Origin of the sequence: Maricaulis sp., assembly GCF_048269565.1 — a bacterium.
Taxonomy (GTDB): domain Bacteria; phylum Pseudomonadota; class Alphaproteobacteria; order Caulobacterales; family Maricaulaceae; genus Maricaulis.
Genome location: NZ_JBLXIK010000004.1, coordinates 1 through 114,123, shown reverse-complemented (window position 1 = coordinate 114,123; position 114,123 = coordinate 1). Strand labels below are relative to the sequence as shown.

Sequence of the window (114,123 nt, the reverse complement as noted above, 5' to 3'; positions counted from 1 at the left end):
CATATTCTTACGGAGAATTCACGACCTTGCCCCGTTTGGGGAATTGTATCGAGTCTCAAGAATATTCATAACTCACTCACGCATGCGCGAACGCTCTGGGGTGCGAATACGTCATGATCCAGCTTCTGGTATCCCTGATTGAATGGTTTGCCGTGGCCGGTCTGTCGGTCCTTGGCATCGCCTATTCCCCGCCCCAGCCCTGCTCGACATCCGAACCGACCGAGTTTCGCCAGGTCATATCCTGGCATCCAGAACTGGCCGCCGATAGATCCATGGGCACGCGGGTATCGAGCGGAGACTGCCTGGCCGGTTCCGAGGTCCTGATCCGCAACGCCACGCCGGTCTTCGTCACACCGTCAGACCATTATGACAGCTAGCCCGCAGCCCCTCCGGGGCGGGCCGCCACAGCCAAACATCCATTTCGCATAGATTATCTGTGTCGATTGCGCGCGTCTGCGGCTATCATCTGCCACAATGGCTTCTTTGAGCCCATCTGTCCGCATACCCCGTCCGGGAGCGATCACGTTTCACGGCCCGATAGAGCGCAATATGACCGATAAAACGCTAGAAAAATCAGTCCACCTCGCCGAATTCGAATTGGCCGAGCAACAGGCCGAACAGGCCATCGCCGCGAGCGCGGCTTCGGCCGCCACCGCCGAATCGCCAGCCATCGAGCCGCGTGAACCGGCACCGGCGGGCGAGCACCCGGGCGGTGCATGGCTGATCTGGCTGGCCAACAGCTTTGCCCTGCTCTGGGTCGGTGGCGCCACGGCCTTCATCTGGGGCGCGCTCGGCGTGCAATCGCTGGAACGCCTCGGGCAATACGGTTTCGGGCAATTGACCGGCCTCGCCGTCTTCGCCATCGCGCCGGCCCTGCTGTTCATCATGAGCGGTCTCATGGCGCGCGAAGTGGTGCGCAATGCCCACAATACCCGCCGCGTCGAGCACGCCATCCGCCGCCTGTCCGAGCCGGCTCACTACGCGCGCCACGAGGTCCAGACCCTGTCCCAGGCCGTCACCGGAGAGGTCGACCGTATCAATTCGGCGCTGGAAAGCGCCCTCGCCCGCCTCGCCGCGATGGAAGAAGTCATCAGCCATCACGCTGAATCCCTCGAGCTCTCGGCCACCGACGCCCGCGACCGGACCGAGGAATTGCTCAAGGGGCTGCGCAAGGAACGTCTGCGCCTCGGCGAGGTGTCCGAATCCCTCGACGACAAGGCCGCCCTGATTGCCGCCGCGATCTCCGACCAGTCCAAAATGGTCGCCGCCGCAGCCGAGCTGGCCTCCAACCAGGCCAGTGATAGCGGCCGCCGCATTCTCGCCAGCGTTGAGAGCCTGCAGGATGCTGGCGATTCCGTCACCGAGCGCTCCAATATCGTCGCGACGAAACTGTCTGAACGCACGGCGCATCTGCACGAACTGTCCGACACCCTCAAGGGGCGCTCGGAAGATCTCGACGCCGCCTATGTCAAGCATCGCAGCCGCTTGAGCGAAGCCGGTGAGGCGCTGCGCAAGGAGCAGGAAAAGATCGCCGCCGCGCTCGACTTCCATCGCGCCGAGCTCGAAGTGATGGCGACGACAGCGCGCGACGGTGCCGACGCCCTCACCTCGGCCTCGACCAATGGTGCCGCGGCGTTCAAGAAGTCCGTCGATGAAGCCCTTGAACGCGCCCACAGCCTGGCCGGGCGCGTACGCTCCGAATCCGAATACGCCGCGCGCGAGCACGAGGCGGCACTGGCCCGCCTGGTCGCGGCAGCCCAGGAAGCCAAGTCGATTTCCGAAGCGGCGATCGAGGCCATCGAGGCCCAGGCCGAAGCGGTGACGCAAAAGGTCGAGCATTCCAACGAGATCGCCTTCAACGCAGCGCAGCGCTCCGACGATGCCTTCCAGCAACGCCTCGCCGAAGCCGACAAGCTGACCGCGCGCGCCTCGCAGGTGGCGGACGAAACCGCCGAATCCGTCAAGCGCCGGCTGGAGGCCGTACTGGCCTCGGCGCGGGTCGAGACCCAGAATGTCGAACGCCATATCGACAGCATGACCGACCGGCTCGCCGAATTGCCGGTGATGGCACGCGAGCGCGCCCAGGAAGCTGCCGACGCACTGCGCCGCGGCCTGGAAGGGCTCAATGCCGCCGCCATGGTCGCAGCCGAGGAATCCCAGGAAATCGATGCCGCCTTCCAGGCACGCATCCGTCAGAATTACGAACTGCTCAGCGACTTCATGTTGCGCATGGGGTCCGTCGCCGGTGGACGGCGCGCGCCGGACCTGGGCAGCAATGAGCTGCCCGACCCGCTGGCCGGCCGCAAGCGCAAGCCCGCCGAAGACGATGCGTCGCAGGCCGACGCGTCCGAAATCAGTGAGGACATGAACACCCCGCTCACCGGCGGCCAACCCCGGCGCTCTGCACCACGCGCAGTTGAAAGCAGTGTCGGCTTCCCCGAACGTGGCGGCCGCCAGGCCGCGAGCGAGCCGGGCTGGCGCTGGAAGGACCTGCTCTCGAGCATGCCGCCGGAAGAGGATGACACAGCCTCAGCCGGGGACACCCCCAAATCCCGGCGCCCCGGCAAGCGGGACAAGGACGAAAGCTGAGTTCAGGCCCGGCAGCCCGCCGGGCCGGTTTCCGCCGAAAGCCGGATCAGGGCGTGGTCTGCGCCGCGGTCCAGTCGGCGAGCTCCCGGCTCACCCGGGTCGAGGCCTGGTCGAAGGCCGCGACAATGGCACCGATACGGTTATCCGCCGCGCGGACCTCGCCAACCAGAACCGTCGAGCCGACAATGCGGCGGCCACGCGATGCCACCAGCCGTGTCGACAGGCGAACGCGAACCAGCGGCGCCCGGTTGTCACCCTGGTCATACACGGCCTCGAACTCGTCCAGGCTGAGGCGCAATTCATACTCGGCCCGTACACCGTCCTCCGGCAGCGCCGGCGCCAGGCGGGAATCGGTCGCATTGAACGTGTCGACGATCAGGTTCTGCATCACGCGCGGCGCCGGCGAGATCCAGCGCGCCCCGGCCATATAGGCAATGTGACCATCAGCCATCTGCAGCGCAATCTCGTCACCGGCGAGGCCGCGCGGTGCCAGCGGTGGCACCACTTCGACCACCGTCCAGCTCTCGCCGGTCCAGGCCCGCGCTTCGGGCGATGACAGGCGATAGACCGCCGAGGGCGTGGTTTCCGGCAGGAGTGAAACACAGGCCGAGACCGACAGCGCGCTCAGCGCCACCAGCGCCAACTTGATCGAAACCACGTGTCTCATTGCGGCACCTCTACCGTTTGACGGGGCGAACCGGCGACAAAGGCGCCGGGATTGTTTTCGAATTCAGATGCGCTGCGCTCGAGCGAGTCGACGAGACGGTTCAGATCACCCGCGGCCTGGGTCAGGTCTTCAAGACCATCCTGGGCGAAGGCTTCCAGCGAGGGCTGGACCGCCTGGATGAGGCCGGTGGTGTCGGTCGCCGCCTGGTTGACCGCAATCGCGGCAGCGGTGGTCTCGTTGACGGCGGTCGCCATCTCATTGGTCAGGAAGGCCTCGGCGGTGACACCGAACTCCTGCAGCGAAATCGCGGCCGCAGAGATGTCCGACGCTGCCGTATCGATGCGGCCGATCGCCGAACGCATGTCCTCGATCAGCACATCTTCGGCATTCACCCGGTCGGTGATCTCGCGCAGATTGACCAGGGTGGCCGAGAATTCCTCGACATTCTGGTCGCTGAGCAATTCGGACAGCCGGATCAGGGTCAGCTGCGCCGCGTCGAGCACATCCTCGGAGCCTTCGACCAGGCCTTCAAGCTGGGCCCGGCGCGCGAAAATCCGTGGTGGCTGCCGGCTGGCGGGACTGAGCAGGCGCTGGGCGTCCGGGGCGCCGCCGGAAATCAGGATATAGGACAGGCCGGTCAGGCCCTGTGGCTCCAGCTGGGCGTAGGAGTCGACGCGGACCGGTGTCTGGGCCAGCACACGGACACGCGCGATCACCCGGCTCTGGCCATCAAGCCCGAGCGAAGTCACCTCACCGACCTGGATACCGTTGAAGCGCACTTCGGCGGATTCGCGCAGACCGCGGACGGGGCCCTCGAACACGACATCGTAAAACGCATAATCCTCGTCAAAGGAGACCTTGCCGAGCCAGACCGCGAAAATTCCGCCGCCCGCGATGAGGATCAACGCGAACAGGCCAACGAGGACATGATGTGCCTTGGTTTCCATCGTCTAGCTCTCCTTGCCGGCGATTGCGGGCCGGCCGCGCGGACCGTGGAAATATTCCTGGATCCACGGATGTGGGTTTCGCATCAACGCCTCCAGTGGTGCAACCGCCGCGACACGTTTGTCCGCAAGTACGGCAATTCGGTCACAGATGGCATAGAGGCTGTCGAGATCGTGCGTGATCATCAGAACGGTCAGGTCGAGGGCGCGCGACAATTCCAGGATCAGGCCATCAAAGGCCGCCGCACCGATCGGGTCGAGCCCGGCCGTCGGCTCGTCGAGAAACAGGATATCGGGATCGAGTGCCAGCGCCCGCGCCAGCGCGACCCGCTTGCGCATGCCGCCCGACAATTCGGACGGAAAGCGGTCGAACGCTGTCGAATCCAGCCCGGCGAGACCGAGCTTCATGCCGGCAATCTCCTCCATCAGTGGAATGGACATGTCGACATGCTCGCGCAAGGGCGCCATCACATTCTCGAGCACGGTCAGCGAGGTGAACAGGGCGCCGTTCTGGAACAACACGCCCCAGCGGCTCTCGATCTCGCGCCGCTCGCCCTCCTTCATCCCGGAAAAAGCCCGGCCTTTGAACAGGATATCGCCATCGGAATATTTCTGCAGGCCAAGAATGGCATTCATCAGCACGGTCTTGCCGGTGCCGGAACCGCCGACCAGGCCGAGGATTTCGCCACGGCGGATGTCGAGATCGAGATGGTCGTGCACGACATGGCGGCCAAAGCCGGTGCACAGGCCGCGGATGGAGATCAGGACATCCTCGCTCATATGCCCAACTCCAGATACATCATCGCAAACAGGGCCTCGATCACGATCACGATGAAGATCGACTGCACCACCGAGGCCGTGACGCGGCGGCCCAGCGATTCAACATCGCCGGCGACCTTCATGCCCTGACGGCAGCCGATGATCGCCACCACCAGCCCGAAGACCGGCGCCTTCGACATCCCGACCCAGAAATGGCTCCAGTCCAGCTCGGAATGGATCCGCGCGATGAAAACCGCCGGCGAAATGTCCTGCGCACTCCACGCCACCAGCATGCCGCCGAAAATGCCGGTAATCATGGCGGCAAAGGTCAGCAGCGGCGCCATCAGCACGCACGCCACCACGCGCGGCAGAACCAGAACCTCGAACGGGTCGAGGCCGAGCACGCGCATGGCGTCGATCTCCTGCTGCATCTTCATGGCACCGATCGACGCCGTGAAAGCCGAATCGGACCGGCCGGCCAGCAGGATCGCCGTGATCAACACGGCAAATTCGCGCAGGACCGAAATGCCGATCAGTTCAACGCTGAAGATGGCAAAGCCGAAATCGGCCAGCAGATTGGCGCCCATATAGGCAACAACCGCGCCGATAAAGAAGGACAGCACGGCCACAATCGGCATCGCATTGACGCCGACCTCTTCCATCGCCCAGATCGCCGAGGTCAGGCGGAAGCTCGCCGGGCGAACCAGCGTGCGCAAGCCGGTCGTGATCGTCTGACCGAAAAAGGCAATGGTCTCGATCGTCTCGGACAGTGCCGCCTCAAGCCCGGCCCCGATCCGGCCCAGCGCATTGCCAAAGCCAAAGGTCGGCGGGGTCTCTGGCGGGCAGACCTGGGTGCGCTGCCGGATCTCCTCGATCAGGCGCCGCGCCGTCGGATGCTCGCCGACATAGTGGAAATCCCCGTCGGGCAGGCCGCAGCGGCGCGTGGCGCGGCCCAGCATATAGGCGCCGGAGGTGTCGAGACGCCCGAGATGGGACAGGTCGATGACGATCTTGTCGGGTTCGACACTGGCCTCGACCTGGCGAATGGGCGCATCGACCCGGCCAATCGTGTCGATCGTCCAGTCGCCATGGGCCTCGATAATGGTTTTGCCCGCATCTTCGCGCAAAACCACGGTCGCCCCATTCGCGGATATTGCCGGATTTCCCCTCATGTCCGGGAGCCTAGTCGATTTTCTCCGCGCGAGGGAGTGCAGAATTGCGGCTCAACAGTAAAGCCGCCGCGAGGCCTGCTGCTGCGGGCAGGATCATGATGGCAAAACCTGTCGTTCCAAGCCGCGCGAAGAAATAACCGGACACCGCCGAGGCGATCGCCATCACCACGCCGCCGGCCAGGGCCGAGTTGATCGCCTGCCCGGTCGCGGCAAACCGGTCGGGCACCGAATGCGCCGCATAGCGCAGAAAGCCGAGATAGGTGGCGGCGAAACTCAGGGCGTGCAGGCATTGCAATGCGAACAGGGCCCATAATGGCGGCGCCAGCGCCGTCAGCCCCCAGCGCAGGATCGAACCGGCTCCGCCCATGATCAGCAGGGCTGCCGGGCTGAGGCGTCCGAGCCAGCCGCGCCCCGACACCCACAAGAACACGATCTCGACCGCGACACCGCTGGCCCACAGCGCCCCGATGGTCAGATCGGCATAACCCTGAGCCGACCAGGCGACGGCGGAAAAGGCGTAATAGAAACCATGTCCGCCCTGGATCAGGGCCGAAGCCGCCAGCGCCAGTCCGAACGGTCCCGCCAGCAGCCGCCGCAGCGCCGTGATGTCGGCTTCCTGGGCGGGCGGGTGCGGCGCACGCTCGCCCGCCGGCAATCGCGCCGCAGCGAAAGAAATCGCGACCGAGCCGGCAACGATGCAGACCAGGATGGTCTCGCTGCCACGCCAGTCGATCAGGGCACCGGCGGCGAAATTGCTGATGATGAACATCACCGACCCGATCGCCCGCACCGGTCCGAACACAAACAGGCCATCGCGCGCCTGCCGCAGCGCGAAGGCATCGATCACCGGGATCTGTCCGAACAGCACCGCACCGGACAGAAACGAGAGCACCAGCAGAATCCAGGGCGAATTGACCGGGAAATGCAGGGCAAAGACCAGGGTCGCCGCGAGGGCGAACAGCAGGATGGGGTCGCGATTGCGGCGTGCATTATCGGCCCAGCGCGCACCCAGCGGCGAAACCAGGGTGCGCCCCGCCAGCCCGGCGGCGACAATCCAGCCGATCCATTCCGCGCTCAGATCCCGGCCTTCGAGCCATTTGGGGAAGTATGGCAGGAAGGCCCCCAGGGTGAGGTAGAAAGCCCCGTAATAGGTGGCAAAACGAAATCCGGGCGTTCTGAACATTTCAATCCTCTGATGCCCGATGGCCATAACCCGTGCCACTGTTCCTGCATAGGCATGATGCGCTTGGCGAACAGTGTTCACTTCTATAGGTTCGCCGCCAGATTGAAGCAGGGAACAGCCATTCATGGATGCGGACGCCGCGGTATTGCACGGTGCGGAGGACAGTGTTGATACAGCACAAATCCGTCCCCTCAGGGTGTTGGTCACCGGCTATCGCTCCAACCCGCATGTCGGCGGCCAGGGCGTCTATATCCGCGAACTGACACGCAATCTGCGCGATCTCGGTCACACCGTATCGGTGGCTTCCGGCCCGCCCTACCCGGTACTGGATGACGGCATCGAGCTGATCGAACTGCCCTCGCTCGACCTGTTCGCCGAAGACAATGCCTTCCTCGCCCTGCGGCCGCGGCACCTGCGCTCCTGGGCGGATATGTCCGAATGGCTGGCCCACAATAGCGGCGCCTTTGGTGAGCTCTACGCCTTTGGCCGCCGGCTGGAGACCTTCCTGGCGCGCGAGAGCGGGCGCTTCGACGTCGTGCACGACAACCAGACCCTGGCAACGCCCTTCCTGCGCATCAACCGCCGTCTGCCCGTCATCACCACCATCCACCACCCGATCGCCATCGACCGCGACTACGCCCTCGCCGCCAGCAGTAAATGGTGGGAACCGGCACTGACGCGGCGCTGGTATCACTTCATCGGCATGCAGGCGCGGACCGCGCGCCGACTGCCGCGCCTGCTGGCCGTTTCACAGGCCGCCAGCGACAGCCATGCCGAGCGCTATGGCGTCGACCCGGCCCATGTCCGCGTCGCCTTCAACGGGATTGACCACGCGATCTTCAACCCGGACCCCGCCGTGGAGCCGGAACCGGGCCTGATCGTCACTACCGCCAGCGCCGACGCCCCGATCAAGGGGCTGGACGTGCTGATCGATGCCCTCGCCCGCGTCGCTGCTGCGCGGCCACTGGCCCGGCTGCACATTATCGGCACGCTGCGCGACGGTCCGGCCAAACAGGCGCTCGCCGCCCACGGCCTCAGCGGCCGCGTCACCACCAGTTCCAACCTGACACGCGAGGCGATCGCCCAGCTCTACCGGCGCGCCCACATCGTCGCCTGCCCGGCGCGCTTTGAGGGTTTCGGCTTTCCCGCCGCCGAGGCGATGGCCTGCGGTGCAGCCGTCGCAGCCAGCAATGGCGGCGCCCTGCCGGAAGTGGTTGGCGATGCCGGCCTGATCTCCACCGCTGGCGATGCCGCCAGCCTCGCCAACGACCTCGCCCGCCTGCTCGACAATCCCGAGGAGGCGCAACGCCTTGGCGCTCGCGCTGCGATCCGGGCCCGCGAGGAATTCAACTGGTCGCGACACGCCCTGGCCGCCTCGCGGCTCTACGCCGAAGCCCTTGCCGAGCGGAGCTTGAGCGCCTGATGCTGACGATGCGACTGGAAGACATGGACCTGCAACCGGGCATGCGCGTGCTCGACCTCGGCTGTGGCCGCGGCCGGCATCTGCATGCGCTGTACTGGAACGAAACGCCGCTGGAGGTCGTGGGAATCGACCTGTCGCACGAAGAGGCCAAGGCGGCATTCGATGGCTTCTTCCAGCTACCACCGCCCGAACCGCATTCGCCGCTGCGCAGCGCCGCGCTCGGCGCCGGCGATGCCGCGCGCCTGCCCTTTCCGGACAATAGCTTCGACCGTGTGCTGTGTTCGGAAGTGCTCGAGCATGTCCCGGATCCCGACGCCGTGCTGGCGGAAATCGCCCGCATCCTCAAGCCCGACGGGATCTTCGCTGCCTCCGTGCCGCGCTACTGGCCCGAAGCGATCTGCTGGAAGCTCTCGACCGAATATCACAACACGCCCGGCGGCCATGTGCGCATCTTCCGCACCAAGGCCCTGCGCGACCAGGTGCGCAAACAGGGCTTTGCCGCGTTCAAGCGCCATTGGGCCCATGGGCTGCACAGCCCCTATTGGTGGCTGCAATGCGCGCTGTGGGACCAGCGCGAAAGCGCCGCGAGCGTGCGGCTCTACCGCAAATTCCTCGAATGGGACCTGATGGAAAAACCCTGGCTGACCCAGTCGCTGGAATGGCTGCTGGCGCCGGTGATGGGCAAGTCCGTTGTGATGTATTTCCGGAAGGTTGGCTGATGGCCAGACAGATCGACATCACCGCCTGCGCCGACCATATCGAGCGGCTGCAACGTCCCGACGGCTCGATCCCCTGGGTCGAGGCGGGGATCTGGGATGCGTGGAATCACGGCGAGAGCGCCATGGCGCTGGCGATTGCCGGTCGTGAGGTAGCGACGCGCCGGGCGCTGGACGCGCTGTTCGAGCGCCAGGACGCCGATGGCGGCTGGCGCGGCGATCTCGGCGCTTCGGTGCCGCTGGACGACGCCAATCGCCGTCTGGTTCCCGGCACGCCGGAAACCGCCCGCGACACCAATTTCTCCGGCTATGCCGCGGTGACCCTGCTGCGCTCGGTACTGGCCCTGGACGATGCCGCAGCCCTGCCTCGCTACTGGCCGCAATTGCGCCAGGCGATGGACTGGGTGCTCGGCCATCAGACCCGCCATGGCGATATCGTCTGGCGGGCGCCCGATGACGGCGAAGCGCTGGCCGGGCTCGACTCGCTGCGGGCCGGCAATGCCAGCCTGTACAAGGCGCTGGAATGCGCGATCCAGATTGCACGCATGCTCGGCCATGATGACCACGACTGGATGGTGGCACGCCAGCGTCTCGGCGCCGCCCTGCGCGAGAATGATTCCCGCTTTGACCGTACCGGTATTGATCGCCGCCGCTATGCGATGGACTGGTATTACCCGGTCCTCGCCGGCGTGCTGTCGGCAGAGACCGGGCGCGCGCGCCTCTATGCCCGCTGGACCGATTTCGTCGAGCCGGGACTGGGCTGTCGCTGCGTCGCTGACGAGCCTTGGGTGACGGCCGCGGAAACGGCAGAACTGGCGCTGGCGTGCATGTCGGTCGGCAAGACCGACCAGGCGAAAGCGCTGCTGCACGATCTCGCACCACTGGCGGCAAAGGATGGCGGTTACTGGATGGGCTGGCAGTTCGAGGAAGGGGTCATCTGGCCCTATGAACGCCCGTCCTGGACAGCCGGGGCCATGGTGCTGGCGGCCGATGCGATCCAGGGGCTGAGCAAGGGCTCAGCGCTGCTGATCCGCAATGCGGTGCCGGAATTTGCACTCAAGCGAGGCGGCGCAGAACTTCCAGCGTCCCGACGCGATTGACGGTCTCATAGAGACCTGACGCCACCGCGAGTTTCCAGATTTCATAGGGCGGGCGGCCGCCATCGGCCGGGTCGGGAAACACGTCGTGGATCGCCAGGATGCCGCCGGCGACCAGCTGGCCACTCCAGCCGCGATAATCGGCCAGCGCCGCGTCCATCGAATGCCCGCCATCGATGAAGACCATGCCCAGCGGCGTGCTCCAGTGGGCGGCGATCAGCGCCGAGCGTCCGACCAGCGGCACGACACAATCCTCCAGCCCGGCGCGGAACAGCGTGCTGCGCAGGGCGGGCAGTGTCTCGACCGCGCCCAGCTCGGCATTGAAGAGTTCCGGGTCGTGATACTCCTCGCCGGCCTGGTGTTCCTCCGAGCCACGGTGATGGTCGAGCGTGTAGAGCAGGCTTCCGGCCTCGCGCGCGGCGGGTCCGAGATAAAGCGCCGACTTGCCGCAATAGGATCCGATTTCCAGCACGGGCCCGAGACGACCGGCCTCACGCGCCAGCGCGGCCAGGGCTGCCCCCTCGAGCGGGTCGAGGAAGCCTTTGACAGTATCGGGATCAAGCATCAGCTGAAGGGCGGCAGATTGCGCAGGTCGCGCCGGATGCGCGCCAGTTCGTCGGCCCGGTCGCGCAGGCTCTCGGACAGGAAGGCGAGCTGGTCGCGCCGCGAATTCACGTGCGCGATATCCGCTTCCGACACCAGCTCAGACAACATCACCACACTGGCATCGAAAGTGTCCACCGCTTCACGCGTCAGGCCAATGGCGGTCTCGACATCATTGAGGTCCCGGGTCAGCGCTGCCCGGTTGAAGCCCATCGGCTGCAGCGTCACGGCGCGTGCGGCCTGGTCCAGCTGCCGCGCCAGCATCACTGCCTGCTCGACATCAGCCGTGAAGGCCTCGCCGGCCTGGCCGGCATCCATCACCAGAAGCTGGCGCTGTTCGACATAAGCCTGTCCGGCAGGAACGGCGGCAACAGGGTTGTCGTTCTGACCGGTCAGACGGTCCATCCAGCCGCGCGCCGCATCCATGGGACCGGATGTTCCGGCCCAGGCATTGTCACGATAGGTGGTTTCAAGGGCCCGGGCGGCATCCAGCAGCTGGGCCTGCACAGGATTTGATCGCAGACTGGTGTCGGAAGCCCCTGTTCCTACAAGGGAAATCGGATCGCTAGCGCAGGCGGCGATCGATCCGCACGCACACACTGCCGCCAAAACACCCAGAAAACGACGCATCAAATGATGGTTCCCAAACACAAAGCCAGCCCCAATGCCTGTGGAAGATATAGTGAGTAGGCGCGAGAAGCTATGCAATATTATATTGATGACGCCCTAACGACAGATGGATGCGATGGATACCGCCTACTCACGCCGCCAGCTCTACCCGCCGATCCGGCCCTATCGCGCCTCGCGGCTGGATGTCGGTGATGGCCATGAGCTCTATCTCGAGGAATGCGGTCGCGCCGATGGCCTGCCGGTCATCGCCCTGCATGGCGGTCCCGGCGGCGGCATCTCGCCGGCGCTGCGCCGTTTCTTCGATCCGGCGCGTTATCGCATCATCCTGTTTGACCAGCGCGGCTGCGGGCGTTCGACACCGCATGGCGAGCTCAACGCCAATACCACCGCCCACCTTGTCAGCGATATCGAACGCATCCGCACCGCGCTCGGTATCGACAAGGCGGTGATCTTCGGCGGCTCCTGGGGCGCCACCCTCGCCGTCGCCTATGCCCGCGAACACGCCGACCATTGCCTCGGCCTGATCCTGCGCGGGGTCTTCCTGTGCCGTCAGCTCGAGCTCGACTGGTTCTATCGCAACGGCGCCAACATGCTGTTCCCCGACGCCTGGGACCGGCTGACCGGCTCGCTCAGCGCGACCGAGCGTGAAGATGTGGTGAAGGCCTATTACGAACGCCTGCTCGAGCCGGACATCACCCGCCGTCGCCCCGACGCGCTGGCCTGGTCGCGCTGGGAGAGCGCCTTGATCAGCCTGGCCGGACAGCCCGACGCCCCGCTGGCAGACCCGATGCGCGCCGATGCGCTCGCGCGGATGGAAACCCATTATTTCGCGCACAAGGGTTTTCTCGAGCATGACGGCGCCCTGCTCGACAGCACGCCGCGCTTCAAGCATCTGCCCGGCATCATCGTGCAGGGCCGCTATGATGTGGTGACCCCGCCGCAGACGGCCTGGAGCCTGGCGCGCGAATGGCCCCGTGCCCGGCTCCGCATGATTCCCGACGCCGGCCATGCCGCCGGCGAACCGGGCATTGTCGATGGACTGGTGCGCGCCACTGACAGTTTCGCCGACCAGTTCGGCGGCTAGGGCATAGACCGGCCTCAGACAGCAAAAGGCCCCGCCAGCGATCCGCGCCGGCGGGGCCTTGTCATTGACGTCCTTGCCGCCAGGACCGGCGTGGATCAGCCGAGGCCGATCATGGAGCCAATCCGGCCGTCATTGAACATGTCGTCGAGGCCAAGCACCAGAATCGCCCCGATCGCCACCGGCACGATATAGCGCACCGCAAAGTGGAAGAAGGCGAACAGGCCCGATGACGCGTGCGACAATTCGGTCCGCATCAGGGATTTCGGGATCACCCAGCCGGCGAAAACCGCGACCAGGAAACCGCCCAGCGGCAACAGGATCTGGCCGGAGAGCACATCGACAAAGCCGCCGGCGAAAGCCTCCGAATAGACCGCGCCCGCACCGATCATGAAGGCAAAGCCGCCCAGCAGGCAGGCGGTCATGGCGCGACCGAAGCTCGCATTCTCCTCGATGAAGGCCACGGTGGCTTCCAGCAGGGAGATGGACGAGGTCAGGGCGGCAATAAAGGCCAGCGCGAAGAAAGCGCCGCCGATAATGTTGCCGGCAGGCATGGTCGAGAAGACCTGTGGCAAGGCCGTGAAGATCAGGCCGAGCCCGGCGGCCGGGTCCATCCCGACCAGGAAGACGATCGGGAAGATCATCAGACCGGCAATCAGGGCCACCATTGTGTCGGCCGACACGATCAGGACCGCCGAAGAGCCGATATTGGAATCGCGCGGCAGATAGGAGCCATAGGTGATCATGATCGCCGAGGCGACGCTGACCGAGAAGAAGGCCTGGCCGAGCGCGGCGATGAAGGTCTGACCGGTCACGGCGGTGAAATCGGGCGTGAACAGATAGCTCACGGCTGCGCCTGCGGCACCATTCGTCATGGAGTAGATCGTCAGGCCGATCAGCACGACGAAGAAGAGCGGCATCAAGATGGTGGCGACGCGCTCGATCCCGCCCTTCAATCCGCGTGAGACGATCAGGATCGTCAGCGTCATGAACAGGAAATGCCAGAACATCTTGATGCCGTCGGTGTTGTAAAACATCGTCGCGCCATCGGGTTCGGCAAAACCGCCGGCGAAGCCGGCCGCCGAGAAGGCCATGACCTGACCGGCGATGACGCTATAGGTCGTCAGCACCAGGAAACCGGCCGCAGTACAGACCCAGCCAACCACCGACCACTTGCCGGACTTGCCGGCCTCGATCGCCATCTTGCGCGTCGAGGTGATGGCGGATTGCTGTGCGTGACGGCCAATCGCCAGCTCGGCCATCAGAACCGGCAGGGCGAACAGGATGACACAGCCGATATAGATCAGCACGAAGGCCGAACCGCCATTCTGGCCCGTCATGAACGGAAAACGCCAGAGATTGCCCAGGCCGACGGCGGAACCGACGGCGGCCATGATGAATGCAAAACGCGACGACCAATGGGCGTGCGTGCCCGCGAGCGCAGCTGCCATGAAACTCTCCCCTGATGCCGGGCGCTTGAGCGCCCCGGCGATAATTACTTAACGCGCACACTTCCCCAACCCTAAAGCCGGGTCAAGCGTGCGTATTCAATGAAACTCTTCAGCCGAACAGGCCGACACCGCGCGGCGGCTCGGCATTGCGGTGAATATGCGCCCCGAGAATGAGGCCGAAACCGGCCAGCACCGCCAGCATCACCGTGCCGCCATAGGAAATCATCGGCAGCGGCACCCCCACCACCGGCAGGGTTCCCATCACCATGCCGACATTGATGAAGACGTAGAGGCCGAAAGTGGTCGCCACGCCCATTGTCATCAGGCGCAGGAAGGTTGATTTGCAGCTGGTCGCGATCGCCACGGTATTGGCCAGCACCAGGGCGTAGACCGTCAGGATCACCAGACCGCCAACGAAGCCGAATTCCTCGCCGAGAATCGTGAAGATGAAGTCGGTCTGCTTCTCCGGCAGATAGTCGAGTTGCGACTGCGTGCCCTCCATGAAGCCCTTGCCGGTAAAGCCGCCTGAGCCGAGCGCGATCTTCGACTGCAGGATCTGATAGCCCGCACCGAGCGGATCGGAATCGGGACTGAACATCGTCATGATGCGCTGGCGCTGGTAATCCTCGAGCCCGTAGGTGAAGAAGCCGATCCCGCCGGCAATCCCCGCAATCACGCCCGGCAGGATTACTTTCCAGCTCAACCCGGCCAGGAAAACGACGGCGCCGCCGGTCGCGACCAGCAGCAGGGTGGTGCCGAGATCGGGCTGTTTCAGGATCAGTATCGCAGGAATGCCGATCAACGCCGCCGGCACCAGCAGCCCGCCCAGACGCGACACCCGCTCGGTCGGCAGGTCGTGATAAAAGCGCGCCAGTGCGAAGACGAGCGCGATTTTCATGATCTCGGACGGCTGCAGACGGATCGGTCCGATATCAAGCCAGCGCTGCGAACCATTGACCGTGGCGCCGAACAGTTCGGCCCCGATCAGCAAGACCAGGGCAACGGCATAAATCGGATAGGCGACGCCCATCCAGAAGCGGGGCGGAAACATCGCCAGCACCAGCATTCCGGCAAAGCCGACCGCGAAGCGCATCGCATGACGCGCCGCCCACGGCTCCCACGAACCACCGCCGACCGAATACAGCATGCCGACACCGGCAGCGCCCAGCAGGACCAGGAGCAGAACCAGCGACCAGTTGAGCTCCATAAGCTTGCCCGGCAGGTCGCGCGGCACACTCTCGCGGAAAACGGCCATCAGGCCCCCCTTCCCGGAAGATTGCCCAGATCGGCAAAAACGCCCGGCCGGCTTGATGGATCGCGCGCCACGACCCGGCGCAGGATGTCGCGGGCCGGGTGGGTTGCCGCGCTCGATCCGCCACCATGCTCGACCACGACCACGACTGCATATTTCGGCGCATCCGCCGGTGCGTAACAGACAAACAGGCCATGATCGCGCAGCCGCCAGGGCAGGTCGAGCTGGGTGCGGACACCGGATTCGCGCTCGGCCGCCGTGATGGAATAGACCTGCGCCGTGCCGGTCTTGCCGGCCATCTCGATGCCGTCAATGCCCAGACCGCCCAGCGAGAAGGAGGTGCCACCCGGCTCCTCTGCCGCGGCCCGGAGTGCGTCGCGCACGCGGGTCATGGAATCATCGCGCAAGCCGATATGCGGCGCCGGCGGCGCCATCGCATTGCGATAGAGGGTCGGCTCGATCGCCCGTCCGGAGGCAACGCGCGCCGTCATCACGGCCAGCTGCAGCGGCGATGCCAGCATCGAGCCCTGCCCGATAACGGTGTTATAGCTGTCACCGGTCGACCAGCCCTCGTCGCGCTGCGCCCGCTTCCAGGCGGGATTGGGCATGATGCCCCGAGCAACGCCGGAAATGCCGATATCGAATTGCTCGCCAATTCCGAACCGCTGGCCCATCGCATGCAGCCGGTCAATCCCGAGCCGGGCCGCCGCTTCGTAAAAAAAGATGTCGCAGGATGTCTTGAGCGCCGTGCGCAAATCGACATTGCCATGGCCCTGGCGGCGCCAGCAGTGGAATTCGCGATTGCCCAGCCGCACCGAGCCACTGCAATGCACCGTCTCATTGGGCCGGAAGACATTGTGCTCGATCGCCGCGGCGGCCGAAACCGCCTTGAAGGTCGAGCCGGGCGGATAGGTGCCCTGGATCGATTTCTGGAACAGCGGCCGGTGATCATTATTGCGCAGACCGGCAAAGTCGGCGCTGGAAATCCCGCCGACAAACAGGTTGGGGTCAAAGCTGGGCGCGGAGACGAGCGCAATCAGCTCGCCGGTATTGACGTCAATCACCACGGCGGAGGCGCTGTCCTGCCCGAGCCGCTCATAGGCGTATTGCTGGATATCGGCGTCCAGCGTCATGACCACGTCATGGCCCTGCTGCGGCGAGGTCGACTGCTCGGGCAGTTCGCGGATCACGCGGCCGACGGCATTGACCTCGATCTTCAGCGCACCGGCCGCGCCGCGCAGATCGCGTTCGCGGGCAATCTCGACCCCGGTCTTGCCGACCCGGAAACCGGGATGGCGCAATAGCCGCTCGGCTTCGCGCGTTTCGTCAGCGAGATCATCCTCGTTGGGGGCCTGGACATAGCCGACGACATGGGCAAAGGCAGCCGCATAGGGATAGGAGCGCACCTCGCCGACATCCGGCGCCATGCCGGCCAGCTCGGGCGCATTGAGATTGATGGCCGAAAAGGTCTGCCAGTCGAGATCCTCGGCAACCGTGATGGCATTGAACCGGGCGCCGCGGCTGGCCGCACGCAGGACACGGTCGCGCTCGTGATCGCTCAGCGGCATGAAGCGCGCCAGCCGGTCGAGCGCGGCGGCGACATCGCCGGCCTGTTCCGGCACGATCAAGACCCGGAAACTGTCGCGATTATCCGCCAGCAGGGCACCGAAACGGTCGAGAATGCGCCCGCGCGAGGGCGGGACCAGGCGGAAGTTGAACTGGTTGTCTTCGGACAGAAGCCGGTAGCGCTCACCCTCGAGCACCTGCAGCGAATACAGGCGTGCGCTCAGCCCCGTAAAGGCCAGCGCTCCGCCGCCTGCCATCAGCAGGGCCCGGCGGGTAAACTTGCTATCCTGTTCCTGGCGGTCAGCGCGCATCGGGTTTCGCGATCATCCTCCGATAAAGCCGGTTCGGCTGCTGCGGCGCCGGCGGAGTGCCAGATGGGCAATCAGGGGAAACATCAGCATGGTCGCCGTCGCCTCGATGATCAAGGGGCGGACATCGGCCAGCTGGCCCAGCGCCAGGCTGCCGGCGCCATAGGCGATGGTGTGGGCCAGCACCAGCGTGCCGGCAAAACGCGCCAGGATTGGCGGCAGATCGCGCGGCATGCCGTCCTCGCCGCGAAAGCGCAGCGCCGAGATCGACACCAGATAGGCCAGCGCCCACACGCCCATCGGCGCGCCGGTCAGCAGGTCCTGGCAGAGCCCGATCGAGAACACGATGATCGGCGGCATGAAATACGGCCGCAACCCCGCCCAGAGGAAAATCGCGATCAGCGGCCAGGTCGGCATGATATTGACGCCGTCGATCAATTGCGTCGGCGCGGCCTGGACGACCAGGGCGAGGAAAACCGTCAGGGCACAGGCGGCGGCCGCCCAATAGGGGGTCTGGCGTTCAGAGGTCTTTCTCATCGCTCGCCTCCGGTCGGGGCCGCTGCATCAGCCGGTTCTTCTGCTATCGCGCCGTCCTCGATTACCGTCTCCGGAGCTGCTGCCGCGGGGTCGGGCGCCGTCGCCGGCGGGACCCCGGCCTCAAGCCCGGCCTCAGCCTCGGCCTCGTCCTCGCCCGGGGCGGCGATCCGCTCATAGGGCCAGACCCAGACGAAATCGACCGGGGCCTGGTCGGAATACAGCCGTACACGCCAGCTGCCATCGCGCGCCTCGACCGCCTCGCCGACCGGCAGGCCGCGCGGCAGGATGCCGTCATCGCCGGAACTGACAATGCGGTCGCCGGGCCGGATATCGGCATCGCGGCCGACATAGTCCAGACGCGGGAAGGCGGTATTGTCACCGATCAGGATCGCACGGGCATTGGACCGGTCGGCCATCACCGGAATGCGGCTGTTGAGGTCTGTCAGCAACAGGATCCGCGCCGAACGCCGGCCGGTCTCGAACACGCGCCCGACCAGGCCGTAGAGATTGATCACCGGATAACCGTCGTCGATACCGGCATCACTGCCGCGACCGATCAGGCGGGCACGGACGAAGGGGCCTTCCGGATCGGCCACCGTCCAGGCGCCGATCCGCTCGCGCGTGGCCGGCGAGTCGATCTCGAGCGCCGCTTCATAGACCTCGATGCGGTCGCGCTGGCGGTAGGCCAGGTCTTCCCAATAGCGCGCCTCGATCAATTGCTGGCGCAGGCGGGCGTTTTCCTCGGCGAGTTCACCCTGGCGCCGGAAATAGGGACCGATATTCTTCAGGCCGCGCACCGGCTGCGCCGCCAGTTCAAGCACCGGCGCGGCAATATCGGTGAAACCGGAACGGAAGCTGGCAAATCCGGCCGAGCGGGATTCGGGGCGGTCAAAGGCGATCAGGGCGCCTGAGAGGACAAGCAGGGCGATAAACAGTGTTCGCGAAAATCGAACACCACCTTCACCTTCATGCCGTCCTGAACGACGAGAAGCCAATCACTCACTCCTGCCCCTGCGTGAACCGGCAGACTAGACCGCTTCGGACAGAATGGGGCGCCAAAGCTTAAGATCTTCAACCGCCTTGCCGCATCCCAGCACAACGCAGGACAGCGGATCGTCGGCCAGGCAGACCGGCAGGCCGGTGCGCTCGCGAAGCTCGGTATCGAGATTGCGCAGCAAGGCGCCGCCGCCGGTCAGGACAATGCCCTTGTCGACGATATCGGCGGCCAGCTCGGGCGGGGTCGCCTCAAGCGCCTGCTTCACGGCTTCGACGATTTGCTCGACCGGCTCGGACAGCGCATCGGCAATCATCGCCTCGGTGATCGAGATTTCGCGCGGCACGCCATTCATCAGGTCGCGGCCCTTGATGTCGAGGGCAAGGCCTTCGCCCTTCACCGGCGGCATGGCCGAGCCGATTTCCTTCTTGATCCGTTCGGCACTGGTTTCCCCGATCAGGAGATTCGCCGAGCGGCGGATATAGTTGATGATGGCTTCGTCCATCTTGTCGCCACCGACCCGCACCGAGCGCGAATAGACGATACCCGACAGCGACATCACGGCGACTTCCGTCGTGCCGCCGCCGATGTCGACGATCATCGAGCCGGTCGGCTCGTCGATCGGCAGGCCGGCACCGACAGCTGCTGCCATCGGCTCGTCGATCAGATAGACCTTGCGCGCACCGGCACCGAGCGCCGATTCATGGATGGCGCGGCGTTCAACGGCGGTGGCGCCGGACGGCACGCAGATCACGACCTGCGGGCTGACCATCGAGCGGCGATTGTGCACTTTCTGGATGAAATGCTTGATCATTTCCTCGGCGACATCGAAGTCGGCAATCACGCCGTCGCGCATCGGGCGGATCGCTTCGACATTGCCGGGTGTCTTGCCGAGCATGAGCTTGGCTTCGGCGCCAACGGCCTGGACGTATTTGCGGCCCTTCTCGACCTTGTAGGCCACCACAGAGGGCTCATTGAGCACCACGCCGCGTCCCTTGACGTAGACGAGCGTGTTGGCGGTGCCGAGATCGATGGCGATGTCTGCGGAAAGTAAGCCGAAAAGATAGTTGAGCATAGGGCGCGCTGATTTCGAGGGGTGTGGCGGCAAAGCCGCGGAAAAGCTTTTTTTGTTGTGCGATGGTCCGCGCCATATTGCAAGGGGCAGGCAGGTGCAAACGCATACTCTCTGGCTTGATCGGCTAGGCTTCTCCGTCCTCGGACGCCGCCGGTGCGACACCATCGACCGGACGATTGCGTCGCAACCAGCGCCGGGCAACCAGCATCATGCCGATCCAGCCCGCAACTGCAACAGCCAGCGAAAGCCCGATCAGCAATTGTCCCTCGCTCATGATCGCCAGGATGCTTTGGCCGGCGAGCGCCACGACAAACAGTTTCGGCCCGGTCCCCAGAGCAGTGCCAAGCCCGAAGGCCCAATACGGCGTGCGCGCGATGCCGAAGCCCATATTGACGACGATGAAGGGGCCGGAGGGGACCCAGCGCACAATCATGCTCGCCAGCAGCCCGTTGCGGCCGATGAAGTCGGAGATCCGGTTGGCCCAATCGCCGCCGAAGCGGGCCAGCAGGCCGGCGCCGAACCAGCGGCCGAGATAGTAATTCACCGTCGCCGCAGCCAGGGTGGCAATCCAGGCATAGATGAAACCGGTGCGCGGCCCGAAGGCGACAATCGCGGCTGCCATCAGTCCGAACTGCGGCGCACCGAGGAAGGAGAGCGCGATAAAGACCAGGATGGTCAGCGGCAGGGCATACCATTGGCTGGCCGCGGAATCGAACCAGTCGCCAATCGCGCCCGGGCCGATATCGAGCACGAAACGCCCGATCACGAACACCGCTGCGACCACGACGAACAGCGCGATCGAGACGCCGATCGCGCGCGCGGCGCGCACATCCATTCGCAAAATGAATTGGATCAGAGCGTTCATTCTCTCCGGCACCCGTCTGGAAGCAGCGATTTAACTAAACACGGATCCGCAGGCCCGCAATGATGATCATCGGTCGGCCACATCCGGCGATGGCGGCACGTCGCCGGCGGCGATGGTGGCGAGCTTGGCTCGTTGCAGGGCCAGCGTGCCCAATTGCTCGTCCAGCAGTTTGAGGATTTCGCGCGCTTCCTGCTGGTCGACCTCACCGGGCGAGCGCTCGGTTTCACCCAGCGATTCCATCAGGGCGGCGATATTGCGCGCATTGCGGCGGCTGGCCTCGCCGGCCAGAGCCAGCCAGTTGGCGTCGTCGGCCTTGTCGACCGGCACGAAAATCCCGCCCGCCAGGGCTGCGAGGTGCTGGGCGGCAGCGGTGGCGCCGGCCTCGGTCAGCCGCGCGACGCGAGCGTAGGAAATATCATTGCTGGAATCGGGATCGGCGAGCGCATAGACCCGGGTACGGCTCAGCTCGAGCAGGTTCATCACCTCGGGGATGCCGCCCACTTCCTCGAACATGCGCGCCACAACTTCTTTCGGCTCGCCATAGCGGCGTTCCTTGACCGGATTAAATGCCATCTTTGTCCCCAACATTGATTCATGGATCCCTGTAACGGACAGAGATGAACAGTTTTATTGTCTATTTCGTGGCGCGGCCAAGTCTGGAGCGCAATTCATCGCCCGCTGCCTCGATCGGCAGGGTGCGGTCCTGCGCCCGTTCGGCCTGCAGGCGGTCGCCGGATTCGTAACGCTCGACCCATTTGCGGGCAAAGGCGCCGGACTCGATATCGTCCATTGCCGTATCAAACACCTTGAGCAGTTCGGGCCCGGCGATGGCGTCCTCGATCTCTCGCGCCCCGAATTCCGCCGTGTCCGAGATCGCCTCATACATGCCGGCAATGCCGCGCTGCTGGATCAGGTCGGCGAGATATTTCAGCTCGTGGACGCAATCGATATAGGCCATGCGCGGGCTGACCCCGGCGGCCGTCAGCCGCGTGAAACTGGCCTTGGCCAGCGCCACCATACCGCCCACCAGCACCACCTGTTCGCCGAACAGGTCGGAGACGGTTTCCTCGCGGAATGTGGTCGGGAAAATCCCGACATTGCCCGAACCGATCGCGGCGAGATAGGCCAGCGCCAGTTCGCGCGCCTGGCCGCTGGCATCCTGGTGCACGGCCCAGAAACCGATCAGCCCGTTGCCCTTGAGATATTCCTCACGCACCGCCCCGCCCGGCCCCTTGGCCGCGGCGAGAATGATATCGGCATCGGCGGGCGCATCGATCAGGCCGTAGTGCACGGAAAAGCCATGACAGACGATCAGCGCCTGGCCCGGCTTGCGGTTCGGCAGGATGGCCCCGGTCCAGATCTGGCGGTGTGCCTCGTCGGCGGCGAGCAGCGCAATGACATCGGCCCAGCCCGCAGCCTCGGCGACGGAAACAACCTGAAACCCGTCCGCCTCGGCCTTGGCCCGCGATGGTGAACCGGCGCGCAAGGCGATGCGGATCTGACCCGCACCGCTATCGCGCAGGCACAGGGCGTGCGACCGGCCATGATTGCCATAGCCGACAATCGCGATACGGCGGCGCGTGATCGGGTCAAGATCGATATCGCGCGTATAGAGCGGTTCGGTCGTGTCCTGCGGCATCGGTGAATCATCCTCGGCTGGTATCGGCTGATTGGACGCATCGGCAGGGCCCGAGTCCAGCACACCACGCCCTTGCTCTGCAGTTTCGCAGGCGAGAGAACGGCCGGTGCCGCCGCCGCGTGTGACCGGCATTGGACCTTTGGCTCTCACAATACCACACTTGCGCATCGCGGCCTGTGACGCGCCGTATGCGACGCCGCGTCCGGCGCCGGCGTCCGGCAGGGGGAGATGTTTGACTTGAACCGGCTTGTCCGCCCCCTCGCCGCCTTCGCGGCGCAACTATCACCCAATAGCCGCGGCATGGTCTGGATGATCCTGTCGGGGATTATCTTCACCATCCATCTCGGCCTGGTCAAAACGCTGGGCGGCGAGTTCGGCTCCGGCCTGCTGGCCTTTTTCCGCGCCGTCGCGGGCATGCTGATCCTGCTGCCTGTACTGGTGCGCACGCGGCCGGAGACCTTGCGCGTACATCAGCCCGGCCTGATGTTGCTGCGCGGCGGTCTCGCCTCGGCGGGATTCCTGCTCTCCTTCGCCGCCATCGCCATCATGCCGATGTCGCAATTCAACGCGATCTCGTTTTCGCGGCCGCTCTTCATCATCGTGCTCGCGGCGATCGTCCTGCGCGAGAAGGTCGGCGCCCAGCGCTGGATCGCCACCGGCGTGGGCTGTGTCGGTGTGCTGGTCATCGTCCAGCCCTCGATGCAGATGGAGATATCCAGCCTGCTCGCGCTGGGCGCTGCCCTCGCCTTTGCCGGCTCGATCGTGATGGTGAAGGAATTGTCGCGCCTGCACTCTACCCTGACGCTGATCATCGCGACCAATCTGCTCTCGGGCCTGTTCACCGCGCCCTTCGCCATCCTTGAATGGCAGATGCCGCAGGGCGAGCAATGGCTGGTCATCGCCTTGATGGCGCTCACCGCCACGGGGGCGCAGGCCTGCTATATCAAGGGCATGGCGATCGGTGAGGCGAGCTATGTCACGGCGATGGATTTCCTGCGCCTGCCGATGGCGGTCGCGGCCGACTGGCTGGTGTTCAAGACCCTGCCCGGCTTCTGGGTCTGGCCCGGAACGGCGCTGATCATCGGGGCGACGGCCTATATCTCGATCCGTGAAGCGCGGGCCCGCGAACGGGAGCGATTGGCGGCCGCGGCTGTGCCGCCGGAACCGCTGCCCTGACAATTCAGGCCGGCCAGGCATCCAGAATGCCGCCCAGCTCCCGGGCGGCACCGGCGGCGTCGAGGGAATGAATGCGCGACCAGTCGGGATGTTGATTGCGGAACCAGGTCATCTGCCGCTTGGCGTAGCGGCGCGAATCCCGCTGCGCCAGGCGCACGGCATCCTCAAGCGTCATCTCACCGCGCAAATGCGCCATCAGCGGCGGCACGCCCAGCGCCTTGCTGGCCGGCAGCAGCGGGTCCAGCCCGAGCGCAGCAAAGGCGCGGACCTCGTCGAGCGCGCCGGCCTCGAGCATCAGCTCGAAACGGTGATTGATCCGGTCGTAGAGCGGCTGACGTTCCGGCTCGATCACAATGCCGGACCATTCATCAGCCTCCAGCATCGGCCGGGTGTCGGCGTGAAAGCTCGACAGCGCCTCGCCGGTCGCATAGCCGACCTCGACGATGCGCATCTGACGTTGCAGATCGGCCGGCTTGATGCGGGCCGCGGCAACCGGGTCCAGCCGCTCGGCCTCACTGCGCAGGCCTTCCGGCCCGGTCGCGGCGAGCAGGTCGACGACCTGTTGGCGGGAATCGGCATCAATCTCGGGGACCGGTGCCAGTCCCTTGGTCATGGCGAGGAAATACAGCCCGGTTCCGCCAACCAGGATCGGGGTGCGTCCGCGCTCATGAATGTCGGCGATCAGCGCCAGCGCCGCTTCAGTCCAGTGTCCGACCGACCAGCGCATCGCCGGATCGACGCAGCCGAACAGATGGTGCGGCACCTTGGAAAAATCATCCATCGAGGGCTGCGCGGTGATCAGCGGCAGACCGGCATAGATCTGCATGGAATCGGCATTGATGATCTCGCCGTCCAGCGCCTGCGCCGCCGCCAGCGCCAAGGCGGTCTTGCCGGCCGCTGTCGGTCCCGCAATCAGCAGGCAGCGTGTCACGGCCGGATGGATTGCAGCACGTACTGGCCGCCGCGATTGAGCTGGAAACGCACCGGACCGGTGGGGATGCCGTCAACAATGCGGCGGATATCCTCGATCGTCGCCACGCGCGTGAACTCGACCTCCTCGATGACATCACCCGGACGCACCTTGCCGGAGGCATCGCTGCTGGCCGCCACTTCGGTCACCAGCACACCTGTCGCGTCGGGATGGACCCGGAAGCGGCGGCGCGATGCGGTGTCGAGCACCGCCAGCGTCATGCCGCGCACCGTATTGCTCGGGGCTTGGTCGGGGGTGACCACGGCGGAATTGGCCGGCGCGGGAGCGGCCGCGCCACCGGTCTCGGTGAGCTCGCCGACGGTGACGCTCAGGGTCATCGGCCGGTCCTCGCGGATAATCCCGACCTCGGCGACACGGCCGATCTCGGTCTCGGCCACCAAGCGCGGGAAGCTGCGGCTGTCGCGGACGCGGCGGCCATCGAAGCGGATGACGAGATCGCCGGTACGCAGATCGGCCGCGGCGGCCGGCCCGCCGGGCTCGACGCGTGAGATAATGGCGCCGTGCGGCGAGTCGAGCTCGAAGCTCTCGGCCAGTTCCGGAGTCACCGGCTGGACGCTGACGCCAAGCCAGCCACGACGGGTCTCGCCGAACTCGATCAGCTGGGCGACAACACGCGTCGCGATATTGGACGGGATGGAGAGCGAGATGCCGACGCTGGCACCGGTCGGCGACAGGATCAGCGTGTTCACGCCAATGACATCGCCATCCATGTTGAACAGCGGGCCGCCGGAATTGCCGGTATTGATGGCGACATCGGTCTGGATGTAATCGTCATAGCGCCCGCCGGCCTCGCGGCCGCGCGCCGAGACGACACCGGCCGTCAGCGTGCCGCCAAGGCCGAAGGGATTGCCGATCGCGATCACCCAGTCGCCCACGCGGGCCGTATCGCTGTCGCCGAAGCTGACATGCGGCAGCGCCTCATGGACATTCATCATCCGCAGCACGGCGAGATCGGTCAGCGGGTCAACGCCGATCACTTCCGCCGGAAAGACACGCCCGTCGGGCAGCGAGACCTCGACCTCGTCGGCACCGTCGATGACGTGATTATTGGTCACGACAATGCCGGTCGCCTCGACGATGAAGCCGGAACCGAGCGAGTTGGCGATGCGCGGGGCGTCGCCGAAAATATCGTTGAAACGCTCCAGCGGCGAGCCTTCGGGAAATTCCGGCAGGCCGTCGCCGGCATCGAGCCGCTGCGCCGCGGCGATGTTCACAACCGCGGGCGAAAGCCCCTCGGCGAGATCCGCGAAACCGCCATCACCCGGGTGCGCCAGGGCGACCGGGGGCAGGACGAACAGCAAGACGAGGGCAAAAAGGCGACGCATGAACTCAGCCAATCCGAAAAATGAAAACCACACTTTATTCATGCAGTGATAGCGCCATGCGGGCGTCTGCCGCAACCGCTGTGACGCGAAAGTCATCGCGATAACAGCTTCGTCACGCGCCGCTCACGGCCCGAAAAAAGCCACGAGCGCTACGCCGGACACCAGAGCGACCAGCCCCGCAATGCGCAGCTGGTCGCCCGGCATGTCCAGTATCTGTGACAGGAACCGCTTCATCGCCTCGGGTGCCAGCGCATAGGCCGCCCCCTCAAGCGCCAGAGCGACGCCCACACCGACAAGCAATGCCGTCAACACAGATTAGTTCCGGCCCGTCTCGCTCCGGAAATAGTCGAAGAACTCCGAGTCGGGTGCCACCACGATCGGTGTCCCTTCGCCGAACGCCTCCTGGTAAGCGATCATCGAACGGTAGAAGGCGAAGAACTCAGGGTCACGGCCATAGGCCGCAGCATAGATGGCGTTGCGCTGGGCATCGCCCTCCCCCTTGATCCGTTCCGACTGGGCCCGGGCTTCAGCCCGGATGATCGTCGCCTGACGATCGGCATCGGCCTGGATTTCCTGGGCTTCCTGGGCACCGACAGCGCGGATTTGCGCCGCGCGCTGTTCCCGCTCCGAGCGCATGCGCTGGAAGACGCGTTCGGCGATCTGGTCCGGCAGGTCGGCGCGAAGGATGCGGACATCGATCACTTCAATCCCGAGATCCTGACGGGCGACCTGGTCTTCCACGGCCGTCTGGACGCGGTCCATCAGTTCGGCACGCTGGCCGGAGACGACTTCCTGGGACGGGATCGAGGCGATCACGCCGCGCAGGCTGTCATCCATGATCGAGCGCAGGCGCGACTGGGCCCCGCGCTCATCACCGACCGTCTGATAGAAACGCAGCGGATTGACGATGCGGTATCGCAGGAAGGCATCGACGACGAGACGAACCTGGTCCGACGCCTGGATCTCCTCCGGCTGCATGTCGAATTCCAGATTGCGCTTGTCGAACATCAGCACGTCCATGATGAAGGGGATCTTGAAATGCAGACCCGGATCTTCATCGCCGGCTTCGTTGACGGCATCGACCGGCTCGCCGACGCGCAGGATCAGCGCCTGCTGCAGCTCATTGACCGTGTAGACACTCTGCAGTCCGACAAAGATGACGCCGAACAGGAGGATTATTCCGAGGGTGCGGATCATTGATTGCCCTCCTGGCTGCGAATGCGGTTCTGACCAAGCTGGTCAAGCGGCAGGTAAGGCACGGCGCCGGACTGACTATCCAGGATGGTCAGCTCGGAATCACGCAGAACGCCTTCCAGCGTTTCCAGATACATGCGGTGACGCGTGACTTCCGGCGCTTGGGCATATTCCTGATAGATGGAGACGAAACGATCCGCCTCACCCTGGGCTTCGGCGATGACCGAGTCGCGATAGGCTTGGGCCGCCTGGGTCAGGCGGGCCGCTTCACCGCGCGCTTCCGGGATCACCCGGTTGGAGTAGGAGGTGGCCTGCAGACGCAGACGCTCGGCATCCTGTTCGGCGACATCCACATCGCGGAAGGCGTCGATGACGCTGGCCGGTGGCTGCGCGGTACGCAGATTGACCTCGAGGATCTCGATCCCCGCAGTGTATTCATCGAGCGTCGCCTGCAACAGCGCCTTGGTCCGGCGCGAGACTTCGCCGCGGCCCTCGGTGATGATGTATTGCAGGTCCGAGGTGCCGATCACTTCGCGCATCGCACTTTCAGCGACGGCGCGAACCGTGCCTTCAGGGCTTCTGACGTTGAAGAGATAATCGCGAACACCGTCGGGATAGCCCAGATTGACGCGCCACTGCACGGCAAACTCGATATCGACGATATTCTGGTCGCGGGTCAGCATCTGGCCTTCGGTGCCGGCACCGATGGAGAGCGTATTGGTTGTCGTCACCTCGGGCAGGAAGACCGTCTCGATCGGGGTCGGGAATTTCACGTGCAGACCGGGACCGGTGGTGCGGGTGTATTCGCCAAAGCGCAGCACGACACCATTCTGGTTCGGGCCCACCTGGTACCAGCCGCTGCCGGGAAGCAGGAACCAGACACCAACCAGGATCGCCAGCACCAGACCGACGCCGAAAATGCCGCCGCCCTTGCCGCCATCCTTGCCGCCGGCTGATCCGCCGCCGCCAAACATGCCGCGGAAGCTGCGCTGCAACTGGCGCACGACCTCATCGAGATCGGGCGGTTCCTGACCGCCACCGCCGCCCTCGGGCCTGCGGCCCCAGGGGTTTTGTCCGTTGCCATTATTGCCGCCGCCGGAGCCCCAAGGGCCTCCGCCGCCGCCGCTACCGCCGGTATTATCGTTCCAGGGCATGGATGCTTCATTCCTCTCGATACATTGCGTCAATAGATGAACGTTCGCGGGCAAAGGTTCAAGGTTTATCGGGGGGGACGCGCAGGCTTCCAATCCCCGTAGCGGGAATCAGACGCGTTCCAAGACCCGGCAGACAAAGCCGTGATCATCGCCCGGCCCGGCATCACAGACCGTCCGGCTGGCCTCGGCCCAGCCGGCGGCGTCAATCGCCGGGAAGAGGACATCGCCGTCCGGTTCGGCATCGACCTCGGTGATATAGAGCCGGTGGGCATGGTCGAGCGCGGCGGCGTAAATCTGCGCCCCGCCGATCACGAAGACCTCGTCGACCCCGTCCATATGCGCCTGTGCCAGGGCGTGGGCCAGGGCCGCAGTGAGATCCCCCGCCACCTGGCTGCCCTCGGCGACGAAATCCGTCTGGCGCGTCACCACGATATTCAGCCGGCCCGGCAGCGGCCGCCTGGGCAGGCTGTCCCAGGTCTTGCGGCCCATGATGATCGGCTTGCCACTGGTGACAGCCTTGAAATGCTTGAGGTCGGAACTGAGCCGCCAGGGCAGGTCACCATCGCTGCCGATGACGCCATTGCGGCCGCGCGCCACGATCAGGCAGATGCGGGGCTGGGTCATTCCGCATCCTCCCGCTCGAGCCAGCTGAGCCATTTCTCCTGTACGGCGGCATCGAGATCGACGCCTTCATCGCGCGCCAGCAGGAGCAGCATGCCGAGCACATCGGCCATTTCCAGTGCCATCTGGCGACGCGCCGCCGCATCGCTGGCGCGGCGGCTGCGACCGGTGACGTCGAGATAGGCCTGTGTCAATTCGCCAAGCTCTTCCTGCAGCTTGAGCAGATACCAGTCGCCGGAGCGGTCAATGCCGTAATTCTTCGCATAGATGTCCGAGACCTGCGCGATGCGCGCGCCCAGCTCACCAAGCCGGCCGCTCATACCGCGACCGGCGCCTTGATCGCCGGATGCGGATCATAATCCTCCAGCATGATGTCCTCATACTCGAAGGCGAAGAGGTCATTGGCATCATCATTGAGCCGCAGGCGCGGCAGCCGGCGCGGCGTGCGGGAAAGCTGCTCGGCGACCTGGTCCATATGATTGGAATAGATATGGGCGTCGCCAAACGTGTGGATATATTCGCCCGGCTCCAGCCCGCACACCTTGGCCACCATCGTCGTCAGCAGGGCGTAGGACGCGATATTGAAGGGCACGCCGAGGAACATGTCGGCCGAGCGCTGATAGAGCTGGCAGCTCAGCTTCCCGTCGGCGACATTGAATTGATACAGCGTGTGGCAGGGCGGCAGCGCCATCGAGGGCACATCGACCGGGTTCCAGCCCGAGACGATCAGCCGCCGCGAGGCCGGATTGCTGCGGATCTGCTCGAGCAGGTTGGAGAGCTGGTCGATCTCGGTGCCATCGGGCCCGGCCCAGCGGCGCCACTGCTTGCCATAGACGGGGCCGAGCTCGCCATCGGCATCGGCCCATTCATCCCAGATCTTGACGCCACGCTCCTGCAGCCAGCGCACATTGGTCTCGCCGCGCAGGAACCAGAGCAATTCGATCGCGATCGACTTGAAATGCACCTTCTTGGTCGTCAGCAGCGGAAAGCCTTCGGAGAGATCACAGCGCAATTGCCGCCCGAACACCGAGCGCGTGCCCACGCCGGTGCGGTCGTCCTGCCGGGTGCCATTGAGGAGAATGTCGCGCAGCAGATCGAGATAGGCGGCCTCGGCCGCCGATCCGGTCGCGGCAGCGCTGCCGGCAACAAGTCCGGGCTCAAGAACGGCTGTCTCGGCCATCGCGTTTCTCCCCTGCGTCACGTGATCAGCCACTCTACATCCGATTCGCCGCAACCGGACCGTCGACGTCAGAATGATCCACACGTTTCCTCGATCCGGCTCCCGGAATTCCGGCCGCAGCGGCGTGCGGGCGCAATCACGATCGCGTGCAAGCCGGTCAGATTTCGCTTGCCTTGGCCACTACATGCGCTAGCTTGCGGAACCGGAACATAAACGGAACGATATTGTCTTTGAGGGAGAAACAAAAATGCTTGGCTATGTCACTTTGGGATCCAATGACTTGCAGCGCGCCGCCGCGTTTTACGACAAGATCTGCGCCGAATTCGGCGTTAGCCGGATGATGGAATCCGACACTTTCATCGCCTGGGGCAAGCCCGGCGGCGGCGCTGGCATCGGCCTGACCAAACCCTTCGATGGCAAGCCCGCCACCGTCGGCAATGGCGTCATGGCCGCCTTCGAGGCCGACAGCAAGGAACAGGTCGACAAGGTCTACGCCCTCGCCCTCTCGCTTGGCGCCCAGGACGAAGGCCCCGCCGGCCCGCGCGGCGACAGCTTCTACGCCGGCTATTTCCGCGATCCGGACGGCAACAAGTTGAACGTCTTTCACATGTCGTTCGGCGAGTAGGCAGAGGCCGGGACATGCGCCTGACCGGAAGCGGCAGGCGCATGTCCCGTTTCGCATGGCCGGCGGCTCTCATGGGCGCCCCGGGCCAGCTGGCGATCAGCGGTTCGGCTCGCCGCCTCCCAGGCTCTGCAATTCCCGTTGCAGGCGCTCCTGCTCCTGGCGCATGGCCTCGATTTGACGGTTTTCTGCTTCAATGCGGGCGTTTTCCGCCTGGATCCTGGCGTTCTCCGCAGCCCGGGCGGCGGCTTGTTCGGCATCCGGGTTGGCGGCCGGTGCCGGGCTGGCAGCCGGTGCCGGGTTTGAAGCGGGCGCAGGGTTTGAGGCCGGCGCCGCGTTGGCAGGCTGTGTGCGGCCCGAACGGCCATTGCCGACCGGATCGGCCGAACGGCCGCTATCATTGTCCGTCACCCCGGAGGAGGCCTGACGGCCTGTGCCGCGCCCCTGTCCCGCCGGATCGGCGCGGGCGCCGCTATCATTGTCCGTCACTCCGGAGGAGGCCTGCCCGCGACTGCCGCGGCCCTGCCCTGCCGGATCGGCATTGGCACCGCTATCACTGTCGGAGACGCTGCGGCCACCGCGCCCATAGCCGCCCGGATCGGCATTGACGCCGCCGTCGGTGTCAGAGAGGCCGGTATAGGCCTGCGCCGATGCGGCGCCGTTGACCGCGCCCAGGGCACCGGTGACGGCAACACCGCCGGCCACACGTGCCAGAAATGAGCGCCGGCTCAATTTCCCTATTCTCGCCATTGGATTCCCCCCCGCTGCGACGATTTCTGCCCGCAGATTAGGGCGGCCAACCGCCCTTGCAAGACCTCATCGGCCAGGCACACAGCCGACCGCCCTTTAAACCGGGTCAGCAATCACCTATATTCCTCATGTCAGCTTGCTGACTATGGCGATAAACGCGCTCGTAATAACCAGACCGGACCCGGGGGCAGTACCCGGCGGCTCCACCATTACCTTCCGCTTGTATTGGCAAGCGAATATGGGGCCGAAACAGGATCGACGGATGGGTAAAGGAGACTGCTTTTGCCCGGGTGAGGCCCGATACAGGCTCATTCTTAAAGTTGCCAATGACAACTTTGCTGAAGAAGTCCGTCTCGCTGCCTAGTCAGCGCGTCTAACTTCGACATGAACTCCTGGGTGTTCGCACGCCCAGGCGGGGTCCGGAGGCACCTGGCAACAGAAGCCTCCACTTTTCCCTTTATTGATAACGCTTGCCGCTCTGGCCCGCGCTTGACGCACGACCCCGGCCACGGGGCAGACGGGGTTCGTCCGCGCGGCGCAAGAGCGCGGCTTTTATGGCTCGAGCTGGATGGGCACCGCCGCGCGCCTGCCCGTGCTGATTACCGGCTATGCGGCCGGGCTGACCGCGATATCGATCGGGTTGATCTGGCTGGGCGCGCGCTAGCGCCAGCGGCGAGATCCCGCGCCGGATTGCACACGGTTCTGGACCCGATTGTGGCTCTTCGCTTTCGTGAAACACCTCAAGACGCGCGCCAGAATTCTTAGTTGCGGCATTTTGTATTCACTACTCAAGCGAGTTGACTCTCGAACAATCTTGCATTGAATGAGGCCTCAACACCAAGGGGACATCCAATGAAAACGACAGCAGTAATCACAGCGCTCGCCATGGCGCTGGCAGTGTCCGGCTGCGCAAGCCGCGCCGGGTCAATTGCGCCTATGTCAATCTCGGCGAACGAGTACTCCGGCATGAGCTGCGAAGAAAATCGCGCCGAACTGCAGCTTGCACGTGACAGTGAGAACGCGCTCACTCGCCAGCAAAACAATGCGGCTACCGCCGATGCCGCTGCCGTTTTCCTGTTCTTGCTCCCGCTTGGCTCCGTATTCGGCGCCGATCGCTCCGGCGAACTCGCCCAGGTAAAGGGCGAGGTTCTGGCGCTCGAACGTGCGCTCCGCACCAACTGCCCTGCCGCATAAGACCAGAAGCCTGGCCGATGCATTGCGCCTGGTGGCTTAATCCTGCGTGTGAAGCCTTGGCCAGCGGCGCTTTCGCAGAGCTCGGCACATGATAAGCCGAAGCGACGGACAAGATATGAGGGCCCCTGCTTCGGGCGGGGGCTTTTTTTTGCGCGTGGAGCAATATGCGACGGATGCTTGGCGCGCTAGCGCCAGCCCGCCCCTCAACCTCCCCGACGTCTTGTGCAGTAGAACGACCAGAATGCGTTGACCTGTTCACGGCGTGCGATACGCTTGTGACAAGGGAAAAACGGGGATGTTCATGGCCAAGGATCTGATGCGCTACGACTTGATGGCGCAAGAGGCGCTGCGCGGCGTGGTCCGTCAGGCCCTGCTGCGTGCGGCCATGCCGCAAGGCTTGCCTGGCCCGCACCATTTCTACATCACCTTCCGCACCCGCGCGCCCGGTGTCGACCTCGATCCGTCGCTGCTGGAGAAGTATCCCGACGAGATGACAATCGTGCTGGAACACCAGTTCTGGGATCTCGAGGTCACCGATACCGGGTTTGAAGTGACGCTGAAATTCGGCGGCGTGCCGAAATATATCAAGATGCCCTATTCGGCGGTCTCGCGTTTCCATGACCCCAGCGTCGGCTTTCACCTCCAGTTCGAGCCTTCGCTTACGGGCGGCGACGGGGCCTCCGAAGGCGACTCACCGGCCAAGCCCGGCGCCAAGCCGGCTCCGGCCGATGGCGAGGCCGGCCAGGTTGTCAGCCTCGACAGCTTCCGCAAGAAGTGATGCCGGGCCAGCGTCCGGTCGCACCCGATCTCAGCGACGGGCCGGTCAACCGGCTCGATGCGGCACAGATTCGCGACCGCCTCACCAATATGGCCCAGCTCGAGCACGCCGCGACCCTGCTGGGGTTTCGCCTGCTCGACTTCTCGATCGATGAGGGCTGGCTCGAGGCCGAATTCAACCCCTCGCCCCAGGTCTCCAATCTGCGTGGCGGCGTGCAGGGCGGCATGATGTGCGCCATGCTCGACGAGGTGATGTCACTGGCGGTGCTGGTGCATCAGCGCTTCACGGTCGGTGTGCCAACCCTGGAAATGAAAACCAGCTTCCTGGCACCGCTGCCGCTGGCCCGCTGCCGCGCCCGCGGCCAGGCCCTGCGCGTCGGACGCAATGTCGCTTTCATGGAAGGCACGATCTGGACCGGCGACGATGTCGTGGCCGCCAAGGGCACGGCAACCTGCCAGGTGCGGCGTCCCCGGGCCCTGCGCGACAAGCTCTAGACGGAAAAGTCCGGCCTCACGCGTCCTCAAGCACGCGCTGGCGCACGGCCAGGGGCGGTGCGATCACCGGCGGGCATGGCAGTGGACGCGCGGTCACGCTCACCCGCGCATGGTCACCGGCATGCTTGGACACCAGCAGGCGGTCGATCAGGCTGCCATCGCGAAACACAACCCCGGTCAGCGCATCGAGCACCGCCCTGGCGACACAGTCGACATCGCCATCACCGCCATCGCCGGGCCGCTCGATGCGGATATCGACTTCATAGCTGCGGCCGCTCGGCTCGGCGCGCTTGAATTCATGGCGGAAGAATTCACCGATCAACGCCTTGAAGCGTCGCGTCTGCGTGGTCGGCGCATCGACGCGCAAATTGAGTTCGTCACCGGACATGAAAGCTATATTCGTCCCTGATTCCCGAGTGAAGAAACGCTGTGCCCCCACGGCGATGCGCATCATCGTCTTGATCCGTCATCTGTGAGTGATACACGTCCGACTATTCGTCCACCATCTTCGTCCGGCGCCACGCGCGCCGCAAGGAGCTTCCCCTCATGCGCGAGACCCGCACCGAAACCGACAGCTTTGGCCCGCTTGAAGTCCCAGGCGACAAGCTCTGGGGGGCGCAGACCGCGCGCTCGCTGATCAATTTCCCGATCGGCACCGAAACCATGCCGAAACCGCTGATCCGCGCGCTGGGTATCGTCAAATACAGCGCCGCACACGCCAATCAACGCCTCGACAATCTCGAGCCAAGACTGGCCGACGCCATCGCCCGGGCGGCGCTGGAAGTCGCCGAGGGCAAGCTGGACGATCATTTCCCGCTTTCCGTCTGGCAGACCGGTTCGGGCACGCAGTCGAACATGAATACCAATGAGGTTGTCTCCAATCGCGCCATCCAGATCCTCGGCGGCGAGGTCGGCTCGAAGGATCCGGTGCACCCGAATGATCACGTCAATCGTTCGCAATCCTCGAACGACACCTTCCCGACCGCGATGCATATCGCCGCTGCCGAAGAGATCACCCACCGGCTGATCCCGGCGCTGCAAAAGCTGCAGGCCGCCCTCAACGACAAGTCGCAGGCCTTCAAATCCATCATCAAGATCGGCCGAACCCATCTGCAGGACGCCACGCCGCTGACGCTGGGCCAGGAGTTCTCCGGCTATACCGCGATGGTCGCCAATTCGATCCGCCGCGTGGAAAGCGCCCTGCCGGCCCTGTGCGAACTGGCCCAGGGCGGCACCGCCGTCGGCACCGGGCTGAACACCAAGATCGGTTTCGCCGAGGCCTTCGCCGAGGAAGCCGCCGCCTTCACCAAAATCCCCTTCATCACCGCCCCCAACAAGTTCGAGGCGCTGGCGACCAAGGACGGGCTGGTCGAGGCGCATGGCACGCTCAATTCCGTCGCCGTCTCGCTGTTCAAGATCGCCAATGATATCCGCCTCCTGGGCTCGGGCCCCCGCTCCGGTCTCGGCGAGCTCGCCCTGCCGGAAAACGAGCCGGGCTCCTCGATCATGCCGGGCAAGGTCAATCCGACCCAGTGCGAGGCGCTGACCATGGTCTGCACCCAGGTGATGGGCAATAACACCACCGTCTCGATGGCCGGCAGCCAGGGCCATATGGAGCTCAATGTCTACAAGCCGGTGATCATCTTCAACGTGCTGCAGTCGATCCGCTTGCTGGCCGATGCCGCCGACAGCTTCACCGAACGCTGCATTGTCGGCATCAAGGCGCGCGAGGACAATATCGCCCTGCTGATGAACCGCTCGCTGATGCTGGTGACCGCGCTCAATTCCACCATCGGCTATGACAACGCCACCATCGTCGCCAAGACCGCCCACAAGAACGGCACCACCCTGCGCGAAGAAGCCGTCAAGCTCGGCTTCGTGACGGCGGAACAGTTCGACGCCATCGTGAAGCCGGAGAATATGCTGGGGCCGAAGGACTAGCGATGGGCAAGCCGGTCAATCTCAAACAGGCGCGCAAACGCAAGGCGCGCCTGGAAAAGGCGAAGAAGGCCGAAGCCAACCGGCTGCTGCACGGCCAGCCCAAGGCCGTGACCGATCTGGCCAAGGCGCGGGCGGAGAAAGCGGCGCGTGAGCTGGACGGGAAGAAGCTGGAGAGCTGATCACCTTGTGATCCTCACCAGCTCCGACGGCTGCGCCGCCACCTCTTCCATCAAGGAAGAGGAGGAGCCAGGCCGGACGTTCGCGATTATCGCCCTCCTCTTCCTTGATGGAAGAGGTGCCCCCGAAGGGGGCGGAGCTGGTGCAGATCGCAAAACTCAACCAACGCCCCCTAAAACCCCGAATTATACATCGGCCTTGTCCCGCGGCGGTCGCGGTATTCGGCGAGGAAGCGGGTGGCTTCTTCCGATTCGCTCAGACTTTCGAAATACAGGAAGGCCGCCGGCCGGACCGGCCAGTTGGCCTCCGGCTCGAGGCGGATCTGGCTGAAGGCGCCGCGCAGGGAGCGCGAGGAGGCGATCTTGAGCACGGAAGACGGGTCCGACTCGTCACGCAGCAGGACGTAGACGCCCGGCCGGTCGGGGACCCGGCGTTCACTCATCGCCGTAAACGGCAGGGGGGAGCTCCATTTGCGCATGGTGGTGAACCTGCCGGACAAAAGCTGCCGATTGGTAACCATGCGGCGGCATTCAGCAGCTGGCACTGCACATGGCCCGCTTGCCTGCCGGAGCGGGCTGGACGATGCTGCCGCCATGCCCCTGATCAAACGCTCAGTCTCGCTTGCCGGTCACCGCACCTCCCTGTCGCTGGAGCCGGAATTCTGGGCCGTGATCGATGCGGCGATCCGCGCCGAGGGCCTGTCGCTGGCCGGACTGATCGCGCAGATCGACGAAGCGCGCGGTCTGGAACCGCTCGCCTCCTCGATGCGGGTCTGGGCCCTGAGACGGGCGCAAGGGCTGTCGGACAGCTAGTGCCCGGGCCGGCGCTGGGCGGCGACGGTGAGAACATCCATTTCGGAGTCGAGATCAAACACGACCGGCTCATCGACGCCGCACTGCCAGCCGGCGGCGAGATAATCGGCAACATCGCGCGCGATCTGGTTGGCACCGGGCTGCTGCGCCGCCTCGACATAGGCGACATGGCAGGCGCCCGGCTCGCCATCGGGGCGCAAGGCCGAAACGGTGAGATACTGGCCGCCATCGCCGGGCTCGAAACCGGTGAAGATCGAGCGGTAGATCGTCGCAAAAGCCTCGCCCGACGGGGTCAGGCGCCATTCCATCACCTCACCGAGATCCTGGAACACACCCGAGCGCGGCGGGCCCTGGCGCCATTGCGCCTCGATACCGCGATCTGAATAGGCGACCGCAGCGCCGTGTTCGCCGGCGACGATATGCACCGTCCAGTCCCCATAGCCGGCGCAGTCGGCATAAAAGACCGGCTCGTCCTCGGCCTGACGGTGGGTACAATTGTCCTGGACGCGGACATAGGCGCTGTCATTGGCCTGGGCGAAGGCGGGCAGCGCGGTGAAGCCGGCGAGCGCCAGGGCGCTGACAAGGCTGAGTGAAATCGACTGGCGCATGGGATCTCCTGTTTTCACCTCACCCTAGACGCAAAGCGCGCCCCGAAGCCAGCCCGCATCATTGCCGGCCCTTGACCCTGACGGCCGGAGCACGGCAAATCGCTCCCGTGTCAAACGCGAACCCCAAAGCCTCCGGCCTCGACTTCCTCGCCCGTTCGATCCGCGAGGGCCGCGGCCCCGTGCTCTGGGTGCTGGGCATCCTCGTCGGCCTGGTCGCGGGCTATGCGACCATCGGACTGCGGCTGGGCATCAGCTTTTTCGAGCAGACCGCCTTTGGCGTCACCGAGGAGAACCTGGCCAGCCAGGCGGCGACCCTGTCCTATCTGCGCCTGATCCTGATCCCGCTCGCCACCGGCATCGTGATCGCCTCGCTATATTATCTCGGCCTGCGCCTGGGCCTGATGACCGAGCCCTATGGCAAGGCCGTCGCCGACGTGCTCGAGGCGCGCGCCGTCAAGGGCGGCAAGGTGGAGCTCCGCTCCGGCCTGTATTCGGCCCTGTTGTCGGCGATCTCGCTCGGCGGCGGCGCCAGTGCCGGACGCGAGGGCCCGGCGGTGCATCTGGGCGGCACAATGGGGTCCGCGCTGGCCGCCTGGCTCGACATGCCCGCCCGCGCCAGCCGCATCCTGCTCGCCTGCGGCGCCGCCGCCGCGGTCTCGGCCAGTTTCAACGCCCCGGTCGCCGGTGCCCTGTTCGCCTTTGAGGTCGTGCTCGGCCATTACGCCCTGCGCTCGATCGCGCCGGTCGCGGTCGCCAGCGTCGTCGGCGCGCTGATCCTGCGCCACCATCTCGGCGAGGATCCGGTGTTCGGGCATTTGCCGATCGCCCCGGTCGGACTGTGGGATTATCCCGCCGCCGCCGTGCTCGGCATTGCTGCGGCCGGCCTGGCGGTGGTGTTTGATCGCGGCATGCTGCACGGGCCCGCCATCGTCACTGGCTGGGCCGACAGGATCGGCTTTCCCCACTGGATGCTGCCGGTGCCCGGCGGACTGCTGGTCGGCCTGATTGCGCTGGTCGCACCGGAGATTCTCGGCGTCGGCTATGAGGCGACGTCCAACGCCCTGAACGTGGTCTATCCGCTCGCCTTCCTGTTGCTGCTGATCGCGCTGAAGGTGATCGCGACCACCATCACCCTCTCCTTCCGCTTCGCCGGCGGCGTATTCTCGCCCTCGATCTATCTCGGCGCCATGCTGGGTTCGGCCTTCGGCCTGGTGATGGTGACGCTGTTCGGCGACGCCACCGCCGGGGCCGGTTTCTTCGCGGTGATCGGCATGGGCGCGGTCGCCGGTGCCGTGCTCGGCGCGCCGCTTTCCACGACGCTGATCGTGTTCGAGCTCACCTCCAGCTATGAGGCTTCGGTGGCAGTGCTGGTCTCGGTCTCGCTGGCGACGATCCTGACCCAGTCGGCGCTCGGCGGCTCGCTGTTCCAGCGCCAGGTGATGGGGCGCGGCTATGATATTTCCGGCGGGTCCAGCCGCCTGGTGCTGCAGACGGTACGGGTGCGCGATTTCATGCTCTCGCTGGATCAGTGGGGCAAATCGGAACTGGTGATCGAGACCTGCCTCTATGAGGACGACACGCTGGGCAAGGCGATGGGCCTGCTCGATGCGGAACAGATGGACGGCGCCCCGGTGCGCAGCCGCGTCGGTGACCAGCCCGTTATCGGCTGGGTCACCAAGGCCGACGCCCAGGCCGCCTATGCCCGCCGCCTCGCCGAGATCAGCGAAGAGGAACATCGCTGATTGCAGAAAGCGCGAATTCGCGTCAGCTGATTATCCGTCTGGAAAGATTGTTGGGCTATCACCGGGCGGATGGATGCACAGCCGCACGAAATGACGGGGGAAATTCCGGTTCTGGGCCAGGGCGAACTCAGCCCTGACGCCCTGCGTGCTGCCAATATCAATCCCGCAACCGGTCTGGCGACCGACTATCTCAATCACTTCAACGAAGTGATGATGCTGATGGAAATGCTGCCCGACATGCCCGATTGCGCCGAGGACGTGCTCGACTGGGCCCCGGCCGATTATGCCGGGCATTTCACCAATTCCAGCTTCAAGGACAAGGACCTCGCCGTGCGCGCCTACGCCGCCGCACCGCGCCATGTCCGGGCGCATCTGGTAACGCTGGTACTGCAGATCGAGGCCGAGGTTGCCCGGGCGCAGGACATGCTGCGCGAACAGACCGGCAGCGCCGCCTGCGACGCCGTCGCCCGGCTCGCCACCGACAGCATCAAGCCGCTGATCGCCGCCGCCTCGGGCGCCATTCATGGCCAGGTCGAGGGCGAGGACGATTATCACGATGAAAGCGTCCAGGCCGGCGTCGACGCCCTGTTCGGCTAGAACGAGGCCGGCCTCCCTGCGGAACCCCAGTCCGGCAGATGTCAAGGCCACCACCGGGTCATCGGGCGCCGCTCCGGCGCAAAAAATCCGGTTGCCGTGACAACAGACACACGCAATTTCATATTGTATGAGTAGGGTTAACGCTCAAAGCCATCAATTATTCCAGTGATATTTCGATCCACGAATAAAGAGATTTCCATTATGCCTCGCCTGACACTGGTACCCCCGACGCCGCACCAGCCGCATCCCTGCCCGGTTGAGGAAGTTCGGGAAATTATCGCCGAACTCTACGAGGCGCGTGATGGCGAGACAGACGGCCCCGCCGTATTGTGGCTGGTCAATGACCTGATGACGTGCTGCGAGAGCCGGGTCGAGGCCCATGATGCCGATCCGGCCGCCAGCCACCAGGCCATTCTCGCGCGGCGGAATTTCCTCTCGCGCCTGACCGGGTTCGCCGAGGATATCCGCCGCTCCAATGGCGAGATCAGCGATGAATTCCTCGCCTTTCTCGCCACCACGCCGGCGGCGATCGGCGATTACACGACCAATTAGGGCCAATCGCGGCCGGCACTGCGTCGGGGCGGCCGGCGAATGCGAACAAAAAACGAACAATTGCACATCCCCGGCTTGGGATTGCGCGTCATTCAGTCCAGACTAGGCGATTGAACCGACTCGCTATCGACAGGCTGGCATGACTTCGCTCTCCATTTCCGACATGGCGCGCCCGGCGCCGCCCTCGCCCTATCTCGAAGGGCTCAATGCCGAGCAGCGCCAGGCCGTCGAGGCGCTCGACGGGGCCGTGCTGGTGCTCGCCGGCGCCGGCACCGGCAAGACCCGCGTGCTCACCACCCGCCTCGCCCACATCCTCGCCACCGGCCGGGCACGGCCGTGGGAAATCCTCGCCGTCACCTTCACCAACAAGGCGGCGCGCGAGATGAAGGAGCGCGTCGGCAAGATCATCGGCGAAGCCGTCGAGGGCGTGCCTTGGATGGGCACTTTCCACTCGGTCTCGGCCCAGATCCTGCGCCGCCATGCCGAACTGGTCGGCCTGAAATCAAGCTTCACCATTATCGATACCGATGACCAGCTGCGGCTGATGAAACAGATCATCCAGGCCGAGGGCATTGACGAAAAGCGCTGGACGCCGCGCCATCTCGCCTCGGTGATCGATGGCTGGAAAAATCGCGGCCTGATGCCGGACCAGCTCGGCGAGGAAGACAAATACGCCTTCGCCGAAGGCCGCGGCAAAGATCTCTACGCCCTGTACCAGGCGCGACTGAAAGTGCTCAATTGCTGCGATTTCGGCGATCTCCTGCTGCACACCTTGCACATCCTGAAAGACAATCCGGACGTGCTCGCCGACTACCACCGCAAATTCCGCTATCTTCTGGTCGACGAGTATCAGGATACAAACGTCGCCCAGTATATGTGGCTGCGCCTGCTCGCACGCGGCACCGGAAACCTGTGCTGCGTCGGCGATGACGACCAGTCCATCTATGGCTGGCGCGGCGCCGAGGTCGACAATATCCTGCGCTTCGACAAGGATTTCCCCGGCGCCACCGTGGTGCGGCTGGAACGCAATTACCGCTCGACCGAACACATTCTCGGCGCCGCCTCCGGCCTGATCTCCGCCAATCGCGACCGGCTCGGCAAAACGCTGTGGACCGATGAGGAAGGCGGCGAGAAAGTCCAGGTGCGCGGCCTGTGGGATGGCGAGGCGGAAGCGCGTTTTGTCGCCGAGGAATGCGAGAACTGGGTCTCGTCCGGTCGCTCCTATGCCGATATCGCCATCCTGGTGCGCGCCTCCTGGCAGATGCGCGCCTTTGAAGAGCGCTTCATCATGCTCGGCCTGCCCTACAAGGTGATCGGCGGCCCGCGCTTCTTCGAACGCGCCGAAGTGCGCGATGCCCACGCCTATTTGCGTCTCGTGCGCTCGCCGGAAGATGATCTCGCCTTCGAACGGATCGTCAACACGCCCAAGCGCGGCATTGGCGAGACCAGCGTCCAGAAGATCGCCATGCTGGCGCGCGAGCTGCAGGTGCCGATGACCGAGGCGACGCGGATCATGGTCGGCACCGACGAGATCCGCGGCAAGGCGCGCACCAGCCTGCAGGTCTTCCTGCGCGATCTGGCGCGCTGGCGCGATCTGTCCGAAACCAGCCCGCTCAACGAGATGGCCGAGATCATCCTCGACGAGAGCGGCTACACCGCCATGTGGCGCGAGGACAAGACGCCCCAGGCCGCCGGCCGGCTGGAAAACCTCAAGGAACTGGTCTCCTCGATGGCCGAATGGGACACGCTCGAAGCCTATCTCGAACACGTCGCCCTCGTCACCGATGCCGATCGCGCGGTGAGCGAGGACGAGGTCTCGCTGATGACGCTGCACGGCGCCAAGGGCCTGGAATTCCCCCTCGTCTTCCTGCCCGGCTGGGAAGAGACCGTCTTCCCTTCGCAGCGCTCGCTCGATGAAGGCGGCACCAAATCCCTCGAGGAAGAACGCCGCCTCGCCTATGTCGGCATCACACGCGCCCGCGAACGCGCCATCATCACCTTCACCGCCAACCGCATGATCTATGGCCGCTGGCAGAGCGTCCTGCCCTCACGCTTCATCGACGAGCTGCCGCACGACCATGTCGAGGCCAGATCCGAGACCGGCTATTATGAAGGCGGCGGCCCCGGCTTCGAAAACGTCCGCCAGACCGCCGATCCGATGGCGTCGAGCTATTCCAGCCCCGGCTGGAAACGCTACCAGGCCTCAGCCCAGGAAAACCGCAAATCCGCCCCGCCCACCATCAACGCCAAGGCCAACCTGATCGAAAGCGGCCCCGTCGGCCCCGGCAGCGGCAAATGGAAAGCCGGCGACCGCGTGTTCCACGAGAAGTTCGGCTACGGCCGCATCAAGACGGCGGACGGGTCCAAGCTTACCGTCGCGTTCGACAAGGCCGGGGTGAAGAAGGTGGTGGAGAGTTTTGTGCGGGAGCTGCCGTAGGGGGCGGCGGAGCCAAGGGGAAACCGTGCACTTCGTCGTGGGTTGCCCGATACAGGAAGCTTTCAGATGCGGGCGCGCAGCTCCTTCAGCGAAATGATTTCAAGTCTTGATCCGCCGGAAATCTGCGCCTGCGCCTTTTTGTAGATCGCACTGCGACGCATCCCAATGGTTAGTTCATCCCCAACCCAAATGAGCTTGGTGGTAGATTTCCCCAAGCCGGCCATGATTCTCGCTCCCAGTCCGGCAAGCTCTTTTTCTAGGACACCGTCGGGGGGCGCCCCCCAAATTACAATACACTCCCCGACCAGTGGGCCCTCGGAAGCCGGCGCAGGGCGATTAGCTTTTGAAGTCGGCGCCTGATTTTGGCGGCTGATATGTGGTTTGGCTTTGCCCACACCAAAGTCAATCCATCCGTGGTTGGGGATCGCAAGCCGAACACCAAAATTCCCCTTATCATGCTGGTTCGTCCGCCAACCTCCTACAATTTTCACATCGCAAGCGACTCGATTGATACCGTCTTCCGTCATTTGAGTGCCGACTCGTTTCGCCTGCGCTCTGGGCAGATAAGCGACGGTCGATCCTCCGATTCGGATGGCCACAGCATTTCGGTCATGTGGATTTGCTGGTTCCCGCAGCAACTCCGCTTCAACCTCCAAGTCCTGGCCTTGGCGACTGAAGCCACCGCAGATGGATTCAAGCTTATCTTGGTAATAAGCCTCCCCTACGGCTTCCATAGGATAACTGCCACTTCTCCAGTTGATCTTTCCGATAGCGGCGGAGCCTCTCCGACTTGTGGCTGCCTCGTTCTGAAAGGCAGATTTATGTCCAAGAAGCCAGCTAAACAGTCCCACTGGCGACTCCCTTCCCAAACCATCCTCCCGGACAATTCTCCGAGAGGAGCCAGAGGACCAGCCCTTCAGCCTGCAGGAAATTAGCTCACTTGGCCCAATTTTGAAAACAACTCGCGGCCCACATCATTGCACGGGCCAATAGCCAGCGCGCTCTGGAGGTACACCCCCTCGGAATGACCCAATTCAAAAAAACCTTTGCTGCTCCCTTGCCGTGAGGAGAGGATCCGGCGGAGCCGGGGGTGAGGCGGGGCTTGTGGACGGGTCAGGACTGGCGCCACTCCCGCCCAATCGCCGACCGGCGATCTTGCCCGCCTCATCCGCCCTTCGGGCACCTTCTCCTCACGGAGAAGGAAGGGTGGTGGCTGTCCCCGCCCTCCATCACAAAATCACCTGCCGCAACAACCCCTTCCCCCGCCACCGCCGCCACTTGTCCCCGCCCCCGCCAAGCGCACCCATAATACCCCCACGCTTCGCCCCGACCGGTGCACAGGAACAGGCAGGCGGGTGGCGCCGGGTTGGTCTTGATCAGACCGCCCTTAATTGGCCGGAAGGCCGGGCTTCACCGGGTTGTGGACGGTCCCCCGGGACGCATGCACCAATATACCAACGCAGACTTCCCGATGGATCGTCCGCAATGCCCGAAAACGCCGATGCCGCATGGCATGGAGTACTTGCCTATGAAAAACCTAAACCTTTGTCATCCCGGCCGGATGCCCGGACGCGGGAACGATCCGGGCGTAGAGCCTGGACCTACCCGCTATTCCAGCTGGTCTCACGGGTAGGTCCCTGATCTGCGCCCCGCATGCGCGGGGCATCCGTCCGGGATGACAATTCGATTTTGGAGTAGATGGGCCTCACCCAATGACAAGTCAGTTGAAACGCACACAACAAACGTCCAAACCACCACCAAACCACCAGGGAACGAGCCCATGAGCACCATCTGGCGCCTCACCGCCTTTGCCGATTTCAGGACGCTGGGCGATGCCGTCGAGCGGCTGGACGAGATTGATCCGCCGATTGCGCTGTCCTGGCTGTTGTTTGACGAGGGCGATGCGGCGCGGATGGATGTGTTGTTCCAGGCGCGGCCCGATGAGGCGGCCTTCCGCGCGGCCTCGGGGCTTGCCGGCGATGTTGCCATCACGGTCGAGCCGATGCCGGACGAGGACTGGGTGCGGATCTCGCTTGAGGGGCTCAAGCCGGTGGATGCCGGGCGGTTCGTGCTGTTCGGCGCCCATGACCGCGAGGCGGTGGCGCCGGGCCAGATCGGGATCGAGATCGAGGCCGGGCCGGCCTTCGGCACCGGTCATCACGGCACCACGCGCGGCTGCCTGATCGCCTTTGACGAGATGCTCGATGCCGGCTTCGATCCGAAGACCGTGTTCGACCTCGGTTGCGGCACCGCAGCGCTGGCCATCGCCGCCGCCAAGGTGCTGCCCGACGCCGAGATCCTCGCCTCGGACATCGATCCGGAAGCGGTCGAGGAAAGCGCCGAGAATTGCGTCAAGAACGGCACGCCGGGCATTGATTGCTTTGTCGCCGAAGGCCTCGATCACCCCAAACTTGCCGGGCGCGAATTCGAGTTGATCTTTGCCAATATCCTCGCCGGTCCGCTGGTCGATCTGGCACCGGGAATCGCGAAAGCCCTGGCACCGGGCGGCCGCGTCATCCTGTCCGGTCTGTTGACCGAACAGGAGAGCTGGGTCAGCGCCGCCTATCGCGCCGCCGGCCTCGACGTGCGCCGTCAGACGCCGCTGGAAGGCTGGGAAACCCTGGTCGCCACCCGCGGATGATCAGCGGATGACGCGGTGATGATCCGGGGATGATCCGGACCCACCAAGGCCACATCAAAGGCCTATTTGCGGCGGGCCTTGAGACCACAGGCCGACAGGAAGCCATCGACATCATGATTGCGGGCGCGGACCCGCACGCCGGCGCGTTCGCGCGAGCGCTCGAGGGTGCGTGAAAAGCTGTCGCAGCCATTGAGGCGCAGGACTTCATCCATCATCGAATACATTGTAATTTCTCGTTTTCTGGCGCCAGGCGCGGTCAATTTCTGGCGCAGCGTGTGCGCCGCTTTGGCGGCGATGTGGAGGCCCTTTGCTGCAGGTCTGGCTTGCGCAAATGCATGCCGCCGATCACAGGCATTGAAACCGGTCGCGCGCGGGCCTAGCTTGCCCCCATGACCCAGATGATCTCCCAGACTTTCGACGTAAAAGGCGGCTTTCACTATGGCCGCGACAATGTTCCCAAGCTTCGCGCAGAGCTGAAAAAGCTCGGTCTCGACGGCTTTCTCGTCCCGCATGAGGACGAGTATGACAATGAGTATCTGCCTGATTGCAATGAGCGTTTGCTCTGGATCGCCGGATTTTCCGGTTCCGCCGGCGCCGCCATCGTGATGGCCGACCGCGCCGCGATCTTTGTCGATGGCCGCTATACCGGCCAGGTCCGGCAGCAGGCCGCACCGGAGATTTTCGACTATTGCGACCTGGTGGGTCAAGGCATGTATGGCTGGATCGAGGAGCACGGCAAGCCGGGCGAAAAAATCGGCTATGATGCCCGTCTGCACAGCCCCGCAGCGCTGGATCTGCTCAAGACCGCCGCGATGCGGGCCAAGGTCGAGCTGGTCCCGGTCGAGACCAATCCGATCGATCTGGCCTGGAGTGACCGTCCGGCCGCGCCGATGGCGTTGATCAATCCACAACCGCTTGAATTTGCGGGCGAAGACCATACGTCGAAACGCCATCGGATCGGCATCGCCGTCGAACGCGGCGGGGCTGATGCGGCCGTGATCACGGCGCCGCCCTCGATCGCCTGGCTGTTCAATATCCGTGGCGGCGATGTCTCGCGCTCACCCCTGCCGCTCTCCTCGGCGATCATCAACAAGGACGGCAGCGCGACCCTGTTTGTCGCGCCGGAAAAGATCACCGACGAGACCCGCAGCCATCTCGGCAACCAGGTCGCCCTGCGCCCGGAAACCGAGTTCGAGGCCGGCCTGTCGGAACTTGCCGGCAAGACGGTCCGCGTCGATCCCTCGACCGCCTCGGCCTGGGTGCTGGAGCGGCTCGGGGCCGGCGGCGCGACGGTGCAGAAGCTGGAAGATCCGGTGATGCGGCCCAAGGCGACCAAGAACGCCGCCGAGATCGAAGGCTCACGCCAGGCGCATATCCGCGACGGCGCCGCCATCGTGCAATTCCTGCACTGGCTCGACACCACGGCCCAGAGCGGCGAAGTCGATGAAATCATGGCCGCACGCAAGCTGGAAGCGATCCGCAAGACCCTGCCTGAACTGCGCGATCTGTCCTTCGACACCATCTCCGGCGCCCAGGGCAATGGCGCTTTCGCGCATTACCGCGTCTCCGAGGCCAGCAATCTGAAACTCGTGCCCGGCTCGCTCTATCTCGTCGATAGTGGCGGCCAGTATCCCGACGGCACCACCGACATCACCCGCACCGTGCCGATCGGTCAGCCGACCGCGGAAATGCGCACCCAGTTCACCCGCGTTCTCAAGGGTCATATCGCTCTGGCGCGCGTGCGCTTCCCCAAGGGCACCACGGGCACCCAGCTGGATATCCTGGCGCGCCTTCCGCTGTGGGAGGCCGGTTTCGATTATGACCACGGCACCGGCCATGGCGTCGGCGCTTTCCTCGGCGTGCATGAAGGCCCGCAGCGCATCGCCAAGTCGCCCAGCGCCGTCGCGCTCGAGCCGGGCATGATCCTGTCCAACGAGCCCGGCTTCTACAAGGAAGGCGGCTATGGCATCCGGATCGAAAACCTGCAATTCGTCACCGAAGCGGAAATGATCGCCGGCGGCGAACGGCCGATGCTCGGCTTTGAAAGCCTGACCATGGCGCCGATCCATCGCGGCCTGATCGACCTGTCGATCCTGACCCCGGCGGAAATCGAATGGCTCGATGCCTATCACGCCGAAGTGCGCAAGCGCATCGCGCCGCTGGTCGAGGGCGATATCGCGGCCTGGCTGCACAAGGCGACCGAGCCGCTGGCCGGCGCGACGCCCTAGTGCGGCGTTTTGCGATCGTTCTTGCGGCTCTGATCCTGAGCGGCTGTTTCTACTCGGAACGGCCGCTGATCACCCGCCGTGCGGCCGAATTCCCGATCGCCAATGGCGTCTATACCCACACGCCCTATCTCGCCGACGGCACGCCCTTCGACCAGCCAATGTGGCGCGGCGAGGTGCGGCGGCGCGGCGCCAGCTATCATTCCGAAGTCGCCGATTTCCCGCACGACAATGTCCGCCTGCGCGAACTGGCCCCGGGCATCTACGTGGCGATGAAGCCCGATGACGACAACTGGGTCTATGGCCTCGTCTGGATCTATCCTGACGGCATCATCACCTACCACCAGCCCTCCTGCAGCCAACTCGAACAGGCCGTGCTCGACGATTACGACGTCACCCAGGCCGAGGGCGAGGCGGGCTATTGCCAGGTGACGGACTGGGACCGGCTGAGCGGGATCTTGCTGAGCTATCTGGAAGCTGTGGGTGAGCCGCGGATCGACGGGGTTTACCGGCGGGTGACGCCGGACTGAGCCTGTTTCGGCAACGAAATCACGCGATGATCATCACCAGCTCCGCCCCCTTCGGGGGCACCTCTTCCATCAAGGAAGAGGATGACGTCCGCAATTTCTACCGGTGCCAAACCACACTCCCTCCTCTTCCTTGATGGAAGAGGTGTCGGCGCAGCCGACGGAGCTGGTGACGGCAGGATCGATCACCCCTCCCCGATCAGCGTGAACCACTCATCCTCGGAGATCATCTCCACCCCGAGCTCCGCCGCCTTCTTCGCCTTGGAGCCGGCACCGGGCCCCGCCACCACCAGATCCGTCTTGGCCGAAACCGAGCCCGCCACCTTGGCGCCAAGCGATTGCGCCTTGGCCTTGGCCTCGTCGCGGGTCATGCGTTCGAGCGCGCCGGTGAAGACGATGGTCTTGCCGGCGACGGGGCTGTCGGAGGCGACGGCCTGCGCATCCTCGATGGTGAGCTGCGCCACCAGACGGGCCAGAAGATCGCGATTGTGGGGCTCGGAAAAATACTGGTCGAGCGCTTCGATGACGGTCTCGCCAATGCCATCAATGCCGAGCATTTCCGCGCGCACCGTCTCGTCAGAGAGATGTCCGGCCGCCACGCTGAACGCCGCCCAGCTGCCATAGGTCCGGGCCAGCAGGGTGGCGGTGTTCTCGCCGATATGGCGAATGCCCAGCGCGTTCAGAAAGCGCGACAGGGCAATCGTGCGGCGGCTCTCGATGGCCGCGAAGAGATTATTGGCGCTGGTCTCGCCCCAGCCTTCGCGCTCCTGGATCGGCGGCACGATCTCGCCGGCCGCATTGCGCGCCTTCAGCGTGAAGATGTGCGACGGCTCGGTGATCAGGCCCTCATCATGGAAGGCCTCGATCTGTTTGGCGCCAAGGCCCTCGATATCGAAGGCCTTGCGGCTGACGAAATGGCGCAGTCTTTCCTTGATCTGCGCCCCGCAAATCAGCCCGCCGGTACAGCGCCGCACCACGTCGAGCTTGCCGGTCTTCTCGTCATGCTCGCGCACGGCATGGCTGCCGCAGACCGGGCAGGTCGTCGGGAAATTGAAGGGCTCGCCGCGGCCCGCCCGATCCGGATCGACGACGCGCACGATCTGGGGAATGACATCGCCGGCGCGCTGGATCACGACCGTGTCGCCGATACGGACATCCTTGCGCGCGATCTCGTCCTCATTGTGCAGCGTTGCATTGGAGACGACGACGCCGCCGACGGTAACCGGCTTCAGCCGCGCCACCGGGGTGAGCGAGCCGGTGCGGCCGACCTGGATATCGATGCCATCGAGCACGGTGGTCGCCTGTTCGGCGGGGAATTTATGGGCGATGGCCCAGCGCGGTGCCCGCGCCACCTGACCGAGGCGGGCCTGCCAGTCGAGCCGGTCGACCTTGTAGACCACGCCGTCAATATCATAGCCCAGGCTGGCGCGCCTCGCCTCGATATCGCGATAGACGGCGATCATTGCCTCGACGCTGTCGCAGAGCTGCATCAATGGGTTCACCGAAAAACCCCAGTCCGCAAAGCGCCTGACCGCGTCCATCTGGGTTTCGCCTAGAGGCTCGCTCAGTTCGCCCCAGGCATAGGCGAAGAATTTCAGCGGCCGCTGCGCCGTCATTTTCGGATCGATCTGGCGCAGGGAGCCGGCGGCGGCATTGCGCGGATTCTTGTAGGCGGGCTTGTCGGCTTCTTCCTGGCGCTCATTGAGCGCGGCGAAATCGGCATGGCTCATATAGACCTCGCCGCGGACCTCAAGCACTTCGGGCCAGCCGGCACCGGGCAGGGTCTGCGGGATATCCTTGAGGGTGCGGATATTGGCGGTGACGTCCTCGCCGGTCGTGCCGTCGCCGCGTGTCGCCGCCGAGACGAGCTGACCCTTCACATAGCGCAAGCTGGCCGAGAGGCCGTCAATCTTGGGCTCGGCGGTGATCGCCACCGGCTCCTCATCGCTGAGGCCGAGAAAGCGGCGCACCCGGCCGACGAAATCCGCGACGTCCTCATCATTGAAGGCATTGCCCAGCGAGAGCATAGGCACGGCATGGACAATCTCGCCAAACTTGCCCGAGGGTGCAGCACCAACGCGCTGGCTCGGGCTGAACAGATCGACCAGTTGCGGGAAGCGCGCCTCGATGCCCTCGAGCCGCTGGCGCAACGCGTCATAGACCGCATCGGAAACCTTCGGCGCATCCTCGTTGTAATAGGCCTTGTCATGGCGGGCGATTTCACGGGCGAGACGCGCATGCTCGGCATTCGCCTCGGCCTCGCTCAACATGCCGACATCTTTCAAGGCGCTCATGATTTGCTCGCAGGCTGACGGGTCGGCCGAATCTAGCCGGTATCGGGGCCATTGTGGAGAAATTGTCGGCAGGGTCGAGCGGGCGACAGCACCGCGCCGCAGCGCGCGACCAGGCGGCGATCAGGCCTGGACGGCCATCAGCTGGTCGGCCTGCGCCCGCGCTGCATCGGTCACTTCGGCGCCGGAGAGCATGCGCGCGATTTCCTCGCGGCGGGCCTCGCCGTCGAGCTGGACCAGCACGGTGCGCACACCGCCCTTGCCATCGTCTTCCTTGATGATTTTCCAGTGGTGATCGGCCAGCGCCGCCACTTGCGGACTATGGGTGACCACCAGGGTCTGCCCGGTGCGGGCCAGCCGTTTCAGCCGCCGTCCGACCGCATCGGCAACCGCGCCGCCAACGCCCTGGTCGACCTCGTCAAACACCAGCACGCGGCCATCCTCATCCCCGGCCAGCGCCACCTTGAGCGCCAGGCCGAAGCGCGACAACTCACCACCGGAGGCGATCTTGTCGAGGGCACCGAAGGGGGCGCCCGGATTGGTCGAGACCTCGAAGCGGACCATGTCGCAGCCTTCGGGGCCGGCGCGGTCATTATCGGTGGTCAGGGCGACGCGGAACTGGGCCTTGTCCATTTTCAGCGGCGGCAATTCGGACGCGACCGCGGCGGCGAGCTTTTGCGCCGCCTTGTCGCGTGAGCGCGTCAGGGCGCCCGCCGCGTCGCGATACAGGGCCTGCGCCGCCTGGACGCTCTTTTCCGCCTCGGCGATACGCTCACCGGCATTCTCGATCGCGTCGAGCTGGTCGGCGAAGCGGATATGCAGCGCCGGCAATTCATCAACATCGACCTCGTGCTTGCGCGCCAGCGCCCGCAGGGCAAACAGGCGCTCCTCGACGCTTTCCAGCTGGCCCGGCTCGATCTCGAAGGCCCGCGCCGCATCGGTCAGGGCATCGCCCGCCTCGCCAAACTCGATCAGCGCGCGGTCGATCGCTGCGGCGGCCCGGTCCAGCGCCTCGCCGGCAGCGCCGCCGGCCTCGCCGATCTGGTCACGCACCCGCTCCAGCCCGCGCACCGCGAGATTGAGCCGGCTCTCGAGCCCGCCGCCATCGCCGGCCAGCGCCTCTTGGGCCTCCTGCAGATCGCCCAGCGCGCGTTCGGCCCCCATCAGGAATTGCCGTTGTTCGGCCAGCTCTGCTTCCTCGCCGGCGCGCGGCTGCAACTTGTCGATCTCGTCCAGCGCATGGCGCAGGAAGTCCTGCTCACCGGTCGAGGCGGAATGGGCGCGCACCAGGTCGTCGAGGCTGGCCTGTGCCTGTGACAGGTTGGTCCACGCCTTGCGGCAGGCCTCCCTGAGCGACGCATTGCCGGCATAGGCATCGAGCTGGCTACGGTGGGTTTTCGGGTCGAGCAGGCCGCGCCCGTCATGCTGGCCATGCACTTCAACGAGAACATCACCGAGGCTGCGCAGCAGGCCGATACTGGCGGGCTGGTCATTGATATGGGCGCGGCTGCGGCCATCCTCGGCCAGTCGGCGGCGCAGGATCAGCGCCTCACCGGGCTCGAATACCAGCCCGGCTTCGTCAAGCACGGCCCAGGCGGCATGGGCGGGGGCGAGATCGAATTCGGCAGTGGCCGATGCCTCTTCAGTGCCGGCACGGACGAGGCCGCGCTCGGCGCGTTCGCCGACGGCCAGCCCGAGAGCGCCCAGCAGAATGGATTTGCCGGCGCCGGTCTCACCCGTCAGGGCACACAGACCCCGGTCGAAGCCGGCGTCGAGACTGTCGATAAGGACAACATTCCGGATCGAGAGCGATTGCAGCATTCAGAGCGATCGCACCTCCTGCCCAACCTAGCCGAAGATGCGCTGCATGGCGCGGTCAATGAAGGACGGATCGCGTTGCTCGATCCCGTCCTCGATCGCGATCCCCTCGCGGGTCAGCAGGTTATAGCTGTTCTGGTACCAGTCGCTGCCCGGGAAGTTATAGCCGAGCACCGAGGCAACCTGGGTCGCTTCGCTGTCGAGCCCGAGCGAGACATAGGCCTCGACCAGGCGGTGCAGGGCCTCGGGAACGTGCGAGGTGGTGCCGTAATCGCGAATCACGTTCTGGAAACGGTTGATCGCGGCGAGGTGATAATTGCGGCGCAGATACCAGCGGCCGATATCCATTTCCTTGCCGGCCAGATGGTCGCGCGTCATGTCGATCTTCAGCCGCGCATCGGTGGCGTAACGGCTTTCCGGATAGCGGCGCACCACCTGCTGCAGCGCATCGAGCGCCTGCTGGGTGATCTGCTGGTCACGGCCGACATCGACGATCTGCTCGAAATAGCTGATGGCGATCAGGTAATAGGCATAGGGCGCGCTGCGATTGCCGGGGTGCAGCGAGATGAAGCGCTGGGCGTCAGAGACGGCCTCGTCATACTTGTTGGCCTGGTAGTTCGCAAAGGCCGCCATCAACATCGAGCGACGGGCCCATTCCGAGTAGGGATGCTGGCGCTCGACCTCGTCGAACTGGGCGGCGGCGAGCTGGTACTGGCCCCGCTCCATCGTTGCGAACGCGTCGGCGTAAATCGATTCAGCCGGACGCTCGACATAAGCCACCGAAGTGTCCGGTCCGCCCGCGCAGGCAGCGACGAGAACAGACAGGATTACAGTCGGCAGCAAACGCGACAAAAAGGTCATATTGAACACGGCTCAGCAGCTAGGGCGGTCGGATGACCGCCGGTCCAGAAATGCTTGTAGCGGATCATGCGCCGCGACAAAAGAGCCGCGTCAGGTCAACCGCCGCAATATCAGGAGTTGGCCATCGCCACGTCGTGCTGGCAAGCGTCACGCACTGTAACCATTTTCCAGGCCGACTTGTCAGCGAGCAAGGCGCGCAGTGCCAGATTGTTGACCGCATGGCCCGGACGCTGGGCGTGATAGCGGCCGATAATCGGTGCACCGGCGAGGTAAAGATCGCCGAGCGCGTCGAGAGCCTTGTGGCGCGCAAACTCGTCATCGAAGCGCAAGCCTTCCGGATTGGCGACGCCGTCATCATCAAGCACGACGGCGTTGTCCATCGACCCGCCGCGCGCCAGACCGGCAGCGAGCAGGGCGTCGAGATCCTTGCGGAAGCCGAAGGTGCGCGCAGAGGCAATGTCGGTGGAGAAGATTTCAGGGGTCACTTCGAACACGCAGGACTGGTTGCCCACGGCGCTGTGCTCGAAATTGATCTCGACCTCGATCATCGACTTGAGCGCCGGCAGGAAGCTGGCGCGGCGGCCTTCCGATTCGATCACCACCGGCTTGAGCACCTGGATGGCGCGGCGCGGCGCGGCGAGCTGTTTCAGCCCGACCTGGCTGACCAGATCGACAAAGGGGGCGGAAGAGCCATCCATCACCGGCAGTTCGGGCCCGTCGATTTCCACGATCGCATCATCGACACCGAGGCCGGCGAGCGCCGCCATCAGGTGTTCAACCGTTGCGACCGAAACACCGGCGGCATTGGCGATCGTGGTGCCCAGACGCACGGCCGTGACACTGTCGGCCCGCGCCTCGATGCGATTGTCGCGGTCAGTGATATCGGAACGGACGAAGCAGATCCCGGCGCCGGTCGAGGCCGGTTTCAGCACGAGGCGGACACGCTCCCCGGTATGGAGACCAATGCCTGCGCACACTACAGGTGCCGCCAATGTTTGCCGGTAAATCACAACACAACGCCGTCTTTTCTGGTTCAACAATCAGCGACTTGCGTCGCCCCTCGCCTGCACAGAACGACATGGGGCGTCATCATTCAACTAAAGCTTTGTTGCGGTTTGTTACGGCAAGCCGCTTCTAGTTGGCCTGACGGCGCAGGAAGGCGGGAATTTCCAGATCGCCTTCGTCGACACTTTCACCGAACAGATCGCCGCTCGACATACGAGTTGTTGATTGAACACCGGTATTGCGCGTGGTCGTCGGGGCCGCCTTCGGTGCCGGCTCGGCCGGTTTGCGGCGGCGTCCGAACAGCGAGAAGCCCCCACGCTTCGGCTCTTCCTGGGCCGCCGGCGCAGCGCGCGACGGACCTTCCGTGGCACGGCGCTGCTCATAGCGGGCATTGAGGGTTGCGGCCTCTTCGGCCAGGCGCGCCTGATCGACGCGGACCTGCGGCGTCCGGACTTCGGCGAGATGCGCGTCACCGGCTTCGGCAACATAAGGGTCATGCCCGGTTTCGTCCGGCGTCTCGGCGATGGCCTCGCTCAGATCCTCGGCGCCGACAGCGATCGGCAGCGCTTCACTCTGGGCTTCGCGCGGCGCTTCAAAGCGCTCGACGGGCTCGGGTTTTGCCTCGGCGGCGACGCGTCCGGGACGATCCGAATTGGTGCGTTTCCACGGCAGGATGGCGTCGTTGGGCGTGCGGTCGGCAGGCGCGGCCGCGCCGCGCAGGCGCGAACGGGGATCGACCACGGCGGCTTCCGCCTCGATACCGGTGGCGACCACGGACACGCGCATCGAGCCTTCCATGTTTTCGTCAAAGGTCGAGCCGACAATGATATTCGCTTCCGGATCAACCTCGGAACGGATCTCGTTGGCTGCCTCGTCGACTTCATACAGCGTCATGTCATAGCCGCCGGTGATATTGATCAGCACGCCGGTGGCGCCGCGCATCGAGACATCGTCGAGCAGCGGATTGGAAATGGCGGCCTGGGCGGCCTCGATGGCGCGCTTCTCGCCGGAGGCTTCGCCGGTGCCCATCATCGCCTTGCCCATCTCGTTCATCACGGAACGCACATCGGCAAAGTCGAGATTGATCAGGCCGGGCATCACCATCAGATCGGTAATGCCGCGAACGCCGGAATGCAGCACCTGGTCGGCCATCGAGAAGGCTTCGGCGAAGGTGGTTTTCTCGGTCGCAATGCGGAACAGGTTCTGGTTCGGGATCACGATCAGCGTGTCGACATGATCCTGCAGCTGCCCGATGCCGGACTCGGCCAGTTTCATGCGGCGCGTGCCCTCGAAATGGAAGGGCTTGGTGATGACGCCAACGGTGAGAATCCCCATTTCCCGGGCCGCGCGCGCCACGACAGGCGCTGCGCCGGTACCGGTGCCACCGCCCATGCCGGCGGTGATGAAGACCATGTGGGCACCGGCAAGGTGCTCACGAATTTCCTCGATCGAATCCTCGGCCGATTGTTCGCCGATTTCCGGACGCGCACCCGCACCGAGCCCCTCGGTGATCGCGGCGCCCATCTGGACCCGCTTCTCGGCCTGTGACCGTGTCAGGGCCTGAGCGTCGGTATTCGCAACGACGAAGTCGACCCCCTCCAGCTTGGCCTCGATCATGTTGTTGACGGCATTGCCACCGGCTCCGCCGACACCAAACACAACGATGCGGGGACGCAGTTCGGTCGTCTCGGGCAGGGAAAGATTCAACGTCATGCGAGACCTCGTGGCCGGCTGGTTCGGATAAGAAACGATTCACCATGAAGTTTCTGCCCGCGACGCTTAAGCGAGTGTTAAACGGCTGCGAAAATCATGGGATATATCGCTAACCTGGGGCATAGAGTTCGGAACTCGCAAAGTCCTGGCGGGACTTCAAAGCTCTGCCGATTGGAGCGCCAATGCGGGAAGAAAACATCAGCCTAAAACACGGGCAGGCCCGTCAAGCGGTCCTGTTTGAGGAGCCTGGAGTCCGGCTGAGGCTGGTCTATTACAGCCCCGGCGCCGAAGTCCCCGACCACCAGCATGACCGCTGCTTTCTGACCCTGCTATTGCTGGGCTCGATGCAGGAGACTCGCGATGCCGAGCGGTTTGAGATCTGCGCCCCCTTTGCGGCCTATATGCCTGCCGGGATGCGGCACGCGAATCGCTATGCGCCAACTGGCAGCCTCTGCCTGACGGTTGATTTTGATCCGGCGCTGGGCGGAGATTTGATCGGCGAGACCTCGCGTCTCACCGGGCGGGCGGCCCTCACATTCGATGGTTTTCGTCATGTGGGGCTGGCGAAGGCGATCCTGGCCGGCATTGAACGCGCCGACCGGTCGGCAATCCGTGCGCTCGCGAATGCCCTGTTCGAAACCCCCCGCGACGCTATCGCCTCACCTCCGGTCTGGCTCGCCCGGGCAAGGCAGCGGCTCGATGGCGGCGAAGGCGCGGCCTCGATCGAAGACGTCGCCCGCCAGGCCGGTGTGCACCGGGTGCATCTGTGCCGCGCCTTCCGCCGCCATTACGGGCTGACTCCAAAGAGCTACAGCGTCAATGCGATGTGCGCGCGCGCCGTCACCGAAGCATTGGCGGGCGGTGCCAGCCTGACCCAGGCCGCCTTCGATGCCGGGTTTTGCGATCCCAGCCACGGGGCCCGCGAAATGGCGAAGCGAACCGGATTTTCACCCAGCGCACTGGCGCGCTGGCTGGCGGATTAATTCGCCGTAAGCCTGGCAATTTGGTTTCATTTGTCCGCGACCGCACCCGCCAGCGATCGTAGAGACCTCTCTCGTGTCAGTTGGAGATTTCAATGTTTACAGCAATTCGATCCTGCCTCACGGCCGCACTTTTGCTCGCACCTGCCGGTCTGATCCTTTCCCCGGCGGTCGCCCAGCCCGTTCCCCCAATGTCCGATTCCCAGATCCACGAAGTCGTTGCCAGCGTCGGTGATCTCTATCGCGCCAACTATCATGACCCGGCGCGGGGCGAGGAGATCGCGCAGGCGCTGCGCGCGTCAATGGAGGCGGGTGAGTATGACGGGATGACCGAGCCCGAAGAACTTGCTGCCGCTCTGTCACAGCAAGTCGTCGGCTTTGATCGTCACGGCGTCGTGGAGTGGGGCAGCGAGGAAGCCGAGGCCGGCCATCACAGCGAAGGCTGGCCCGACGCCTCGCGCCGGTCAAATCATGGCATCGAGCGTTTCGAACACCGGTCCGGCAACGTCGGCTTCGTGCGGATACGCATGCTGCCCTCCCCGGATTTTGCCGGCGAGACCTATCTCGCCATTACGCGGGTTCTGGCCAATTCCGACGCTGTCATTCTGGACCTGCGCAATAATGGCGGCGGCGAACCGGAGATGGTCCAGCTTTTGGCCGGCCAGTTCCTCGGGGCCGAACCGCAATTGCTCACTTCCATCCACTGGCGCACGACCGGTGAGACCGACGAATACTGGTCGCAACCACCAGCTCAGCCGACGCGTCTGAGCGAGGTGCCGCTCTATGTGCTGATCAGCCCGGCCACCGGCTCGGCGGCGGAAGCGCTGGCGGCGAGCCTGCAACATCTCGGACGGGCGACCGTGATCGGCCAGAACAGTTATGGCGCAGCCAATCCGGGCGGCATGTTCGCGGCAGGCCATGATTTCAGCGTCTGGGTGTCCCATGGCCGCAGCGAAGTTGGCGGGGTCAGCTGGGAAGGTGACGGGGTAACTCCGGATATTATCACCGAGCCCGGCGCCGAGGTCGATACCGCGCTCCAGCTCGCCTGGACCGGCCTGCTCGAGGCGACCGATGACGAAGTCCTGCAGGAGGAAATCAGCTGGGCGCTTGACCGCGCTCGCGCCATGCTGGTCGGACACACGCCCTCGGAGGAGGAACGCGCGGGGCTGATCGGGCTTTACGGGGATCGCCGTATCGCTGTGCGGGGCGATGAAACCGTTTATATTCGCGGTTCACGCGCGCCTGCCACCCTGGTCTCCGACGGGTCAGACACCTTCCAGGTCCGCGAATTCGAAGACTTCAGACTAGTTTTCTATCGAGATGCCGATGGCCAGGCCAACCGTCTCGACGTCGTCTATGGTAACGGGCATGTGGAATCGAATTTTCGCGAGGTGGGACAGCCCTGACTGCGTCCTGCTCCTGCCGTGCGGCTCTCAACCCGCGCGGCGGGGCGTGTGCAGGGGCTAGCCGGTACGGCGGCGACGGGCCTTCGAGTGCATGTCCGTCCATGCTGCGATCTCGGCCGCTGTATCGAGAAATTCGACCCTGTGGCCGAGCCTGGACATGCTCTTGCCGAAACACTCGACCGTGGAAAGCCCGCGCGGGTCATCCGAGGCGACAATGCCGAAGCTCATCTCGTGATAGGCGTATTTGTGAAACAGCGCCGCGACTTCAGGCGCTTCGACCACCGCAATGCGCATGTCAACACGCCGGAAGTCCAGCAGGACGCGGTAAATATCCAGCTCGTCGAACAGGGCAACGATCTGTTCGATATTCTGGACCGCGGACATCCAGTCTTCATGCCCGTCGAACACGGCTTCGACATAGCCGTCGGCGTGATGAGGGGTGATGCGGGTGAACGACATGATGCGGACCTGTGTTGAGCAGGTCGGATATAAGGCATCCCGGTCCGAAAACACTTACCGGCCGGGTCATTGATTATGAGCTGCGCAGCCCTGCCGGGCCTGCTCAGAAGCTCTCGGCGAACCAGCGCCAGACCGCGCCGCCACGGGCCGTCTCACGCGCGGGATCCCGGCGGATGCGGGCCGCGGACGTCACGCCCAGGCGCGGCGGCCCGGCGATGGCTTCGGCGGCGCCGCGCGTCTCGCGGCGGACCACACCGGCGACCGCACTGAAGGCGGGACCGGACACGGCATCGCCGAGACCGGTAATGCCGCTGGGTCCGGCAATCCGCACCTGTTTGCCAAACACCCGCGCCGCCAGTTCGCCGGTGCCGGGCAATTGCGCCGCACCGCCGGTGAGCACCAGGCGCCGGCCGGATGTCTTGCTGACGCCGGCGGCATCAAGCCGGTCGCGGATCAGCTCGAATGTCTCTTCCAGCCGGGGCCGGATGATGGAATTGAGCAGGGAGCGCGGCGCGGACCCATAGATCCGGTCGCCGGTCACCGAGGGCACCTCGATCATCTGCTGGTCGTCGTCCGGGCTGTCGAGCGCCGAGCCGTAGAGCGTCTTGAGCCGCTCCGCCGCGGCAAGCGGCGTCGACAGGCCGCGCGCGACATCGGAGGTGACGTGCGAGCCGCCCACCGGCACGGTGTCGATATGCAGCAGCGCGCCCTCGGCGAAGACCGCCGCAGTGGTCGCACCCGCTCCCATATCGATCAGGGTGGCGCCAAGCTGAACCTCGTCATCGCCGAGGGCCGAAAGACCCGAGGCGTAAGGCGTGGCGACCACGCCCTTGAGATCGAAATGACAGCGTTCGACACAGGTCATCAGATTGCGCAGCGGCCCGATGGCGGCGGTGATAACATGCACCTCGACACCGAGCGTACGCCCGAACATGCCGCGCGGGTCGCGGATGCCGCGATGGTCATCAACCGACCAGGCCAGCGGGATGGCGTGCAGCACGACACGGTCGGCGACGGCAAATTCCGACAGAGCGCCATCGAGCAGGCGGCGCAGGTCACGCTCGGTGACCTCGCGCTGCGGCAAATCGATTTCGGCGCCGAGACGCGTACTGGTCGGCTGGCCGGCCGACAGGGTCAGGGTGACGGAGCTGACCGCCTGCCCCGCCATCCGCTCGGCCTGTTCGACCGCGGCGCGGATGGCTTCGGCCGCCTCGTCCATATCGACGATGGCACCGGCGCGGACGCCGCGGCTGGACTGATGGCCGACACCAATGGCGCGCGGACGCGGCCCGGCAATGGTCTGATCGGTCTTGGCAATGAAGCAGGCAATCTTGGAGGAGCCGACATCCAGCGCGGCGCAGACGCCAGGCGCCTTGCCATTGCCGCCATTCTGGGAGGATTGGGGACGCAAAAACCCGAACACACTCATGCTTCATGCTCCCGCATACCGGCCGCCGCTGCCCGGTCGGGCAAGGCTCTGACAATCAAATCACCCTGCCCGCGGAGGTCAAAACTCTCGGCCGCCAGGCGCAAGATGCCGCGTTCGGCCTGCAGGCGCGCCAGAATGGCCACCGAGGCCTGGACATCGCCTTCGGGCAATTTCACATCGGCGCCACTGTCGAGCCGCAAATTCCAGCGCCGGTCACCGACGCGCACCGCGCCGACGACATGGGCGCGAATGGCCGGGTGCAGCGCCAAGGCCTCGACGATCTCGACGGCGCTTTGATTGGCGCCCTCGGCGACCACCAACGGCAGATCCGGCGGGTTCATGACATCGGCCTCGGCCAGCACGACGCCGTCGCGGTCGATAATGTTGAGCACACCGTCGACCTGCCACAGGGCGAAGGCTTCGCGGGTTTCCACCACGATCGAGATCCGGTCGGGCCACAGGCGCGCCACGGTCGCGGAGCGCACCATGGGCAGCGCTTCAACACGGCTACGGATATCGCCGGGATCGACGGAGAACAGGGACTGGCCGTCATAGATTTCGGTAGCGACAACGATGGAATGGGCAATCTCCTCGCCGGCACCGGTGACATCGACGGAACGGACGGCAAAACCCATATCGGCCAGCCGCACGGTGATCTTGTCGCCGCCCAGGCGCACGACGTCGTCGAGCTGGCCAAACAGGGTCAGACCGGCGACGGTCGCCAGCAGGAGTGCGGCAGCCGCCATCGCGCCCATACGGGCTGCATTTGCCACTCGGTAACGCGCACTTCTAAATTGGGCTTCCGCCCAGTTACGCAAACGCCGCGGTGCAGACACCGCGGCGGACCGGTGGTTAGACTTGCGGCGGGGTGCTTTTCGCGACCCGCCACGTGCTACCTTCGACACGACGCATTCTCCGCCATCCACTCGACGAGATCATTGAATTCGATCCCGCAGAAGAGCGCCTGTTCTGGCGCCAGTGAAGTGGGAGTCATGCCCGGTTGGGTGTTAATTTCGAGTAACCATAGAGGCGGATTCGCTGATTCGTCGTAACGGAAATCGGTGCGTGTCAAGCCCCGGCAACCCAGCACCGCGTGTGCCTGCAAAGCCAATTCGCGCGCAAGCTCCGCAATCTCCGGCGAAACATCCGCAGGTAAAATATGAGTCGAACCACCGGCGGCGTATTTTGCCTCGTAATCATAAAAGGTCGTGTTGGGGATAATCTCGGTCACGGCGAGCGCGCGATCCTCCATCACGGCGACCGTCAGTTCGCGGCCGGGGATATAGCGCTCGATCAAAACCTCATCGCCCAGCGCCCAGGCCTCGGAGCCCAGCTCGGCCGGCGGCCGGTTGGCGCCCTCGAGCACGATATGCACCCCGACCGAGGAGCCTTGCGCATTCGGTTTGGCGACATAGGGCGGGCTCATGGCGTGGGTCTTGGCGGCCTCGAACCGGTTGACGATCACCCCTTCCGGACAGGGAATGCCCGAAGCGCGCAGCACGGCCTTGGCCTTTTGCTTGTCCATCGCCAGCGCCGAGGCGAGCACGCCGGAATGGGTGTAGGGCTTGCCGAAATGTTCGAGCACGCCCTGGACCATGCCATCCTCACCCCATTCGCCGTGCAGGGCGTTGAAAACGATGTCAGGATTGGCATCCTTGAGCTGCTGCGCCAGCTCGCGGCTGGCATCGATCTCGACGACGTCATAGCCCTTCTCCCGCAGCGCCTTGGCACAGGCGCGGCCGGAGACCAGCGACACATCACGTTCCGGCGACAGCCCGCCGAGCAGAACGGCTACACGTTTGGTCATTTGGATTCCCCTTTGCCCCGCACCCCGATGCGTTTGACTTCCCAGCGCAAATCGACGCCGGACTTCTGTTTGACGCGCGCGCGAACTTCTTCGCCGAGATCTTCCAGATCGGCGGCTGTGGCGCTGCCGTCATTGATCAGGAAATTGCAATGCTGCTCGGAAAAATGCGCCCCGCCGACGCGCAGGCCGCGGCCGCCGGCCTGGTCGATCAATTGCCAGGTCTTGCGCGCATCGGGCGTGCCCGGCGCATCGGGATTGGCAAAGGTCGAGCCGGAGGTTTTCTCGCGGATCGGCTGGGTGCGTTCGCGCCGCGCGGTGATGGTGTTCATGCGTTCGAGGATCGCGGCCGGCGCGTCGGCCGTGCCCTGCAACACCGCCTCGACAAAGATCCAGTCCGCCGGCGCACCGCTATGGCGATAGGCATAGGCGAGTTCATCCGGCTTCGCGATGATGCGCCGCCCGGCGCGGTCCAGCGCCACGACCTCGACCACAACATCCCGGGTCTCCTGCTCATAGCAGCCGGCATTCATCCGCAGCGCGCCGCCAATCGTGCCCGGCACGCCAACGAGATATTCCATCCCGGCGATCCCGGCCTTCGCCGCTGCCCTGGCGACCATCTTGTCGAGCGCACCTGCCCCGGCCCGCAGCCGGTTGTCGCCGAGCGCTTCGGTCTTCGCGAAAGCGCCCGTCAGGCGGATCACCACGCCCGGCACGCCGCCATCACGCACCAGCGTATTGGAGCCGGCACCAAGTACATGCACGGGGATATCGTCCGGCGTCTCGGCGAGAAATCGCGCCAGATCGGATTCATCCGCCGGCAGGTAAAGCACTTCCGCCGGGCCGCCGACGCGCAGCCAGGTCACATCGGCGAGCGGTGCAGCCTCGATATATTTGCCGCGGACCGGAGGCAGGCGCTCGATCAGGCTCAACCCAGCGCCTCCAGCTCTGACGGCAGGGCATAGGCCCATTGCGTGATATCGCCGGCGCCAAGGCAGACGACGACATCGCCGGCGGCGGCGCGGCGGGCGACTTCAGCGGCGACAGTCTCCCGCTCGACCGGATTGGCATCGCGATGACCGTGGGCGCGCAGGCTCTCGACGAGATGATCGCGGTCAATGCCCTCGATCGGGTCTTCGCCGGCGGTATAGACATCGGCGACGAGGACGCTGTCGGCATCGTTGAAACAGGTCGAGAAATCGTCGAACAGATCGTGCAGACGCGAATAGCGGTGTGGCTGCATCACGGCGATGACCTTGCCGGACGAGGCCTGGCGCGCGGCTTTCAGCACGGCGGTGATCTCGACGGGGTGGTGGCCATAATCATCGATGATGCTGGCGCCCTTCCACTCCCCGGTCTTGGTGAAGCGGCGTTTGACGCCGCCGAACTCGGCCAGCGCCGTCTTGCCGGCCGCCTCGGTGAGACCGAGCTCGCGTGCCGTCGCCAGGGCGGCGAGCGAGTTGAGCACATTGTGCTCGCCCATCATCGGTAGGAAGACATCGCTCCAGCGTTCTTGCGCCTGGCCGCGCAGGCGGAAGCAGACATCGAAGGTCGCGCCGCTGGCGTCGGAGCGCAGATTCTCCAGCCGCACATCGGCCTGGGGATTGAGGCCATAGGTGATGACGCGGCGGTCCTGGACGCGGCTGGCGAGGCTCTGCACTTCGGGATGATCGGTGCACAACACGGCGAAGCCGTAAAACGGCAGGTTCTCGACGAATTGGTAGAAGGCCTCGCGCAGCGTGTCGAAATCGCCGTAATGCTCGAGATGTTCCGGATCGATATTGGTGACGATGGCGACGGTGCCGCGCAGCTTGAGGAAGGAGCCGTCGGACTCATCCGCCTCGACCGCCATCCAGTCGCCCAGACCAACCTTCGCATTCGAACCATAGGCGGAAATAATGCCGCCATTGATCACCGTTGGATCGACACCCGCCGCATCCATCAGCACCGAGACCAGCGAGGTCGTGGTCGTCTTGCCATGGGTGCCGCCGACGGCGACCGCGAACTTCAGCCGCATCAGCTCGGCCAGCATTTCGGCGCGGCGCACGACCGGGATCTTGGCGGCACGGGCCGCGACCAGCTCGGGATTGTTTGGCTTGATGGCCGAGGACACCACGATCGCACCGGCGCCGGCGACATTCTCGCCGGCATGGCCGATCGCCACCTTGGCACCGAGCTCGCGCAGGCGTTCGACATTGGGATTGGCCTTGATGTCGGAGCCCTGCACCGCATAGCCCAGATTGAGCATCACCTCGGCGATACCGCTCATGCCAATGCCGCCAATGCCGACGAAATGGACCGGGCCGACCGGGAAAGGCAAAGCGGCAAATTTCATGTCAGTGCTCCTCGAACCAGGCCTTCAACGGCCTTGGCCAGTGCTTGTGCGGCGTCGGGGCGACCCAGCGAGCGCGCGGCAGCGGCGCGCTCGGCCAGATCCACCGGATCAGACAGGCGTGATTGCAAAAGCCCGGCCAGACGCTCGGCGGTAAATTCGGCTTCCGGCAGCGTGTCGGCGGCGAGCGCCGCGACCAGGCCTTCGACATTGGCGCTCTGGTGATCATCAGCCGCGATGGCCAGCGGGCAGAAGATCGCCGGACGTCCGACACCGGCAATCTCCGACACGGTCGAGGCACCGGCGCGGCCAATCACCAGATGCGCGGCGGCATAGAGCGCGCCGACATCCTCGAAGAAGGGCTCGCAGCGGGCGTTCACGCCACAGGACTGGTAAATCTCTCGCGCCATAGCCAGCGAGTCTTCCCGGGTTTGTTGGACCACATCAAGGCGGGAACGAAGCGATTCCGGGAGTTTTGCGATCGCCGCCGGCACGGTCTCCGACAACAGACGCGCCCCGAGACTGCCGCCGAGGATGAGCAGAGTGATGCGCCCGTCCGGGGTGATCGGCGTGTACCCGGCGGCGCGGGCATCGAGGATGGGCTGGCGCAGCGGATTGCCGGTCAGCAGATGATGCTTGCGGCCCTGGGCCGAGAGCCGGTCGAGCCGTTCAAAGCCGGAGGCGACAAAGCCCGCCCGTCCCGCGAAGACACGGTTGACGCGGCCCAAGACCGCGTTCTGCTCGTGAATGGCATAGGGAATATTCATCGTCTGCGCCGCCGCCAGGGCGGGAAAGGCCGGATAGCCGCCGAAACCGGCGACGACATCGGGCTTCCAGCGCTTGATGATGGCGCGCGTCTCGCTCAGCCCCTTGGCCAGCTCGATACCGGCCCGGGCCAGTTTGACCGGGTTTTTGGTCGACGGGCTGGCGGCATGGATCTCGTCAATCGCCACGGCAGGAAAACCGTTGGTGTGTTTGAGCCCGCGCGCATCGGTCACCAGACGGATCTGCCAGCCGCGCGCGATCAGCGCCTCGGCGGCGGCGCGAGCGGGAAACATGTGGCCACCGGTTCCGCCCGCGGCAATCAGGCAACGACGCGGCGTCATGCGGAATATTGCATCGAATAGGCACCGGGACGGCGGCGCGTGAAGGCCAGCATCAGACCGGCCGCAAAGGTCAGGGCGAGCATGGACGACCCTCCATTGGAAACGAATGGCAATGTCATGCCCTTCGGCGGGATCAGGTTCAAGTTCACAGAGATGTTGATCAGCGCCTGCAGCCCGAATTGCAGCGCCAGGCCGGCCACCGCCAGCTGCGCGAAATGGTCATTGAGCCGCATCGCCTGGTTCCAGGCCCGGGTCACCAGGATCGCGAACAGGCCGATGATCGACAGCGAAGCCAGCAGGCCGAACTCCTCGGTCGCAACCGAGAAAATGAAATCGGTATTGGCGTCCGGCAGGAGATGTTTCACCTCGCCCTCGCCCGGCCCGACCCCGGTCAGGCCGCCACGCGAGATCGCCTCGATGGCGCGGTCGATCTGGTAGGTCTCATTGTCTTCCGGATTGATGAAGCTCTGCACCCGCGCCGCCACGTGCGGCAGGGTGAGATAGGCCAGTCCTGAACCGGTCACCGCCAGCCCGCCGAGCACGGAGACCCAGAGCCAGGACAGGCCGGAGGCGAAGAAGACGCCGCCGAAACACAAGGTCAACAGCACCGATTGCCCGAAATCCGGCTGCGCCATCAACAGGCCGACGGCCGCGAGATAAAGGCCAAAGGCGATCAGCCGCCCCGGGATCGGTGCGCCGCGCTTTTCCTCGGCAAACAGCCAGGCGACGGTGACGAGCAGGGCCGGTTTGAGAAACTCCGAGGGCTGCAGCGAGAAAGAGCCAAAGCGCAGCCAGCGCGTCGCGCCCTTGACCTCATAGCCGACCAGCAGGGTCGCAAGCATCAGCACAAAGGCCCCGACCAGCACCAGGGCCGCCAGCCGCCGGGCGCCCTTCGGGTTCAGGCTCGAGATCGCCAGCATGGCGACCACGCCGATCAGCGAGAAGATCACCTGCCGGTAGAGAAAGTGGAAAGGGTCGTCGAGGCCCAGCCGCGCCGCTGCCGCCGGGCTCGACGCCATCGACAGCACAATGCCGGTGGTGATCAGCGCCAGGATGACAAACAGCAGCGTGCGGTCAATGCCGCGCCACCAGGAGGCCACCGCCCGTGGCAGCCAGACGATCATGCGCCCGTCTCCGCGTCAGCGACCGGCGCTTCAAGCCCGGAAACCAGGGCACGGAAGGCATCACCCCGCGCCTCGAAATTGGCGAACTGGTCAAATGAAGCCGCAGCCGGCGACAGCAGCACCACGGCGCCCGGACGGCCATCGGCGATCGCGTCGCGGCAGGCAGCGGCCGTCGCCGTCGCCAGATCGCCGCAACGCTCGCAGGCCAGCTTGCCATCGAGTTCACGAGCGAACCGCGCCTCGGCCTCGCCGATCAGATAGGCCTTGGCGATCCGCGGGAAGAAGGGCTTTAGCGGCTCCAGCCCGCCCGCCTTGGGGCGGCCACCGGCGATCCAGTAGATCGGGTCGTAACAGGCCAGCGCCTGCATCGCCGCCTCGGCATTGGTGGCCTTGCTGTCATTGATGAAGCGCACGCCGGAGATCTCACCGACCTGTTCCTGGCGATGCGCCAGACCGCCAAAGCCGGCGATCGCATCGGCGGCGACGCGGGCACCGATGCCGAGCATGCGCACCGTCGCCAGCGCGGCGGCGATATTCTGGGCGTTGTGGCGGCCGGGCAAGGCGCGGGCACGATCGAGCTGCATCACCGATTGCGGCGCGACACCGAGCGCCTCATAGACCTGGTTGCCCAGCGCATAGACGCCATGCGGCACCACGCGCCCGGCGGAAATCGGCAGCAATTGCGCGTCCGGGCGCTGCATGCGCAGCCGCGAGTAGAAATCACTGGTCTCGGCATCATCGACGCCGATGACGGCGACGCCAGTCTCGCCCTGCATCGCGAACAGGCGCTGCTTGGCGGCGAAATAGCCGGCGAAATCGCCATGGCGGTCGATATGGTCCGGGCTGATATTGAGCAGGATGGCGATATCGCACTGCAGGCTCTGCGTCAGATCGATCTGGTAGGAGGACAGCTCCAGCACGAAATACGAGCCCGGACGCGGCGGATCCTGCGCCAGCACCGCATCGCCGATATTGCCGGCCACCGTCACATTGCGCCCCGCCTCGCGCAGGATATGGCCGATCAGGGCCGTCGTGGTCGATTTGCCATTGGTGCCGGTGATGCCGATGATTTTCGGGCGGCGCTTGGCCGGCATGGCCGCGATTTCCAGCGCGAACAATTCGATATCGCCGATCACCGGTGCGCCGACGGCGTGGGCCAGTTCGACCATGCGGTGTGGCTTGGGATGGGTCAGCGGCACGCCCGGCGACAGCACCAGGGCGGCGATATCGCCCCAGTCGCGTCGGTTGAGATCGTCGAGCACGAAGCCCTGCGCCTCGGCGCTCGCGCGCGAGGCTTCGGAATCATCCCAGGCCGAGACTTCGGCGCCGCCGGCCAGCAGGGCACGGATGGTCGCCAGGCCGGTGCGGCCCAGCCCGAAGACGGCGACACGGCGACCCTTGAAAGCGTGGACCGGGATCATCGCCTATCTCAGCTTGAGGGTGGCAAGACCGACCAGCGCCAGGATCACCGCGATGATCCAGAAACGGATCACGATGGTCGGCTCGGCCCAGCCCTTTTTCTCGTAATGGTGATGGATCGGTGCCATGCGGAAGACACGCTTGCCGGTCAGTTTGAAACTGGCGACCTGGACCATGACCGAGACCATTTCCAGCACGAACAGCCCGCCGACAATCGCCAGCACGATCTCGTGCTTGACCGCGACGGCGATGACGCCGAGGGCTCCGCCGAGCGACAGCGAACCGGTATCCCCCATGAAGATCATGGCCGGCGGGGCATTCCACCACAAAAAGCCGAGACCGGCGCCCAGCAAGGCGCCGCAGAAGACGAGGATCTCGCCGGTTCCCGGCGTGTAGAGCACCTGCAGATATTCGGCAAAATCGACCCGGCCGACGACATAGGCAATGACGCCAAAGGTCGCCGCCGCGATCATCACCGGCACGATCGCCAGTCCGTCGAGCCCGTCAGTCATGTTGACTGCATTGCCTGATCCGACAATGACCAGACAGCCGAACACCAGAAACAACGGGCCGAGATTGAACAGGAAATCCTTGAAGAAGGGGAAGGTGATCGAGGTCGTCACGGCGGCATCCATGCCATTGGCGGTCGCCGTCGCTGTTGCCCACCAGACCGCGATCAGCGCGATGATGAATTCGCCGAGGAGTTTGAGCTTGCTGCCGAGCCCGTCCGTCGTCTGCTTGGTGACTTTCTGATAATCGTCGATGAAGCCGATAATGCCGAAACCGGCGGTGACGAAGATCACGATCCAGACATAGGCATTGCTCAGATCGGCCCAGAGCAGCGTGCCGACCATCACCCCGAGCAGGATCAGGAAACCGCCCATGGTCGGGGTGCCGGCCTTCTCGATCACATGACGCTCGATCCCTTCCGAGCGGATCGGTTGCCCCCGCCCCTGCTTGCGCCGCAACCAGCCGATCATCGGCTGACCGAACACAAAGGCGATCAGCATCGCCGTCATCAGCGCGCCGCCGGAGCGGAAGGTGATGTAGCGAAACAGGTTGGCGATCTGGATATCGTCCGCCATCGGCGCAAACAGCAAGTACAGCATGGGCGGCTCAGACCTCCGTCTTCGTGAATGCAGAACCGTCGGCCAGAACGGCGGCAATTTTGTGAAGGCCGGAGCCATTCGATCCCTTGATCAGCACGACATCACCGGGACGGATGGCCGACGCCACCATGTCCCGGCCCTCGTCGGCGCTGGGCGCATAGCCCGCCTGCAGCCGATCCGGCAAGGCCTCGTGCAGCGCGCGCATCATCGGTCCACAGGCAAACACCGCGTCGACGCCCGCCTCGCCCAGCGGCACGGCCAGGGCGCGATGCAGCTCCGCCGAGCGCGGGCCGAGCTCGAGCATGTCACCGAGCACAGCGATGCGGCGACCGCCCGGCCCCGGTTCGGCGGCGCCCAGCGAGGCAATCGCCGCCGCCATCGAGACCGGATTGGCGTTGTAGGCGTCATCGAGCAGGGTGAACTCACCGCCCTGTGGCAGCGCAACCGTCACGGCACGGCCACGGCCGGGTTCGGCATCGACGGCGCCGAGCGTTTCGGCGACCTGGCGCGGATCGAGGCCACAGGCGGCGCCGGCGGCAAACACCGCGCCGGCATTCCAGGCCCAGTGTTCGCCGGTCGCGGCAAGGTGGAAGGGGACGCGCACGCCCATGACATTGACGACGCCGTCGCTGCCGCCCAGCCCGGTCTCGAAGCTTTCCATCCGGATCGCGGCGGTGGCACTGCGTCCGAAATCGAGCATGAAGGCGGCGCTGGAATGGCGCGCCCGCGCGGCGAGACGCGCGGCCAGCGGATCGTCCGCGGGATAGATGGCAACGCCGTCCGGCTCGAGACCGTCATAGATCTCGGCCTTGGCATCGGCGATCGCCTCGATGGTGCCGAGATGCTCCAGATGCGCCGGCGCGATACGAGTGATCAGGGCGATCTGCGGCCGTACCAGTGCCGAGAGGTCATGGATTTCGCCGGCATGGTTCATGCCGAGCTCGAACACGGCGCGCTCGGTCGCCGTCGGCATCCGCGCCAGGGTCAGCGGTACGCCCCAGTGATTATTGTAGGATTTGACACTCCAGTGCGCCGGCCCCGCCGCGCGCAGCACGGCAGCAAGTGCTTCCTTGACGCTGGTCTTGCCGACACTGCCGGTAACCGCGATGCGGATCGCGCCCGAGCGGTCCCGCGCCGCCGCGCCGAGTGCGCGCAAGGCGACCAGCGTATCCTTGACCTTCAGCGCCGGGCCGGGACAGCGTGATGCGTCGGAGACGAGGCAGGCCGCAGCGCCGCGCGCCATGGCATCGACAACAAAATCATGCCCGTCGCGCACATCCTTGAGCGCAACAAACAGATCGCCCGGCACGATGGTGCGGGTATCGATCGACAGCCCGCCACAGCTCCAGCCGGGATCACCGACCAGCATGCCGCCGGTTGCTGCCATTGCCTGGCCAGCCGTCCACAGGGGTTCAGACATGCTCGCCCTCCTGTCGCAGATAGGCCTTGCGCGCGATGAGCGCTTTGCGGCCCTCCTCGCGGTCATCGAAGGGATGGACGATGCCGCCCACGGTCTGGCCGGTCTCATGCCCCTTGCCCGCCAGCAACAGGCAATCGCCCGGCTGCAGCATCGCCACGCCGCGCGCGATGGCGGCAGCCCGGTCGGCAATCTCCTCGGCCCCGGGACAACCCTCCAGGATCGCCGACCGGATCAGGGCCGCATCTTCGGAGCGAGGATTATCGTCGGTGACAATGACATGGTCGGCCTGGCTGGCGGCGATGGCACCCATTTTGGCGCGCTTGCTGGCATCGCGATCACCGCCGCAGCCAAACACCAGGATGATGCGGCCGCGCGTGTGCGGACGTGCCGAGCGCAGCAATTTGTCGAGCCCGTCGGGCGTGTGCGCGTAATCGACCAGGACCGGCGCCTCGGCCTCGGTCTCGCCAACCTTTTCCAGCCGACCGGGCACACCGCCCAGCCGGGCCAGCGTCGTGAGCACGGTCTTGAGTTCGATGCCCTCGGTCAGGGCAATCGCCGCGGCGCCAAGCGCATTGAGGATCTGGAATTCGCCAACCAGCGGCACCTCGACCTGGTGCTCGATGCCCTGCCAGGCAAAGACGACATCCTGGCTCGCCGGCCGCGGCGTGATCTCGCGGATCTGCAAATCCGCGCCACGCCAGCCGATCGTCGTCAGCGTCAGGCCGCGCCCCCGCGCCAGCTCGGCCATGCGCTCGCCCCACTCGGAATCGACATTGATCACCGCGCCGGCGCCATCGGGCAGGCGCTCGGTGAACAGCCGGGCCTTGGACGCGAAATAGTCGTCGAAATCGGGGTGATAATCGAGATGATCCTGGGTCAGATTGGTGAAGGCGCCGATCGCGAGCCGCACCCCGTCCATCCGCCTTTGCTTGAGACCATGGCTCGAGGCCTCCATTGCCAGATGCGTGACGCCATCGGCGGCCAGCGCATCGAGCGCGTGGTGCAGGGCGACGGCGTCGGGCGTGGTGTAGCCGGTGGTTTCCAGGCTTTTGCCGCGGGCAACGCCGAGCGTGCCGAGGCTGGCGCCCTCAATCCCGGCCGCCGTCCAGATCTGGCGCAGGAATTCGACGGTCGAGCTTTTGCCATTGGTGCCGGTGATCGCCACGACATGGCCGGGCTGGCGCGGATAGAAGCGCGCCGCCAGCGCCGCCAGCGCCGCCGCCGCGTCGTCGACCAGGATAACCGGCACGGCGCAATCAGCGATCGGCTGGTCGGACAGGATGGCGACGGCGCCGCGCTCAACTGCCTGCGCCGCAAAGGCGCTGCCATGCAGTTTCACGCCCGGCAGGGCGGCGAACAGAAAGCCGGGCTTCACCGCCCGGCTGTCCAGCGTCAGGCCCGAAACCTCGATCCGGCCGGCTTCGGGTGTGAGGGTCGACGGGTCGAGCAGCGCAGACAGGATCACGGGATAGCCTCCGGCATCAGCGCGGCACGCACCAGCGCTGCGCGCTCATTATGATCGGCATTGGAACGCTCGACACCAAGGATGGGCGCAATGCGCGAGACGATCTGGCCGACGGCGGGCGCGGCCGTCCAGCCACCGGTCGAATAGCCATGGGTGGATTCATTGCCCTGCGGCTCGTCGAGCAGAACCAGAATGGCATATTGCGGGTCGTTATAGGGGAAGACGGCCGAGAAGGAGGAGATCAGACGATTGCGGTCATAGCCGCCGCGCGACGGTTTTTCCGCCGTGCCGGTCTTGCCGGCGACGAGATAGCCAGGCGCCTCGGCGCGGCCGCCAGTGCCGTCGGTGACATTCTCGCGCATCAGCGCCAGCACGTCATGGGCCGCCTGCGATTCCATCACCCGCTCGCCGACAATGGTCTCGTCGGCCGCCACGGGCTGCAGGGTCGGCGGAACATAGACGCCGTCATTGGCGATGGCGGCGAAGGCGGCAATCGTCGCGATCGGGCTGACAGCCAGACCATGCCCGTAGGAAATGGTTGCGGTCTCGGTCGGGCCCCAATTGCGCGGCAGCAGCGGGTCGGCGCTTTCGGCCAGTTCGATCGGCGCGCGCTCGAGCAGGCGCATGCGCCCGAGAAACTCCCTCTGCCCCTCGGCGCCGACTTCCAGCGCAATGCGCGAGGAGCCGATATTGGAGGAGTGAATGAAGATCTCCGACATCGTCAGCCAGCGCCGCTCGCCGTGATAGTCATGAATGGTATGGCCACCGATCTGCAGCGGCTGGGTGGCGTCATAGCCGGATTCCAGCGTCGCCGTGCCGCCCTCGAGCGCCATCGCGACGGTGAAGGCCTTGAAGGTCGAGCCCATTTCATAGACCGACTGGGCCGAGCGATTGAGACGCTCATTGCCCGACGCATCATTGGGCCGGTTGGGATCATAGTCCGGCAGTGACACCATGCCGACAATCTCGCCGGTGCGCACATTCATCACAATGCCCGAGGCGGCGAGCGCATTGAACTCATCCATCGTCGTGCGCAGGACTTCGTCGAGATGGAATTGCACGCCCATATCGATCGACAGCGCCACCGGACGCCCATCGCTGGAGGACAGGGCCGCATCAAAGGAGCGCTCGGCACCGGCCAGCCCGTGCAGGTCGCGATCGGTATAGCCGACGATGTGCGAAGCCAGGCGGCCACGCGGATAGACGCGGCGCGGCTCGAGGCGGAAATCCAGCCCCGGCAGGCCCAGGGAGAAAACGGCCTGACGCTGGCGCGGTGTCAGATTGCGCCGGATCCAGACGAAGCGCCGGTGCGAGGACAGATCACGGGTGACCGCCTCGACATCGATATCGGGCAACACGGTGGCGAGCGCCTCGGCGGTCTCGGCCGCGTCCCACACCAGCGAGGGATCGGCAAACAGGGAATGGGTCTGCAATGTCGTCGCCAGCACCTGGCCGGTGCGGTCAAACAGGTCGCCGCGCACCATTTCCGCGCGCACCGGCCGCGTCGCCGTTGCATGGGCCGGGCTGGTCACCGCCAGCTCGATGGCCCGCATGCCGAGCACGCCGAAGCTGAGCGCCAGGGCAAGCCCGACGATCTTCAAGCGGCCGCGCGCCGCATCCAGCGCCCTGATTTCCGTGCTTTCAATGCGCAGCAGGCGCGACATGTCGGCCGGCGCCGCCTCGGCCATGGGTGGCGGCCCGACGCTGCGGGACTCGGCTGAAACTTGACGGCGAAACGGCCACCAGCGCATCAGTTTGGCCCCCCAACCTCACGCGGCTCGGCCAGCGCCAATGCCTGGTCGCCCTGATTGACCAGCAGCCCCTCGCGGCGCGGCTGCTCGAGCTCGACGCCCGGCTCGGCCAGCAGGGGCAGATCGCCCAGCGCCACTTCACGGCTGGTATCCAGCGGTTCAAATCCGAGATAGCGGCGTGCCAGCAGGCGCAGCCGCTCGGGGTCTTCCAGATGCGCGATCTCGACATTGAGGACATTGATCTGGCGCCGCTCCTCGACCAGTTGCGACTGGATATCCTCCAGACGCTCCTGCGAGTTCTTGGCTTCGGTCTTGGCCACATACAGCGCGCCGGCGAGGGCGACCGCGACGACGAGGGCAATGGCGTTGAACGTGCGGATCATAACGCTGCCTCCAGACGTGCAAGCGACACAACTTTATCCGAGACCGCCGGATCGGCTGACCAGGCCGGGGCTTCGGTACGAATGGCAACGCGCAGCTTGGCCGAGCGAGACCGTGGATTGGCGGCAATTTCCGCCGCGCTGGCGGCGAGCGCCTTGCGGTGCAACAGGGAAAAACTCGGAGCAATCGCCGGACCGGTCTCTGCTGCAGGCAGGTGGCGCGAGCCGCCGCCCCCCGCCTGGCCCGAGCGGGCCCGCAGGAAGTCCTTCACCATGCGGTCCTCCAGTGAATGGAAAGTAACCACAACCAGGCGCCCGCGCGGTGCGAGGATCTGCTCGGCAGCCTCAAGCGCGCGGGCCAGCTCGCCCAGCTCGTCATTGACGTAAATGCGCAGCGCCTGGAAGACCTTGGTGGCGGGATGAATCTTTGAATGTTTTCCGCCCGTTGCCCGCGTCACAATCGCCGCGAGCCGGTCCGTGGTCTCGATCGGCGCCTCGGCGCGGGCCTCGACGATCTGTTTGGCGATGCGGCGCGAGCGGCGCTCATCGCCGTAAACATAAAATATGTCTGCCAGCTCCTGCTCGCCGAGCAGGTTGACCGCATCGGCGGCACTGGCGCCGGAACGCGCCATGCGCATGTCGAGCGGGCCGGCCCGCATGAAGGAAAAGCCGCGTTCGGCCTGGTCGATCTGCATCGAGGAGACGCCGATATCGAGCACGATACCGTCAACGCTCTCGCCGCCATTGGCGCGGATCACCTCGGCCATGTGCGAAAACGGCGCCTGCACGAAGACAAAACGCCCGCCCGAAGCCTGCCCCAGCTGTTCAGCCGCGGGGATGACGGACGGGTCGCGATCAATCCCGATCAGGCGGCAATCGGCGGCCGACAATATGGCGCGCGAATAGCCGCCGGCGCCGAATGTGCCATCGATATAGAGTGCGCCATCGCGCGGTTCGAGCGCACGCACGACTTCATCGAGCATCACGGGAAGATGGCTCATGCGCTGCCTCCCGGACGCGGGACAAGGCGCAGGGAGCGCTTGTTCTCGCGGGCGAAGCTGCGCGCGGCGGCCTGGTGCTCGGCATAGACATCCGGCGACCACAGCTCGAAGCGCGAACCGAGACCGACAAAGGTCGCCTTCCCGGTCAGCCCGGCATGATCGATCAATTCCTTCGGCAGGGTGACGCGGCCGGTGGCATCGAAGGTCAGCGGACGGGCGGCGCCGAAAATGGCGCGCTCGAAGGCGATGCGCGCCTCGTCATAGGGATCCATGTCCTCGATCAGGCGCTGATAGCTGTCGAGCAGGGCCTGGCCGCCACCTTCCAGATAGGGACCGTCGAACGAGGGCCAGACGATGATGCCGTCGAACGGTCCACCGCGCACCACCGCACGGAAATCGGCTGGCACCGATACCCGTCCCTTGGCGTCAACGCCATTAATGGTGGTGGATAAAAACACGCGCGAATTGCTCCCCGGCCATACCGATCCGTCCCCGTATGGTTAACCATGGGATAACATGGGTTCAGATGGGAAACAACGCCGAAAGCATCGATTTCTATGGATTGAAGCGCCTTTTGAAGTAATCAAATATGGCTGAACTGAGAACAACAAGGGAACATTAAGTTAATATCCACAGGGCTGTTAAGGATTGAATGGGGGGAAATGGGATCAGGTGGCCTGTAAGCCGGGTTCTGTGTCGCTCTTTCCAAAATGGAAAAAGCGCGACGACCATTCATCTGCGACATGCCTTGCGACATGCCTGGTGCGACCTACCCGGATGGCATGCGGAGACGCATGTGTGGCCAAGGCCACGGCCCATCCCTATTCGGTCTTGCTCCAGGTGGGGCTTGCCTAGCCCCCTTCCTTGCGGTCGGGGCGGTGCGCTCTTACCGCACCGTTTCACCCTTACCGGACGCGCACGTCCGGCGGTCTTTCTCTGCTGCGCTTTCCCTGGGGTCACCCCCGCCGGGAATTACCCGGCACCTTGTCTCCGTGGAGCCCGGACTTTCCTCGACATCGCCGTTTCCAGCCTGATGCCGCGGCCGCCCAGCCACCTGATCGGGAGGATATGTGGTTGAAGTGCGGGGGGCGGTCAAGCGGCGGGGGATGCGGGGGTGGGGGCGAGCGCCGCGTTTCCCAGAATGGTTATAGTTCGAGCAAGTGTCTATGAGGACAGCCAGGTCGAAATGATTTCATTCAAGCGATACGCCAGAAAAATTAGGGACAGGCTCCGGACCAAGCGTTTTACGTGCCGTCGGGCTGCCAGTTCTTCTGGCGTGCTTCGCGCCATCTTCGGTTCCGTGGACCTCGGTTGGGAATGCAGCCGCGGTCACGTTCAGGTCTTCGTAGGCAGGGAGCGAGATTATTGGATCGCTCGAGTGGACATTGATGACGGGGATCAAATCGACTTGATCGAGAAACTTGGGATCGCCATTGAAGACGGCAATGATCGCAGAAGAGTCGACGAGGCGGGCTTGGACGCTATTCTCGCTTGGATGCTAGCTGAACTATGAGGCAGAACCAGTCCTGAAAGCCATGTCTTCCACCCACAAATCACCAAACCTTGTCATCCCTGACGGATGCCCGGACGCGAAGCGATCCGGGCGGAGATCAGGGACCCAGACGCCCGGCGGTTGGGCGCTTGTATGACCGGTCAGATGACGTTTTCCCCCGAGCCTGAACGAACCAACCTTGGTGGCTCTGGGTCCCTGATCTGCGCCCCGCATTCGCGGGGCATCCGTCAGGGATGACAAGGGTTTGGTTTTTTGGGGAAAAGTCCCTTCACCCTCATACAGCTCCGTCAACACCCGCAGATCACCCCCCGGCCCCACTCAGCCGATGATCCGCGCACGGGCCGCCTCAAAGCCAGCGATCAAGTCACCCTGCTCATCGCCCAGCCCCTGCAGGCAATACGGGTTGAGAAACTGGCGCCCCGCCAGGAGCCGGCGATCAACCGGGCTCAGCTCGGCCTCCTCGCAGACCTTGCGCCAATTCCGCGAGATCGCCGCGAGCTGAGCCTCTATCAGGTTGACGGCCTCGGCTTCACTCAGATGAAAGTCCGCCGCCGCGCTCAGACAGGCCGCGATCGTGCTGGCGCGGGCCGCGCCCTTGATCAGCATGGCCTGCGACGCCTCGCCGCCGGCCCGGTTTTGCGGGCAGATGTCATAGGCCGGCGTCAGGCTGAGCCACTCGCCATCCCAGAAGGCGGCGTGGTTTCGCGCGTGATCATCGGTATTGCCGCACAATATGTTGAAACAAATGCGGCCATAGAGCTCGCGCAATGTGGCTTTGGGCCCGGTAAAGCGGTGGCGAATGATCTCGGCCAGATCCTCATAGGAGGCGTAGCGCGCCATCATCTCGTCCAGACCGAGCAGGGTCAGCGCCGACACCAAGGAATGGCGGGCCCAGCCCGCCTGCATGGGCGTGCGATCAAAGCGCTCGATCAGCAGGACATCCTTGCCGGCTGCCCCGGTCAGGGAGACCGCAGCGGCGTTGAGTCCGCACGCGGCCGCCAGCTTCATGGCGATGAATTCCGCCTTCACGACACTGTACGTGTCGGCGCTCGAAGCGAATTTGGCGATGAGTTTGCGGTCAACGCCATCGACAAGCGCCTTGGGGCGCGCGCCGCCGATCGAGGTGCCATGGTTCAGCGCCCGATCCAGTGCCGGGGTGAGGGGCAGACCCTTTTCGACCTGCTCCGAGGCGGTGAGGAGTGTATCCAGCGGCGCGTTTTCCGACAGGCGCGGCACGTATTCCGTTGCGGATGCCTGGAAATCGAGCGCACCGATCCGGTCCGACCCGGATTGCAGCAGGAAGGTGAGCTCGCCGATGTCGGGCGGGCTGGCGGGATCCGCGTTCGCGCCGGCGAGGCGATTGATAATCACCCGCCGGCCCCAGGCATCGGGCGATCCGTCCCGGATGCAATTGGGCATCGACAGCCCCGGCATGGGAGCGATCGGGCCGCGCCGAAGCTCAAGTTCGGGGTCATAAATCGGGATCGCATTGGCGCGCGCCAGATAGCTGGCGCCATAGGTAAAGACCAGGCTGCCATCCTGCTGCGTCAGCCGCCCGGCGACGACGGGTTCGACGGCCCCCGGCAACCAGATCCAGACATAGGCCTCGCGCGCCTCCGCCCTAGAAGGCATCATCGACCTCCCGCCTGGAGGGCCGGACACTCTTGGGCAGCAAGGTGAGTTTTTCGTCGAGGCGGGCAGTCTGTGCCTGCAGCGCCCCCTCATCATAATCGAACAGGCGCACGCCAACCAGGCAGGCCAGCTCGAAAACAATGCCAACCTCGGCGCCCGGAGCGCCCTTTTCGATATTATAGAGCGTCGTGCGGCTGATGCCGGCGCGATCAGCCAGCTCCTGTGCCGTCAGGCCGCGCTCCGATCGGCCAGTACGGATCAGCTTGCCAAGCAGGGCGAGCCCCTGGCGGGTAATCCTCGAATAGCTTCTCTTGCGTGGCGAAACCATTTCTCCCGTTCATTTAATTGAACGCAAAACCGCGTTGTGTGCGAAATTTTGCACATCATGAAACGAGGCAGAGATTTTGTCAAGGAACTGTCCATTTTTCTGAACGCAAAGCACATTAACGTTCAGAACTTTGAACAAATCTTTGATCCGGAGCCAGCGCAATTGCTAGGCTAACACCCCCTCACCCCCAAACCGCCTCATACAACCGCGCCAGCTCATCCGGCGTCGGCACGCGCGGATTATTGCCCGGAGAGCCCGAGGCCAGTGCCTGCTCGACCATCACCGGGATCATCCCGAAATAGCGGGCGCGGTCGATGCCGAAGCCGGAGAGCGTCGGCACTTCCAGAGCCGTGACAACCCGGTTGAGCCCGGTCATCAGCTTGGCATGGGCAGCCCCCACATCATCGCCGGCGTCGGCAAAACCGATCGCGCGCGCGCAAGCGGCATAGCGTTCCGGCGCAGCAGCCAGTGAGAACTCCGTCACGGCCGCCAGCAGCATCGCATTGGACAGCCCGTGCGGCACATGGAAATGCGCGCCGATCGGGCGGCTCATGCCGTGGACCAGGGCGACGGAGGCACCGGAAAAGGCGATGCCGGCCAGGGTCGCGCCGAGCATCACGGCCTCGCGGGCGGTGCGGTTTTGCGGCTCGCTGTAGACGGTTTCCAGATTGGGGCCGATCAGGCGCATCGCGGCCAGCGCCTGCTGGTCGCAGAAGGGATTGGCCTTGCGGCTGACATGGGCCTCGATGGCGTGGGTCAGCGCGTCCAGGCCGGTATCGGCGGTGGTGCGCGGCGGCAGGCCGAGGGTGAGCTCATAGTCGATGATGGCCGCAGCGGCGACCAGGCCCGGCCCCATGCACAGGAGTTTTTCGTCATTGGCCGCCTCGGTGATGACCGCGACGCGGGTGACTTCCGAGCCGGTGCCCGCCGTCGTCGGGATCGCGATCACCGGCAGGCCGACCGGCGCCACCACGGCCGGCACGGCGATCTCGCGGATGGTCTTGCCGCTCGCCGCCAGTACCGCCATCACCTTGGCGGTATCGATCACGCTGCCGCCGCCCAGCGCGATCACCGCATCGAAGGGCCCCCGCGGCGATCCGGCAAGCAAGGCCTGCACACCCGCCATGACGCAGGCATCGGAGGGTTCCGGCTCGGTGCCGTCAAACAGGGCTTGGGGAATGCCGGCCGCATCGAGCAAGACGGTGAGCTGGCCGACCAGGCCGATCCGCGCCAGCACCGTGTCGCTGACAATCAGCGGATTGGCGCAGCCCAGCCGCGCCAGGGTCGGCGCGATCTCGCCGAGCGCGCCGGCGCCGATCTGCAATATGGACGGGATGGCGATATTGGCGGACATGGCGGCAGGCTCCCAAACGTCAACGCCCGACGCTTGCCGGGCTTTCCCGCCAGCACGGCGGACAACCCGTGCGGCAGACAAAAAGGGGCGCCGCCGCGGTCCTGCTGCGGCAGGATCAAGCGGTGAGCGCCCCCATGCTTCATGCGTCTTACTCGGCGGCGATCAGCTTCATCTTGACCGCGAGACCGGCCAGCGCCGCGCCGACCAGCGGGGCGACGATGAACAGCCAGAGCTGGGCGATGGCGCTGCCACCGGCGAGCAGGGCCGGCCCGATCGAACGGGCCGGATTGACCGACACGCCGGTCACCTGGATGCCGGTGATGTGGATCACCGCCAGGGTGAGGCCGATCGCCAGACCGGCAAAGGCGGCATCACCGCCCGGCCCCGTAACGCCGAGGATCACGACGACGAACAGGAAGGTCATCACGATCTCGAACACCAGCGCCGCGATCATCGAATACTCGCCGAGATAGCCCGGCCCCCAGCCATTCTGGCCCAGATTGCCGGCAAAGCCGCCAGCGCTGTTGGAGAGCAGGAACATCAGCAGGGCCGCAGCGGCGATGGCGCCGAGCGTCTGGGCGACCCAATAGCCGACCATGTCCTTGAGCTGCATGCGTCCGGCCATGAAGACGCCAAAACTGACGGCGGGATTGACGTGGCAACCGGAAATCGGGCCGATGCCATAGGCCATGGCGACGATCGCCAGACCGAAGGCGAGCGCGATGCCCAATTGTCCGATCTCGGCCCCGGCCAGCACGGCCGCGCCGCAACCGAACAGGACAAGCGCAAATGTGCCGATGAATTCGGCAACCAGTTTTTTCATGATGCTGTCTCCCCAGAATCGCCGCGCATTGCGGCGCTGACCAGCCTAGCGCCTGGCGCCGTCAGGAAACAGGAAATCTTGACAGACGTGGACTAGCCAGCCACCGCCGCGATCAGCCGCGCGGTCTCGTCATCGATGACACCATCGACCCGCGCCGGACGCCAGCGCCGCTGGAACGCCTCGACCACGGCCGGCAATCCGGCGTCCAGCCCATAGCCGATCGTAGCGAGCCGGGCCTGCGGATCAGCGCCGGTCTGCGCCGCCGGCGTCACGGCCTTTGCACAACCGGCCGCCGCCAGGGCGCCCCAGGGGAATTTCTCGCCGGGATCCTGTTTGCGCCCCGGCGCGAGGTCGGAATGACCGATCACGGCCTCCGGCCCGATGCCGCGCCGCGCCATGATGTCCTGCACCAGCGCGATGACGCGGGCGATCTGGACGGCGGGGAAATCGGGCAGGCCGTAATCATGACCACCATTGACGATCTCGATCCCGATCGAGGCGGAATTGATGTCGCGCTCGCCGTGCCAGCTGCCGACCCCGGCATGCCAGGCGCGCCTGTCCTCATCGACCAGCTGGAAGATCCGGCCATCGGTCTCGACCATATAATGGGCGCTGACCTGGGCCTCCGGATCGCACATCCGCGCCAGCGCCGACGGGCCGTCTGCCATGCCGGTATAATGCAGCACGATCAGCGAGATCGGCAATTTGCGCGCGTTGAAATTGGGCGATGGGGCAGAGATCGGCGACGGGGTCACAGATTTTTCTCCCGCGCCAGCCCCGCTTCCGGCAGGGCCCGGTTGGGCCGCAGGGCGATAATGCCGACCCCGATCAGCGCCATGCCGCCACCGATGAACAGGCGCCAGCCGGCTTCATCGCCGGTGATGACAATGCCGGAGACGACGCCGATCAGCGGTGCCAGCAGGGTGATGGGCGCAATCATGGTCGCATCATAGCGCTGCAGCATCTTGTAGAACACACCATGGCCGAACACATTGACCAGCAGGACCGTGAACAGGACCGTCAGCATGAAGGGCCAGCCGCCGGCCATCACCGAGGCGATCTGGTCGCGCTCGAACAGCAGCGACATGGCCAGCAGGGGCGGCCAGGAGATCAGACCGATCCAGGCCTGCATCCGCATCGAATCCAGCGGCATGCGCTTGACCAGTATCATCCCCAGCGCGCCGGAAAAGGCGGCACCGATCCCGAGCATCAGCCCGAAGGAGAGACCGCCAATCCCGGGCCGGGCGACGACGAGGATAATGCCGGCAAAGGCGATGATGATGCCGGTGATGCGGGGCAGGCCGAGCCTTTCCTTCAGCATCACCACCGAGAGCAGGGTCGCGAACGGCACGCCCATCTGCAGCGTGATCGCCATGCCCGAGGGCGTCGCCCATTGCAGGCCGAGGAACATCAGCGCGTATTGCAGCGCCCCCATGGAGAGCGCGATACCGATCATCGCCTTCATGTCCTGCGGTCGCGGCCGCAGCCAGGGCGAGAGGATTGCGAACAACAGGGCGAAGCGCAGGAAGGCAAAGAAGAAGGGCGGCGAGCCCTCGAATCCGGGCACCCATCCCGGCGAGCCCGTGATCGAGAATTTTGCCACAACGAAGTTGACACCCCAGACGGCACAGACGGCGATCAGGGCAAGGAGATCACGCAGACGCATATCGCTTCATGGACCGGCGCGTCGCGGCGCACAAGCCATGGCGCGTATGAGCCACATGCACGTTTGATGTCAGGGCGTTGCGAAATGTGCGTCGAGGAAAGCGAGGAAGTTTTCCCAGTCCTGCGGCTGCACGCCATGCAGGCCCGGGCGCATCGCCACGGCGATATCGGCCGCCGGCTCGAAATCATCCAGGCCGGGCTGGGTCAGCCCGTCCGAGCCATAGAGGTGGTAAACCGGATTGGCGCCCTGGGCGGCGCGGAAACTTGATTGCGGATCGGACCATTGATCGCGCCAGGCGCCCCCGATCAGAAGCGGCCGCGGCGCCAGCAAGGCGATCAGCTGGTGCTGGTCGATCGGGATATCGGTCGGGTTGTCAGCCCGGCCGGCAAAGGCCGGCGCAAACCAGTGCGGATATCCGGACGTGATCGCCTCGACCGACTCGCCGGTGCCGCTGCGGGTCAGGGCTGTGCCGCCCGTGCCGGCCTGGTGGGCGATGACCAGATCGATACGCTCATCGAGGGCGCCGGCCAGCAGCGCCGCCTTGCCATTGCGCGAATGGCCCCAGACGGCGGTGCGGCTGGCATCGAAGCGCGCATCGCCATCGAGCACGTCAACGACACGCGAATAGACCCAGGCCCAGGCCGCGATTGCGCCGCTGGGCCGGTCCGGCACCAGTGCCGCCAGCCGCGCGGCAGCGGCATCGGCCTCATCCGGCACGATATCGCCGGGATAGATCAGGGCGATCGCATGGCCGTGCGCCAGAATATCCGTGATCGGCGGCTCCATGATGTAGCGGCCAAAAATCATCCGCACCGGCACGTTCTGGATACTGCCCTCGCATTGGGGCGCATGCGCCTCGGGCGGCGGCGGCGCGATATCCTCGCGCCCGCCCAGGGCGGTGCGGTTGCCGCAGAACATTTGCAGGATAATCGTCGGCACCGGCGCGGTCGCCGCATTGGGCAGGATGACCACGAGATGGGTCTCGAAACCGGACAGGTCGAGCGTGTATTGCTCGATCCGGCCAAGCCCGTCGAAAGCCTGCGCCTCGATCAGTTCATGCGCCACGATCCGGGCCGGATCGTCCGCCGGCGCTTCACCATAAATCTCGTCGGCAAAACGCTGCCGCAGCGCGTCGCGGCCCGTCTCCCAGCCGGCCAGGCCGGTGCCGTCGAGTGCCGGAGCGGCCGCCGGGGCCGTCAGCCGGGCCGGAACCTTGGGCAGGGCCATGCTCACGCAGCCCACCAGCAGGAGCGGCGTCGCGATCAAAAAAGCTATCAGAAAACCCGTTCGCATTCACACGCCCTCATCGTCCGGCTCAGGCTGACAGCCACCGGACGGAACGCCAGTCAAATTGATGTGAGATATCCGGCCTCAAGCACCCAGGCCTCAGGAACCGAGCCCGTCAACCGTCCAGCCATCGGGGCCGCGCGTGGCGACCAGGATTTCAGGACCGGCGCCCTTGCGGCGTCCGCGCACCTTCATCCACAGCCAGTAGACGCCAAAGGTCACGAGGCCGGCACCGGCGATGATCAGGAAGACCGCGGTCAGCATGACCGCCATGAAGACCACAGCACCAATGAAGGCGAGCGCGATGATCGCCGCGAAAATGTCGCGAACCACACGGCCTGCGCCGCTGGCGAAAAATGCGGATCGGGTTTGAGCTGTTTCGGTCATCGTCCTCTATCCATCTCTGCCCCTCGGCCATATGTTGGCATTTCAGGCGCCAAGGTCAATTGCTGGCACCGACATTAAGCCCGCGCTCTGCAAGGATCTGGCCATAAGCCGCGTTGATCACTGCCATTTTTTCATTGGCAAATCGTTGGGTTTCCAGCGGCGCACCGCGCGCCATCATGCGATCAGGATGGTTTTGCGAGGCGATTCGGCGGTAGGCGCGCTTGAGATCGGCGTCGGATATATCGGCCTCGATGCCCAGAATGACATAGGGGTCATCGTCCGCGGTCCCGATATGCGCCGTGCTGATGCGGCGAAATTCCAGCGGCGAGAAGCCGAAAATGTCCGCCACCTGCGCAAGATAGTCGAGCTCGTCCGGCGTCACGGCGCCATCGGCCTTGGCGATATGGAACAGGCCATCGAGCACGTCTTCCAGGATCGCCGGATTGGCCCGGAAGCGCCGCGCCAGACGCCGGGCATAGCCGTCAAAGCCGAGCGTCGTCTGCATCGCCAGTTCGAAGGCGCGATCGAGCGAGGCCCGCCCCTCGGGCGGCGGCCGGAACACTTCGTAGAAAGCCTTGATCTCGCTGCGGGTGACGAAGCCGTCGGCCTTGGCCATCTTGGCGCCGAGCCCGATCAGCGCCATGGCGAATTCGGCATCCTCGACGCGGCGCTCCGGCACGGCATTGGCCAGACCGCCGCCGCCCTCGCAACCATCACAGTCGAGGAAGCTGTCCCGTCCCTGCAGGCGGGCTGCCAGTTTGTGCCAAAAACGCATGCGTGAATTGTCCCTTGCACGGCCATATAGGTGTCCTGCCCGGCAGACGTCAGGGATGGGCAAGTGGATGGGCCGTATTTTGTCAGCTTTACCCGCTCACGCCAGCGCAGACCATGGTAAACCTTGCCGCAGGCGCATCGGCGCAGCAGCGGTTTGACGGGAGTTTTCATGTCCGACTGGGAGTTCTGGATTGATCGCGGCGGCACGTTTACCGATGTCATCGGACGCGGCCCCGATGGCCGCCTGCATCCGCTCAAACTGCTGTCGGAAAGCCCCGACTATCCCGACGCCGCCAGCGAAGGCGTGCGCCGCCTTGCCGCCGGCGCTGCGGTCGGCTCGGTCAAGATGGGCACGACGGTGGCCACCAATGCCCTGCTCGAACGCAAGGGCGCGAAAACCCTCTTCCTGGTGACGCGCGGCTTTGCCGATCTCCTGGTCATCGGCGACCAGACCCGCCCCGACATTTTCGCCCTCGACATCAAGCGCCCCGATCCGCTGTATGACCGCGTGGTCGAGGTCGATGAGCGCCTCGATGCCAGCGGCACGGTTCTGGTCCCGCTCGACGAGGCCCCGGTGCGCGAGGCCTTGGCCACAGCGAAGCAGGACGGCTTCACCTCGGTCGCGATCACGTTGATGCATGCCTATGGCCATGACGCCCACGAGGCCCGGATCGAAGCGCTGGCCCGCGAGGCCGGTTTCGCCACCGTGATCCGTTCCAGCATTGCCAACCCGCTGGTCAAGATCGTGCCGCGCGCCTCGACCACGGTGCTCGATGCCTACCTGACCCCGGTCCTGCGAGACTATGTCGACCGGGTTGATGCGGGGCTGGAGGGCACGCCGCTCTATTTCATGCAGTCCTCGGGCGGGCTGGCGCCGGCCGCCGGATTCCACGCCCGCGACGCCGTGCTGTCCGGCCCGGCCGGCGGGGTCGTCGGCATGGCCAAGACGGCGCTTGCCGCCGGTCATCCCAAGGTGATCGGTTTCGACATGGGCGGCACCTCGACCGATGTCTCGCGCTTTGATGGCGAGACCTATGAGCGCGTCCAGGAAACCCTCGTCGCCGGCCAGCGCCTGCGCGCACCGATGATGGCCGTACACACGGTGGCTGCCGGTGGCGGCTCGCTGCTGACCTTCGACGGCGAACGCGCCCGCGTCGGCCCCGAAAGCGCCGGTGCCATGCCCGGCCCGGCGGGCTATGGCCGCGGCGGACCGGCGGCCGTCACCGACGCCAATATCGTGCTTGGCCGCGTGCAGGCCGACTGGTTCCCGCATGTCTTCGGCACCGACGGCGCCTCACCGCTCGACATCAAAGCCAGCCGCGCCGCGCTGCAGACGCTGGCCGACGCGATGGGGCTGGGCAGTCCGGAAGCGGCCGCCGAGGGCTTCCTCGCTGTGGCGGTTGAAAGCATGGCGCAGGCCATCAAGCAGATCTCCATCGGCCAGGGCGTCAACCCGTCCGCCTATGCGCTGGCCGCCTTTGGCGGTGCCGGAGCGCAGCATGCCTGCAAGGTCGCCGATGCGCTCGGCATGACCTCTGTCCTGATCCACCCCTATGCCGGCCTGCTCTCGGCGCTGGGCATTGGCCTTGCCGAGATCCGCCAGACCCGGCTCGCCGCGGTCGAGCAGGATTTCGCGGCCGGTCAGGACACAGCCCATGCCCTCGCCGCCGATCTGGCGAGGGACGTCACCGCCCGCCTGACCGCCGAAGGCTTCGCCCCCGAGCAGATCCGTACCCGCACCGAATGGCGCCTGCGCGTGCAGGGCTCCGACACCAGCCTGCCCGTGCCCGTCGATACGCCCGAGACGATGCGCGCCAATTTTGCCGCCGCCCATAAACGCCTGTTCGGCTTTGCGCCGGATGCGGCGCTGGTGATTGAATCGGTGATGGTCGAAGCCGAGGCCGATCCGCCGGGCGCGCGCGGCTGGTCGATCACGATGAGCGAAGAGACGACAGCGCCGCAGGCCATCGCCGCCGTGAAGATGTTCGATCACGGCCAATGGCGCGAGACTCCGCTTTACCGGCTCGACCAGTTTGGTGCTGGCGCCGAGGCTGCCGGACCGGCGCTGGTGATGGACCCGAACTCCACCATCGTCATCGATGCCGGCTGGTCGGCGACGCGCCTGCCCGATGGCACGCTGAAACTGAGCCGCACCGAAGCCCTCGCCACCGAGACCGCCGACACTGCCCTCGACCCGATCCGGCTGGAGCTCTTCAACAAGCGCTTCATGAGCGTCGCCGAGCAAATGGGCCTGGCGCTCGAGCGCACGGCGCATTCGGTCAATATCAAGGAAAGGCTGGATTTCTCCTGCGCCGTGTTTGACGCGGATGGCGGCCTCGTCGCCAACGCCCCGCACATGCCGGTTCACCTGGGCTCAATGTCGGCGAGCGTCCGCGCCGCCGCCGAGGCCCATCCCGACCTTGCGGCCGGCGATGCCGTCGCCGTCAACGCGCCCTATGATGGCGGCACCCATCTGCCCGACATCACGCTTGTGACGCCTGTCCATGACGAGGCTACAGGCGAGCGCATCTTCTACGTCGCCTCGCGCGGTCACCATGCCGATGTCGGCGGTATCGCGCCCGGCTCCATGCCCCCCTTCTCGACCTCGATCGAGGAGGAAGGCGTGCAATTCCGCAATATCAAGATCATGTCCGGCGGCCAGTTTCTCGAGGCCGAGACCCGCGCCGTGCTCGCTTCCAAGCCCTGGCCGGCGCGCAATCCGGACCAGAATATCGCCGACCTCAAGGCCCAGCTCGCCGCCTGCGCCAAGGGTGCCGACGAATTGCGCCGCCTGGTCGACGACAACGGCCTCGACGTGGTGAAGGCCTATATGGGCCATGTCCAGGACAATGCCGAACGCGCCGTGCGCCGCGTGATCGATGCGCTCAGCGATGGCGAGCACAGCGTGAAGCTCGATGACGGCGCCGAGATCCGCGTCGCGATCCGGGTCAACCGGGCCGAGCGAAGCGCGGTCGTCGATTTCACCGGCACCTCGCCGCAACGCCCGAGCAATTTCAACGCGCCTTCATCGGTCGCCCGCGCGGCCGTGCTCTATGTCTTCCGCTGCCTCGTCGGCGATGCCATCCCGCTCAATGAGGGCTGTCTGAAACCGCTCGAACTCATCATCCCGGAAGGCAGCCTGCTCAACCCCAAACCGCCCGCCGCCGTCGTCGCCGGCAATGTCGAGACCAGCCAGCTGATCGTCGACGCCCTGTTCGGCGCCACCGGCCGCCTCGCCGCCAGCCAGGGCTCGATGAACAACCTCACCTTCGGCAATGCGCGCCACCAGTATTACGAGACGATTTGCGGCGGTGCCGGTGCCGGCATTGACAATGAGGGCCACGGCTTCGCCGGCCTCTCCGCCGTCCACACCCACATGACCAATTCACGCATGACCGACCCGGAAGTGCTCGAACGCCGCTTCCCCGTCCGGCTCGACCATCACCGGATCCGCCCGCACTCCGGCGGCACGGGGAAATTCCCCGGCGGCGATGGCAGCGAACGCCGGCTCACCTTCCTGGAAGTGATGGAAGTCGCCCTCCTCTCCTCACGGCGCAAGGAAGCGCCGTTTGGACTGGCGGGAGGCGGCGATGCCGCGCGCGGTGAGCAGAGCGTGACCCGGGCGAGCGGCGAGAGCGAGCCCCTGCCTGGGCTGTTCCGGATTGATGTGGAGCCGGGGGATCGTGTTGAGGTCAGGACGCCGGGTGGCGGGGGGTATGGGGAGGGGTAGGCCAAGCCCCAACGAGACATGGTCCTGCTTCAAGGAAGCAGGTGCGTGTCCCGACTTGGGTCCTCATCGCGTGACCCGTTCCGCATTGCCTCTCACCAAGTCGGGACATGCACCGGCGAAGCCGGACCATGTCCCGGGCAGCCGAAAAAGCGGGGACACGGCCCGCGCCAGGCACATCCATCCCTGAAACCCTTGCCAAGCAGGGCGCCAGACTGGACTTGTCTCGTCAAGGGTCCTGACCGCGCAGCGGCGCTTCGCGCCCTTGACGAGACAAGTCCAGTCTGGCCGGATCCCGGCATGGGTTTCAGGGCGGGGTCTGGCCGCCCGGGCCGACTTGTTGGACGGGGGCCTCGTCAGCGATTAATGGCGAGTGTCCCCGTTTATTGAAAACTACATCATTTTTTTGCTGGTCGAAGTACTATTGACGAACCTTGTAGTGTGGAAAAGTGACGTGGACTGCAAACGGCGAGGTTGCCTATGAATGTGACGAGTACCGACTATTTGAGTGTGATCGCAGCACACGGATTGTTGGTTTATTTGTGCGCGTTTTTATTGAGCGCCGTCAGCGCCATATTGTTGGTCGGAAAGACAAGTTTTCGTATGCGCAGAGAACAATTTTTTGCGCATTCTTCAGGCGTTGGTTTGGCTGCCGCCTTGTTGGCGGGTGTGTGGAGGAATCCCCTCACGCTTTACTCCAATGATGGCATTGACCTCGCTGTTGCGTTGACAATTATGGGCTGTGTCTTGCTCGGAGGATGGCTCGGTTTGGTTGGAGTCGCCCGTTCTTATGATGCGTTCGGTTCAAAGCGTTGGGCATTTCTGGCATTTGTGCCGTTGGTGAACTTTGTTCTGATATTTGTACCGAGCAGAGTGCGAAGCAATTCGGTTGATCGACATAGGGTTTCATATGAATTGGTTGCGATCGGTTTGGTCTTCGTGGTCGTCGCAAATTGGGCAGCGACTGCCACCAACCGTCGAATAGACACCTCACTCGACTCGATCGGATCCAGTTCGAGTGCTCAAGCAACAGTATTGGCTTGGCAGATTCGTCGCTACGGATTGCCTGACGCCTTGACGCTTCTAGCCAGTTATCACGACGAAGTTCGAAGGATTGATGCTGTTACAGAGCTGAGTTCGATTCGCGCTGAAGGCACAGTCCTGGTTCGGCATTATACCGTCAGCAGCGATAGTATCGTGCTTCCATTTTCGTTCACAGAGACTGTACGAAACACCGTATGTCAGTCGGAGCAATTTCTGCCTATCTACGCCGCAGGGGGGACCGTACGAGAGCAATACCAACGTCGGTCGGGCGAGAATCTTGCGGTCATCGATATCTCTACGGAATTGTGCGCCACCTAAAAACCATGGACAAACGACATTTCCGAATAATTGGTGACCGGCGCCCATTTCCGTATGCCAAGCCTTTATAGCATCGCTTGAATCTCCAACCCCGCCCCGGCCCGCGCCGGGCGCACCCATCCCTGAAATCCTTGCCAAGCAGGGCGCCAGACTGGACTTGTCTCGTCAAGGGTCCTGACCGCACAGCGGCGCTTCGCGCCCTTGACGAGACAAGTCCAGTCTGGCCGGATCCCGGCATGGTTTTCAGGGTGGGGTCTGGCCGCTTGGGCCGGTCTCCTGAATAAAATCAAAAAACTATTTCCCCGGACTTGTTCCGGGGCCTGCCGGAGGGGAAACCAGGCAGGTCGCCAACGCATGGCAGGCCCCGGAATTCGCTTCGCTCCTCCGGGGGAAGGTGATGTGTGGTTTGGGGTGTGTATCCGCGCCTTAGCCATCACCAAACGCACAAACAATCGTCATTCCAGCGCAGGCTGGAACCCAGATTCAGACGCCATCGTGAATCCCGCAAACGCCACCCCATTAGAGGTTTGCGCTCTATGAACTGGGTTCCAGCCTGCGCTGGAATGACGCTTTGTGGCGGTTTGTCGGGGAAAATTACCCACCTCCGAAAACAGCTGCCCGGCGCCCATGGTTTCAGAACAGACTTATCCACCCCAAGCCCCGCCAGGCTATAATCGATGCGATTTCGCGCTCTTTGACATTGTCGGCCCCACCCCAACTTTCCGCCCTCACCGGCTTTCCGCGCCGGGGCAGGCGCTGCGGAGATGACAGTCCGTGACAGGATGACAGGCTGACTGCCACTGGCAAACACTCGCCATCCCCCTGTCCCACAAGCCATTTTTCGCGCCGATGACAGAATGGCAGGATGGCAGACAGTGATTTTCGCTGACAGTCTGGAACCGGGAAGACGCAGCACTCAACGCGCCGCCCTCCCCGATCGCATCCAGGCGTCAGTCCGCCGCCGGCTTCGCCGCCACCGCCTGCTTGCGCCGCACCGTCTTGCGCGCCACGGGGCGGACATGGTCCTCGATATATTCCACGATCATGCCGGCGACATCCTTGCCCGACGTGCGCTCGACGCCTTCCAGACCGGGCGAGGAATTCACTTCCAGGATTTTCGGCCCCACCGAGGATCGCAGCAGATCGACCCCGGCGACGGACAGCCCCAGCGCCTTGGCGGCGCGCAGGGCGGCGGTGCGTTCGTCCTTGGACACCCTGACCTTGGTCGCCGAGCCACCGCGATGCAAATTGGAGCGGAACTCGCCGGCCTCGCCCTGGCGCATCATGGTCGCCACCACCTTGCCGCCGACGATGAAGCAGCGGATATCGGCACCGCCCGCTTCCTTGACGAATTCCTGGACGATGAAATTGGCCTCGAGACCACGAAAGGCATCGATCACCGATTCCGCGGCCTTCTTGGTCTCGGCCAGCACGACGCCGCGTCCCTGCGTGCTCTGCAACAGCTTCACCACCAGCGGCGCGCCGCCGACATGGGCGATCAGGTTGTTGGTGTCCTTCGGCGAATGGGCAAAGGCCGTTACCGGCATGGCAATGCCCTCGCGCGCCAGCACCTGGTGCGCATAGAGCTTGTCGCGCGAGGCGCCGATCGCCTCGGCCGTATTGAGGCAATACGCCCCCATCATGTTGAACTGGCGCAGCACCGCCATGCCATACCCCGTCATGCTGGCGCCGATACGCGGAATGATGGCGTCATAGGCCGGCAGTGGCTTGCCATCATAGAACACCCGCGGATCAGCCGCATCGAGCGCCAGGGTGCAGCGCGCGGTATTGATCATCTCGACGACATGGCCGCGCGTCTCGGCGGCATCCTTCAGGCGCTGGGAGGAATAATTATTCGGCTCGCGCGTCAGGATCGCCACGCGCAAGGGCCGTTTGACCGGGCGGCGGCGCGGGAAATCCTTGTAGAGCTCGTAATCCAGAACGCCCTGGGCGCAGGACTGGCCCGGACTGACCGTCATGTCCTCGCCGATCGCCTGGCGGCCGAGCAGCATGCGGTAGGTCATGGATTCGCGATTGGTCAGGGTCAGCTCGACCGGCCAGGTGCGGTCACCGATCCGGATCGGCGTCTCGATCACCCAGCGCAATTCACGCTCGCCATTCGACGAGGTCACCTCGCGCCGGTCAACCGCCGGCGCCGAGCAGACGACCTCGATCTCCGGCTTGTCCGGCACCGGGTGCATGATGAAGCGCACCTGCGGCTTGTCGAGCGGCCCGAAGGGCTCGACCGAGACCGCATGCAGCGCCGAAGTCCGCGCCCCGGTATCCACCTTGGCCCGCACCGCCGGCAGCCCCAGCTTGGGAAATGCCGCCCACTCTTCCCAACCGAGCTGGAATGTCTTGTCCATTTGTCTCTCAACCGTCGCGATAAAACACGGTTCGGTCTTAGCAGAAAGTCTGGGGGAGCCAAGGGGCGCGCGAGCACTGGCGCTCCGGAATAGGCAGACCTATGCGGCCGGAGGCCCGCGCCCAAGCCAGACGCGCAAGAGGAAGAAGACCATCACGGCCAGAACCGCCACGACCGGCGCCGCCAGGATTATGGGGTGTTGTGCGAATTCAGGGAGAATATTGCTATTGCCCCCGGAGAATATGCCCACGGCAATGAACAGGGCGAAGCACATGCGCCAGAGATGGCGGGCGATGCGGCCCCGAGCGTCGAGGCCTGCCGGTCTCATCGCCCTGAAATCGAGGATCGACAAAAAGCCCGAAAACCCGGCGACGATGAAATACTCGGCAGCCGAGGGCAGTTCGGGGGCATCATTGCCGGCGATCGAGAGATGCAGGCCAGCTGCCAGACACACCGCCGTGTTCAGCATGATCAGCAAGAGCGCCGATATCTCCACCCGGCGGGTTGTCCCGTCTTTGTGTCTGGCAGCAAACCAGCCGGTGATGACCAGATGCGAGGCGAGGATTGCAAGAAACGCCGTGAATATGATCTCGCGGCTGTAACTGAGATACAGGCCGCTGAGGGTCAGGCAGAGCATGACGGCGACGAACACAGTGCCCGCCCACCGATGCAGACGCCGGCCCTTGGCGGATGCCAGGGCAACAGTTCCGGCAAGAATGGTGATGCATCCCGCAGCCAGATGAATCAGGGCGATTTGAGGAAGTTCCATCAAGTGACTTTCAGTGTGACGGTGAAATTGTGCGCAGGATCGATGCAATCTCAGCGGCTGGCGACCGATTCATCCGGGCGGCGTCCGAACAGCAGGGCAAAGCCGACGGCGAGGAACCAGGCGATCATGCCCAGACCAAAAACAGCACCCGCATCGGTCAAGCCGGGAAGCAGGGTCAGCAGTCCGGCCAGCCCGATTACGACCCCCAGGAGATTGAGCCAGGCTGGAAGAGATCGGGCGCACTGGGCTGCGGCACTGACCAGCAGGATCCAGAGCCCGCCGACGAGCTCATTGCCACCGCCAAGCCCCTCCTGCACCGTCGTCAGGACCAGCCAGGCGCCGGCCGCCTGGACAGGCTCGGTCTCGTACAATCCGGTGATAACCCCCAGGCTGACATTGGCCACCATGCCGCTGGCCAGCACGAGCGTCGCCCACATCAAGCCGAACGCCGTGGCGCAGAGTGCCAGGCCGGTGGGCGCTCCTGCCAGGCGACGGTGAACCGCGATCGCCAGGACCGTCAGGAAAACGCCGTTCACGATGTAGATGATGAAGTTCCAGCCCCGCATCAGAGCCTCGTTTTCCGCGAGGAAACCGGCGTGTTGCAGCGGCGGCAGAAGCGAGCTGCCATATTGGGCCGGCTCGAGAAGTTGAAAATAGAGCCAGAACCCCACCAGATATGTGGCCGCCGCAACCAGTGCCGACAGGCCGCCAATTCTTTGAAAACTGATCATGCAGATTCTCCTCTGCGGCTTCCTTGACCGACCGGGTCCGGCCAGGCCATCGCCCGCGCAATGTCGATCGTGACAAGCCGCATCCCTGGACCAGCGGACGCCTGCCTGTCGGCCGGGCCTGTCGGCTGAGACAGTTTTCTGTCCGCGCCTGCCGGGCCGGACACCGGGCTTCAGGCTCGCCGCTTGTCATCGCGCCACAGGGTGCCTAATCAAGCGGGAAACCGGAGGCTGGGCTATTGGACACCCTTGATGTGATGCTCGCAGGCGCGACTGTCGGCCAGGCGGCGCTTTGCGCATCCGTGCTGCTGATGCGGTCCGCGCGCGCCCCGACCGGGCTGCCGCTTGCCGGGTTTTTCTGCGCCTTCGGCGCGATCGCGTCGGCACCACTCCTCCACGCCTCGTTCCCGCTGGCACCGGCCCTGTTTCCCGCGATCGCGGCCCCGACCTTCTTCCTGTTGGGTCCGATGTTGTGGTTTTATGTCGAAGGTCTGACGTCCGAGACCGCCTGGCGCCCGAGAACAGCCCATGTCTGGCATTTTGTGCCCGCATTACTGGGCCTGATGGCGAGCGCCATGATCGCCGCGATGGACCCGACAGCCCGCTCGACCATGTTCCTGCACGGCGAGCTTCCGGACGGAATCTTTCCCCCCGTCGTCGCGCTCGTCCTGTTCGTGCTGGTGATCGGCTGGATCGGACAGTCGGGATATTATGTCGCGAGAATCCTGTATCGCCTCGCAGCCTATGGCAGGCGAATCCGGGACTTGTTTGCCAGCAATGAAGACCGGGAGCTGGACTGGCTCGCCTGGCTTGTCTTTTTCCTGGGGGGATCATGGCTGCTCGCCACCAGCATGCTCGTGAGTGAGAATTTTCTGGGTCTGGAGCTGGCTGGCCACTGGGTCAATGCTGCCACCGCGCTGATTCTGGTCTGGTTTCTCGGCCTATGGGGGCTGCGCCAGAAGCCGGGTTTTGAGGGACGTTATCCGGAGGTCCAGCCCGGGGAGGAGAACCAGGCTGCACCCGACGAGGCCGGGGAGCGCAAATATCTGCGATCCGCCCTCGGCCCCGACCAGGCCGCCCGGATCGCCGCCAAGATCGAGCGCGCCATGCGCGAAGACCAGGCCTATCTGGACCCCGCCCTCTCATTGCAAAGGCTGGCCAGCCAGATCGGGACCTCGCCCAATCACATCTCCCAGACCCTCAACGAGACGATTGGAGAATGCTTCTTTGACTATGTGAACAGATGGCGCGTGGTGGCGGCTCAGCCGCAAATCATGGCGGGCAGCGAGACCGTGCTTGCCATCGCACTCTCGGTCGGTTTCAACGCCCGCTCATCCTTCTACAAGGCCTTCAAACGGGTCACGGGACAGACCCCGAGCCAGTACCGGGCCCAGCGGCTTTCCGCTGCGGGGGGATAGCTCAGACGATTGGACGCACCGGAACAAGCCGCGGCCTCGAATAGGCGGGAGGCATCGCCGGGAGCCCCCTACCCATCACTCGGAACAGCGACCCAGATTTTCATCGTCAATTGCCCGCTGGGCTCATCGGGGTGCAGCGAGGTCTGGTGCGCCAGTTTCAGGCCGGCGCCTTCGATCCAGGCTTGCATCTCCTCGTCGGAGAAGCCGAGGCGGCGGTGATAGTGATCCTCGCGCAGGGTTTCCAGCTGGTGCGGTGCGAAATCGACGATCAGGAGGCGGCCACCGGGTTTGAGCAAGCGGCCGCATTCGGTGACGGCACCGGCGGGGTCGTCGAGATAGTGCAAAACCTGGTGCACGGTGACGAGATCGGCGGCGGCGTTCTCGAACGGCAGCGCGCCGACATCGGCATGGCGCACCGAACAATTGGCCAGGCCGGCATTGGCCAGGTTGAGGCGAGCAACATTGAGCATGGAGTGGTTGATATCGACGCCAACGCCGCGCTGGACACGGTCGGCGAACAGCTCGAGCACACGGCCGGTGCCGACGCCGACATCGATCATCAGATCAAACGGGCCCGGCCCCGCCAGCTCGCGCATCGCCGCCTCGACCTCGGCGTCGGCGAGATGCAGGCGCCGGATCTGGTCCCAGTCCTCGGCGACGCTCTCGAAATAGGTCTGCGCCGCGACGGCGCGCGCCTGCTTGATCGATTCCAGCCGGGCGAAATCGCGCGTCAGCACCGGATCGTCAGCGGGCAGGAGATCGGTGACAATTTCCGCCAGCTTGCGGCCGCCACCGGCATCGGTCAGGCGATAAAACACATAAGCCCCCTCGGGCAGGCGTTCGGCGAGGCGGGCATCGGTCAGGAGTTTGAGATGGCGGCTGACGCGCGGCTGGCTTTGCCCCAGCACATGCACGAGTTCCGACACGGTCAGTTCGCCGCGTGACAATAGCGAGACCACCCGAAGCCGGGTCGGTTCGGCGATTGCCTTGAGCTGGGTGACCAGTGCGTCCATCGGAATCTTGCCTGTAAGTGCGGAATGTCCCTTGCTTTTATCCGCATCGCGACGAAGTTCAAAGGCAAGCCTGTATGCCGGATTCTGGAGGGCGATTTGAGACGCCGCGAGATCATCATTATCGGAGCCGGACTGGCGGGCGTTTCCGCCGCCTGGACGCTGTGTCGGCACGGCCATGCCGTCACCGTGCTCGACGCCCTGGAGGGGCCGGCGCTGGAGACCAGTTTCGCCAATGCCGGCGCGCTGACACCGTCGGAGCCGGAGCCGTGGAACCAGCCGGGCGTCGCCGGGCAATTGATCGCCTCGCTGTTTGACCCCGCCGCTGCGATGAAATTGCGGCTGGCGCCGCTGCCGGGCCTGATCGGCTGGGGTCTGCGCTTCCTGCGCAATTCCACCCACCAGCGCCACGCCGCCGCCAGCCAGGCCAATTTCGCCCTGTCGCGCTATAGTCTGGCCCAGACCCAGACCGTGCGCGATGAGCTGGGGCTCCAGTTCGACAACCTCCGGCGCGGCACGCTCAAACTCTGCCGCACCCCGGCGGCGATCGAGGCCTCCATCCTGGCCGCCGACCGGCTGGTGCCGCTCGGCCTGCGCTATGAGGTGCTCGACCGCGAGCAGACGCTGGCGCTGGAGCCGCAACTGGCCGGGATCGCCGGCAAGATCGCCGGTGCGATCCATTTCCCCGACGATGAATCCGGCGATGCCCATCGCTTCACCACCGGTCTGGCGGCCGCAGCGCAGGACGCCGGCGTGGTGTTCGAATGGCAGACGCGCGTCGTCGAGCTGATGGATCGCGGCGGCCAGATCATCGGCGTGCGCACCGAGACCGAGGAGATCGAGACCGACACCATCGTCCTCGCCGCCGGACACACCGCCTGGTCATTGCTCAAGCCGCTGGGCCTGCATCTGCCGGTGCGTCCGGTGAAGGGCTATTCGCTGACCCTGGACATGTCGGGTCTCGAAGACCGCCCTGGCAGGCCGGTGTTCGACGAGGCGTTGCACACCATCATCACGCCGATGGGCAATCGTCTGCGCATCGCCGGCACCGCCGAGATCGCCGGCAATGACAGACGCCTGCGCACCGAACGCGTCGAGAACCTCAAATCCCTGGTCCGCGCCATCTATCCGCAATTCGCCGACCAGCTACTGGCCGGCGAGATCAATGCCTGGGCCGGCTTCCGGCCGATGAGTGCCGATGGCCGCCCCTTCATCGGCGAAACCCGCGCCAAGGGCCTGTGGCTGACCACCGGCCATGGTCATCTCGGCTGGACCCAGGCGATGGGCTCGGCCGGCCTGCTCGCGGCCCTGATGGACAGCGAGACACCGCCGGTCGATCCCAAGCCGTTTGCAGCGAGCCGGATCTGACACAAAAAAAGCCCGGCGCTCGCGCCGGGCCTTCTCTGCATGCGAATGAAATTGCGGACTACCGTCCGAATTTCTGGAACTTGATCCGGTGCGGGATGTCCGCATCGGCGCCGAGGCGGCGCTTCTTGTCTTCGAGATAATCGGAGAAGGAGCCTTCAAACCATTCCACATGGCTATCGCCTTCAAAGGCGAGAATGTGGGTGGCGATGCGGTCGAGGAAGAAGCGGTCGTGGGAGATGACCACGGCGCAGCCGGGATAGATTTCCAGCGCTTCTTCCAGGGCCGAGAGGGTCTCGACGTCGAGATCATTGGTCGGCTCATCGAGGAGGAGGAGATTGCCGCCCTCTTTCAGCATCTTGGCGAGGTGGACGCGATTGCGCTCACCGCCGGAGAGCAGGCCGACCTTCTTTTGCTGGTCGCCGCCCTTGAAGTTGAAGGCACCGACATAGGCCCGGCTCGGCACTTCGCGATTGCCGAGATTGAGCATGTCATTGCCCTCGGAGATTTCCTCCCAGACGGTCTTCTTCGGATCGAGCTGGTCGCGCGACTGGTCGACATAGCCCAGCTTGACTGTATCGCCGAGCCGGATCGAGCCTTCATCAGGCGTTTCCTGGCCGATAATCATGCGGAACAGGGTCGATTTACCGGCACCATTGGGGCCGATCACACCGACAACGCCGCCCGGTGGCAGCTTGAATTCCAGACCATCGATCAGCAGCTTGTCGCCATAGCCCTTCTTCAGGCCCTCGACCTCGACCACGACACCACCGAGGCGCGGGCCTGGCGGGATATTGATCGTCGCGTGCGAAATATCGGCCCGTTCGGCCTGCTCGCGCAATTCCTCATAGGAGCGGATACGCGCCTTGGACTTGGCCTGGCGCGCTTTCGGCGAGGAGCGGATCCAGTTCAGCTCGCGGGCCAGGGCGCGTTCCTTGGCGGATTTCTCGCGGCCTTCCTGGGCCAGACGCTTGGTCTTCTGTTCCAGCCAGGAGGAATAGCCACCCTCATAGGGCACGCCGCGGCCGCGATCGAGTTCCAGCGTCCAGGTGGTGATGCTATCAAGGAAGTAGCGGTCGTGGGTCACGACCAGCACGGCGCCGGCGAATTTCTCGAGATAATTCTGCAGCCAGGCCACCGATTCGGCATCGAGGTGGTTGGTCGGCTCATCGAGCAGCAGCATGTGCGGTTCCGACAGCAGCAGGCGGCACAGCGCGACGCGGCGGCGTTCACCACCGGAGAGATCCTTGACGCCCCAGTCGGCCGGCGCGCAACGCAGCGCGTCCATCGCCATTTCGATCTTGGAATCAATGTCCCAGGCATCGGCCGCATCGATCTTTTCCTGCAGCGTATTCATCTCTTCCATCAGCTCGTCGGAATAATCCTCCGCGAGCTTCATCGAGACGGCATTGAACTCGTCGATCAGCTTCTTCTGCGCCGAGCCCTCAATGACGTTTTCCCAGACAGTCTTGGAGTCATCGAGATTGGGCTCCTGGGCCAGATAGCCGACCTTGACGCCCTTTTCGGCCCAAGCCTCGCCACTGAATTCGCTATCCATCCCGGCCATGATCTTCAGCAGGGTGGATTTACCCGAACCATTGACGCCGACGACACCGATCTTGGCGTCGGGCAGGAAGTGGAGCGAGATATTTTCGAACACGGGCTTGGAGGCACCGGGATAGGTCTTGGACAGCTTGTCCATATGGAAGACGTATTGATAGGCGGACATGGGCGGATGGTCTCTTCGGCAAAGGGGGTAAAGCTGGGCTCCCTTTAACTGACCGCCGGGCATTGGGCAACGCGGCCGCAGCGCATGGGGGCAGATCGGGGAGCATCCGGCGGATTATGTGTCGGGAGATAGATGGGGACGGCGCGGTGCGATTGCCACGGGGGAGGCCCCTACCCCTTTAAATTCTGCCTGACCCAGCTGACGATCTGCCCCGCATTCATCAGCCCGGTCTGGCGGGCGACTTCCCGGCCCTTGTCGAACAGGATGATCAGCGGAATGCCGCGGATCTGGAAGCGGGCGCCGACGCTCTGGTGCTGTTCGGTATCGAGCTTGGCAAAGCGCACCGCCGGTGACATCTGCCGCGAGGCGTCCGCAAACATCGGCCCCATCATCTTGCACGGGCCGCACCAGGGCGCCCAGAAATCCACCAGCAGCGGGACTTCATCATTTTTCAGATGCTTGTTGAGCCGGGCTTCATCGAGCTCGAACGGGGTGTCCGGAAACAGCGGCGCCTTGCACTTGCCGCAGGTCGGGCTGGCGGAAAGCCTGTCCGCCGGGATGCGGTTTCTGGCCTGGCAGACCGGACAGGTGATGTGGATCAAATCGGTCATGGCTAGTTCACCCGGCTATGGCTGAGCTGACAATAGCGACGCCAGCTGCCCGCTTCCATATCGGGGCGGTGCGGCAAAAACGCCGGGCCTGAAACCGGTGAGATCGCCAGCGCCTAGCCGGCCGCCCCCAGACTCGTGCCCGACTGGCCGGGCCCGCCGGACGGCGGCATCACGCGCGGCACCAGCTGGTCCTGCAGCCAGGACATCGCCATGTCAGCCGAGTCGAAGGCACGGCTGGGCCGGCCTGTCTCTTCAAGCCGCCGGGTCATGTAGATCGCCCGTCCGACCTGGTTCTCCCGATAGACAAAGGCGACCGGGAAACGGTCCGGGAATTCGGTACAGTATGCGTCGGCAAGCTTGGAAAATTCGTCCATTTCAAAGGTCAGCTCATACCGGCTGTAATCCATCAGCAGGCCTTCGATCGGATTTTTCGCCAGCGTGTCGGCAAGCGTCTGAAGCGAGACCAGGCTCGCCTCGATATCGCAGCCGCCATGAAGCTGGATCGACAAGGCCTTGTCGTCCAGAACCATGCTGAGCGTGTATGCAAAACCATCCGGCATCGACTCCCCCTCCCCTGTAGTCACGGCGTTTCTTGAGCTAACCAGTTGCTTGGCAAAATTTCCAGCCCGTTCACGACATTGATCGCAGCCTGTGCTGGCGGCCTACCCCGCCGCACGTCCTAGTCCCAAGTCCACAAGTCCGCCTCGCGCCGCATCTGTTCGCGGTGCAGTTTCCAGTCGGGCATCAGACGGGCAACCGTGTTCCAGAAGGCTGCCGAATGATTCGGCTCGACCAGATGCGCCGCCTCATGGGCGCAGACATAGTCGATCAACACCTCCGGAAACCCCATCAGCCGCCAGTTGAGCCGGATGGTGCCATCGGCTGCGCACGAGCCCCAGCGCCGTTTCTGGTCACGGACCACGACCTTGCGCAGCGGCCGGTCGAGACGCGCGGCAAACTGCGCCACGCGCGGCGCCATGAACTGCTCGCCCTCGCGCTTGTAGTGTCGTGCCAGGGCGCCGGCGATGGCACGCCTGCGCAGCTCACCGCTGGCCTCCGGGTCGACGGTAACGAGAACCCGGTCGCCCTCGCGGCGCAGCGTGGTGCGAATGCCGCGCGGCTCGACCTGCAGCCGGAGCTCACCGCCGAGCCAGGGCAGCATCTCGCCGCTTTCATAGGCCAGCTCACGCTGGCGCGGCCGCTCGGCCCAGGCCGCGAGCTTGCTGAGGATCCAGTGGGATTTCTGCTGCAACGCGCCTTCGATTTCCCGGAGGCTGACGCGCTGCGGCGCCGTCACCGTCAGCCCGTCGCGGCCAATGGTGAAGCCGATCGTGCGGCGGCGGCTGCGCAGGAGCACATAGTCGATCTCATGCTCATCCAGGCGGATACGGGCGGGCTTTGTCATCAGGACATGCTGCCTTTCGCGGTTGCGGGCGGCAAGTCGCCGGCGCTGCCGGCCAGCGGGCCGGCGCCTTCAATGCCAAGGCGGCGGACACTGCAAAGCTGCTCAACCAGCGCCGCCGGCGTGAAGCGCCCCGGATTGTCGATCCACCAGTCGAGCAGATGGAAAACGGCGCCGACTTCACAGCGCGCCGCCGCCTCGGGATCGAGATCGGCACGGGCCCAGCCCTCGGCCTGGCCTTCGATCAGTTCGGCGACCCGCAGTGCCGTAATGGCATCTACCACCTCGCGCTGAACCGGGTCGCCGGCACCTCGGCTGAGCATCAAGCGGAACAAGGGGCCATAAATCTGGGCGAAGGCGACCACGCCCTCCATCGCAGCCCGGTCACGGCCCTCGCGGGTGTCGGAGGACTCACGGGCCAGCGCCAGCCCCTCGAGAACGCTTTGCTTGCCCGCACGCATGACTTCGAGGAACAGCGCCTCCTTGTCGGCAAAATGCGTGTAGAGTGTGCCCATCGCGACACCGGCCTCACGGGCAATGTCGGCGATTCGCGCGCCCTGCACGCCATCGGCGGCAAAGATGGTCGCGCCGGCGCTGACGAGGCGCTCGCGGGTGGCATCCTTCTGGTCCTTGCGGCTTACGGCCACCTGATTTCCCCGGCGGGTGCTGACTGATAAAATGAAACTCTGTTCATTGAATTATTTTTCAGTAAAGATATCCTCGATCGCGACACCCGCCCGGTCTTCGACAAGGTTGACCGAGACTGATCCGGTGCAATCCGGACCGGGCCCACAGCTCGCGAGCCCCGCCGCCCCAAAAGGCGGGGCGGGTGGCAGCGCCCTTGCCCCAAGCTCAACGCGCTGCCACCCACCGCGTCTGCATCGGCATCCGGGGCGCGGCTCAGACCGTCAGCAAATCGCGGCAGATCGCTTCGAGACCGGCCTGGTCTTCAAGGTCGAAGGCGCCAAACTCCGTCGAATCGATATCGAGCACAGCCGCCAGCACGCCGTCCGGCCCGAATACCGGCACCACGATTTCCGAATTCGAGCGGCTGTCGCAGGCGATATGACCGGGGAAGGCGTGGACATCGCTCACCAGCTGCGTCTCGCCCGTCGCCGCGGCTGCGCCGCAGACACCGCGCCCGAAGGGGATGCGCAGACAACCCAGCGTGCCCTGATAGGGGCCGACCACAAGTTCATCAGGCTTGAGCGGATCAACGACATAAAAGCCGGTCCAGAAAAAGCGGGCGCCGAACGCCTCGCGCAACAGGCAGGCAGCGCTGGCATAGCGCGCCGTCACACTGGTCTCTCCGGCAATCACCGAGGCGATCTGCTTGCGGACATCGGCATAAAGCCCCGACTTCTCACTCATGATGGCATCCTTCATTGTCAGCCCAGTAATTGGGGCTGACCGGAGCCGGTTCAAGCCATGAGTGCAGCACCGCCAACCGTCAGATCCGGACCCCGCCGCCCAGGCTCTCACGGATGACGCGCTGCATGGTCTTGTCGGCATCCTCGGCCTCGGAGCCGCCAGCGTCCGGATTGGCGGCATGGCGCTCCTCATACTCAAGCCGCGTATGAATCATCCGGATGCGGGCATCGACGAGACCATAGATCTCCGGCGGGATCTTCGTCGTGACATTGACGCCCAGCTCCTTCGCCCCGGCCGGCGAGATTGCCTCACTGTGCGAGAGCTTGCCGGAGGACAGATAGTCGGCGAGGAAATCGGGATCCCTGTCCTCGGCCTTGTGATTGTCGTGAATGATCTCGCGCGCGATCCGGTCGGCATAACGGTCGTATTTCTCGGCCTCGTGGGCGAGCATCACCAGCACGTCCTGGGTCGCCAGCGGACCCTTCTGCTCGAGCAGATCGCGATAGGTCTCGGTCGGGAAACCGCCATAGATGGTGTCGATCGGACCGAGGGAGGCGGTCGCATCCATCGCTACCTTCTCGGCCGCCAGCGCGATCATCGCCCCGCCGGACATGGCGACATAGGGCACATAGGCGACGACGTGCGGGTCGCGTTTCGAATTGTGCTTGGTCTTGCGCAAATGTTCCTTGATCGCCAGTGCGATCATGTGCGCCGGACGGGCATAGCCGCCGAGCGTGTGCAGCACGATGACGATTTTGGAGCGCGGATTGGCCTGACGGATCAGCGCGATCGCCTCAAAGGCCTCGTCGAACACGATCTGCTGCGGCGCACTGTCCCGCCCGATGAAGCCATCGCCGAGATCATGGATGAACTCGATCAGCAGCGTATTGGACTTCTCGAATTTCGACCGGAAGCGGCGATACTCGGCCTTGGCCTCCTGATAGGCGACAGCGCGCTTGCGGCGCAGCTTGGCGACCTGCTCCTCGTCCGACGCGTTCTGGCGGCGCGAGGCCACCATCGCGAAGATGACCGCCAGCAGCACCAGGATAAGCGCTGCCATGGCGGCGCCAATCAGAACCGTCTGGTCCGCAAAATCCAACACATCTCCCCCCGGAGTTTGCAGGCCCCGTCAGGGCCGCACCGGCAGGCATGTTAACCATTATGAACGCATCGCGACAAGCGGGAAGCGGGCCCGCGCGGTCGATTTCTGCGACGTCGCCGTGCGTTAGTCGTCCAGTGCCGACAGTGGCGAGCCGCCGCCGAGCGCGGCCAGGCGGCGTTCGGCGACCAGTTGATTGAGCAGCCCGGCGAGGCGTACACCGCCGAGCTTCAATTCCTGGCGGCTGATGCGCAGGCCGCGCTCGTAATAGGCGTCACCGGGCGCGATCGGCTGATCGGCGCGGGCCCAGTAATAGGCGAAATCGCGCGAGCGGACGATGTCATGGCTTTCCTGCGCCCAGGCGATCGGGTCGAGCGGCGTGAAGATATCAACGCCGCCCAGCGGGATTTCCGAGGCCAGTTCGTCTGCGAAATAGGACCAGCGCGTCGCTTCCGGCGCCCAGCCCCATTGCTCGCTCATATAGTCCAGGATGATCTCGCTATCCCAGACGCGGTGAAAATTGGTGTGGCGTTCGCCGCGCCAGAGCACCTCGATATCATTGCCGCCGCGATCACCCTCGATCGAGACATGCATTGGCTGGTGAACATCGCCGAGCCAGTGGGCGAGGAATTTCAAGGCTTCGAGCCGGTCAGCATCACTGCGGGCACGATCGAGAAAGACCCCGGCATGCAGGTCAATCGCCTCGGTGATGCAGCCGTCCTCGGCGCAGTCCTCGGCATCGATATGCGGATCGTCGCGGCGCTGGTTGATATAATGCCAGGTGCGGGTGAATTCATGCGTCGAGCGCGAGGCGGAATCGGCCCAGGAACAGACGTCGCGGAAATGGTCGAACTCCGCATCCAGCGCCACCAGCCGGTCAACCTCGGTGCGGGCTTCGTCGCTGAGATAGCGATAGGCGAGATCACAGACGATGCGATGACCGTCGGGGCCGTAGGCGACTGCCGGGGAAACGCTCAACAGGGCTGCCGCGAGGCCGCCCGCCACGAGTAGACGCAAAAAAGACATCGGATACCGCCCTGGAAATAACGCGGCCGCCCGCCGCCTGGATCGGGCATGTGTCTAGGTCACACACTCGCCCGGCTCTACTATTCGCAACGGGCATTCGCCGCCAGTGAAACCGGTGATTTCAGATGCGTTTTCCAAACGGGTGCTGAATTGGCAGAAAACCGGCTGCGCTGCGTCACCGCGCCGCTTGACCGTTGGTGCAGCGCAGGCAAGGCTCGTGTCATGTCCAAGCTCGACTCCGCCCACAATATCGACGACCTGCGCGCGCTGGCGAAAAAGCGCCTGCCGCGCATGGTGTTCGACTATATTGATGGCGGTGCCGATGACGAGGTGACGCTGCGGGCCAATTGCTCGCGCTATGACGCCTATGCGCTGAACTGGAAGGCGCTGGTCGATATCGCCAGTATCGACATGTCGACCACGGTGATGGGCTCGCCCTGCGCCGCGCCGATCATCGTCACCCCGACCGCCGCCCAGCGCCTCTTCCATCCGCGCGGCGGCGAGACGGCGGTGGCGCGCGCCGCCGCGGCCCACGGGCTGATCTATTCGCTCTCGACGCTGGGCTCGACCTCGATCGAGGCGATCGCGGCGGAGACGACCGGCCCGAAATGGTTCCAGATGTATGTCTGGAAGGACCGCGCCATCGTCGAGGCCTCACTCGAGCGCGCCAGGGCTGCAGGCTTTACCGGCCTGATCCTGACCGTCGACGTGCCCGTCGCCGGCAATCGCGAGCGCGATCTGCGCAACAGTTTTACCGTGCCGCCCAAGATCAATCCCAAGACCGTCGCCCAGGTGCTGGCGCGGCCCGGCTATCTGTTCGACATGCTGACCACGCCCAAGATCACGCCGGCCAATTTCGCCGACGACAATCCGGAAGGCGACGGCATCATGGGCTATATCAACCGCCAGTTTGACCGCACCGTCACCTGGGAAGATGCCCGCTGGATGAAACAGGTCTGGGGCGGCCCGTTCGCGATCAAGGGGATTGTGCGGCCCGATGATGCGCGCCGCTGCATCGATATCGGCGCCGATGCGGTGTGGATATCCAATCATGGCGGGCGCCAGCTCGACGGCTCGACCGCAACCATCGATGCCCTGCCCGACATTGTCCACGCGGTGGACGGCCAGGCCGAGATCATTCTCGACGGCGGCATCCGCCGCGGCACCGATATCATCAAGGCACTGGCGCTCGGTGCCCGCGCCGTCGCCATTGGCCGGCCCTATCTGTTTGGCCTCGGCGCCGCCGGAGAAGCCGGCGTCAACCGTGCCCTCGACTTCCTCACCACCAGCCTTGAACGCGATCTCGCCCTGACCGGCGCCGCACGCCTGCGCGATCTCGGCCCCGATTTCGTCCGCCGCCCGCCCCTCTAATTCTTCGTAAGCGAAGGAGTAACGCCATGTTCGCAGCTGAAAGCCTGGTCCGAACCCTGGTCAACCAGGGCGTCGAGCTCTGTTTTACCAATCCGGGCACCTCGGAAATGCACATGGTCGCTGCCCTCGACCGGGCCGAGGGCATGAAATCGGTGCTGTGCCTGTTTGAGGGCGTCGCCACCGGTGCCGCCGATGGTTATGCCCGCATGGCCGGCAAGCCGGCCTGCACCCTGCTGCATCTCGGCCCCGGCGTCGGCAATGGCCTCGCCAATCTGCACAATGCCCGCCGCGCCTTCGCCCCCGTGGTCAATATTGTCGGGGATCACGCTGTCGCCCACGCCGCCCTCGACGCGCCCCTGACCAGCGATGTTGCCGGCGTGTGTGCGCCCATGTCGCGCTGGGTCGGCAAGGTAAACCTCGCATCCGAAGTATCAACCATGGCCGTGGAGGCTGTTCGCCAGTCCTACGGGCCCGAGCGCGGTGTCGCCAGCCTGATCCTGCCCGCCGACTGCGCCTGGTCAGACCAGGAACCCGATGTGATCGAGGCTGTGCCCCTGCCCGCCCTGCGGCCGGTCAGCGACGCGACCATCGACGCCGCAGCCGCGGCGCTGAAATCCGCGAAATCGCCGATCCTGTTTCTCGGCAATGAGGCCTGCCTGGACGCCGGCCTCGAAGCGGCCGCGAATATCGCAGCGGCCAGCGGCGCGCGTGTCTTCATGGATACATTCGTTCCGCGCATCGCCCGCGGTCATGGCCGTTTCGCGCCCAAGCGCCTGAGCTATCTGGGCGGCGAGGCGATGCAGGAGCTGGCCGATTGCGACCTGCTGCTGATCGCCGGCACCAAGGCGCCGGTCGCCTTCTTCGCCTATCCCGGCGAGCGCGGTGAATTCACTCCGGACGGTGCCGATATCGTCACGCTGGGCGGCCCCGCCGACGATATCATCGCCGCCATGGGCGCGCTGGCAGACCGGCTCGGACCCGTCGAGCCGCAGCCCAAGCCCGACCGGGCACAAATGCCGAAGCTCTTCCCCGACGAAGCGCTCAATCCGGGCTATGCCGGCATCTCGCTGGCGCGGCACATGCCCGAGGAGTCGATCCTGTGTGATGACGCAACGACCTCGGGCATGGGCGTCTTCCCCTGGACCGGCAGCGGACCAAAGCATGACTGGCTCTGCCTGACCGGCGGCGCCATCGGATCGGGCATGCCACAGGCGGTCGGCGCCGCGCTGGCCTGTCCGGAGCGCCAGGTCTTTGCCCTGTGCGGTGATGGCGCTGCCGCCTATACCCTGCAGGCGCTGTGGACGCAGGCACGCGAAAAGCTGAACATCATCAATATCGTCTTCGCCAACCATTCCTATCTGGTGCTGAATTTCGAGCTCGCCCGCGTCGGCGCCGGCGAGCCCGGTCCGACAGCACAGCAAATGCTCTCGCTCGATGATCCGAAAATGGACTGGGTCAAGCTGGCCGAAGGCTTCGGCGTCCCCGGACACCGGGCCCGCACGGCCGGCGAGTTCGACACCGCCCTCGCCGCCGCCATCAAGGCCGGGGGACCGCAATTGATCGTCGCGGAAATCTGATCCGGATCAGGCGCTCTTCGCCATCCGGGGCGAGGGTTCGGGCATCAGGACCTGCGCCAGCACCCGGCGCAGCTCGGCCGTATCGACCGGCTTGTCGAGGCAATCGAGGAAGCCCGCCCCGATCAGGCTCTGCCGCGCCTGGTCCGAGGCCAGGGCGGTAAGCGCGACCACGGGAATGGCCGCCGTTGCCGGATTTTCCTGCAACAGCCGACGGGCCATATACCCGTCCATTTCGGGCATCTGGATATCCATCAGAATGAGATCATAGGGCTTGGCCGACGCCGCCTCGATCGCTTCGGCGCCACTGGCGGCACAATCGATCCGGATCGTCTCGCCGACCAGCGACTGGTCCAGCATGGCCGCGATCACCAGCCGGTTGGTCGCAACATCATCAACGGCCAGGACCGACACGGGGCGGTCCGGCCTGACCGGTGCAATGATCGGCCCGGCGGGCGCTTCAACCTGCCGGCTGCCGCGCGGTGTGCGGATCACGAAGGTGAATTTCGAGCCGATTCCGGCATGGCTCTCCGCGCTGATCGCCCCGCCCATCCGCTCGGCCAGCCTGCTGCAGATCGCCAGCCCGAGGCCGGTGCCGCCATATTTGCGGGTTGTCGAACTGTCGGCCTGGCTGAAAGCGTCAAAAATCGTCACCAGTTTCTCGCTGGCAATGCCCGCGCCGCTATCGCTGACACTGACCGCGGTCTCGATCTGGCCGTCAGCCCCGGCCGCCGTCTGGTGGAGATCAACGCAGATTTGGCCGACACTGGTGAACTTCACGGCATTGCCCAACAGATTGTTGAGAACCTGCCGGATACGGAGCGCATCGCCGCACAGTATGGGCTCGGCGACATCATGGGCGCCAAGCACCAGCTCAACCCCCTTGCTCTCGGCCTGCAGGCGCCAGTGTGCCGTGGCGCTCGCGGTCAGCGAGACAATGTCCAGATCAATCGCCTCCAGCGCGATGGCGTCCGCTTCGAGCTTGGACAAATCAAGGATATCATTGAGCAGTTCGAGCAGGTTTTCGCCCGACTCATTGATCACGGCAATCCGCTCTGCCTGCTGGGCTGTCAGGGCTTCATCACTGAGCAGGATCCGGCTCATCCCGAGCACACCATTCAGCGGCGTGCGGATTTCATGACTCATCATGGCCAGGAATTCCGATTTGGAGCGGTTGGCGGCCTCGGCCTCGGCCAGCGCCTCCTGCAGGCGTTCATTGGCATCCGCCAGTTCGGCATTGGCGGCGTGGCTGGCCGAGCGGTAGGTCGACGCAAAAAAGCTCACCCACAGACAGGTAAAGCCGACCACCAGCGCGAACACCGCCACAAGGCTGGGCGGCATTGTCGCCAGATCACTTCCAACCAGGCGCTGGCTGACAAGCAGAACGGTCCCGAGCAGGCCGATGATGACCACGCCAGCGGCCAGCGCAGCGCGCGCCCCCCAGGCGATATAGACGCCCAGCGCCGCAATCGGCAGATAGATCATCGCCGGCGGAAAACCGCCGCGATTGCCCCAGATGGCTCCGATCAGGGTCACCAGGCTCGCGGCCAGCACCAGTCCGATCGTCAGATTGGGCCTGTGCAGCCGCAGCCCGACAATGCCCACCAGCACGTAGACCAGCAGGGTCGCAAGCGCGAGCGCAACCATGCCGGGACGGCCTTCTCCCGAGCCCGTCAGCACCAGCGCATTGATCAGCGCGGTCGCGGCCATGGTCACGGTAAAGGCGAGCGCGACCCGGTATTGGATTCTTCGGTCGAAGCCGGTGGCGGTATCGACCGCCATCAACCTGTCGAGGCGTTTCCAGAAAATAGGCGACTCTCCCAATTTGCCGGTCGATTGGGGCCTGTCAGCCGTTAAATTTCCATGAGCTGAATTAATCATGACTCGTGCAGTCCCGGTGATAGGCTCAGCGCAGTGGCCAGACGGGCAAATCGCAAGCGCCCGATTGTGGTCAGCCCCCGGATCGTGCCAAACGAACCGGATCGCGCGCGCGGTTACTCGCGACAGGCAAAGGACATTTCCGCCATGACGACACCCGGCGACGACAGAAAGCTGATCGACGAATACCGCAATATCGCCGCGGTCGTGACGGCGCTGGCCCTGCTGCAGGCCGCGACGGGTGCCATTTCCGTGGTCGGGCCGCTGACCCTGATCGCCCAGGGCGCCTCGACGCTCACCATCGGCGCCATCGCCTCCAGCTATGCCCTCGGCTTCATGCTCGGCGCCCGGCTGGCACCGGCCGAGATTCGCCAGATCGGCCATATCCGCGCCTTCGCCGCCTTCGCCGCTGTCGGCTCACTGGCCGCAGGCGGGCTCTATATCAGCGAACATACCGCCTGGTGGATGCTGATGCAGGCCCTGATCGGGCTCAGCGTTGCCGGCCTGTTTGCCTCCGGCGAAAGCTGGATTGCCGGCGCCGCACCGGCCGAACGACGCGGCGCCGTGCTCGGCTTCTATCTGGTGACCTCCAAGCTCGGCTTCATGATCGGCCCCTTCCTCGCGGCCTATACAACGCCGGGCAGCGCCGCCGGCTTCTTGCTGGTCAGCGCCCTGTTCACCGCCAGCCTGATCCCGGTCTCGGCGACACGCCGCGCCGAGCCGCCGGCGCCCAGCGCCGAACCCTTCGGCCCGGTCCGGCTGTGGCAGACCGCGCCCTCGGCCGTGATCGCGGCCTTCATCGCCGGCGTCGTCAATGGCGCCGTGATGCAGCTCTACGCCCTGTTCATCACCGACCTCTCGCCGGAATCAGTCGCCGGCATGGCGGCAGTCTTCAATGCCGCGATGATGGCCGGCACGGTGCTGGCGCAATGGCCGGCCGGGATGATTTCCGACCATTTCGACCGCCGCATCGTCATCGCTGTCCTCGCCGCCATCAGCGGGCTCGCAGCCGGGCTGCTGGCGCTGTTCGCGATGCAATTGCCGCTGCCGCTGGTCTTTCTCCTCGCCGCGCTGTGGGGTGCCGGCTCGCTCTCCTTCTACGGCATCGCCGTCGCCCACGCGGCCGATCGCGCCGAGCCCGGCCAGGCGGCCAATATGATGTCGGGCATCCTGATCCTGTGGGCGACCGGCTCGATGCTCGGCCCCTCGCTCGCCGGCGGCGTGATGAGCCTGGCCGGCGGTGGCGGTCTGTTCCTGTTCGCAGCCGCCGGCCTGTTCGTGCTCGCGGCCGCCATGCTCTACCGGCGCGCCGGCGTGAAGCAGGTGGCCGATATCGACAAGGGCGAATTTGCCCCGTCGACCGCGACCAGTGTTTCGGCGGCCGATCTCAATCCGATGACGGAAGGCGATGAAGAGCTGGCCGATGAGGCAGATTCACCGGCTTCGTCCACGTGATGGCACCGGATATGCCCCGCACTATACGCGGCAACCAAAATATACACGAAATCTGGATTGCGAAGATATCCAGTCGGTAAATTTCCGCTCTGACCAAGCTCCAAATATCATGAAACAAACCGCGATTTCTTTCAGCAGTGTTTTTTGATTTTGCGACGAAGATTAATTTAATCACACCTGCATCGCTTGCTTTTTCCTGCAATTTCTCTATTCCATCGCGCTCAATTCCCATTCAATCCACCCACCGGACTCAATCGTCACGAGGAGACGCCTCCCCCTATGAATCATGGCCAACGCCCCAACCGCATCGCCGCTTTCGCCGCTGAAAAAGTCAATATCCAGCAATTGCAGGACGCCTCCGAAACCTTCGGCCGCCACAATCGCCGCCTGACCCTGGTTTCCGATCAGCAGGCCGCATTGCGTGGTTATAACGGCCCGTCCGAACTCAATTTCGCGATCACCGAAACGACGACCGAACTGGATGCGGGCGATTATGAAGCCCTGGTTCTGCTTGAAGGCGCGATGCTGCTCGATGCCAGCGCCCACGCGCTGATCAAGCTCTTCCTCGCCGCCGACAAGCCGGTGATTGCCCTGACCGGTAGCGCGGCCCTGCTGGCCGACCACACCACGACAGCGATCGAGGCGCCGGATGCGGCCGCGGCCATTCTGGGCGGCAATCTCTACGTCAATACCGATGAGGATTGCGATCTCAAGATCGTCGAAGCCATCGCCAAGCATTTGCTGGCCACCAATGGCGGTGCCGCACCGGCAACCAAGCGCCGCGCCGGCGGCCGCTTCTAGTCAGCCTGCGCAGGCCTGGCCGAACCTGAAGACCCGCCTGCCCTGCTCCCGCCAACGGGAGGGGCGGGCCGGCTCGGGCTCATCCGCTGCACAAATCGCAGCCCTGCCCGGCACACTTGCGACAGAATCTCAATTGCTGCACGTATAGACTCCAGGTCTTGCCAATACCGGAGTCCATCTTGTCCTTTCGCCGTATCATTTTCTGGTCCCATCTCAGCGTCGGCGTTGCCGTTGGTCTGATCGTCTTTCTGTTGTCAGCGACCGGCGTCCTGTTGACCTATGAACGGCAAATGCTGGATTCCGCCGAAGCCCGGCTCAGCCCCGAGACGATGACCGGTGAGCGGTTGAGTGTTGATGAACTGGCGGCGATCGCGCAGCAGGACGAGGCGCAGACACGGCGCTCGCTGGTGTTCCACCGCGACCCGGCGCGCCCGGTCGAGATCAGTGCCGGACGCGGAAACACCAGCCTGATCCATCCCTATACCGGCGAGCCGCTGGAAAGCGCTGCCGGGCCGATGCAGGATTTCTTCCGCGCGGTCACCAGCCTGCACCGCTATCTGGCGATGAGCGGCGAGGCGCGCGAAACCGGCGCCGCCATCACCGGCGCCGCCAATCTGGCTTTCCTCTTCATCCTCGTCAGCGGGTTTTACCTGTGGTGGCCCAAGGCCTGGCGCTGGTCCTTCATCAAGCTCAACCTGTTCTTCCGCACCCATCTGCCCGGCGCCAAGGCACGCGATTACAACTGGCACCACGTATTCGGGATCTGGGCCCTGGTGCCCTTGCTCGCGGTGGTAATTTCCGGGGTGGTGATCTCCTACCCCTGGGCTGCCAATCTGGTCACACGCGCCTATGGCGAGGCTCCGTCGTCCCAGCGCGGCCCCGGCCCCGCCCCGGGTGGCAATGCCGACAGCCGTGAACAGGAGCTGCCGCCCCTGCAACAGACCGCTGCCCTGCAGGACATGTTCGAGACCGCCCGCATGAGCGACCGCCACTGGCGCACGGTGACGGTCGCACTGCCGACAACCCCGTCCGCACCCTCGGTCGAAGTGACGGTCGATACCGGCAATGGTGCCCAGTATGACCGCAAACACCTGCTGACCTTCGACCGCAGCGATGGCGGTCTGTTGACCGATGTCGTCGTCGCCCAGACCCAGACCCCGGCCCGCCGGGCGCGCATCTATCTGCGCTTCCTGCACACCGGAGAAGTGTATGGCTGGTGGGGGCAGACCCTGGCCGGGCTCGGATCCCTCGCCGCGCTCTTCCTGGTCTGGACCGGTCTGGCGCTCGCCTGGCGGCGCCTGGTCCTGCCCGTGTGGCGCAAGCGCAGGTCATAGCGGCCGGCGGCGAAGTTTCGCCCAATTTCACGGGCAGTTTCGGCCCCGAACCCAACCGGCTGGAGCTGCCTGCATGGATGTCCTGCGCATCATTCTCTCGATCCTGCTGCCACCGCTCGGCGTCTTCCTCAAGGAAGGGCTCGGGCTGCAATTCTGGATCAATATCCTTTTGACCCTGCTGGGCTATGTCCCGGGCGTGCTGCATGCCGTCTGGATCATCGCCCGGCGATGACGCGGAGCCTGTCCGATGCATGATGATGACAGCCGCGACGGCACACATGACGACGCCGGCAAGCGCGAACTGGCCCGGCTCGAGACCCTGGCCGACTGGCTCGATACCCGGTTTCGCATTCCCGGCACCACGATCCGTTTCGGTCTCGACGGCCTGATCGGACTGGTCCCCGGTCTCGGCGATCTGGCGATGCTGGCACCGGCCTTCTACCTGATCGTCCGCGCCGCCAGCCTCGGCGCGCCGCTGCACGTGCTGGCGCGGATGCTGGTCAACACCTCGCTCGACCTCGTGATCGGCGCAATCCCGGTCGTCGGCGACATTTTCGACGTCGCCTTCAAGGCCAACCGCCGCAATACCGCGCTATTGGCCCGCTTTCTCGAGCGCCAGGCGGCGAAGCGTATCCGCTAGCGGGACGAGCGCCGGGCCGCTTATCCCCCAACCTCGACAATTATCTCACGTCATCCCGGCGAAGGCCGGGACCTCGACATGGCAAGCGCGGAGCCCGTGATATCGAGGTCCCGACTTGCGTCGGGATGACGATAAATCGTCAAACTTATCCCCACCCCCTGC

General features: G+C 64.9%; 107 protein-coding genes and 2 other RNA genes. 35 read left to right on the top strand and 74 right to left on the bottom strand.

Annotated elements, in window-relative coordinates:
• Nucleotides 1-113: 113 nt before the first annotated feature.
• Both ACN0YL_RS09795 and ACN0YL_RS09790 read left to right on the top strand, forming a co-directional pair.
• Nucleotides 114-377, top strand: a complete 264-nt coding sequence (locus tag ACN0YL_RS09795) for a hypothetical protein (protein WP_417497855.1) — start codon at nt 114-116, stop codon at nt 375-377.
• Nucleotides 378-549: 172 nt separating this feature from the next.
• Entirely contained in the window at nt 550-2,589 is a 2,040-nt protein-coding gene (locus ACN0YL_RS09790) for a hypothetical protein (protein ID WP_417497854.1), read from the top strand.
• A 46-nt stretch (nt 2,590-2,635) separates the two neighbouring features.
• Here the strand turns inward: ACN0YL_RS09790 and ACN0YL_RS09785 are convergent, their stop codons facing one another.
• From ACN0YL_RS09785 to ACN0YL_RS09765, 5 genes are read right to left on the bottom strand one after another with little or no spacing between them, the layout of a single operon-like run.
• On the bottom strand, nt 2,636-3,256 hold the full coding sequence (locus tag ACN0YL_RS09785) for an ABC-type transport auxiliary lipoprotein family protein (protein WP_417497853.1): 621 nt from the start codon (nt 3,254-3,256) through the stop codon (nt 2,636-2,638).
• Nucleotides 3,253-4,203: an MlaD family protein gene (locus tag ACN0YL_RS09780; RefSeq protein WP_417491273.1), complete on the bottom strand. Its 951-nt coding sequence runs from the start codon at nt 4,201-4,203 to the stop codon at nt 3,253-3,255. The genes ACN0YL_RS09785 and ACN0YL_RS09780 overlap by 4 nt, the downstream gene beginning before the upstream one ends.
• A gap of 3 nt (nt 4,204-4,206) precedes the next feature.
• Nucleotides 4,207-4,980: an ABC transporter ATP-binding protein gene (locus ACN0YL_RS09775; protein WP_417497852.1), complete on the bottom strand. Its 774-nt coding sequence runs from the start codon at nt 4,978-4,980 to the stop codon at nt 4,207-4,209.
• Nucleotides 4,977-6,092 (bottom strand): MlaE family lipid ABC transporter permease subunit, encoded by a 1,116-nt coding sequence (locus ACN0YL_RS09770; RefSeq protein ID WP_417491271.1) that lies wholly within the window; start codon nt 6,090-6,092, stop codon nt 4,977-4,979. The genes ACN0YL_RS09775 and ACN0YL_RS09770 overlap by 4 nt, the downstream gene beginning before the upstream one ends.
• Nucleotides 6,093-6,141: 49 nt before the next feature.
• Nucleotides 6,142-7,314 (bottom strand): MFS transporter, encoded by a 1,173-nt coding sequence (locus ACN0YL_RS09765; protein ID WP_417497851.1) that lies wholly within the window; start codon nt 7,312-7,314, stop codon nt 6,142-6,144.
• Between the two features lie 124 nt (nt 7,315-7,438).
• Between ACN0YL_RS09765 and ACN0YL_RS09760 the strand changes: the two genes are divergently transcribed.
• From ACN0YL_RS09760 to ACN0YL_RS09750, 3 genes are read left to right on the top strand one after another with little or no spacing between them, the layout of a single operon-like run.
• On the top strand, nt 7,439-8,737 hold the full coding sequence (locus ACN0YL_RS09760; RefSeq protein ID WP_417497850.1) for a glycosyltransferase family 4 protein: 1,299 nt from the start codon (nt 7,439-7,441) through the stop codon (nt 8,735-8,737).
• On the top strand, nt 8,737-9,456 hold the full coding sequence (locus ACN0YL_RS09755; RefSeq protein WP_417491268.1) for a class I SAM-dependent methyltransferase: 720 nt from the start codon (nt 8,737-8,739) through the stop codon (nt 9,454-9,456). Before ACN0YL_RS09760 ends, ACN0YL_RS09755 begins: the two co-directional genes overlap by 1 nt.
• Entirely contained in the window at nt 9,456-10,553 is a 1,098-nt protein-coding gene (locus tag ACN0YL_RS09750; protein ID WP_417497849.1) for a hypothetical protein, read from the top strand. The genes ACN0YL_RS09755 and ACN0YL_RS09750 overlap by 1 nt, the downstream gene beginning before the upstream one ends.
• Here the strand turns inward: ACN0YL_RS09750 and ACN0YL_RS09745 are convergent.
• Both ACN0YL_RS09745 and ACN0YL_RS09740 read right to left on the bottom strand, forming a co-directional pair.
• Nucleotides 10,510-11,115, bottom strand: coding sequence for a class I SAM-dependent methyltransferase (locus tag ACN0YL_RS09745; protein ID WP_417491266.1), 606 nt, complete (start codon nt 11,113-11,115; stop codon nt 10,510-10,512). The two genes, ACN0YL_RS09750 and ACN0YL_RS09745, sit on opposite strands and share 44 nt — an antisense overlap.
• Entirely contained in the window at nt 11,115-11,660 is a 546-nt protein-coding gene (locus tag ACN0YL_RS09740) for a hypothetical protein (protein ID WP_417497848.1), read from the bottom strand. Before ACN0YL_RS09740 ends, ACN0YL_RS09745 begins: the two co-directional genes overlap by 1 nt.
• A 238-nt stretch (nt 11,661-11,898) precedes the next feature.
• Between ACN0YL_RS09740 and pip the strand changes: the two genes are divergently transcribed.
• A complete protein-coding gene (pip, locus tag ACN0YL_RS09735; RefSeq protein WP_417491368.1) occupies nt 11,899-12,867 on the top strand; it encodes a prolyl aminopeptidase in 969 nt (322 codons plus the stop codon).
• 95 nt (nt 12,868-12,962) lie between these two features.
• Here the strand turns inward: pip and ACN0YL_RS09730 are convergent, their stop codons facing one another.
• The 9 genes from ACN0YL_RS09730 to ilvC form a co-directional block, all read right to left on the bottom strand.
• A complete protein-coding gene (locus ACN0YL_RS09730; protein WP_417497847.1) occupies nt 12,963-14,315 on the bottom strand; it encodes a sodium-dependent transporter in 1,353 nt (450 codons plus the stop codon).
• 109 nt (nt 14,316-14,424) lie between these two features.
• Nucleotides 14,425-15,570: a rod shape-determining protein RodA gene (gene rodA, locus ACN0YL_RS09725; RefSeq protein ID WP_417491263.1), complete on the bottom strand. Its 1,146-nt coding sequence runs from the start codon at nt 15,568-15,570 to the stop codon at nt 14,425-14,427.
• A complete protein-coding gene (gene mrdA / locus ACN0YL_RS09720; RefSeq protein ID WP_417497846.1) occupies nt 15,570-17,444 on the bottom strand; it encodes a penicillin-binding protein 2 in 1,875 nt (624 codons plus the stop codon). Before mrdA ends, rodA begins: the two co-directional genes overlap by 1 nt.
• Nucleotides 17,445-17,456: 12 nt before the next feature.
• Nucleotides 17,457-17,978, bottom strand: a complete 522-nt coding sequence (mreD, locus tag ACN0YL_RS09715; RefSeq protein WP_417491261.1) for a rod shape-determining protein MreD — start codon at nt 17,976-17,978, stop codon at nt 17,457-17,459.
• Nucleotides 17,975-18,973 (bottom strand): rod shape-determining protein MreC, encoded by a 999-nt coding sequence (gene mreC, locus ACN0YL_RS09710; protein WP_417497845.1) that lies wholly within the window; start codon nt 18,971-18,973, stop codon nt 17,975-17,977. Before mreC ends, mreD begins: the two co-directional genes overlap by 4 nt.
• Nucleotides 18,974-19,006: 33 nt before the next feature.
• Nucleotides 19,007-20,047, bottom strand: a complete 1,041-nt coding sequence (locus tag ACN0YL_RS09705; protein WP_417469930.1) for a rod shape-determining protein — start codon at nt 20,045-20,047, stop codon at nt 19,007-19,009.
• 124 nt (nt 20,048-20,171) lie between these two features.
• A complete protein-coding gene (locus ACN0YL_RS09700) occupies nt 20,172-20,912 on the bottom strand; it encodes a TVP38/TMEM64 family protein (protein WP_417491259.1) in 741 nt (246 codons plus the stop codon).
• 66 nt (nt 20,913-20,978) lie between these two features.
• Nucleotides 20,979-21,485, bottom strand: coding sequence for a hypothetical protein (locus tag ACN0YL_RS09695; protein WP_417491258.1), 507 nt, complete (start codon nt 21,483-21,485; stop codon nt 20,979-20,981).
• A gap of 61 nt (nt 21,486-21,546) precedes the next feature.
• On the bottom strand, nt 21,547-22,551 hold the full coding sequence (gene ilvC / locus ACN0YL_RS09690) for a ketol-acid reductoisomerase (protein WP_417497844.1): 1,005 nt from the start codon (nt 22,549-22,551) through the stop codon (nt 21,547-21,549).
• A 237-nt stretch (nt 22,552-22,788) separates the two neighbouring features.
• Here ilvC and ACN0YL_RS09685 point away from each other — a divergent pair, with 237 nt between their 5' ends.
• Nucleotides 22,789-23,727, top strand: a complete 939-nt coding sequence (locus ACN0YL_RS09685; protein ID WP_417497843.1) for a DMT family transporter — start codon at nt 22,789-22,791, stop codon at nt 23,725-23,727.
• Nucleotides 23,728-23,731: 4 nt separating this feature from the next.
• On the opposite strand, the gene miaA is transcribed toward ACN0YL_RS09685, so the two are convergent.
• The 8 genes from miaA to ACN0YL_RS09645 form a co-directional block, all read right to left on the bottom strand.
• On the bottom strand, nt 23,732-24,658 hold the full coding sequence (miaA, locus tag ACN0YL_RS09680; RefSeq protein ID WP_417497842.1) for a tRNA (adenosine(37)-N6)-dimethylallyltransferase MiaA: 927 nt from the start codon (nt 24,656-24,658) through the stop codon (nt 23,732-23,734).
• Nucleotides 24,655-26,043, bottom strand: a complete 1,389-nt coding sequence (locus tag ACN0YL_RS09675) for a Do family serine endopeptidase (protein WP_417497841.1) — start codon at nt 26,041-26,043, stop codon at nt 24,655-24,657. The genes miaA and ACN0YL_RS09675 overlap by 4 nt, the downstream gene beginning before the upstream one ends.
• 123 nt (nt 26,044-26,166) lie before the next feature.
• Entirely contained in the window at nt 26,167-26,352 is a 186-nt protein-coding gene (locus ACN0YL_RS09670) for a DUF2065 domain-containing protein (protein WP_417482234.1), read from the bottom strand.
• Between the two features lie 6 nt (nt 26,353-26,358).
• Entirely contained in the window at nt 26,359-27,240 is an 882-nt protein-coding gene (gene hflC, locus ACN0YL_RS09665) for a protease modulator HflC (protein ID WP_417482235.1), read from the bottom strand.
• Nucleotides 27,237-28,391 (bottom strand): FtsH protease activity modulator HflK, encoded by a 1,155-nt coding sequence (gene hflK / locus ACN0YL_RS09660; protein ID WP_417497840.1) that lies wholly within the window; start codon nt 28,389-28,391, stop codon nt 27,237-27,239. Before hflK ends, hflC begins: the two co-directional genes overlap by 4 nt.
• A 108-nt stretch (nt 28,392-28,499) precedes the next feature.
• Nucleotides 28,500-29,015, bottom strand: a complete 516-nt coding sequence (locus ACN0YL_RS09655) for a dihydrofolate reductase (protein ID WP_417497839.1) — start codon at nt 29,013-29,015, stop codon at nt 28,500-28,502.
• Nucleotides 29,012-29,332, bottom strand: a complete 321-nt coding sequence (locus tag ACN0YL_RS09650; protein WP_417497838.1) for a phosphoribosyl-ATP pyrophosphohydrolase — start codon at nt 29,330-29,332, stop codon at nt 29,012-29,014. The genes ACN0YL_RS09655 and ACN0YL_RS09650 overlap by 4 nt, the downstream gene beginning before the upstream one ends.
• Nucleotides 29,329-30,192, bottom strand: coding sequence for a thymidylate synthase (locus ACN0YL_RS09645; protein WP_417497837.1), 864 nt, complete (start codon nt 30,190-30,192; stop codon nt 29,329-29,331). Before ACN0YL_RS09645 ends, ACN0YL_RS09650 begins: the two co-directional genes overlap by 4 nt.
• A gap of 247 nt (nt 30,193-30,439) precedes the next feature.
• Here ACN0YL_RS09645 and ACN0YL_RS09640 point away from each other — a divergent pair, with 247 nt between their 5' ends.
• Complete coding sequence (locus tag ACN0YL_RS09640; protein WP_417497836.1) at nt 30,440-30,817, top strand: VOC family protein; 378 nt, start codon at nt 30,440-30,442, stop codon at nt 30,815-30,817.
• A 96-nt stretch (nt 30,818-30,913) separates the two neighbouring features.
• Here the strand turns inward: ACN0YL_RS09640 and ACN0YL_RS09635 are convergent, their stop codons facing one another.
• Nucleotides 30,914-31,546: a hypothetical protein gene (locus tag ACN0YL_RS09635; protein ID WP_417497835.1), complete on the bottom strand. Its 633-nt coding sequence runs from the start codon at nt 31,544-31,546 to the stop codon at nt 30,914-30,916.
• Nucleotides 31,547-31,655: 109 nt separating this feature from the next.
• On the opposite strand from ACN0YL_RS09635, the gene ssrA reads away from it, so the two are divergent.
• The 4 genes from ssrA to ACN0YL_RS09615 all read left to right on the top strand — a co-directional run bounded on the left by ssrA (nt 31,656) and on the right by ACN0YL_RS09615 (nt 34,030).
• Nucleotides 31,656-32,014: a transfer-messenger RNA gene (gene ssrA / locus ACN0YL_RS09630) on the top strand.
• Between the two features lie 402 nt (nt 32,015-32,416).
• On the top strand, nt 32,417-32,758 hold the full coding sequence (locus tag ACN0YL_RS09625; RefSeq protein ID WP_417497834.1) for a hypothetical protein: 342 nt from the start codon (nt 32,417-32,419) through the stop codon (nt 32,756-32,758).
• A 301-nt stretch (nt 32,759-33,059) separates the two neighbouring features.
• On the top strand, nt 33,060-33,536 hold the full coding sequence (locus tag ACN0YL_RS09620) for an SspB family protein (RefSeq protein ID WP_417491246.1): 477 nt from the start codon (nt 33,060-33,062) through the stop codon (nt 33,534-33,536).
• A complete protein-coding gene (locus tag ACN0YL_RS09615) occupies nt 33,536-34,030 on the top strand; it encodes a PaaI family thioesterase (protein WP_417491245.1) in 495 nt (164 codons plus the stop codon). The genes ACN0YL_RS09620 and ACN0YL_RS09615 overlap by 1 nt, the downstream gene beginning before the upstream one ends.
• A gap of 16 nt (nt 34,031-34,046) precedes the next feature.
• Here the strand turns inward: ACN0YL_RS09615 and ACN0YL_RS09610 are convergent, their stop codons facing one another.
• A complete protein-coding gene (locus ACN0YL_RS09610; protein ID WP_417469900.1) occupies nt 34,047-34,418 on the bottom strand; it encodes a RusA family crossover junction endodeoxyribonuclease in 372 nt (123 codons plus the stop codon).
• A 158-nt stretch (nt 34,419-34,576) separates the two neighbouring features.
• On the opposite strand from ACN0YL_RS09610, the gene fumC reads away from it, so the two are divergent.
• A complete protein-coding gene (gene fumC / locus ACN0YL_RS09605) occupies nt 34,577-35,971 on the top strand; it encodes a class II fumarate hydratase (RefSeq protein ID WP_417497833.1) in 1,395 nt (464 codons plus the stop codon).
• Between the two features lie 2 nt (nt 35,972-35,973).
• The gene (locus ACN0YL_RS09600; RefSeq protein WP_417491243.1) at nt 35,974-36,150 is read left to right on the top strand and encodes a DUF4169 family protein; all 177 of its coding nucleotides are present in this window, start codon (nt 35,974-35,976) and stop codon (nt 36,148-36,150) included.
• 170 nt (nt 36,151-36,320) lie between these two features.
• On the opposite strand, the gene ACN0YL_RS09595 is transcribed toward ACN0YL_RS09600, so the two are convergent.
• The gene (locus ACN0YL_RS09595) at nt 36,321-36,668 is read right to left on the bottom strand and encodes a hypothetical protein (protein WP_417497832.1); all 348 of its coding nucleotides are present in this window, start codon (nt 36,666-36,668) and stop codon (nt 36,321-36,323) included.
• A 73-nt stretch (nt 36,669-36,741) separates the two neighbouring features.
• Between ACN0YL_RS09595 and ACN0YL_RS09590 the strand changes: the two genes are divergently transcribed.
• Nucleotides 36,742-36,960 (top strand): ribbon-helix-helix domain-containing protein, encoded by a 219-nt coding sequence (locus ACN0YL_RS09590; RefSeq protein WP_417497831.1) that lies wholly within the window; start codon nt 36,742-36,744, stop codon nt 36,958-36,960.
• Here ACN0YL_RS09590 and ACN0YL_RS09585 read toward each other — a convergent pair.
• Nucleotides 36,957-37,568, bottom strand: a complete 612-nt coding sequence (locus ACN0YL_RS09585) for a hypothetical protein (RefSeq protein ID WP_417497830.1) — start codon at nt 37,566-37,568, stop codon at nt 36,957-36,959. The genes ACN0YL_RS09590 and ACN0YL_RS09585 overlap by 4 nt on opposite strands.
• Before the next feature lie 107 nt (nt 37,569-37,675).
• On the opposite strand from ACN0YL_RS09585, the gene ACN0YL_RS09580 reads away from it, so the two are divergent.
• The 4 genes from ACN0YL_RS09580 to ACN0YL_RS09565 all read left to right on the top strand — a co-directional run bounded on the left by ACN0YL_RS09580 (nt 37,676) and on the right by ACN0YL_RS09565 (nt 42,896).
• Nucleotides 37,676-39,310, top strand: coding sequence for a chloride channel protein (locus ACN0YL_RS09580; RefSeq protein ID WP_417497829.1), 1,635 nt, complete (start codon nt 37,676-37,678; stop codon nt 39,308-39,310).
• A 90-nt stretch (nt 39,311-39,400) separates the two neighbouring features.
• Nucleotides 39,401-39,907: a hypothetical protein gene (locus ACN0YL_RS09575; RefSeq protein WP_417491238.1), complete on the top strand. Its 507-nt coding sequence runs from the start codon at nt 39,401-39,403 to the stop codon at nt 39,905-39,907.
• A gap of 201 nt (nt 39,908-40,108) precedes the next feature.
• Nucleotides 40,109-40,459, top strand: a complete 351-nt coding sequence (locus ACN0YL_RS09570) for a hypothetical protein (protein ID WP_417497828.1) — start codon at nt 40,109-40,111, stop codon at nt 40,457-40,459.
• 139 nt (nt 40,460-40,598) lie between these two features.
• A complete protein-coding gene (locus ACN0YL_RS09565; protein WP_417497827.1) occupies nt 40,599-42,896 on the top strand; it encodes an ATP-dependent helicase in 2,298 nt (765 codons plus the stop codon).
• A 62-nt stretch (nt 42,897-42,958) separates the two neighbouring features.
• Here the strand turns inward: ACN0YL_RS09565 and ACN0YL_RS09560 are convergent, their stop codons facing one another.
• On the bottom strand, nt 42,959-43,747 hold the full coding sequence (locus ACN0YL_RS09560) for an HIRAN domain-containing protein (RefSeq protein WP_417497826.1): 789 nt from the start codon (nt 43,745-43,747) through the stop codon (nt 42,959-42,961).
• A gap of 929 nt (nt 43,748-44,676) precedes the next feature.
• Here ACN0YL_RS09560 and ACN0YL_RS09555 point away from each other — a divergent pair.
• Nucleotides 44,677-45,537, top strand: coding sequence for a 50S ribosomal protein L11 methyltransferase (locus ACN0YL_RS09555; protein ID WP_417497825.1), 861 nt, complete (start codon nt 44,677-44,679; stop codon nt 45,535-45,537).
• Between the two features lie 62 nt (nt 45,538-45,599).
• Here the strand turns inward: ACN0YL_RS09555 and ACN0YL_RS09550 are convergent, their stop codons facing one another.
• A complete protein-coding gene (locus tag ACN0YL_RS09550) occupies nt 45,600-45,761 on the bottom strand; it encodes a hypothetical protein (protein ID WP_417469866.1) in 162 nt (53 codons plus the stop codon).
• Between the two features lie 165 nt (nt 45,762-45,926).
• Between ACN0YL_RS09550 and ACN0YL_RS09545 the strand changes: the two genes are divergently transcribed.
• Both ACN0YL_RS09545 and ACN0YL_RS09540 read left to right on the top strand, forming a co-directional pair.
• Nucleotides 45,927-47,765 carry an aminopeptidase P family protein gene (locus ACN0YL_RS09545; RefSeq protein WP_417497824.1) on the top strand — a complete coding sequence of 613 codons (1,839 nt, stop codon included), beginning with the start codon at nt 45,927-45,929 and terminating at the stop codon, nt 47,763-47,765.
• Entirely contained in the window at nt 47,765-48,292 is a 528-nt protein-coding gene (locus ACN0YL_RS09540) for a hypothetical protein (protein WP_417497823.1), read from the top strand. The genes ACN0YL_RS09545 and ACN0YL_RS09540 overlap by 1 nt, the downstream gene beginning before the upstream one ends.
• A gap of 182 nt (nt 48,293-48,474) precedes the next feature.
• On the opposite strand, the gene ligA is transcribed toward ACN0YL_RS09540, so the two are convergent.
• The 5 genes from ligA to ftsZ all read right to left on the bottom strand — a co-directional run bounded on the left by ligA (nt 48,475) and on the right by ftsZ (nt 55,977).
• Nucleotides 48,475-50,583, bottom strand: a complete 2,109-nt coding sequence (gene ligA / locus ACN0YL_RS09535) for an NAD-dependent DNA ligase LigA (RefSeq protein ID WP_417497822.1) — start codon at nt 50,581-50,583, stop codon at nt 48,475-48,477.
• A 120-nt stretch (nt 50,584-50,703) separates the two neighbouring features.
• On the bottom strand, nt 50,704-52,401 hold the full coding sequence (gene recN, locus ACN0YL_RS09530) for a DNA repair protein RecN (protein ID WP_417497821.1): 1,698 nt from the start codon (nt 52,399-52,401) through the stop codon (nt 50,704-50,706).
• Between the two features lie 27 nt (nt 52,402-52,428).
• Entirely contained in the window at nt 52,429-53,259 is an 831-nt protein-coding gene (locus ACN0YL_RS09525; RefSeq protein ID WP_417491229.1) for an outer membrane protein assembly factor BamD, read from the bottom strand.
• A 110-nt stretch (nt 53,260-53,369) separates the two neighbouring features.
• Nucleotides 53,370-54,269 carry a UDP-3-O-acyl-N-acetylglucosamine deacetylase gene (lpxC, locus tag ACN0YL_RS09520; protein WP_417491228.1) on the bottom strand — a complete coding sequence of 300 codons (900 nt, stop codon included), beginning with the start codon at nt 54,267-54,269 and terminating at the stop codon, nt 53,370-53,372.
• A gap of 124 nt (nt 54,270-54,393) precedes the next feature.
• The gene (gene ftsZ, locus ACN0YL_RS09515; RefSeq protein WP_417497820.1) at nt 54,394-55,977 is read right to left on the bottom strand and encodes a cell division protein FtsZ; all 1,584 of its coding nucleotides are present in this window, start codon (nt 55,975-55,977) and stop codon (nt 54,394-54,396) included.
• A 182-nt stretch (nt 55,978-56,159) separates the two neighbouring features.
• Between ftsZ and ACN0YL_RS09510 the strand changes: the two genes are divergently transcribed.
• Both ACN0YL_RS09510 and ACN0YL_RS09505 read left to right on the top strand, forming a co-directional pair.
• The gene (locus ACN0YL_RS09510; protein WP_417497819.1) at nt 56,160-56,960 is read left to right on the top strand and encodes a helix-turn-helix domain-containing protein; all 801 of its coding nucleotides are present in this window, start codon (nt 56,160-56,162) and stop codon (nt 56,958-56,960) included.
• Between the two features lie 188 nt (nt 56,961-57,148).
• Nucleotides 57,149-58,363: a S41 family peptidase gene (locus tag ACN0YL_RS09505; RefSeq protein ID WP_417497818.1), complete on the top strand. Its 1,215-nt coding sequence runs from the start codon at nt 57,149-57,151 to the stop codon at nt 58,361-58,363.
• A gap of 57 nt (nt 58,364-58,420) precedes the next feature.
• Here the strand turns inward: ACN0YL_RS09505 and ACN0YL_RS09500 are convergent, their stop codons facing one another.
• The 26 genes from ACN0YL_RS09500 to ACN0YL_RS09375 form a co-directional block, all read right to left on the bottom strand.
• Nucleotides 58,421-58,822 carry a hypothetical protein gene (locus ACN0YL_RS09500; protein WP_417497817.1) on the bottom strand — a complete coding sequence of 134 codons (402 nt, stop codon included), beginning with the start codon at nt 58,820-58,822 and terminating at the stop codon, nt 58,421-58,423.
• Nucleotides 58,823-58,925: 103 nt separating this feature from the next.
• The gene (ftsA, locus tag ACN0YL_RS09495; protein WP_417469847.1) at nt 58,926-60,251 is read right to left on the bottom strand and encodes a cell division protein FtsA; all 1,326 of its coding nucleotides are present in this window, start codon (nt 60,249-60,251) and stop codon (nt 58,926-58,928) included.
• Nucleotides 60,248-61,006 (bottom strand): cell division protein FtsQ/DivIB, encoded by a 759-nt coding sequence (locus ACN0YL_RS09490; RefSeq protein ID WP_417497816.1) that lies wholly within the window; start codon nt 61,004-61,006, stop codon nt 60,248-60,250. Before ACN0YL_RS09490 ends, ftsA begins: the two co-directional genes overlap by 4 nt.
• A 137-nt stretch (nt 61,007-61,143) precedes the next feature.
• Nucleotides 61,144-62,058 carry a D-alanine--D-alanine ligase gene (locus ACN0YL_RS09485; protein WP_417497815.1) on the bottom strand — a complete coding sequence of 305 codons (915 nt, stop codon included), beginning with the start codon at nt 62,056-62,058 and terminating at the stop codon, nt 61,144-61,146.
• The gene (murB, locus tag ACN0YL_RS09480) at nt 62,055-63,026 is read right to left on the bottom strand and encodes a UDP-N-acetylmuramate dehydrogenase (RefSeq protein WP_417497814.1); all 972 of its coding nucleotides are present in this window, start codon (nt 63,024-63,026) and stop codon (nt 62,055-62,057) included. The genes ACN0YL_RS09485 and murB overlap by 4 nt, the downstream gene beginning before the upstream one ends.
• A complete protein-coding gene (gene murC, locus ACN0YL_RS09475; protein ID WP_417497813.1) occupies nt 62,984-64,390 on the bottom strand; it encodes a UDP-N-acetylmuramate--L-alanine ligase in 1,407 nt (468 codons plus the stop codon). The genes murB and murC overlap by 43 nt, the downstream gene beginning before the upstream one ends.
• Entirely contained in the window at nt 64,387-65,493 is a 1,107-nt protein-coding gene (murG, locus tag ACN0YL_RS09470; RefSeq protein ID WP_417491220.1) for an undecaprenyldiphospho-muramoylpentapeptide beta-N-acetylglucosaminyltransferase, read from the bottom strand. Before murG ends, murC begins: the two co-directional genes overlap by 4 nt.
• Nucleotides 65,490-66,617, bottom strand: a complete 1,128-nt coding sequence (gene ftsW, locus ACN0YL_RS09465) for a putative lipid II flippase FtsW (RefSeq protein ID WP_417469836.1) — start codon at nt 66,615-66,617, stop codon at nt 65,490-65,492. Before ftsW ends, murG begins: the two co-directional genes overlap by 4 nt.
• Nucleotides 66,614-68,038: a UDP-N-acetylmuramoyl-L-alanine--D-glutamate ligase gene (gene murD, locus ACN0YL_RS09460; RefSeq protein WP_417497812.1), complete on the bottom strand. Its 1,425-nt coding sequence runs from the start codon at nt 68,036-68,038 to the stop codon at nt 66,614-66,616. The genes ftsW and murD overlap by 4 nt, the downstream gene beginning before the upstream one ends.
• Before the next feature lie 3 nt (nt 68,039-68,041).
• The gene (gene mraY / locus ACN0YL_RS09455; protein ID WP_417469832.1) at nt 68,042-69,145 is read right to left on the bottom strand and encodes a phospho-N-acetylmuramoyl-pentapeptide-transferase; all 1,104 of its coding nucleotides are present in this window, start codon (nt 69,143-69,145) and stop codon (nt 68,042-68,044) included.
• 7 nt (nt 69,146-69,152) lie between these two features.
• Nucleotides 69,153-70,565, bottom strand: a complete 1,413-nt coding sequence (locus ACN0YL_RS09450; protein WP_417497811.1) for a UDP-N-acetylmuramoyl-tripeptide--D-alanyl-D-alanine ligase — start codon at nt 70,563-70,565, stop codon at nt 69,153-69,155.
• Nucleotides 70,558-72,030, bottom strand: coding sequence for a UDP-N-acetylmuramoyl-L-alanyl-D-glutamate--2,6-diaminopimelate ligase (locus tag ACN0YL_RS09445; protein ID WP_417497810.1), 1,473 nt, complete (start codon nt 72,028-72,030; stop codon nt 70,558-70,560). Before ACN0YL_RS09445 ends, ACN0YL_RS09450 begins: the two co-directional genes overlap by 8 nt.
• The gene (locus ACN0YL_RS09440) at nt 72,027-73,718 is read right to left on the bottom strand and encodes a peptidoglycan D,D-transpeptidase FtsI family protein (RefSeq protein ID WP_417491214.1); all 1,692 of its coding nucleotides are present in this window, start codon (nt 73,716-73,718) and stop codon (nt 72,027-72,029) included. Before ACN0YL_RS09440 ends, ACN0YL_RS09445 begins: the two co-directional genes overlap by 4 nt.
• 62 nt (nt 73,719-73,780) lie before the next feature.
• On the bottom strand, nt 73,781-74,164 hold the full coding sequence (gene ftsL, locus ACN0YL_RS09435) for a cell division protein FtsL (protein WP_417491213.1): 384 nt from the start codon (nt 74,162-74,164) through the stop codon (nt 73,781-73,783).
• Entirely contained in the window at nt 74,161-75,162 is a 1,002-nt protein-coding gene (gene rsmH / locus ACN0YL_RS09430) for a 16S rRNA (cytosine(1402)-N(4))-methyltransferase RsmH (RefSeq protein WP_417497809.1), read from the bottom strand. Before rsmH ends, ftsL begins: the two co-directional genes overlap by 4 nt.
• Nucleotides 75,159-75,620 (bottom strand): division/cell wall cluster transcriptional repressor MraZ, encoded by a 462-nt coding sequence (locus tag ACN0YL_RS09425; RefSeq protein ID WP_417497808.1) that lies wholly within the window; start codon nt 75,618-75,620, stop codon nt 75,159-75,161. Before ACN0YL_RS09425 ends, rsmH begins: the two co-directional genes overlap by 4 nt.
• Before the next feature lie 206 nt (nt 75,621-75,826).
• Nucleotides 75,827-76,220: RNase P RNA component class A (gene rnpB, locus ACN0YL_RS09420), an RNA gene on the bottom strand.
• 773 nt (nt 76,221-76,993) lie between these two features.
• The gene (locus tag ACN0YL_RS09415; protein ID WP_417497950.1) at nt 76,994-78,307 is read right to left on the bottom strand and encodes a type II toxin-antitoxin system HipA family toxin; all 1,314 of its coding nucleotides are present in this window, start codon (nt 78,305-78,307) and stop codon (nt 76,994-76,996) included.
• Nucleotides 78,297-78,635 carry a helix-turn-helix transcriptional regulator gene (locus ACN0YL_RS09410; RefSeq protein WP_417497807.1) on the bottom strand — a complete coding sequence of 113 codons (339 nt, stop codon included), beginning with the start codon at nt 78,633-78,635 and terminating at the stop codon, nt 78,297-78,299. Before ACN0YL_RS09410 ends, ACN0YL_RS09415 begins: the two co-directional genes overlap by 11 nt.
• Nucleotides 78,636-78,816: 181 nt before the next feature.
• Entirely contained in the window at nt 78,817-79,989 is a 1,173-nt protein-coding gene (locus ACN0YL_RS09405; RefSeq protein ID WP_417497806.1) for an iron-containing alcohol dehydrogenase, read from the bottom strand.
• 148 nt (nt 79,990-80,137) lie between these two features.
• Nucleotides 80,138-80,812, bottom strand: coding sequence for an aquaporin (locus ACN0YL_RS09400; protein ID WP_417469820.1), 675 nt, complete (start codon nt 80,810-80,812; stop codon nt 80,138-80,140).
• A gap of 92 nt (nt 80,813-80,904) precedes the next feature.
• Nucleotides 80,905-81,567: an N-acetylmuramoyl-L-alanine amidase gene (locus ACN0YL_RS09395; protein WP_417497805.1), complete on the bottom strand. Its 663-nt coding sequence runs from the start codon at nt 81,565-81,567 to the stop codon at nt 80,905-80,907.
• Nucleotides 81,564-82,478, bottom strand: a complete 915-nt coding sequence (locus tag ACN0YL_RS09390; RefSeq protein WP_417497804.1) for a DMT family transporter — start codon at nt 82,476-82,478, stop codon at nt 81,564-81,566. Before ACN0YL_RS09390 ends, ACN0YL_RS09395 begins: the two co-directional genes overlap by 4 nt.
• 69 nt (nt 82,479-82,547) lie before the next feature.
• Nucleotides 82,548-83,744: an alpha/beta hydrolase gene (locus ACN0YL_RS09385; protein WP_417497803.1), complete on the bottom strand. Its 1,197-nt coding sequence runs from the start codon at nt 83,742-83,744 to the stop codon at nt 82,548-82,550.
• A 120-nt stretch (nt 83,745-83,864) separates the two neighbouring features.
• On the bottom strand, nt 83,865-84,152 hold the full coding sequence (locus ACN0YL_RS09380) for a hypothetical protein (protein WP_417491203.1): 288 nt from the start codon (nt 84,150-84,152) through the stop codon (nt 83,865-83,867).
• A 55-nt stretch (nt 84,153-84,207) separates the two neighbouring features.
• Complete coding sequence (locus ACN0YL_RS09375) at nt 84,208-84,927, bottom strand: TerB family tellurite resistance protein (RefSeq protein WP_417491202.1); 720 nt, start codon at nt 84,925-84,927, stop codon at nt 84,208-84,210.
• Nucleotides 84,928-85,095: 168 nt separating this feature from the next.
• On the opposite strand from ACN0YL_RS09375, the gene ACN0YL_RS09370 reads away from it, so the two are divergent.
• On the top strand, nt 85,096-88,656 hold the full coding sequence (locus ACN0YL_RS09370; RefSeq protein ID WP_417497802.1) for a hydantoinase B/oxoprolinase family protein: 3,561 nt from the start codon (nt 85,096-85,098) through the stop codon (nt 88,654-88,656).
• A gap of 483 nt (nt 88,657-89,139) precedes the next feature.
• On the top strand, nt 89,140-90,015 hold the full coding sequence (locus ACN0YL_RS09365) for a hypothetical protein (RefSeq protein WP_417497801.1): 876 nt from the start codon (nt 89,140-89,142) through the stop codon (nt 90,013-90,015).
• Between the two features lie 950 nt (nt 90,016-90,965).
• On the opposite strand, the gene rimK is transcribed toward ACN0YL_RS09365, so the two are convergent.
• The 3 genes from rimK to ACN0YL_RS09350 all read right to left on the bottom strand — a co-directional run bounded on the left by rimK (nt 90,966) and on the right by ACN0YL_RS09350 (nt 93,880).
• Nucleotides 90,966-92,381, bottom strand: coding sequence for a 30S ribosomal protein S6--L-glutamate ligase (gene rimK / locus ACN0YL_RS09360; protein WP_417491199.1), 1,416 nt, complete (start codon nt 92,379-92,381; stop codon nt 90,966-90,968).
• A 99-nt stretch (nt 92,382-92,480) separates the two neighbouring features.
• Nucleotides 92,481-93,149, bottom strand: a complete 669-nt coding sequence (locus tag ACN0YL_RS09355; protein WP_417497800.1) for a DUF2306 domain-containing protein — start codon at nt 93,147-93,149, stop codon at nt 92,481-92,483.
• 50 nt (nt 93,150-93,199) lie between these two features.
• Nucleotides 93,200-93,880, bottom strand: a complete 681-nt coding sequence (locus ACN0YL_RS09350; RefSeq protein WP_417497799.1) for a DUF4386 domain-containing protein — start codon at nt 93,878-93,880, stop codon at nt 93,200-93,202.
• Nucleotides 93,881-94,116: 236 nt separating this feature from the next.
• On the opposite strand from ACN0YL_RS09350, the gene ACN0YL_RS09345 reads away from it, so the two are divergent.
• Nucleotides 94,117-95,295, top strand: a complete 1,179-nt coding sequence (locus tag ACN0YL_RS09345) for a helix-turn-helix domain-containing protein (protein ID WP_417497798.1) — start codon at nt 94,117-94,119, stop codon at nt 95,293-95,295.
• A gap of 68 nt (nt 95,296-95,363) precedes the next feature.
• Here ACN0YL_RS09345 and ACN0YL_RS09340 read toward each other — a convergent pair whose 3' ends face one another.
• Nucleotides 95,364-96,308, bottom strand: a complete 945-nt coding sequence (locus ACN0YL_RS09340; protein WP_417491195.1) for an ArsR/SmtB family transcription factor — start codon at nt 96,306-96,308, stop codon at nt 95,364-95,366.
• A 96-nt stretch (nt 96,309-96,404) separates the two neighbouring features.
• Between ACN0YL_RS09340 and ACN0YL_RS09335 the strand changes: the two genes are divergently transcribed.
• On the top strand, nt 96,405-97,673 hold the full coding sequence (locus tag ACN0YL_RS09335) for a D-amino acid dehydrogenase (RefSeq protein WP_417491194.1): 1,269 nt from the start codon (nt 96,405-96,407) through the stop codon (nt 97,671-97,673).
• A 58-nt stretch (nt 97,674-97,731) separates the two neighbouring features.
• Here the strand turns inward: ACN0YL_RS09335 and ettA are convergent, their stop codons facing one another.
• The 8 genes from ettA to ACN0YL_RS09295 form a co-directional block, all read right to left on the bottom strand.
• Nucleotides 97,732-99,399 carry an energy-dependent translational throttle protein EttA gene (gene ettA, locus ACN0YL_RS09330; RefSeq protein WP_417497797.1) on the bottom strand — a complete coding sequence of 556 codons (1,668 nt, stop codon included), beginning with the start codon at nt 99,397-99,399 and terminating at the stop codon, nt 97,732-97,734.
• A 170-nt stretch (nt 99,400-99,569) separates the two neighbouring features.
• Entirely contained in the window at nt 99,570-100,010 is a 441-nt protein-coding gene (trxC, locus tag ACN0YL_RS09325; protein ID WP_417497796.1) for a thioredoxin TrxC, read from the bottom strand.
• Nucleotides 100,011-100,123: 113 nt separating this feature from the next.
• Nucleotides 100,124-100,570, bottom strand: coding sequence for a hypothetical protein (locus tag ACN0YL_RS09320; RefSeq protein WP_417497795.1), 447 nt, complete (start codon nt 100,568-100,570; stop codon nt 100,124-100,126).
• 119 nt (nt 100,571-100,689) lie between these two features.
• Nucleotides 100,690-101,415 carry a M48 family metallopeptidase gene (locus ACN0YL_RS09315; protein WP_417497794.1) on the bottom strand — a complete coding sequence of 242 codons (726 nt, stop codon included), beginning with the start codon at nt 101,413-101,415 and terminating at the stop codon, nt 100,690-100,692.
• Complete coding sequence (locus ACN0YL_RS09310) at nt 101,415-102,059, bottom strand: TetR/AcrR family transcriptional regulator (protein ID WP_417497793.1); 645 nt, start codon at nt 102,057-102,059, stop codon at nt 101,415-101,417. The genes ACN0YL_RS09315 and ACN0YL_RS09310 overlap by 1 nt, the downstream gene beginning before the upstream one ends.
• Before the next feature lie 253 nt (nt 102,060-102,312).
• On the bottom strand, nt 102,313-102,783 hold the full coding sequence (locus tag ACN0YL_RS09305) for a GAF domain-containing protein (protein WP_417491188.1): 471 nt from the start codon (nt 102,781-102,783) through the stop codon (nt 102,313-102,315).
• 79 nt (nt 102,784-102,862) lie between these two features.
• A complete protein-coding gene (locus ACN0YL_RS09300; RefSeq protein ID WP_417497792.1) occupies nt 102,863-103,843 on the bottom strand; it encodes an SDH family Clp fold serine proteinase in 981 nt (326 codons plus the stop codon).
• 165 nt (nt 103,844-104,008) lie between these two features.
• Entirely contained in the window at nt 104,009-104,908 is a 900-nt protein-coding gene (locus tag ACN0YL_RS09295) for a S1/P1 nuclease (RefSeq protein WP_417497791.1), read from the bottom strand.
• Between the two features lie 222 nt (nt 104,909-105,130).
• Between ACN0YL_RS09295 and ACN0YL_RS09290 the strand changes: the two genes are divergently transcribed.
• Together ACN0YL_RS09290 and ACN0YL_RS09285 are read left to right on the top strand one after the other, a co-directional pair.
• On the top strand, nt 105,131-106,279 hold the full coding sequence (locus ACN0YL_RS09290; RefSeq protein WP_417497790.1) for an alpha-hydroxy acid oxidase: 1,149 nt from the start codon (nt 105,131-105,133) through the stop codon (nt 106,277-106,279).
• A gap of 26 nt (nt 106,280-106,305) precedes the next feature.
• Complete coding sequence (locus ACN0YL_RS09285) at nt 106,306-107,856, top strand: acetolactate synthase large subunit (RefSeq protein WP_417497789.1); 1,551 nt, start codon at nt 106,306-106,308, stop codon at nt 107,854-107,856.
• 6 nt (nt 107,857-107,862) lie between these two features.
• Here the strand turns inward: ACN0YL_RS09285 and ACN0YL_RS09280 are convergent, their stop codons facing one another.
• Nucleotides 107,863-109,635 (bottom strand): ATP-binding protein, encoded by a 1,773-nt coding sequence (locus ACN0YL_RS09280; protein WP_417497788.1) that lies wholly within the window; start codon nt 109,633-109,635, stop codon nt 107,863-107,865.
• A 243-nt stretch (nt 109,636-109,878) separates the two neighbouring features.
• Here ACN0YL_RS09280 and ACN0YL_RS09275 point away from each other — a divergent pair, with 243 nt between their 5' ends.
• The 5 genes from ACN0YL_RS09275 to ACN0YL_RS09255 all read left to right on the top strand — a co-directional run bounded on the left by ACN0YL_RS09275 (nt 109,879) and on the right by ACN0YL_RS09255 (nt 113,961).
• A complete protein-coding gene (locus tag ACN0YL_RS09275) occupies nt 109,879-111,186 on the top strand; it encodes an MFS transporter (RefSeq protein ID WP_417497787.1) in 1,308 nt (435 codons plus the stop codon).
• A gap of 279 nt (nt 111,187-111,465) precedes the next feature.
• Nucleotides 111,466-111,987 carry a hypothetical protein gene (locus ACN0YL_RS09270; RefSeq protein WP_417469774.1) on the top strand — a complete coding sequence of 174 codons (522 nt, stop codon included), beginning with the start codon at nt 111,466-111,468 and terminating at the stop codon, nt 111,985-111,987.
• A 179-nt stretch (nt 111,988-112,166) separates the two neighbouring features.
• Nucleotides 112,167-113,321, top strand: coding sequence for a PepSY-associated TM helix domain-containing protein (locus tag ACN0YL_RS09265; protein WP_417497786.1), 1,155 nt, complete (start codon nt 112,167-112,169; stop codon nt 113,319-113,321).
• 73 nt (nt 113,322-113,394) lie between these two features.
• Complete coding sequence (locus ACN0YL_RS09260; protein ID WP_417469770.1) at nt 113,395-113,553, top strand: YqaE/Pmp3 family membrane protein; 159 nt, start codon at nt 113,395-113,397, stop codon at nt 113,551-113,553.
• Between the two features lie 15 nt (nt 113,554-113,568).
• Complete coding sequence (locus ACN0YL_RS09255) at nt 113,569-113,961, top strand: DUF4112 domain-containing protein (RefSeq protein WP_417497785.1); 393 nt, start codon at nt 113,569-113,571, stop codon at nt 113,959-113,961.
• Nucleotides 113,962-114,123: the final 162 nt, after the last annotated feature.

Coding starts and splice junctions, on each gene's coding strand:
- ACN0YL_RS09590 (WP_417497831.1), top strand. CDS start 36,742: ATGCCCCTGATCAAACGCTCAGTCTCGCTTGCCGGTCACCGCACCTCC.
- murB (WP_417497814.1), bottom strand. CDS start 63,026: ATGGGCCTATGCCCTGCCGTCAGAGCTGGAGGCGCTGGGTTGAGCCTG.
- ACN0YL_RS09525 (WP_417491229.1), bottom strand. CDS start 53,259: ATGACCTTTTTGTCGCGTTTGCTGCCGACTGTAATCCTGTCTGTTCTC.
- ACN0YL_RS09755 (WP_417491268.1), top strand. CDS start 8,737: ATGCTGACGATGCGACTGGAAGACATGGACCTGCAACCGGGCATGCGC.
- ACN0YL_RS09675 (WP_417497841.1), bottom strand. CDS start 26,043: ATGCGTCGCCTTTTTGCCCTCGTCTTGCTGTTCGTCCTGCCCCCGGTC.
- ACN0YL_RS09705 (WP_417469930.1), bottom strand. CDS start 20,047: ATGCTCAACTATCTTTTCGGCTTACTTTCCGCAGACATCGCCATCGAT.
- ACN0YL_RS09745 (WP_417491266.1), bottom strand. CDS start 11,115: ATGCTTGATCCCGATACTGTCAAAGGCTTCCTCGACCCGCTCGAGGGG.
- ACN0YL_RS09610 (WP_417469900.1), bottom strand. CDS start 34,418: ATGTCCGGTGACGAACTCAATTTGCGCGTCGATGCGCCGACCACGCAG.
- ACN0YL_RS09340 (WP_417491195.1), bottom strand. CDS start 96,308: ATGGACGCACTGGTCACCCAGCTCAAGGCAATCGCCGAACCGACCCGG.
- ACN0YL_RS09640 (WP_417497836.1), top strand. CDS start 30,440: ATGCTTGGCTATGTCACTTTGGGATCCAATGACTTGCAGCGCGCCGCC.
- ACN0YL_RS09490 (WP_417497816.1), bottom strand. CDS start 61,006: ATGGGCGCGATGGCGGCTGCCGCACTCCTGCTGGCGACCGTCGCCGGT.
- ACN0YL_RS09270 (WP_417469774.1), top strand. CDS start 111,466: ATGAATCATGGCCAACGCCCCAACCGCATCGCCGCTTTCGCCGCTGAA.
- ACN0YL_RS09790 (WP_417497854.1), top strand. CDS start 550: ATGACCGATAAAACGCTAGAAAAATCAGTCCACCTCGCCGAATTCGAA.
- ACN0YL_RS09500 (WP_417497817.1), bottom strand. CDS start 58,822: ATGTCGTTCACCCGCATCACCCCTCATCACGCCGACGGCTATGTCGAA.
- ilvC (WP_417497844.1), bottom strand. CDS start 22,551: ATGCCGCAGGACACGACCGAACCGCTCTATACGCGCGATATCGATCTT.
- ACN0YL_RS09645 (WP_417497837.1), bottom strand. CDS start 30,192: ATGGCCGAGACAGCCGTTCTTGAGCCCGGACTTGTTGCCGGCAGCGCT.
- fumC (WP_417497833.1), top strand. CDS start 34,577: ATGCGCGAGACCCGCACCGAAACCGACAGCTTTGGCCCGCTTGAAGTC.
- trxC (WP_417497796.1), bottom strand. CDS start 100,010: ATGACCGATTTGATCCACATCACCTGTCCGGTCTGCCAGGCCAGAAAC.
- ACN0YL_RS09450 (WP_417497811.1), bottom strand. CDS start 70,565: ATGTCTGAACCCCTGTGGACGGCTGGCCAGGCAATGGCAGCAACCGGC.
- ftsA (WP_417469847.1), bottom strand. CDS start 60,251: ATGAGTGTGTTCGGGTTTTTGCGTCCCCAATCCTCCCAGAATGGCGGC.
- ACN0YL_RS09625 (WP_417497834.1), top strand. CDS start 32,417: ATGAAAACGACAGCAGTAATCACAGCGCTCGCCATGGCGCTGGCAGTG.
- murD (WP_417497812.1), bottom strand. CDS start 68,038: ATGATCCCGGTCCACGCTTTCAAGGGTCGCCGTGTCGCCGTCTTCGGG.
- ACN0YL_RS09355 (WP_417497800.1), bottom strand. CDS start 93,149: ATGGAACTTCCTCAAATCGCCCTGATTCATCTGGCTGCGGGATGCATC.
- ACN0YL_RS09505 (WP_417497818.1), top strand. CDS start 57,149: ATGTCCGATTCCCAGATCCACGAAGTCGTTGCCAGCGTCGGTGATCTC.
- ACN0YL_RS09275 (WP_417497787.1), top strand. CDS start 109,879: ATGACGACACCCGGCGACGACAGAAAGCTGATCGACGAATACCGCAAT.
- ACN0YL_RS09260 (WP_417469770.1), top strand. CDS start 113,395: ATGGATGTCCTGCGCATCATTCTCTCGATCCTGCTGCCACCGCTCGGC.
- ACN0YL_RS09760 (WP_417497850.1), top strand. CDS start 7,439: ATGGATGCGGACGCCGCGGTATTGCACGGTGCGGAGGACAGTGTTGAT.
- ACN0YL_RS09400 (WP_417469820.1), bottom strand. CDS start 80,812: ATGAAAAAACTGGTTGCCGAATTCATCGGCACATTTGCGCTTGTCCTG.
- ftsW (WP_417469836.1), bottom strand. CDS start 66,617: ATGATCGTCTGGCTGCCACGGGCGGTGGCCTCCTGGTGGCGCGGCATT.
- ACN0YL_RS09555 (WP_417497825.1), top strand. CDS start 44,677: ATGAGCACCATCTGGCGCCTCACCGCCTTTGCCGATTTCAGGACGCTG.
- ACN0YL_RS09390 (WP_417497804.1), bottom strand. CDS start 82,478: ATGCGTCTGCGTGATCTCCTTGCCCTGATCGCCGTCTGTGCCGTCTGG.
- hflK (WP_417497840.1), bottom strand. CDS start 28,391: ATGCCCTGGAACGATAATACCGGCGGTAGCGGCGGCGGCGGAGGCCCT.
- ACN0YL_RS09440 (WP_417491214.1), bottom strand. CDS start 73,718: ATGGCCGAGGCGGCGCCGGCCGACATGTCGCGCCTGCTGCGCATTGAA.
- ACN0YL_RS09375 (WP_417491202.1), bottom strand. CDS start 84,927: ATGCGTTTTTGGCACAAACTGGCAGCCCGCCTGCAGGGACGGGACAGC.
- rodA (WP_417491263.1), bottom strand. CDS start 15,570: ATGGCCGTTTTCCGCGAGAGTGTGCCGCGCGACCTGCCGGGCAAGCTT.
- ACN0YL_RS09285 (WP_417497789.1), top strand. CDS start 106,306: ATGTTCGCAGCTGAAAGCCTGGTCCGAACCCTGGTCAACCAGGGCGTC.
- ACN0YL_RS09320 (WP_417497795.1), bottom strand. CDS start 100,570: ATGCCGGATGGTTTTGCATACACGCTCAGCATGGTTCTGGACGACAAG.
- ACN0YL_RS09415 (WP_417497950.1), bottom strand. CDS start 78,307: ATGCCTTCTAGGGCGGAGGCGCGCGAGGCCTATGTCTGGATCTGGTTG.
- ACN0YL_RS09370 (WP_417497802.1), top strand. CDS start 85,096: ATGTCCGACTGGGAGTTCTGGATTGATCGCGGCGGCACGTTTACCGAT.
- ACN0YL_RS09595 (WP_417497832.1), bottom strand. CDS start 36,668: ATGGTTACCAATCGGCAGCTTTTGTCCGGCAGGTTCACCACCATGCGC.
- ACN0YL_RS09380 (WP_417491203.1), bottom strand. CDS start 84,152: ATGACCGAAACAGCTCAAACCCGATCCGCATTTTTCGCCAGCGGCGCA.
- ACN0YL_RS09550 (WP_417469866.1), bottom strand. CDS start 45,761: ATGTATTCGATGATGGATGAAGTCCTGCGCCTCAATGGCTGCGACAGC.
- rimK (WP_417491199.1), bottom strand. CDS start 92,381: ATGGACAAGACATTCCAGCTCGGTTGGGAAGAGTGGGCGGCATTTCCC.
- mrdA (WP_417497846.1), bottom strand. CDS start 17,444: ATGCGCGCTGACCGCCAGGAACAGGATAGCAAGTTTACCCGCCGGGCC.
- ACN0YL_RS09780 (WP_417491273.1), bottom strand. CDS start 4,203: ATGGAAACCAAGGCACATCATGTCCTCGTTGGCCTGTTCGCGTTGATC.
- mraY (WP_417469832.1), bottom strand. CDS start 69,145: ATGCTGTACTTGCTGTTTGCGCCGATGGCGGACGATATCCAGATCGCC.
- ACN0YL_RS09695 (WP_417491258.1), bottom strand. CDS start 21,485: ATGGCATTTAATCCGGTCAAGGAACGCCGCTATGGCGAGCCGAAAGAA.
- mreD (WP_417491261.1), bottom strand. CDS start 17,978: ATGAGAAAGACCTCTGAACGCCAGACCCCCTATTGGGCGGCCGCCGCC.
- ligA (WP_417497822.1), bottom strand. CDS start 50,583: ATGAGCGCCTTGAAAGATGTCGGCATGTTGAGCGAGGCCGAGGCGAAT.
- ACN0YL_RS09485 (WP_417497815.1), bottom strand. CDS start 62,058: ATGACCAAACGTGTAGCCGTTCTGCTCGGCGGGCTGTCGCCGGAACGT.
- ftsZ (WP_417497820.1), bottom strand. CDS start 55,977: ATGACGTTGAATCTTTCCCTGCCCGAGACGACCGAACTGCGTCCCCGC.
- ACN0YL_RS09700 (WP_417491259.1), bottom strand. CDS start 20,912: ATGAACGCTCTGATCCAATTCATTTTGCGAATGGATGTGCGCGCCGCG.
- ACN0YL_RS09295 (WP_417497791.1), bottom strand. CDS start 104,908: ATGTCTTTTTTGCGTCTACTCGTGGCGGGCGGCCTCGCGGCAGCCCTG.
- ACN0YL_RS09620 (WP_417491246.1), top strand. CDS start 33,060: ATGGCCAAGGATCTGATGCGCTACGACTTGATGGCGCAAGAGGCGCTG.
- ftsL (WP_417491213.1), bottom strand. CDS start 74,164: ATGATCCGCACGTTCAACGCCATTGCCCTCGTCGTCGCGGTCGCCCTC.
- ACN0YL_RS09750 (WP_417497849.1), top strand. CDS start 9,456: ATGGCCAGACAGATCGACATCACCGCCTGCGCCGACCATATCGAGCGG.
- ACN0YL_RS09650 (WP_417497838.1), bottom strand. CDS start 29,332: ATGAGCGGCCGGCTTGGTGAGCTGGGCGCGCGCATCGCGCAGGTCTCG.
- hflC (WP_417482235.1), bottom strand. CDS start 27,240: ATGATCCGCACCCTCGGAATAATCCTCCTGTTCGGCGTCATCTTTGTC.
- ACN0YL_RS09545 (WP_417497824.1), top strand. CDS start 45,927: ATGACCCAGATGATCTCCCAGACTTTCGACGTAAAAGGCGGCTTTCAC.
- ACN0YL_RS09795 (WP_417497855.1), top strand. CDS start 114: ATGATCCAGCTTCTGGTATCCCTGATTGAATGGTTTGCCGTGGCCGGT.
- ACN0YL_RS09255 (WP_417497785.1), top strand. CDS start 113,569: ATGCATGATGATGACAGCCGCGACGGCACACATGACGACGCCGGCAAG.
- ACN0YL_RS09350 (WP_417497799.1), bottom strand. CDS start 93,880: ATGATCAGTTTTCAAAGAATTGGCGGCCTGTCGGCACTGGTTGCGGCG.
- ACN0YL_RS09570 (WP_417497828.1), top strand. CDS start 40,109: ATGCCTCGCCTGACACTGGTACCCCCGACGCCGCACCAGCCGCATCCC.
- ACN0YL_RS09305 (WP_417491188.1), bottom strand. CDS start 102,783: ATGAGTGAGAAGTCGGGGCTTTATGCCGATGTCCGCAAGCAGATCGCC.
- murG (WP_417491220.1), bottom strand. CDS start 65,493: ATGACGCCGCGTCGTTGCCTGATTGCCGCGGGCGGAACCGGTGGCCAC.
- ACN0YL_RS09785 (WP_417497853.1), bottom strand. CDS start 3,256: ATGAGACACGTGGTTTCGATCAAGTTGGCGCTGGTGGCGCTGAGCGCG.
- ACN0YL_RS09410 (WP_417497807.1), bottom strand. CDS start 78,635: ATGGTTTCGCCACGCAAGAGAAGCTATTCGAGGATTACCCGCCAGGGG.
- ACN0YL_RS09765 (WP_417497851.1), bottom strand. CDS start 7,314: ATGTTCAGAACGCCCGGATTTCGTTTTGCCACCTATTACGGGGCTTTC.
- ACN0YL_RS09655 (WP_417497839.1), bottom strand. CDS start 29,015: ATGACCCAGCCCCGCATCTGCCTGATCGTGGCGCGCGGCCGCAATGGC.
- ACN0YL_RS09730 (WP_417497847.1), bottom strand. CDS start 14,315: ATGGCAGCTGCGCTCGCGGGCACGCACGCCCATTGGTCGTCGCGTTTT.
- ACN0YL_RS09615 (WP_417491245.1), top strand. CDS start 33,536: ATGCCGGGCCAGCGTCCGGTCGCACCCGATCTCAGCGACGGGCCGGTC.
- ACN0YL_RS09300 (WP_417497792.1), bottom strand. CDS start 103,843: ATGGCAGCGCTTATCCTGGTGCTGCTGGCGGTCATCTTCGCGATGGTG.
- ACN0YL_RS09510 (WP_417497819.1), top strand. CDS start 56,160: ATGCGGGAAGAAAACATCAGCCTAAAACACGGGCAGGCCCGTCAAGCG.
- ACN0YL_RS09315 (WP_417497794.1), bottom strand. CDS start 101,415: ATGACAAAGCCCGCCCGTATCCGCCTGGATGAGCATGAGATCGACTAT.
- ACN0YL_RS09565 (WP_417497827.1), top strand. CDS start 40,599: ATGACTTCGCTCTCCATTTCCGACATGGCGCGCCCGGCGCCGCCCTCG.
- ACN0YL_RS09280 (WP_417497788.1), bottom strand. CDS start 109,635: ATGGCGGTCGATACCGCCACCGGCTTCGACCGAAGAATCCAATACCGG.
- recN (WP_417497821.1), bottom strand. CDS start 52,401: ATGCTGCAATCGCTCTCGATCCGGAATGTTGTCCTTATCGACAGTCTC.
- ACN0YL_RS09575 (WP_417491238.1), top strand. CDS start 39,401: ATGACGGGGGAAATTCCGGTTCTGGGCCAGGGCGAACTCAGCCCTGAC.
- ACN0YL_RS09600 (WP_417491243.1), top strand. CDS start 35,974: ATGGGCAAGCCGGTCAATCTCAAACAGGCGCGCAAACGCAAGGCGCGC.
- pip (WP_417491368.1), top strand. CDS start 11,899: ATGGATACCGCCTACTCACGCCGCCAGCTCTACCCGCCGATCCGGCCC.
- ettA (WP_417497797.1), bottom strand. CDS start 99,399: ATGTCCGCCTATCAATACGTCTTCCATATGGACAAGCTGTCCAAGACC.
- ACN0YL_RS09775 (WP_417497852.1), bottom strand. CDS start 4,980: ATGAGCGAGGATGTCCTGATCTCCATCCGCGGCCTGTGCACCGGCTTT.
- rsmH (WP_417497809.1), bottom strand. CDS start 75,162: ATGAGCCATCTTCCCGTGATGCTCGATGAAGTCGTGCGTGCGCTCGAA.
- murC (WP_417497813.1), bottom strand. CDS start 64,390: ATGAAATTTGCCGCTTTGCCTTTCCCGGTCGGCCCGGTCCATTTCGTC.
- ACN0YL_RS09585 (WP_417497830.1), bottom strand. CDS start 37,568: ATGCGCCAGTCGATTTCACTCAGCCTTGTCAGCGCCCTGGCGCTCGCC.
- ACN0YL_RS09405 (WP_417497806.1), bottom strand. CDS start 79,989: ATGTCCGCCAATATCGCCATCCCGTCCATATTGCAGATCGGCGCCGGC.
- ACN0YL_RS09290 (WP_417497790.1), top strand. CDS start 105,131: ATGTCCAAGCTCGACTCCGCCCACAATATCGACGACCTGCGCGCGCTG.